Below are 115,343 nucleotides of genomic sequence, written 5' to 3'. Positions count from 1 at the left end.
CAGCAGCTGTTGTTCCGGAGATACCTAATTTAGTTTTTACAGCAGCAGTAACATCGTCACCACCTTCCCATGCCAGCAGGTTGTTTGCACCTTGCTGGGCAGAGATATCAAAAACATAAGCAAAACCTTTTTCTTTAGCCACAGCTTTTACAGCATTGATAAATTTTGTGTTCAATGGAGCCAACAGTTCACTTTGTTTAGCAGCGATATCCTCTTGTGCTTTTTGAGTAGATTCAGAGATACGTTTTTTCATATCATCCAATTCAGCACTTTTAGTCTGCAGTTCTTTTCCTACAGTTTCTTTATTGGCTTCACTCATTGTTTTGTTTAATGCAACTGCAGCTTCATACTTAGTCTGGTATTCAGTCTGCATTTTTCCAATCTCAGATTGTTTTTGTTTTTGCAGCGCTTCTAATGTTGTCGATGCCGTTTTGGCTTCCGGCATAGCGGCAAAGATCGCTTCAGAATCAATGTGTGCAATTTTTTGCTGAGCACTTGCAACGTTAGCAGTAAACACTAAGCCAGCTGCGACAAAAAATACGTTAATTAACTTTCTCATTTCTATTGTTCTTAATAATTGTGTTTTAATATTTATTTAAGTGTGTCTATTTAACTGAAGTGCTTGGTTTGTAACCCAGTCTGATGATCACATCATTGCTCAGGTCATAATTACTGCTCGAATAGATCATCATGGTAGACTCACTACTCTTATCAAAGATAAAGTCGAGGAACTTTGTTTTTGCCAGGTCTGAAATTACGGACGTCACTTTATCCTGGATAGGTTTCAGCAACTTGCTGCGTGTCTGGAAAAGCTCTCCTTCGGGGCCGAATTTCTGGCGCTGATATTCTTTTGCAGCTTTTTCTTTTTCGATAATGTCATTCTCCCTGCGCTTGCGCATATCGTCAGTTAACAATACCTGGTCAGCCTGGTAAGCTTTATACATCTTATCGATCGCCGCAAAATTAGCATCTGATTCCTTTTGAAACTGCTGCGAGAGTACATTCAGCTGATTCAGTGAAGATTTATATTCCGGCAAATTTTTAAGAATGTACTCTGTGTCTACATAAGCAAACTTTTGTGCAAAAGCACCAAAAGTTGCAAACATTAAAAAACCAATTAAAATACCTTTTTTCATTTTTTTTATTAATTAAAGCCACCCAACTGCTGAGCGATACTAAATGTGAAGGATTGTTTACCTCCGTCAGTTATACCAGGAATCGTATCAAATGCATGTCCGTAATCTATACCCAGCATTCCAAAGATCGGTAAAAATATCCTTGCTCCAATACCTGCAGACCTTCTAATATTAAAAGGGTTGTAATCGGAAAACTTGTTCCAGGTATTACCACCCTCTGCAAAACCGATCAGGTAGGCTGTAGCCTGCTGACTTGCGATTACAGGATATCTCAGTTCCATTACATATTTGCTGTAGATCGGGCTACCCGAGTTCTGTGCAATATTGATCTGTTGTGAGGTTGTTGCAGTAGTAGGAATCACCACGTTATTCGCATAACCACGCATCGTGATCAGCTCTGATCCCTGAAGGAAGTCAAATCCCTGCATACCGTCACCACCCAATTTAAACCTTTCAAATGCAGACTGGCCGACAGCCTGGTTATACGAACCCAGGAAACCAAACTGCACCTGTGCTTTCACCACAAATTTACCGGCAAGTCTCTGGAACCATTGCCCTTCAAACTTCCATTTATGGTATTCTGTGAATCTGTATTTCTGTTTATCCGAAGCTGTTGCATAATTCGTATTGTTCAATAACGAATAAGGTGGCGTTGCTTGTATAGTAAACTTAAAATAAGAACCCTCAGTTGGGAAGATCGGTGAATTTCTTGAATCCCTGCTCAGCTCCTGCGTTAAGTTAAAGTTATAAGAAGTACCGGTAGAAAACAAATATCCCGGATAATTATTCAAAATATATTGCTGTGCATTGATCGAGTGGGTTAACTGGAAGTAGTTATCAGGCCATTTTAAAACTCTTCCCAAACTCACGGTTACACCATTTAAACGAATTCTTTGTGCAGCAGTGGTAGTAGTTGAATTATAAGACTGCAATGAAGTGAAGGCACTTAAACCAAAACTCACCGGTTTCTTACCGCCCAGCCATGGTTCAGAGAAAGAGAAACTGTACGACTGGTAATAACTTCCGTTTGTCTGGCCGCGAAGGCTCAGCTTTTGTCCGTCTCCTTTGGGAAGGGGTTTATATGCTTTTGGATTAAAAAGGTTTCTCAGGGAGAAGTTGTTGAAGGTAAGCCCGATTGTTCCGATCACACGGCCACCACCAAAACCACCTGATAGTTCTACCTGATCTGAAGGTTTCTCCTCAACGGCGTATTCAATATCCACTGTACCATCCGAAGGGTTAGGTTTCGGTGTAGGAACGGTTTTAGATTCGTCGAAGTTTCCTAACTGACCGATATCCCTTACGGTACGGACCAGTAATTCTTTGGAGAACTTGTCACCGGGTCTCGTACGTACTGCACGCAGTACTACCCTGTCATTCGTGATGGTATTCCCTTTAACGGTGATCCTGTTATTGGTATACTGAGGTCCTTCATAGACCCTTACTTCCAGGTCTACCGTATCATTGTAAATTTTTGTCTGAATAGGCTCAACGTTAAAAGTCAGGTAACCATCATTCAGGTAGATGCTGGATACGTCATCACTTTCGGCACCATTACCATGAAGTTTAACATTCAGTTTTTCTTCGCTGAAAATATCGCCCTTTTCGATGGCAAGTACCTTGGAAAGGTCCTTGGTAGCATATTTTGCATTTCCTGCCCAAGTAATGTTACCCACATAATATTTCGGGCCTTCATACAGGTCAATTTTGATGCCGACAGATTTTTCGTTGTGCCTGTATGTCGTATCTTTTATGATCGTTGCATCACGGTAACCTTTCTCCTGCATTTTAGCAACCAGTTTCTCCTTATCCTCCGCGTATTTTTCCTTACTGAATTTACCAGGGCCGAACACTTTATAAAAGGCCATTACCTTGGTTTTCTTCATAAACTTACGCAACTGGACAGGCTTGAAATTCTTATTGCCTGTAAACTCTATATCGTGCACCTTTACCTTGCGCCCCTTATCTACAAAAACCTGCAGCACAACTCCGTTTTCCATATTGGGATCCGGCTTCGTTTTGTAATCAATCTTGGTAAAGAAAAAGCCTTTCTCGGCAAGATATTTGTTGATGGTCGAAGTGGTACTGTTATACGTATTTTCGTTGATGATTGTCTTTCCGGATTTCGAATTCAGCTTTTCAGTGATATCCGTTTTCTGTGACTTGCTCAGTCCGTTGAGTTCAAATGAGCTTAAGCGCGGGCGCTCTACTACCTGGATATCAAAGTAAACTGTATCTTCAACAAGTTTGGCAATATTCAGTTCAACATCATCAAACAATCCCTGGGCCCATAATGTTTTGATTGCCGCAGAAGTGGCTTCGCCGGGCAGTAAAATCCTTTCCCCTTTAATTAATTTCGAAAGTGTGATAATAACCTCTTTATCAATGAACTTTGCTCCGCTCAGCGTTGTTCCTCCAATAATGTATTCTTTAGGCTGAAAATAATCTAAATCCGTACCGCTTACTTTTAAGCTTGGGGTGGCAGGGTTAGACTTGGGACGGTTGATCTGGGCCATTGTCGGTAACCCGATCAACAACAATAATATAAGTTGGTATATTCTTTTCATTTACAATCTAAAAAACGTTGCTAAGTTAATTTAAACACATGTTAAAAAGTGTTAAAAGTAAAATTAGTTCAACTGTTCACTAATTTTACCGAAGCGACGTTCGCGCTTTTGATAGTCTACAATAGCTTCAAAAAGATCTTCCTTCATGAAGTCGGGCCACATTGTTTCAGTGAAATAAAGTTCGCCATAGGCTATTTGCCAAAGCAGATAATTACTGATCCTGTGTTCACCGCCCGTACGGATCAGCAGCTCAGGATCGGGCATGTTCACCGTTGTTAACTGAGAAGAAAATGATGATTCATTGATATCATTAATGTCCATCTTTCCATCCTTCACCAGCAGGGCAAGTTTTTTTGCAGCCTGAACGATCTCCCACTTGGAACTGTAACTTAATGCAAGTGTCAGTGTACAACTGGTGTTTTTTGATGTTTCTTCCATGGCATGCTTCAGGTCATCGATACATTTCTGAGGCAAAGAGGCAATATCGCCGATGGCGTTCAGCCTGATATTATTCTTATTGAGCGTAACGATCTCGGCATTGATGGTAGAAATCAACAATTCCATCAATAAATTCACCTCTTCAATTGGCCTGTTCCAGTTCTCCGTAGAGAATGCATATACCGTAAGATATTTCACTCCGATATCCGAACATCCTTCTACCACGTCTTTTAGCGATACAACCCCGCTCTCATGTCCGAAGGATCTGAATTTGCCCTGATTTTTAGCCCATCTTCCATTCCCATCCATAATGATAGCGATGTGTTCTGGTAAGCGGCTAATATCTATTTGTTCTTTAAATCCCATTATTGGTGCAAATATGGCTAAAATGTCTAACAATCAGAAGAGTTTGTTAGACCACTCCTAAAAGAAGGGTCAAAGTTATAAGTTATTTTGTTTATTTCTACCATAAACTTTAACGGTAAATTTTAAAAAGTAAAACACTTATCCGAGATGAAGGTATAGGAAATCCCGACATGAAAGAAAAAATAGGTGTCATATTTACGATAATCCCCGCGCTGATCGCCGGGACGCACGTTTTGGGGGAACGGCGAGGGGTTAGAAAGGTTCACCCGGACCGGGTTCTCCCTGTCATCCCTTCCGTAGACATCGGTCTGCGGGTATTTATCCCCCACATCATCCAGGTAATCGGTATGCGCGGTTCTGTAACCCAACTGTGTGAGCAGCCCCCAGTGATCAGATATCCGGTATTTTATACCGGCACCATAGGGAATACTGATTGCGTAATTTCTGTATGTCCTGCCTTCAGTATGGTAGTATTTAAGTTCGTACTCCTGCCCGTAATAGGTAGCCCTGGGGTTGAAAAGCACTCCGCCGATCCCTGCGAATATATAGGGGCTGAAGTTCTTCCGGCCACCGCCAGAAAAATAATCAAAAAAATTAAAGTCCACCTGAAAGCTCAGTTCATTGAGCGGGGTACTGAAATTAAGGTTCCTGTTTCTGAAATCGGCGTTGGACGAAGTTGCATCGTTATCTTTTATTTTTCCGTGGTTATAATGCAGCCCAATGGCCCAGTACGGATCCAGGTTTGCCTTCACAAAGGCGCCAAAGGCTGCCCCGCTGACATCAAAAGGATTCTTCGGGTTAAGGTCGCCCAGATATCCTCCAGCGCCCACATTTGCCCCAACCTCCATCACCTGGGCGGTAGCAGCTGCAGAAAGCAGGCAAAACAGCGTACCAGAAAAAAGTATCCTTTTGAACCTCATGTTAATAATTGCGCGTATCAATCCCCCAAAGCAATTTATTCCGGAGCGTGGTCAGGTAACTTTCATTGTGCAAACGAATCAGGTTGACGTGAAACGCAGCTTTATTAACGGTTATTTTTACGGATCTGTCAACAGTTGCGGTTCTGGAATCACAGGATACCAGGAATTTAGTGCTCCTCGCTTCTACTTCAAATCTCAGGGAAACATCATCGGGAATAATCACAGGCCTCACATTTAAGTTGTGCGGTGCGATAGGGGTAATGACAAAGTTCTGTGCACTGGGAAAGATGATGGGGCCGCCGCAGCTCAGGGAATAAGCGGTAGACCCCGTAGGCGTTGCGATAATCAGCCCGTCAGCCCAGTAGGAGTTAATAAATTCATCATTCATATAGGCATGAATGATCATCATGGCCGTATTGTCACGCCGGTGAATAGTGATATCATTTAGGGCAAAATTCTCCTCCCCGAACAGGTGATGTTTGGATTCAACATTCAGCAGGGTTCTTTTATCCAGGGAATATTCCTGGTTCACCAGGGCCTGTATTGCATTTTTGATCTCATTCTTGTTTATACTTGCCAGGAAGCCCAGACGGCCAAAGTTGATTCCGATTACCGGTATTCCCGAATCACGGACCAGCGCCAGTGTATCAAGTAAAGTTCCGTCACCGCCCAGACTAATGAGCACATCAGCGTTATTACACAATCCCGGATGATCACAAAAAGTGGTCATTCCCGGAGGCAGCTTTACCTTATCTTCAATAAACTCGTGGTAATCCTGATGTACGATCGTTTCAATTCCGTATTCCTGAAGGGCATCAAAAACATCCTGCACAAAAGGTAAAACGCTATTGTTAAACTCTCTGCCGTATATTGCAATCTTCATTAGCGCTTATTGTTTTTAATATGACGACGCTAAGGTAACAAAAGGAGTTTTGCCGTACTAATTATACATTCAAATAATTCATCAGTGAATTATAGCGGTCTTCGGTACCATTATCGGTGATCGTGCTGTTAAAAACAGCCTTAACCTGGTAATTATATCTTTCAAAGGAAGAAATGATACCTGAAAGTTCGGTTTTATTGATTTTCAGCGTGACTTCAAGACGGGTAGAATCCTGGAAGGACTGCACATAGGAAGAGAGGATCTGTGCATTGTCGCCCTCAATGATCTGTGCCATATGAGACAGGGAATTGTTCCTGTTGTTGATCTCCAGAACAATAATTCCTCCCGGTTCTTTTACCGCATAGATCTCTGAAGTATAATCGATCAGGTTGTGTATGGAAATGATTCCAAGATAATTTTTACTGTAATCCAGCACAGGTACGATTGACAGCTGCAACTGGTAAAACACCCGGATCACATCATAAATATGTGCATCCTGGTAGACAAAGGGGTTGAGAATGGTTAATGAAAGTCCACCAAGAGCCTCTTCAGGATGACGGACTTCCAGTAATTCTTCTTCAGCTACAATACCCAGGAACTGGGTTTCATTTACGATGGGCAAATGGTACAGTTTGAACTCAGACAGCCTGTCCAATGCCACCTGAACTGTGTCATACGTCCGCAAGGGAGGGATTGAATTGGATATGAGTTCAGATGCAAACATTGTTATTTCAGTAAAATTCTATCTAAAAATGTATTCAGGTACGGGATAAAAACATCGGGGCGCTCCATCATCGGCGCATGGCCGCATTTATCAACCCAGTTTAGTTCTGAATTGGGCAAAAGCTGGTGAAATTCCTCAGCCACTTCCGGCGGTGTAACTTTATCCTGCCTGCCCCAGATCAGCGAAACCGGGATCGTTATTTTAGAAAGTTCTTTTGCCATGTTGTGACGTATGGCAGACTTCGCTAATGCTAAAATACGAATAACTCTTGAACGTTCATTCACCGATTTGTAAACTTCGTCAACCAGTTCTTTTGTTGCTATGGCAGGATCGTAAAAAGTGAACTCCACTTTTTCACGGATATAATCATAACTTTCCCTTCTCGGGAAGGAACCGCCAAAGGCATTCTCATATAATCCTGAGCTGCCGGTAAGCACCAGTGCTTTCACGCTTTCCTGGTGTGCTGCCGTAACCACCAGGCCCACATGGCCACCCAGTGAATTGCCAACCAACACTACCTGTCCAAGTTTTTTAAACTTTATAAATTTATGTACATACTTCGCCAGGCTTTTCACCCCAAGCGTCAGCAGCGGCAATTCATATATCGGCAGTATAGGTACAAGAACACGGTAACGATCTTTAAAATGATCAATTGTGGGTTCCCAGTTACTCAGCTCTCCCATCAAACCATGAAGTAATACCAGGGGTTCGCCTTCACCGGCTTCTATAAAATTAAACCCATCCTCTTCTATTACCTCGTATTTCATGTGTTTATATTTTTTTGTTGTTTGATTGTAATATAGAGTTTATGGTCAACAGTTGATTTCAAAATGTAATAGTACTAAGTTAACAGGCAATTTCAATTTACAGCAATATTAACAGTTAATTTTAAAAATATTGTTCTTTCTACGGTGAGTAACACAATTTATGCCAATTGACTTTTCACGATCTCGGCGATCAGCTTACCATCGGCTTTTCCGGCCAGTTCCTTGTTGGCAAGGCCCATTACTTTGCCCATATCTTTTACAGAACTTGCACCTGAATCTTTGATCAGGCTGGCTACCAGGGTCTCCACTTCTTCCCTGCTCAGCTGTTGCGGCATAAACTGGCTGATCACTTCAATTTCTTCTTCCTCGATCACAGAAAGGTCTTCCCTTCCCTGCTGTTTGTATATATCAGCAGACTCTTTTCTTTGTTTCACTAATCTCTGCAGGATTTTTAGTTCAGCCTCTTCGTTAATTTCTTCGGCAGAACCCTTTTCTGTCCTGGCCAGTAATAATGCAGCTTTTATCGCACGCAGGCCTCTTAACTTTGCCTGATCTTTAGCTAACATCGCCTTTTTTATTTCCTGATCAATAATTGTTGATACCATATATTTACTAATTTCTATTATTTTCTATTGGTTACATATGAATTGGCCTGTGCAGTTGGCCTGATGATCATATCATCGATGTTGACATGCGCGGGGCGGCTTACCACAAACCAGATCGCATCGGCAATATCCTGCGCAATCAAAGGCTCAAGGCCTTCATACACTTTGTCTGCCCGGGCTTCATCACCCTTAAAACGGGTCTTTGAAAATTCAGTTTCCACCATGCCCGGGTTAACAGCTGTAACCTTTATACCATGCGGAAGCAGGTCGACCCGCATTCCTTTATTTAGTGCATCAACAGCATGTTTTGTTGCACAATATACATTTCCGCCAGGATATACCTCTTTACCAGCCGTAGATCCGATATTCACGATATGTCCCTTTTTGTTGCTGATCATCCAGTTGGAAACAATTTTAGTTACATATAACAAACCTTTTACATTGGTGTCGATCATCGTATCCCAATCACTGGTATCGCCCTGGTCAATTGGTTCCAGTCCTAAACTTAAACCGGCATTGTTGACCAGTACATCAACCTGTTTCCAATCGCCCGGCAGCCCTTCCAGTATATCAGTTACTGCAACTTTATCTCTAACGTCCGCAATGAGTGTTTTAATCTCTACAGCGTACTTATCTGCAAAATGTTTAGCAATTTTTTCCAGTTTATCCTGTTTTCTGGCAACCAATATCATCCGGTAGCCCTGCTGTGCAAATAAATGTGCGCAGGCTTCGCCAATACCTGAAGTTGCCCCTGTAATTAGTGCGGTTCTCATTGTAAGTTAAAATTAATAAGTTTTAAAAAGACTTTTCTTTTATCTGCAGAAATGTCCTTGCAGACAAAGCTATGATTTTTTATGTTCGCACATCATTCGAAAAATAAACTGAATGTCACATGACGTAATTTCAGTCTGTCTATTGGAATATTATAGGGGTTCGGCTGGTCATTATTCAGGATATTGTTCAATGAATAAGACAATTTTATCTCGGGTGACATTTTAAAGTATTCGAAATAAAGGTCCATACCAAAGGCGGCTTCGTATGACAGGTAGCTCTTTTTGTTCTTCAGCAGCTTATATAAAAAGTCCTGCCCGGAATCATCCGTTTTTTTCTTAGAGGCTATATCCATCGAATATTTTGCGCCATATAACATGTACGCCCGGAAATTATTCCTTCTGTTGGACTTGATCTTGATCCCCAGCGGAAACTCTACCACGGTAGCCGATACTTTTTGCTCCACACTGCTGAAAGGCATCCTGACCCGGCTGGGCTGTAAATACTCATACTCCATTAACCTGTCTGAAAAGACCAGCGTAGGTGTCAGCCGGACATCCAGGTGATCGCTGATACGGCCATTGACCACAAATCCTATTCCGAAACCAGGGGACGACTTGCCATATACGGCCGATAGTGTATCTGTAATTGGAAGATTGGCATCCGGATCCCTGAAAGGCGCTCTCCAGTCCGGATTCTTTTGTACAATATAATTAGAACTGATATACTGAAAGGTAAAACCAAAGTGGACGCGCTCGTCATCTACACCGCCACCCCAGTTTTGCGCACTGGCACCGGCACCTATAAAAAGAAGAAGAACCAGCAGCGGTAATTTTATATTCATCAGTACTATATTCGTTGACCAAATATAGGAATAGCTGCAGATATCCCGCTATCAATTTCTTCTATGCCTTTACTCCGGTATAGATTGCGCTGATCCCAAAAGTAAGCGGCCTGTGTTTTGTACTTTTATAACCCACCTTATCCATCAGTTGTGTAAATGATTTGCCGTCCGGAAAAGCAATGACCGACTCATTCAGGTAGGTATATGCCCTTGCATCTTTGGAGAACAACTTCCCAAATACGGGCAGCAGGTGTTTAAAATAAAAGTTGTACGACTGTTTGATGGGGAATGCCGTAGGTTTTGAAAACTCCAGGATCACGATCTTACCGCCGGGCTTAAGCACCCGCAGCATATCTGAAAGTCCTTTTTCAAGGTTTTCATAGTTTCTGACGCCAAAGGCAACAGTAATGGCATCAAAATGATTGTCCCCGAAATTCAAACCTTCCGAGTCTCCGGTCTGTACGGTAAAAACATGCTGCAAATTGCGCTCCGCGATCTTTTTACGGGCTACATCCAGCATACCTATTGAAATATCAACGCCAATGATCTTTTCCGGGCTTAATATTTTAATGGCCTCAAAAGCAAAATCACCAGTTCCTGTAGCTACGTCAAGCATCATCTTTGGCTTTAAAGAAGAAAGCTCGCGGATTGCCTTTTTGCGCCATATAATATCTATGCCTGCCGAAAGAAAATGATTCAGAAAATCATAGGTACCGGAGATGTTGTTAAACATGGTGGCTACCTGTTCCTTTTTTGTGACGGAGGCAGATTGGTATGGAGTTATTTTTTCGTTCATGGTAAGCGGCAAAGATAAGTATTGTTGAAAACTAATTTTCTACCTTTGTCAAATGATTATAAAATCAGCAACATTTATTTGTAGTAATACAAAGATTTCGGCGTTGCCGGTCGCCAACATGCCGGAATATGCTTTTATCGGACGTTCAAACGTAGGGAAATCTTCATTGATCAACATGCTGGTGAACCAGCACGGATTGGCAAAAACGTCTCAGAAGCCCGGAAAAACACAGTTAATCAATCACTTTCTGGTGAATGAGAAATGGTATATTGTCGATCTGCCGGGTTATGGCTATGCAAAAGTATCCAAAAACAGCCGGGAGAACTGGGAGAAATTCATCCGTAACTACATTACAAAAAGAGAAAGTTTACAATGTGTATTCGTTTTGATTGATAGCAGGCTCACGCCGCAGAAGATAGATATTGAGTTTTGCTGCTGGATGGGAGAAATTCAGATTCCCTTTGTTCTGGCTTTTACAAAGGCGGACAAACAGTCCATTACCAAGACAAACCAGAACATCGCCCTTTTCAAAAAAGAGCTTTCAGGATGGTTTGAGGAGACCCCCCCCGTATTCGCTACTTCGGCAGAAAAAATGCAGGGAAAAGACGAGATCCTGAACTTTATCGAGCAGACGAATCTCGACTTTGCGATGCCCATTCTTACACCAAAAGAAGATATCTAATACGCCTGAAGATGAAGAAGTATTTTTCGCTTGTGCTTTTTGCACATTCTGTTTTCGCCCTGCCTTTCGCAATGATCGGATTTTTCCTCGGCGTAACCACTACACAACATCCTTTTCAATGGCTTAGCCTGTTACTGGTCCTGCTCTGTATGGTTTTTGCACGTAATGCTGCCATGGCCTTTAACAGGTATCTTGACAGGGATATTGATGCCAAAAACCCAAGGACCAGCATGCGCGATATTCCTGCGGGAAAAGTTTCTGCAAGTGAGGCCCTGATATTCGTGATGGTCAACTGCCTGCTCTTCATGATTACTACAGCATTCATCAATAACCTGTGTCTGTACCTTTCGCCCGTTGCGTTATTTGTAGTGTTGTTTTACAGCTATACCAAAAGATTTACGGCCTTATGCCACATGGTGCTGGGACTGGGTTTATCCCTTGCCCCGATAGGCGCATATATTGCGGTAACAGGCCAGTTCAATATTGTGCCTGTGTTGTATTCCCTGGCAGTATTGTTCTGGGTAAGCGGCTTTGACATTATCTATGCCCTGCAGGATGAAGAATTTGACAAGGGTGAAAAACTACATTCCATCCCTTCAGCACTGGGTAGAAAGAATTCACTCCGGCTATCTGAGGTACTGCACCTCTTTTCAGCAGTATGTGTGATCCTGCCTATCCTGTTCACTCCTTTCAGCTGGGCCTATTACCTGGGTGTGGCCTTTTTCTGCTCCATGCTGATTTATCAGCACCTGCTGGTTAAACCGAACGACATCAGTAAAGTAAATAAAGCTTTTGCAACCACCAACGGACTGGCATCGGTGATCTTTGCCGGATGTTTTTTGCTGGATGCTTTTTTAAGAACCTTTTTAAATTTCTAGTCCAATGATCAATATGACTATTCCCAAAAAAACACGTGCTTATATCCCTCAGAATCTTGAAATAAAATGGGATACCATCTCTCCCATCCTTGACGAACTGTTAACCAGGCAGATCAGCAGTGTCACCGAACTGGAACACTGGCTGAAAGATAAAAGTGAACTGGAGGCCGCACTTGAAGAAGATTTTGCGTGGAGATACATCAGGATGACCTGCGACACGGCAAATGAAGAACTGGTAGCTAGTTTTCAGTATTTTGCAACAGAAATCGAACCGAAGATCTCCCCGATCGGAAACCTGTTAAATAAAAAACTGGTTGACAGCGCTCACATAGATGAGCTCGACCAGGATAAATATTTCGTATACATCAGGGCCATCAGGAAAGCGCTTGAAATATACAGAGAAGAAAACGTGGAACTGTTCACAAAGATTCAGCTAACGGCACAGAAATACCAGGCGGCAAGCGGCGCGATGAGTGTGGTGATCAATGACCAGGAATATACGCTGGTACAGGCATCGAATTTTATCAAAGATGTGAGCAGGACGGTAAGGCAAAATGCATGGGAATTGATCCAGCAGCGCCGTCTGGCAGATAAAGATGACCTGAATATCATCTTTGATGAGCTGGTAGCACTGAGACACCAGGTGGCTTTAAACGCTGGATTCGAAAACTACCGCGATTACATGTTCCAGGCCATGGGCAGATTTGATTACGGCGTAAAAGATTGTTACGATTTTCATGAGGCCATTGAGAAAGAAATTGTCCCGATCTTAAAAGAACAGGCAGAAAAAAGGGCCGAAGCTATGGGACTGGAAGTATTGAAACCGTGGGACACAGATGTGGACATATCCGGTAAAGCAGCACTGAAACCTTTCCGCAACGGCGAGGAACTGATCGATAAAAGTATTGCCGCTTTTGACGCCATTGACCCGAAACTGGGCCAGATGCTGGCCACCATGAAAGTCAACAACCTGTTCGACGTGGAAAGCAGAAAAGGAAAAGCACCGGGCGGATATAACTATCCGCTGGCAGAAACAGGCGCACCTTTCATTTTTATGAATTCTGCAGGATCAATGAGGGACCTGACCACGATGGTTCATGAAGGAGGCCATGCCGTACATACTTTCCTGACCGCAAATCTTGAACTGAACGACTTTAAACACTGCCCTTCCGAAGTAGCCGAACTCGCCTCAATGAGTATGGAGCTCATCTCTATGGACCAATGGCATATCTATTTTGACAATGAGGCCGATCTGATCAGGGCGAAGAAGGAACAACTGATAGATGTATTGAAAACACTGCCCTGGGTAGCCGTGATTGACCAGTTCCAGCACTGGATCTATACAAATCCGTCACATAATGCGGCCGACAGGGAAGAAGCTTTCAAACAGATCTACAGCACCTTTGCTGCAGGCTTCGCCAATTGGGACGGACTGGACCAGGAGTTCGGAAACTTATGGCAAAAGCAGCTGCATGTTTTTGAACTGCCTTTCTATTATATTGAATATGGGATTGCGCAACTCGGTGCAATAGCGATCTGGAAAAACTATAAAGAGAATCCTGAAAAGGCATTACAGCAATACCTTGATGCGCTGGCCCTGGGTTATACAAAACCAATGAACGAGATCTATGAAACTGCGGGCATTAAATTTGATTTCAGCAGCAGTTACATCAATGAGCTGGCTTCTTTTGTGAAGGATGAGTTAGATAAATTAGGCTAGGGTTGCATATATTATTTTTTTATTTATAATTTCAACAAAACTAAAACTCTATTGCCTATTATGTTTGAAAATCTTTTCAGGAAAAAGTCGATCACTAAAATATTAGAAGATGCAGAAAAAGGCTATGGGGACCATGCGTCTTTAAATAAAACGCTCGGCGTAAAAGACCTTACTGCATTTGGAATTGCAGCGATCATTGGTGCCGGGATTTTCAGCACAATAGGAAAAGCCAGTGCAGATGGCGGCCCTGCAGTGATCTTCCTGTTTATTTTCACGGCCGTTGCCTGTAGTTTTGCAGCCTTCGCCTATGCTGAATTTGCATCTATGGTCCCCGTTTCGGGAAGTGCATATACGTATTCTTACGTAGCATTTGGCGAGCTCGTGGCCTGGATCATCGGCTGGTCGCTCATTATGGAATACGCCATCGGAAACATCACTGTGGCCATATCCTGGTCAGACTATTTCACGGGATTACTCTCTTCCATCCATATACCCGCATTGGGAATCAATGGCATACACCTGCCGGATTGGATGACGATGGACTATCTTACTGCCTATAACGGTCATCAGCATGCGGAAGCCTTGCTGAATGCCGGCAAAAGCTTCTCAAACCTTGATGAAGCCACCCGGATCACAAACAATGCCTGGATCACTGCTCCACAGATCGGCAATTTTCATGTAGTGGCAGACCTGCCGGCACTGGGCATTATCATACTGATCACCTGGCTCGTATACCGCGGCATGAAAGAGTCTAAGAATGCAAGTAATGCCATGGTAATAGTTAAACTGGCCGTGATCTTACTGGTACTATCCGTAGGGGTCTTCTATGTAGATACTGCCAACTGGCATCCTTTTGCACCAAATGGTGTATCAGGCGTACTCAAAGGCGTATCTGCGGTATTCTTCGCCTACATCGGTTTTGATGCGATATCCACCACTGCCGAGGAGTGTAAAAACCCTCAGAAGGATCTGCCAAGGGGCATGATGTGGGCCATTATTATCTGTACAGTTCTTTACGTTGCCATAGCGCTGGTCCTGACCGGTATCGTCAGATATGACAACCTTGCCGTAGGCGATCCCCTGGCTTTTGTATTTGATCACATTAACCTGAAACTGATGAGCGGTATCATCGCCGTGAGTGCTGTGTTTGCCATGGCAAGCGTACTGCTGGTTTTTCAAATGGGACAACCAAGGATCTGGATGAGTATGAGCCGTGACGGCCTGCTGCCCAAGAGGTTCTCCAGGATCCACCCGGTATACAAAACTCCATCCTTCGCTACGATCGTTGTAGGTTTTGTAGTTGCCGTTCCTTCCCTGTTCATGAACCTGACCATTGTGACAGACCTCTGTTCCATCGGAACGTTGTTCGCCTTTGTACTGGTATGTGCAGGGGTACTCGTATTACAAAATAAGCCTAATATTCAGCGTGGCAAGTTCAGGATACCCTATGCCAATGCAAAGTATATCATTCCGGTTGTTTTCATAGGATCAGTCGTTGCTTCCTTCGTTTTCTTTAAGGCTGAAACCACTGCTTTTCTAACCAACAAGGCTAAGGTGCATAACCCGATCAGCTTTATCACTTCGCTGGATAAAGCCGAACTGGCTAAGGTTCAAAGCCAGATAAAAAAAGAACAAACACCATCGGCCATCATAGAAAAAAATATTGATACCGAGGCTTACCTGAATGGCCTGAGTGAAGGGCAATACCAGAGTTTTGTAGAAAAAACCAATGTCAGTGCAGATAAAAAGTTTGAAAGTGGCTGGAGCCTGTTCAAGCACAAGATCCCCATGTGGATCTTCTTTGTGATCTGCGTGGTCGTCACCTATTATTGTATCACCAAAAACCTGTCGCTGATCCCCGTACTTGGATTATTGTGCTGTTTGTATATGATGTGCGAACTGGGTATTTCCAACTGGATAGGATTTGGCATCTGGCTGGTGGTCGGTCTGGTGGTTTACTTTCTTTATGGGTTTAAACACAGCAAGCTGAATCTGGAGAATCAGGTGTAGCGGAGACATAGCTGCCGCAGTTTAGTAAATCCCTGGCAGCAGAGGTTTGCCTGGTTAGTTGAGATCGTCTGGCTTCGCTGAAAAAATGAACATCAGTTTCAATGCTGACTGCTGCTGAAGCGCAGCCGAAGGCATCGAAACTGATGTTCATTTTTTTAAAGATCGTCTGTAGCATGGAGCCAGCCGGATTCCACGCAGTTAACTGCCACAGCCCTTCTAAAATTCCTGGTGTTTTATCACAGCTCCTGAACACAATTACATTCCTGAGTATTATTCCAGTTCCTCTGATCAACGCCGGACGCCCGCATGAACGCTGGTATCTGCACCATGCTCCATAGGTCCATCCGTTCTTTCAGGTGATCCATTGATTTGCATATGCAGCCGCCCTTACATCTCCCCTCAATCACCTTATTCATAAAAACAGGTATGTTATATGACGGCCTTGTCGTTCTTTCGCGCAGCGAATTAATGCAGCCGGAATATAACATACCTGTTTTTATGAATTAAGATAATCCCCTTAAACTCATTGGAGAAACTAAAAAATCATACCAATTAAGCCAGGGAAACAGATTAATTCAGGATAAAATAACGCTTTCATCATCAGATTATACTGAAAGCCGGTTCAGCTCAATATCATCGGTAGATACAAAGTTCAGCGGTACCTTTTCAATGTCAACATAACTGGAATCGAGTCCGAAACTTTTCTCCTCAGACATGCTCAGTTTCTTCAGTATCTGATACCATCGCATAATCGTACGTTCATAAACACTGAGTTTAGAAAATTTAGACAAATGTTTTTCCAGCAGGATGAACCTGAAATCCCCTGCGATCTTATGTTTCTTTAATGACGGATACTGGCTGGTAATATCCACTTCACCATTCTTTACCAGTTGCTCAATGACTTTCCGGTACAGCAGGTTGACGCGTTGCTCTACCCTGAAGCCCAGTTTAAAATCAATACGGATCAGCTTTCCCGGGATCAGGAACTCCACCTTATAATCCTGTGTAAAAGGCTCATCTACCACATCCACATGCACGAGCCAGTAAATATCAGCCCTTTTAGGTTCTTTCTGAAGGATGGAGTACATAATCTTGGATTCCACTTCATGCTTGAAATTTGCACTCGTCAGATAAACCAGCTGGGAGGAATACTTAGGAACCGTGCCATCCTCACTAAGCTCACTGATGATATCAAAATAATCCCCCACCTCCACAAACTTCACAAACCTGTTTTTGATCCTTCGGGCCACGAACCAACCCCACATTACCGTAAACAAGGCGGCGCCGATAAGTAGTGTTACAAAACCTCCGTGCAGGAATTTCGTCATATTTCCCGCAAGGAAGGCAAGTTCCAGCGTACCATACACCATCACAAAAATAACGATCGCATAGAGCGGTACTTTCTTTATTCTCATAAACATCGCTACCAGTATTGTCGTCGCCAGAAATGTCATATTGATCGCTAGTCCGTAAGCCCCTTCCATATAAATAGATTTTTTAAAGATCAACACGATGGAAATACAGCCCGCACAAAGCAGCCAGTTGATAGAAGGCACATAGATCTGCCCCTTTTCGTTACTGGGGTAATTAATTCTCACTTTGGGCCATAAATTTAGCCTGACGGCCTCCGAGATCAGCGTGAATGACCCTGTGATCATTGCCTGACTGGCAATAATCGCCGCCACTGTTGCCAGTGCAACCATAAACAGCAGATAGGGTTCCGGGACGATCTGATAGAATGGGTTCAGATCGTTATTATAATGCGGGTGCTGCAAAAGCCATACCCCCTGACCAAGGTAATTCACAATGAGTGCAGCCTTTACAAAAACCCAGCTTACCCTGATGTTGTTCCTTCCGCAATGGCCCAGGTCTGAGTACAGCGCCTCGGCTCCCGTGGTACACAGGAATACCCCCCCAAGAATAACCAGCGCCATAGGATTGGTGGCGATCAGGTGTACCGCAAAATATGGATTCAGCGCCTTCAGTATACTCAAGTCCTGTGCTACATAGATCATCCCCAAGGCCCCCAGTGCGGCAAACCAAAGAAACATAATCGGGCCGAATAACTTGCCCACGAGACTGGTACCAAATTGCTGGATAATGAATAAGAGGGTGATGATACCAAGTACGATTGGTACCACAAATAAATGAGGAAATTTAAATTGAAGCCCTTCTATCGCGGTTGTAACTGTTATACTGGGTGTAATGATTCCATCAGCCAGTAATGCGCAGCCGCCAAGTACTGCAGGAATCACCAGCCATTTTGCTTTCTTACGCACGAGCGAATACAATGAAAATATGCCACCCTCACCTTTGTTATCGGCCCGCAGGGTAATGGCTACGTATTTGATGGTGGTCTGTAAAGTCAGTGTCCAGATGATGCAGGAAAGCGCACCCAGGACAGTCATTGGGGTAATTTGCTGTCCGCCATCACTCACCGTGTTGAAAATGGCTCTAAGCGTATACAAAGGTGAAGTACCGATATCACCGTAAACGATTCCCAAACTGATCAGCAGACCTGCCGCCGACAGCTTGTTCAATTTTTTTGTTTCAGACACGTTGCAATGTGTTAATTAAAAAGATTGTAAAGATGAAATTTATACTAGAATTATGTGTATTCATCGTGATATTAACAGACTCAACTGTTAAATTGTGTTAAATATTGTCCTCTCCACAAAATCTTTAATTTTTCTGTGGAATTATTTCTACTTTTGCTGAAGATAGATGAATACAAAAACAAAAACGGTCTCACTCATTCGCTTAATTTGCATAATCTGCATCAGTGTATTATGCAGTGCCTCTGTTTTTGCCCAGCGATCTGATAGTATCTCCAATTATGCGAAATATAAAAGGATCATCAAAACTCCCCAGATCAAAGGTGACGTTCCATCCTACAAGCCGAATTATACTCCCGGATCTTCATTCACTCCTTACAACAGCCTGGTATCCCATAGTAAATCAGGAGCAGCCAAAGCAGATAAAATTCTGTCTGTATTGAGGGTGTACCCCAATCCGGTTGATGACCAGATCAATTTTATCCTGCGTTTGGAACGTGAGTCCAACATCTCTATTAAGATCATGGACCTGTTGGGCAATGAAGTGGTGACACTATCCAATGAACGTTTATCTGCCGGTGAGCAAACCAAAACCTTCACCATTCCAAACAGGCTGAACAGCGGCATCTACTTCCTTCGTTTCGTAGCCGGTTCTGAAACCATCGTGAAACGTATTTCCGTTTTATAATTTTCCTTCATTCCTTCCTTTTTAGTGGATATAAAGTTACTTTTACGCATCATGCTACCCGTATGATTGTAAATGAACCTTATTTGACCAAAGATATGAAAGTAATTGCCATTGGCCGTAACTATGCTGCACACGCAAAAGAACTAAACAATCCCCTCCCTACAAGTCCCGTAATATTTATGAAACCGGATACCGCTGTACTGAAGGATAACAAACCTTTCTATCTTCCGGACTTCTCCTCTGACATCCATTATGAACTGGAAGTAGTACTTAAAATCTGTAAAGAAGGAAAACACATCGCTGAGAAATTCGCTTCCGGCTATTTCGATGAAGTTGGACTTGGTATCGACTTCACCGCCCGTGATATTCAAAACATTCATAAGGAAAAAGGATTGCCATGGGAATTAGCTAAAGCGTTTGATAATTCAGCTGCCATCAGTCATTTCATTCCTAAAGATAAAATTGAAGACCTGAACAACCTTCAGTTCGAACTCAAAATAAATGGTGAAACCAGGCAAAACGGAAACACCAGTAATATCCTTTTCTCGTTTGAGAAGATCATCTCCTTTGTTTCACAATATATCACCCTGAAAAAGGGAGATCTCATCTTTACCGGAACACCGGAAGGTGTTGGCCAGGTGCAGCAGGGAGATAAACTGGAAGCGTGGATAGGCGAAGAGCAATTTCTGAATTTCGATATAAAATAAGTTTAATGATCAAAGCAGGTTTACTCCTTTTTCTTCTTAGCGTATGCTCTCCCTTCATACATGCACAACAGGTCTTTAGCAGCAATACCTATCCGCTGGTAGATTTTCGGCCTCCGCTGGATATTGTGCCACCTGCGCTGGCAGGGTCATTCGGTGAGCTGAGAGGCAACCACTTCCATTCGGGTATGGATTACCGCACCAATCAGCGTGAAGGTTACCCGGTATATGCGATTGCCGACGGATATGTATCCAGGATCAGGGTACAGAACAGTGGTTTCGGACAGGCCTTATACCTTACACATCCTAATGGGTATACTTCCGTCTACGGTCACTTATCGCGTTTCGCACCAAAAGTAGCAGAAGCGGTGAAAAACCTGTCTTATCAAAAGAAGACTTTTGAATTGGATGAATATCCCGCAGCTGATCAGTTCCCGGTACACAAAGGTGACTTGATTGCCTACTCTGGTAACAGGGGCAGTTCCGGCGGCCCGCACCTGCATTTCGAGATCAGGGATTCAAAAACAGAAAATACGATCAACCCGCAGCTGTTCGGCATACAGATCCCTGACGATATTCCCCCGGTGATTTATTCGTTGTACCTGTACAAGCTCAATAAAAAACCTTTCAGTGAATATACACCGAAACAGTATTTCCAGGTTACAGGAGCCGCCGGCAGGTATCATATCGCTGCAGGGACAATCAATATCAGCGGCGAAGTCGGATTTGGTATCACAGCCACGGACAGGCACAACGGTAATTCAGGGATCAACGGAGTATATTCCATTGAACTTGAAGTGGACGGAAAAACTGTTTTCGTCTCTGCTCTGGAACGTTTTGCATTTGAAGACAGCAAGGGGCTGAACTCACACATCGATTATCCTGCCTTCCTTACCAGCAGAAGAAGTATACAGAAAAGTTTTGTGGACCCGGGAAACCCCGTAAAGATCTATTATAATGTAGTGAACAATGGCAGGCTGGACTTCGCCGATCAGCAGCCGCATGAGCTGAAATATACTGTTACCGATTCAAAGGGGAACAAGAGTATCCTTGCTTTCGCAGTCAGGGCAGACGGTAAAACGATCGTTACCCCTGACGAACCCGACGGGATTCCGTTCTTCTATAACAAAGACAACGAATTTTCTACCGAAAGCATGAAGGTTGTGCTGCCCAAAGGCACCCTGTACAATGATTTCAACCTGGTCTACAAAAGCAGGCCAAGACCTGCAAGGGGAGCCTATTCAGAAATTCAGCAGGTCCACAATAACCTGACACCCCTGCATGTGGGCTTTAACCTCTGGATCAAGGCCGATGCCAGCCTGGGTAACCTGAAGGATAAAGCTGTGATCGTAAGTACCGGTGGTTCATCACAGGGCGGAATTTTTGAAAATGGTTATGTTAAAGCCAGCCCAAGAAACTTCGGAAGTTTCTATATCGCTGTAGATACAGTTGCACCAACGGTAGTTCCCCTGAATATTTCAGACGGCAAAAACATGTCGGGCATTCCAAAGATGAACTTCAGGATCCGTGATAACCTCTCAGGGATCAAAAGTTTCAACGGGTATATCGACGGTAACTGGGCATTGATGGAATTTGACACGAAAACAGCAACCCTGTGGCATTCTTTTGACAGCCGCACCGGCCCCGGAAAACACCAGCTCAGGCTGGAAGTGGAAGACATGAAAGGCAATATTAAAACGTATTCTATTAATTTTTATAAATAAAGAGATGAGCGAATTAAAAGAAGGTCAGCAGGCCCCTGAATTTACAGAGACAGACCAGGACGGTAATACGATTACCCTCAGCCAGTTTAAAGGGCAAAAAGTTGTCCTGTATTTTTATCCGAAAGATGACACCCCGGGCTGTACTGCCGAAGCCTGCGATTTCAGGGACAACTATGCAGGATTGAAAGCCAAAGGTATTGTGGTATTGGGCGTAAGTGTTGACGATGAAAAGTCGCACCAGAAGTTCGCTGCCAAACATAGCCTGCCTTTTACGCTTCTGGCAGATACAAACAAGGCAATTGTTACTGCTTACGGCGTTTGGGGCGAGAAAAACATGTATGGAAAGAAATATATGGGTACAAACCGCACCACTTTTCTCATTAATGAAGAAGGGGTGATCAGTCATATCATTAAAAAGGTAGACACAAAAAATTCTGCTGTCCAGGTTCTCGAACTTTTAGAAAAATGACAGCCTAATTATTTATTAAAGGCCCATATAAGGCCGACCCTTAACAAGAAATGGCAGAATAAACTATATTTGCCATCATTATTATTACAACAATCCAAATTTAAATGAAACATACAATCAATGAATTAGAGGACATTGTTTCTCAGGTACGAAGAGATATTGTTAGAATGGTACACGGCTGTCAGTCAGGACACCCAGGTGGGTCATTGGGTTGCGCAGAGTTTTTCACAGCCCTTTATTTTGAAACCATGAACCATTCTACGGATTTTAAAATGGATGGTGTAGGAGAAGATCTGTTCTTCCTTTCTAATGGTCATATTTCACCTGTATTTTACAGCGTGCTTGCAAGATCAGGTTATTTCGACGTAAGTGAACTTGCTACCTTCAGAAAGTTAAATTCACGTGTTCAGGGACACCCGACAACACATGAAGGATTACCGGGTATCAGGATTGCATCCGGATCTTTAGGCCAGGGGATGTCTGTTGCCATCGGCGCAGCCCTGACAAAAAAACTAAACAAAGACCACTCCCTTGTATTCAGCTTACATGGAGACGGAGAATTACAGGAAGGACAAAACTGGGAAGCAATCATGTTCGCTCCTCATAATAAAGTTGACAACCTGATCTCTACAATAGATTATAATGGTCAGCAGATTGACGGCCCTACTGAAAAAGTATTATCCCTTGAAAGCCTTGAGGCAAAATTTGAAGCTTTTGGATGGCATGTGATCACCTCAAGTGGTAACAACATGGAAGAGATCGTTAAATCGCTTGAATATGCCAAATCTCTTACAGGCAAAGGCAGACCGATCCTGAACCTGATGAGTACTCAAATGGGTTATGGTGTAGATTATATGGTTGGTTCTCACAAATGGCACGGTACTGCGCCTAATGACGAGCAACTGGCTTCTGCATTAGCCCAGAACAAAGAAACTTTAGGGGATTATTAATAGTTCCTGGTAATAGGACTTTACGATTGAAGCCTATTGCTTCATGACCATTAACAACATAGAGAATATAATGAAACCTGAAGACTTCAGGTCATTTTTCATGACAGAAGGCTGAAAGCTTCATCACAATTAACCGGCGAAAGCCAGCTTGAGTTCCATTAAACACAATTAATAACTCACGAAAAAACCATAAGTAAAAGGATGAAAAAATATACATATACTGAGAAGAAAGATACACGCTCCGGTTTTGGTGTAGGCCTGCACGAGGCAGCTAAAAAAAATCCTAATATTGTAGCCCTTACTGCAGATCTGAAAGGATCTTTAAAGATGGACGCTTTTGAAAAGGACTTCCCTGAAAGATTTTTCCAGATCGGTATCGCCGAAGCAAATATGATCGGTATCGCAGCCGGAATGACCATCGGAGGTAAAATTCCCTTTACAGGAACCTTTGCTAACTTTTCTACAGGCAGGGTTTATGATCAGATCAGACAATCTGTAGCTTATTCGTACAAAAACGTTAAAATCTGTGCATCACATGCCGGTTTAACTTTAGGAGAGGACGGCGCTACCCACCAGATTCTGGAAGATATAGGTTTAATGAAAATGCTTCCCGGAATGGTAGTGATCAATCCTTGTGATTACAACCAGACTAAAGCAGCTACAATGGCCATCGCTGAATATGAAGGCCCTGTTTACCTGCGTTTCGGAAGACCATCTATCCCTGTTTTCACAGATCCTGACCAGGTATTCGAAATTGGAAAAGCCTGGATGGTAAATGAAGGTACAGATGTGACCATCATTGCAACAGGACACATGGTTTGGAAAGCTATTGAAGCCGGAGAACAACTGGCGGAACTGGGAATTGATGCAGAAATTATAAACATTCACACCATTAAACCGTTAGATGAAGAGGCTATCTTAAAGTCAGTTCAGAAAACAGGCTGTGTGGTAACTTGTGAAGAACACAATAAATTTGGTGGTTTAGGTGAAAGCGTTGCACGTTTGCTGTCTACAGAACTTCCTTCACCGCAGGAATTTGTTGCCGTGAATGACAGCTTCGGAGAAAGCGGAACGCCTGATCAGTTAATGACAAAATACGGACTGGATACAATCAATATTGTAGAAGCAGTTCAAAAAGTAATAAAAAGAAAAAAATAATTGATGAAGCAGGTTGAAGACGAAGAAATATTAGAAAAGTTCTCCAACGAGAATACGCGTAATGAAGCCTTTAACCTGCTTATATCAAAATATCAGGAAAAGATATACTGGCATGTCCGCAGGCTGGTTATTGATCATGATGATGCAGATGACCTTGTTCAGGAAGTTTTCATTAAAGTTTGGAAAAGCCTGGCAAAATTCCGTAACGATTCTAAATTATATACCTGGATCTACCGTATTGCTACAAATGAGTGTATCACGTTCCTGAATAAAAAGAAACAGCGCAACCAAACTCCTCTTGACGAGGTAGCTGAAGAATTGTCAGAAAGCCTGATTGCTTCTTCTTATTTCAATGGCGATAAGATCCAGATGAAGTTACAGCAGGCCTTGCTTACTTTACCGGAGAAACAGCGTCTCATCTTTAATATGAAATATTATGATGACCTGAAATATGATGAAATCTCTGCTATCCTTGGAACCTCAGTCGGTGCCCTAAAAGCATCATTTCACATCGCTGTAAAGAAAATTGAAGTTTTTATGCTAAATGATGAAATTAGTCTTTAAACCTTTTGCCATTTTTTGCATCCATATAGGATACAAAAACCATCCTGAGTTCTGGAACAAGCCGGCATAAGCCAGCCCGGATACAGGTGGGATGCAATGGCAAAGACAAAAAAAAACGATATCGATGAAATCTGATGTAGAAAACAACGAATGGAAAGCAGAAGCCCCGTATCTGGCCAGCCTGCCAAGACAAAATCCATTTCTTGTTCCGGAACACTATTTTGATACACTACCTGAAAACATAGCGAACTCGGTTTACTTAAATGAACTGAAGGAAGTGACGCCTGTTGCCGGGTTTTCCGTTCCCGATCAATACTTCAGCTCGTTAAAAGACCGGATCCAGGCACAAACCACAGCAGAGGATTTCGCCCCTGAAGAGGTTCTGTCCCAGCTTCCGCCATCTCCCGGATTCAGCATTCCGGATCAGTACTTTCAAAAATTACAATCGAAGATCCTGGCACAAACCGTTGAAGAAGCACCTCCGCCTGCGAAAGAATCAAAAATTGTACGCTTGTGGCATTCGGGCCTGTTAAAATATGCTTCTGCGGCCTGCTTTGTACTGGTTGCCACCTTTGGGTTTTACCTGAACAGACAAAGCTATATTCCTGAGTCTACCGCTGCAGAAATAGCCAATGAACAAATGCTGTATGACATCGATGAACAGGATATTATCGACCATGTTGAGGGTAATACAGCGGATGAACCAAAGGATAATGCAACCAATGCAGAACTGGAAACCTATATTTTAAACAACTATTCTCAGAATGACCTGTCATCATCGATCTAAATAAAAAATCATGAAGAATATACTTGCTGCCACAATTTTATTATTTCTTCCTTTTTTAGTCTCCGCACAAAGAGACAACGGAAGACGCAATGAAATAGATGCCTACAGAATCACCTATTTGAAAGAGAAACTGGAACTGACCCCTGAAGAGGCCAAAATCTTCTGGCCTATTTACACTGCCTGGCAGGCAGAACAATCTGCCTTACGCCAGGAACGCCGGGAAAGAATGATCAGCTTCAGAAAAATCACTGAGATTGAAGACCTCTCAGATACTGAGGTGCAAAGCCTCATCACCAATGAGCTCAACTTCAAACAAAGGGACCTGAACATTGAACGCAAATATTATGGCAAGCTTAAAAGCAGCCTGCCTATAAAAACTATCGGTAAGTATTATAGGGCACAGGAAACCTTTAAAAGAGAATTACTCAGCAGGTACCGGGATGAAAAAAGAAATTAATTCATCTTTTTCCTTTTGATCAGGTAAGCCGACAAGACCGCTGAAAATCCACCGCTGATATCCGCCTCGATGAGGTCGATCTTATACTGTGCACATTTGAGAGCGATCTGTTTCCGATAGGTGTGGTAAGCATTTAAATACGTTTCTTTAACCGTTGCTGAATTTGCCCTGAGCTCTTCACCTGTTTCCATATCAATAAACTGATAAGGACGGTTATCAAAGTTGAAATCTACTTCTCTGGCTTTGTCACTGATACTAAAGATAATCACCTCATGTTTGTTAAACTTTAAATGCTGTAGGCCTGCAAATAAGGCCGACTGCTGTTTTTCATCCTGAAAGGCAGTGAGCAGATCGCTGAAGATGATCACCATCGAACGCTTATGGATAGATTCAGCTACCTGGTGCAGAGATTTTTCAAGGTTCGTTTTTACATTAAGATGCGGTTTTGACAGCACCTGCTCCAGCTGCGAAAATATATATTGCTGATGGGCAGTGGTTGATCTCGCAGGTGTATTCAGCCATAGCTGTTCGGTAAATAAACTCAGGCCAAAAGCATCCCGCTGTTTCTTGAGGAGGTAAATCAGTGCCGCAGTGGATTGTACAGAAAAACTGAGCTTATTGTATGCTCCCCGGGGAAAGAACATTGAAGACGATGTATCGATCACAAACTGGCAGCGCAGGTTAGTCTCTTCTTCATATCTTTTGGTGTATAACTTTTCCGTTCTACCAAATAATTTCCAGTCTATATTCCTCACATTGTCTCCGCTGTTATAAGCCCTGTGCTCGGCAAATTCCACAGAGAACCCATGGAAAGGGCTTTTATGCAATCCGGTAATAAAGCCTTCTACTACATACTTTGCCAGCAGCTCCAGGTTACTGTTTAATTGCTGTTCAGACTGATCGAAGGACTCCATATTGTAAATTTAACAAAAGAAATATAACTTGCCCCATTAGCCAGCCAGGAATGAACTCAATGTCTTCAACTTATCGTGTCCTGCTCAGGGGAATTACAATGATCTATCTCCTGTTATTTATAACCGCCTTCGCCTGCTCGGGATATCTCCTGAAAGATCTTTTTCAATTGAAACCAGTCCCCTTAACAGGGCTATTAAAATACCTGCTATTATGTGTGTTATTTCTCATCCTTGCTGTAAATGCGATAAAAGCGCTTACACTAAAACCTGAGCATATAGGTAAATTTTATAGGAGCACTACGAATTTCAAATGGCTTTTTACGATTGCATTCATTATTTGCCTTATGGCAAAACTCGGATTCTTTCATACAGCCTTGCAAAAACAGGCTATGGTTACTGATCTTCAGACGGGAATATTATTTGTCCTGGGAATTTTTTGCTCCTGGAGCGATACTGTGCTCGTTAAAATGAACGCTTTTGAAGACGTATCTGCATCAGAATAATGAGGCTAAGGATTAGCCGGGCGCAGTACAAATAGGAAGGGCCAACTCAAATGAGTCGGCCCTTCCTGGCTCGTTATATGATGTTTGATTATAATTGCTTATCTAATTTACCTGCTAATACAGATTTTGGAACTGCACCAACTTGTTTGTCAACAACCTCACCGTTTTTAAAGAATAATAACGCAGGGATATTACGGATACCAAACTGAGTAGAGATCTGTGGGTTATTATCCACATTCACTTTTCCTACCACAACTTTTCCTTCGTATTCTTTTGAAATTTCATCTACTACCGGACCTACCATGCGACATGGACCACACCATTCTGCCCAAAAGTCTACTAAAACGGGTTTATCTGATTTCAACACAACTTCCTCGAAGTTGGCATCTGTGATTTCTAAAGCCATAATTTGTTTATAATTTATTTATACAAAGATAAGATCAATTGTAGTGCCACCACGTATATAATACCAAAATGACACTAATTCAACTTATAATTTACAACATGTAATTCCGTCAAACTCTCCAGGAAATCATTATTAGGATTGATTTTCAGCGACTTAGAAGGCAATTCCAGAGAAATATTTTTCTCACTGTCATAAACTGTAAAATTCAGCTTGCAATTTTGCTGTTCTGTATTTGCTTTATTGTCCTCTATAATGGAATAGATCTGTGCGATGATTTCATCATTAATCCGCTGGATAGGAATCTGAATAGTGATACACTTCGCAAATTTATCTCTCAGCTCAGACAGTAGTTCTATCGCAGTGATCTTAAACTCCCAGTCGCCCTCTTTACGGAAGCGTTCCCCCACCTGCCCACGGATACGCAGAAAATAACCATCAGTCATAAACTGCTTAAACTTCACGAAATCATCACCAAATAAAGCAAGTTCACAACTGTCATTATAATCTTCAAAAACGATCGTCCCGAAAGGTTTCCCTGTTTTTGTCATACGCTGTGCAGCAACAACTACCAGTCCGCCAACTACAAGTTCCCGGTTCTTTAACGCAGCAAATTCAGCCAGCACCTCCTCATTGGTATCACCCATCCTGACCTTATTGACCAGTGAAAGGTGCCTCACGGAGTGCTGACAAAATTCTTTAAGCTCTAGTTTATAATTATCCAGAGGATGGCCGCTCAGGAAGATTCCAATGGCATCCTTCTCATATTTCAACCTGTCGATCAGGCTCCATTCATTGGCCACCGGTAAAGTTGGCTCATTGATCATATCTGCTACAGTACCTCCAAACAGGGACGATTGTGATGTAGATTCACTGTTCTGGAAATCGTTGGAGAACTTGATCAGTTTCTCTATCCCGTTCATCTTATCATTTATCGGCACAAAGAAGTACTGCGCACGATGGTAACCAAAACTATCAAAGGCGCCGCTGTAGACAAAGCTCTCATAAGCCTTTTTATTTACCGTCCTCGTATTAGAGCGTTTCGCAAAGTCGTACACACTCAGATATTTTCCTGCCCTGCTCCTTTCTTCAATAATACTCTCTACAGCTTTTTCCCCTACTCCTTTTATGCCCGACAAACCGAAACGTACTTCTCCATGTACATTTACAGAGAACTTCAGAATGGATTCATTCACATCCGGCCCGAGTACCTGAACACCCATTTGCTTACATTCCTCCATGAAGAAAGCCACCTGTTTGATGTCGCTCATGTTATTCGTCAGTACCGCAGCCATATATTCTGCCGGGTAATGCGCTTTCAGGTAAGCCGTCTGATAGGCAATCCATGCATAACAGGTAGAGTGCGATTTATTGAAGGCGTAAGATGCAAATGCCTCCCAATCTTTCCAGATCTTCTCCAGGGTAGCCGGAGCATGACCTTTTTCCGCTGCCTGCGCAACAAATTTGGGTTTCATCTTATCCAGTACATCCTTTTGTTTTTTACCCATGGCCTTTCTCAGTACATCGGCTTCACCCTTTGTAAAACCTGCTAGTTTCTGCGATAAAAGCATCACCTGTTCCTGGTATACTGTAATTCCGTAGGTCTCTTTTAGATACTCTTCACAGGCATCCAGATCGTACTTTATCTCCTCCTCACCATTCTTTCTGCGTACAAAACTAGGGATATACTCCAGCGGTCCCGGGCGGTAGAGTGCATTCATCGCAATTAAATCCCCGAATACTGTAGGCTTTAACTCCTTCATGTATTTCTGCATCCCGGTACTCTCGTACTGGAAGATTCCTATCGTTTCACCACGCTGGAAAAGCTCGTAGGTTTTCACATCGTCAATAGGGAACTCATCGGGATCCAATTGAATTCCCGTCCGCATTCTTACCAGTTTAACAGTATCCTTGATCAGTGTGAGCGTTTTTAGCCCCAGGAAGTCCATTTTCAGCAATCCGGCGCTCTCAACCACAGAGTTATCAAACTGGGTCACGTACAGATCCGAATCTTTGGCCATTGCCACCGGTACATAATTGGTAATATCATCCGGCGTGATAATCACCCCACAGGCGTGTATTCCCGTATTACGCAGCGAGCCTTCCAGAATCCTGGCCTGCTGTATGGTCTCCGCACTCAGGGTTTTTGAATCCGCTATATCTTTTAATTCAACTACTTTCTCATATTCATCTGCACGAAGCACCCCTTTGAGGGCTTTTTCGTCAAGCGTAAAGATCTTGGCCAGCTTGAGGTTCGGAATAAGCTTGGCTATTTTATCGGCCTCAAAAAGCGGGAGGTCCAGTACCCGTGCCGTATCTTTCACCGACGACTTGGCGGCCATTGTACCGTAAGTAATGATCTGTGCCACCTGGTTTGCACCATATTTGCTGATCACATAGTTCATCACGCGGCCCCTGCCCTCATCATCAAAGTCAATATCAATATCGGGCATAGACACACGGTCCGGGTTCAGGAAACGCTCAAACAGCAGGTCGTATTTGATAGGATCGATATTTGTGATCCATAAGCAATATGCCACTACCGATCCTGCAGCAGAACCACGTCCCGGGCCCACCGAAACATCCAGTGCCCTTGCCTCCCTGATAAAATCCTGCACGATCAGGAAATATCCCGGATACCCGGTTTTCTCTATCGTTTGCAGTTCAAAATTGAGTCTTTCCTCTATTTCAGGAGTAATTTCTCCATATCTTTTCTTTGCGCCTACATAAGTTAGATGACGCAAATACTTATTCTCTCCCCTTTTACCGCCATCCCCTTCATCTTCCGGTACGAGAAACTCTTCTGAAATCTCAAATTTCGGTAAGAGGACTTCCCTGGCCAGTTTGTAGATTTCGATTTTATCAACTACCTCCTGGATGTTTAATATCGCCTCCGGCAGATCAGCAAACAATGCTTTCATCTCCTCACCGGATTTAAAATAATATTCCTGGTTAGGCAACCCATAACGGTACCCCCTTCCTCTTCCTATTGGTGTAGCTTGTTTTTCCGCATCTTTTACGCACAGTAAAATATCATGTGCATTCGCATCCTTTTTATTGATATAATAAGTATTATTGGTTGCTACCAGTTTAACCTCATGTTTTCTGGCCAGCGCAACAAGCGTTTTATTCACTACGTTCTCGTCATCCTGATTATGCCGCATGATCTCGATATAGAAATCGGCACCAAATTGTGATTTCCACCAGACCAGTGCCTCTTCAGCCTGGTTCTCACCCATATTCAGCAGCTTACTGGATATTTCTCCGTAAAGGTTCCCGGAAAGCACAATGATATCTTCCTTATATTGTTCAATCACCGCCCTGTCTATCCTTGGCACATAATAGAAACCCTTGGTATAGGCAATAGAAGACATTTTAGCGAGATGATGATAGCCTTTTTTATTTCTGGCCAGCAACACGATCTGGTAGCCATTATCTTTCCTTGATTTATCAAGATGATTGTCGCATACAAAAAACTCACAGCCCACTATCGGGGTCAGTAGCTTTTCAGATGGAATCTCTCCATTTTCTTCTGCAGCCTTATTTCTTGCTTCCACACCTTTATTGTGATTCAGCACCTGGTTCACAAAGTGAAAGGCACCCATCATATTGGCGTGGTCTGTCATGGCCACAGCAGGCATTTTATCAGCCGCCGCTGCCGCAATCAGTCCCGGAATATTAATGGTAGACTGTAATACAGAGAACTGCGTATGGTTATGCAGGTGTACAAAAGTTGCCTGCTTAAGTTCCTCCTGGTTATCCTGGAGGGCTTCTCTCGAAATGCCGGATCCTTCTGCTTTTTCCTGTTTCTTCCTGATCTCGTCTGAAGCAGCCTTCAGGTTAAAATGTCTGAGTCCGGCGCCCTGTATAACCGCAGGGTTATGCGTCTTAAACTGACGAAAATAGTCCTGATCCTGCTGCAGCTGCTGAGGAGTAAAAACCTCCATTTTTACCAGTTGCAGGAAACACCTTGTGGTGGCCTCCACATCGGCCGTTGCATTGTGGGCCTCAGCAAAAGGAACACCGAATAAGTAATGATGTAATTCAGTTAGCGTAGGCAGTTTAAACCTACCGCCACGTCCTCCCGGGATCTTTAAGAGGTCGGCCGTAACCTCTGTACAGGTATCCAGCACCGGCATTTGTGCCATCGGGCTTTCTACCCCCATGCGGTAGAATTCCGAACCCATGATATTGATATCAAAGCCTATATTTTGGCCTACAACAAATTTAGATCTGGAAAGGGCAATGTTGAATTTCTCTAATACTTCTGCGAGCTCAATTCCCTGCTCTGTTGCCAGTTCAGTAGAAATACCGTGTATACGTTCTGCGTCATAAGGGATATTAAAACCATCAGGCCTGACGAGGTAGTCCTGGTGTTCAATGAGATTTCCCAGTTCATCATGCAGCTGCCAGGCAATCTGAATACACCGCGGCCAGTTGTTCGTGTCACTTACCGGTGCATTATAATTGGCAGGTAAACCTGTAGTTTCGGTATCAAAAATTAAATACATAGACGGGCAATTAGAATCTCTTTGGTTTAAACAAAGTGATATACAAAATTACGCTTTTTAGATCCTATTCGTATATATGATTTGATAAATTTCGAATACCAGAAACCGCCGGAATACCTATTAAAGGCAATCGCCTAAGTATGAGTGTGTCCCTTCTGAACCATTGCTTTATGCCCCTGGGAGGCCAGTTTAGAAGTATCATAGCCTTTTTCATGGCAGCGCTGAATGATCTCTTCGAGGAGTTCTTCAGGTATTTCCGGCTTACGGGACATGATAAAAAGGAATTTATGTTTAGGGTGTCCGACCACCACATAGGAATAATCTTCAGCAAGCTCAATGATCCAGTAATCTACTTTTACCGGCCACACAAACTGTGCTTTCATCTCTGCATTATTGGTACCCCTTACCACAAAAAGCTTGGAACGGAGGTACCTGGGCTGATCTTCCACTGCGGCTTTATAGGTGGTGAAAACAGCATAGTACCCATCCGGATGTATCACATATGTTTCAGTGGTTTCACGCCATTTTTTGTCCATAAAAGTTGGTATGGAATATAGCGAGTACCATTTCCCTGCATAAGACATTATATCAACTTTTTCAACAGGTGTGTTATCCATTTTGCTGCGTTCTTATTGATTTGACATTAAGCAAATGTAAATTCTTTCTCATAAAACCCCCAATAGAAGATAAAGTTTTAAAAAGCATTTTTTAAAGCCGCCTTAAAATTCATAACTTGGTGCAGAAGACCAGCGCTTAATTCCTGTGGCAAAATCACAGATAAGCCGGCCGGTCACTAAAACACAGACTATGAAACCATCATGATCATACATTTAAAAATATACAAGATCATAATAGCTTCATAACCTATAAAAAAAATAGTCCTATGAAAATAACGGTTGTTGGTGCTGGAGCAGTAGGTGCTACCTGCGCAGATAATATTGCAAGAAAAGAACTGGCTGAAGAACTGATTCTCCTGGATATCAAAGAAGGCTTTGCCGAAGGCAAGGCAATTGACATGATGCAAACATCTGCACTATTGGGTTTCAACACCAAGATAAAAGGTGTAACTAATGATTATAGCAAGACTGCGGGTTCTGCGGTGGCGGTCATCACTTCTGGTCTTCCGCGCAAACCGGGAATGACCCGCGAGGAACTGATTGGCATCAACGCAGGAATTGTAAAAAGCGTAGCCGAGAATATCCTTAAATTCTCTCCCGATGCCATCCTCATTATTGTGAGCAACCCGATGGATACGATGACGTACCTTTCGCTCAAATCCCTCGGTCTGCCTAAAAACAGGATCATCGGCATGGGAGGCACACTGGACAGTGCCAGGTTTAAATACTACCTGAGTGTTGCCATGAACTGCAATTCAAATGATCTGCAGGGTTTTGTCATCGGCGGACACGGCGATACCACCATGATCCCGCTAACCCGTTACGCTACCTATCAAAGCTTAAACGTGACAGACCTGTTAAGCGAAGAGGTACTGGCCAAAGTTGCCGCAGATACGATGATAGGCGGAGCCACTCTGACGGGACTGCTTGGCACTTCAGCATGGTATGCCCCGGGCGCAGCAGTTTGTGCACTGGTAGAAAGTATTGTACGTGATGAGAAGAAGCTGTTTACCTGCAGTGTATCTCTGGAAGGTGAATACCATCAGGAAGACATCTGTTTGGGTGTGCCGGTGATCGTAGGCCGCACAGGCTGGGAAAAGGTGATAGATTATAACCTGACCGAAGAAGAACAGCAGACTTTTAATAAAAGTGCCGATGCAGTAAGAAGCATGAACAATGTACTTAAAGAAATGAAACTGATTTAATGCGCACTATTGCAGTCCCCCTCAAGTTAATTAACCTCAATGATGACGGTTTCCACCTGCTGGTGGAAATCACAGCTTTTGGCAGTAAATACCTGGCAGTAGTAGATACAGGTGCTTCAAGGTCGGTTTTCGACAAACGTTTTATCGAAGATAACAGCAAAGCGTTCACAACAGCTGAGGACTCCAATGCGACCACCCTGTTCACCACATCCGCTACCATACAAGCCGTTCTTCCGAAACTTAAAATCGGGAAACTAACGATAAAAAATTATCCGGCAGTGGCGCTGGATCTTGAAACGGTGAATGATGCCTATGCCCTGCTCGGCCACCCCAGGGTGACCGCAATTATAGGAAGTGATATCTTTTACAGTTACCATGCGAAGATCAATTACAAAAAACTGAAGATTTTCTTTTCCCCAAAAAAAAGCTAGCCTGTGAAGGCCATTTATAAATTTCATTCACCACATCCCATTCGTCTGACCCCGTAAGTCTGATTAGCAATTGAAACCTGATGATATTTCAAAAAAAAACAGGCCCCGGTTAGAGGCCTGTTTTTTTATATGATAATGGATATTATGCGTCAATCTTGGCATATTTCGCATTTCTCTCGATGAACTCTCTCCTCGGTGCTACCTCATCTCCCATTAACATAGAGAATGTATGGTCACACTCCGCAGCGTTTTCAATCGTAGCCTGCATTAAAGTACGGTTAGCCGGATTTAATGTAGTGTCCCAAAGCTGTTCAGCATTCATCTCACCCAAACCTTTATAACGCTGGATATGTACGCTTTCTTCTTTACCCTGGCCTTTCAATCTTTGTACAGCTACATCGCGCTGCTGATCATTCCAGCAATATTCCTGCTCTTTACCTTTTTTCACAAGGTATAGCGGCGGTGCTGCAATATAAACATAACCAGCTTCGATTAATGCCTTCATATACCTGAAGAAGAAGGTCAGTATCAGCGTGGTAATGTGTGAACCGTCAATATCCGCATCCGTCATGATCACAATCTTGTGGTAACGAAGTTTAGTGATATTTAATGCCTTATCATCTTCCGGTGTACCTATACTCACCCCAAGCGCAGTAAACATATTTTTGATCTCGTCATTCTCATAGATCTTATGTTCCATTGCTTTTTCTACATTCAGGATCTTACCCTTTAGCGGAAGAATAGCCTGGAAATTACGGTCACGACCCTGTTTTGCTGTTCCACCCGCGGAATCTCCCTCCACCAGATATAACTCGCATTTTTCCGGATCACTGTCAGAGCAATCGGCCAGCTTGCCCGGTAAACCGGAGCCGCCCATGACACTCTTACGCTGAACCATCTCACGTGCCTTACGTGCTGCAGCACGTGCTGTAGCCGCCAGGATCACTTTGTTGACGATCATTTTGGCTTCTCTCGGATATTCTTCCAGATAGATACCCAAAGCTTCACCAACCGCAATATCCACGGCGCCCATCACCTCAGAGTTACCCAGTTTTGTTTTCGTTTGTCCCTCAAACTGAGGTTCCTGTACTTTTACAGAAATTACAGCGGTCAGTCCTTCACGAAAATCATCACCGGTGATCTCAAACTTCACATTTTTCAATAGACCGGACTTATCGGCATAAGCTTTCAAAGTACGGGTCAAACCCCTTCTGAAACCGGCAATATGCGTACCGCCTTCATGTGTATTGATATTGTTTACATAAGAGTGCACGTTCTCTGCGTAGCTGTCATTGTACTGAAGCGCAAGCTCCACAGGGATACCATTTTTTATTCCTTCCACATAGATTGGCTCAGCGATCAGTGAAGGGCGGCCTCCGTCCAGGAACTGAACAAATTCTTTTAACCCGCCTTCAGAAAGGAAAAGTTCAGAAAGGAATTTTCCATCATCATCTACTTCGCGCTCATCAGTCAGTGTTAAGCTGATGCCTTTATTTAAAAAGGATAATTCCCTTAAACGGGAAGCTAAAGTATCATAACGATATTCAGTAGTCTGGGTAAAGATTGTAGGATCCGGAGTAAAGGTAATTACCGTACCCCTTTTTTCAGTTTCCCCTACAACTTTTACATCGTACTGAGGTTTACCCATTTCATATTCCTGCTCCCAGATCTTTCCTTCACGGTGAACTTCAGCTTTCAGGTGTGTAGAAAGTGCATTTACGCAACTTACCCCAACACCGTGCAAACCACCGGAAACTTTATAAGTGTCTTTATCAAATTTACCACCTGCGTGTAAGACCGTCATTACGATCTCCAGGGCTGATTTCTGTTCTTTCTGCATAATCCCCGTAGGAATACCGCGTCCGTTATCTTCAACCCTTATAGAATTGTCTTTAAGAATATTTACAGTAATTGTATCTGCGTGTCCGGCCAAAGCCTCATCGATAGAGTTATCTACAACTTCATAAACCAAATGGTGTAATCCCTTAACACCCGTATCCCCTATATACATTGAAGGGCGCTTGCGCACCGCTTCTAAACCTTCTAATACCTGTATATTATCTGCCGAATAATTTGACTTTGAATCTTTTTCTTCGCTCATATATGTTAATAAAAAATAAGATTCAAAAATAACCATTTGTGGGCAATTAAAGGCAAATTGTGGATAACTATTTAAAGGAATCCATACATTAAGGGGGTAAAAAAAACGAGTTATTTAGGATACTAAATTTGAAATTTTATATTTGCTGAAATTTATCCCTTTATTGGGCGCCAGACAAAAGCTGTCTGCATGAAAAACCGGCGAAAACCACAAAAAAATCATAGATGAACAGAACATCCTTCAAACTAAGCACACTGGCTACAGCCGTAGCATTAGTTTCCGTAATGGCTTCATGCCAGAATAAAGACGAAAAAGCAGGTTCAACAACTGCTGCAAAAACAGATTCTCCTGCCGTAAAAAGCGGCGAGCCGATTGTTTATGTAAATTCTGATTCTTTACTGACAAAATATGAGTACTTCAAAGACCTGAAAGTAAAATTAGATGCAAAATCAAAAGCTGCCCAAACAGATCTTGGTGCAAAACAACAGGCTTTCCAGCGTGAAGTAGCCGAGTATCAGCAAACACAGAACACTTTACCTGCTGACCAGAGAGCTACAACAGAGCAAAGACTTGCCCGTAAACAACAGGAATTGCAATCTTATCAGCAAAATGCAGGTGCTGCATTGCAAAACGAACAGGCAACCGAGCAGGAGAAATTATACAATAAGATCGCCGATTACCTTAAGGTTTATGCAAAAGACAAAGGGTATAAAATGGTGCTGACCTATCAAAAAGGTAACAGCGCTATTTTATTTGCTGATGCTTCCCTGGATGTAACCAGCGAAGTAATCATTGGTTTAAACGAAGGTTATAAATCGGATAAAAAATAGGTTGAACACATCACAAAAAGATGCTCCGTATTTCGGGGCATCTTTTTTGCGCCTTTATTTTCAGCGCAGGCTCCCTGTAAAATCAGCTGTTACGCGATGAAGCTCAACAAGCATTAAGGATTGTCCTTTTTGTCATCTTCAAACAGGTTATCTGTAAGGTCATCAATTTTCCTCCTGTCATGTTTGGTAGGACGCCCTGCCCCCCTGTCCCTTTTCAGTACAGGTGCATGGAACATGGATTTATATCCCTGCGTTTCTTCCAGTGGCGTGATATCCTTATACTTCGTCAGGGCAATCTTTGATTCCACCCGTGTGTATAACAGCTCCACCACTTCAATTACTTTCTTTTCTATTCCTTTTGAAACCTGATAAACATCCCCCGGTTTTACAACTACCGAAGCTTTGACATTCTGCCCGTTCATTTTAACACGCCCGGCTTTACATGCTTCTGTTGCTAAAGTTCTTGTTTTAAACAATCTTATTGCCCACAAGTACTTATCTATCCTTAATTTTTCCTGCTCTGCCATAAAAAATCAAAAATACATAAGTAAAAGATCGGTCAATAGATAAAATTGATTTATTTTGTGAAAAAATTAAAATTACAATGATTAAAGAACTGAAAAAGTTAATAGAGGCTGTCTGGGAAGACAGATCCTTATTAGAATATAATGAGTATTGTGAGGCAATCGAAACTGTAGTAATGCAGCTGGACAAAGGAGAGATCCGCGTTGCCGAGCCGATTTTAAATTCATGGGGCATCAACGAATGGATTAAAAAAGCAGTTATCCTCTATTTTCCTATCAGAGAAATGAAAGAAACTACAGTTGGCCCTTTTGTATTTCATGATAAAATGAAATTGAAAACCAACTACAGGGAACTTGGCGTACGCGTAGTTCCTGGTGCAAGTGCCCGTTACGGTGCATACCTGGCTAAAGGCGTGATCATGATGCCTTCATATGTGAACATCGGTGCTTATGTTGACGAAGGTACAATGGTAGATACCTGGGCAACGGTAGGCTCCTGCGCACAGATCGGGAAACATGTACACCTGAGCGGTGGCGTAGGTATCGGAGGAGTACTGGAACCTATTCAGGCCGCACCGGTAATTATTGAAGACAACTGTTTCCTTGGTTCAAGAGCTATCGTAGTGGAAGGTGTACGCGTAGAACGCGAAGCTGTCCTGGGTGCCAATGTGGTACTTACGGCTTCTACAAAGATAATCGATGTAACCGGAAGCTCACCTGTAGAATATAAAAGTATTGTTCCTGCAAGATCAGTAGTGATCCCGGGAAGTTATACAAAAAAATTCCCTGCAGGAGAATATCAGGTTCCATGCGCACTGATCATCGGAAAACGTAAAGAGTCTACAGATAAAAAAACTTCCCTTAATGACGCATTAAGAGAAAATAATGTAGCTGTCTAAATGAATATAGGTTTTGATGGAAAAAGGGCTGCCAATAACCTGACCGGGTTAGGAAATTACAGCAGATCGCTGATCTTACAGCTGTCAGAATTCTTCCATCAAAACCAATACTTTGTTTATACACCAAAAGTTAAATCAGCAAAACAGATCAGTTCCCTTTTTGAAAAGGAAAATATACACCCGAGGTTACCCAAATGGGGACAACCCGGGTTCTGGTGGAGAAGCGTAGGGCTCCGGTCACAGTTGCAAAAAGACGATATAGCCATTTATCACGGCCTCAGTAACGAGATCCCATTCGGGATGCATAGTGGACGCCCAAAAACAGTGGTGACCATACACGACCTTATTTTCCTTCGCCTGCCCCGGAATTATAAATACATAGACCGTACGATCTATAATTTCAAAAGCAAATACGCCTGTAAATACGCAGATCTGATTATAGCCATCAGTGAACAGACAAGAAGAGATATCATCGAGCTCTATCAGGCAGACCCGGCAAAGATAGAAGTGGTTTACCAGACCTGTGACGACTCTTTCAAAGAGTTACTCCCCGCAGATTTTAAAGAAACTATCCGTAAAAAATACAGGCTGCCGGAAAAATACATCCTCAATGTAGGTACTATTGAACCCAGAAAGAACCTGCTGCTGATTGTACGGGCCCTGGTAAACGTACCGCAGCACGTAAAACTGATCGTAGTAGGAAAAAAACAAGCCTATGCAACACAAGTGATGGCTGAGATCGAACGTCTGGGCCTGAATGAAAGGGTAACCTTCCTGAAAGACATCCCTTTTTCTGATCTTCCTGCAATCTATCAGCTGGCTTCGGTATTTGTCTATCCGTCCTTCTATGAAGGCTTTGGCATTCCTGTTATCGAAGCCCTATATGGAGGTGTTCCGGTAATAGCGGCCACAGGATCCTGCCTGGAAGAAGCAGGAGGCCCTAACAGCCTGTATGTTGATCCAGACAATGCCTCAGCCCTGACCATTGCAGTTAATACTGTTTTAAAAAGTCCGGAACTCGCCGCCCATATGAGAGAAAAAGGCCTGGCCTATGTACAGCGGTTCAACACACAGCCACTCGCACTTCAGCTGATGAAATGTTATGAACAGCTCGCAAAAGATCAAATAACAAAGATTATTTGATAAATTTACGGCATGTTAAAAACGGAAATTGAAAAAGCATTGGCTGTACTTAAAACCGGGGGGGTAATCCTTTATCCAACGGACACCGTATGGGGATTAGGCTGCGATGCCACCAATGCCGACGCCGTGGAAAAGATCAACCAGATCAAAGGCCGCTCGTCTGACAAAAGCTTTATCATACTCCTGGATAATGATTCGAAATTACAGAGTTATGTGGACGAAATACCTGAAGTAGCCTACGACCTGATTGAATATGCCGAGAACCCGCTTACCATCATATTTTCAGGTGCAAAGAACTTAGCCAAAAATGTAATCAGTGCAGATGGCAGCATCGGGGTCAGGATCGTTAAACATGATTTTGTTCAGCAGCTGCTGCAGCGCTTCAGAAAACCCATTACCTCTACCTCTGCTAACCTGTCAGGGCAACCAACACCACAGTATTTTGATGAGATTGATCCTGAAATTAAAGACGCAGTAGATTATATTGTGGATTGGGAACAAGAATTAAGAAATAACAGAAAACCGTCAACAATAATGAAATTGAGTCCATCCGGGCAATTTTCCTTTATTAGAAAGTAAGTTTTAGTACTTTTGCAAACTCAATTAACCATCATCCGCTGAATTAAAATTTAAACCGGTAACAGCAAATATTGCTTTACTGATAACGAATAAACTCATTTTGAAAAAAAATCTAGGACATCCTGTTTTTAAGATACTGGCTGATATCGCTGCCGAAAATCATATCGAAGTATATGTGATTGGTGGATATGTCAGGGATATTTTCCTGGATAGACCTTCAAAAGATATTGATATTGTAGTCTTAGGCAATGGGATCGACTTTGCAGAACGCGCAGGGGCCGCGCTGAGAAGCAAGGTGGCTGTATTCAAGAACTTTGGTACGGCCATGCTCAAATACCGCGACCTTGAACTGGAGTTCGTAGGTGCCCGCAAAGAATCATACCGGTCAGATTCCCGCAAGCCTATTGTTGAAAACGGTACGATCGAGGACGACCAGCTTAGAAGGGATTTCACGATCAATGCACTGGCGATCTCACTCAACAAAGAGAACTTCGGGCAACTGGTAGACCCCTTCAATGGCGTACAGAACATCACAGAGAAATTAATCCGCACCCCTCTTGATCCGGAGATCACTTTTTCTGATGATCCCCTCCGCATGATGCGGGCCATCCGTTTTGCTACGCAGCTGAACTTTAATATTGATGAAGCAGCACTGGCTGCGATCACAAAACAAAAAGAGCGCATCAGTATCGTTTCCAAAGAACGTATCACAGATGAACTGAACAAGATCATCCTGTCCCCGGTTCCATCAATCGGCTTCAAATATCTTTTTGATACCGGCCTGCTCCATCTCATATTTCCACAGATGGCAAACCTCTTTGGTGTGGAAGTGATCAACGGAAAAGGACATAAAGATAATTTTTACCATACCCTGCAGGTGCTCGATAATATCAGTGAAGTCACCAACGACCTATGGTTGCGCTGGGCCGCTATCCTGCATGATATCGCTAAACCTGCTACCAAACGCTTTGAGGAGCAACATGGCTGGACTTTCCATGGCCACGAAGATAAAGGGGCAAGAATGGTCCCGCAGATCTTCACACAGCTGAAACTTCCCCTGAACGAAAAAATGAAATTCGTACAGAAACTCGTACAGCTGCACTTACGCCCGATAGTTCTGGCACAGGAAGTGGTTACAGACTCTGCTGTCAGGCGTTTGCTCTTTGATGCAGGTGAAGATATAGAAAGCCTGATGACCCTCTGCAATGCAGATGTGACCACCAAAAATGAATATAAAGTAAAAAAATACTGCAATAACTTTGAACTCGTAAAACAGAAGCTCAAAGATGTTGAGGAACGCGATAAGATCAGAAACTGGCAGCCCCCGGTTACCGGGACAGATATCATGGAAGTCTTCGGCCTTACAGCCGGAAAGGAAGTGGGACTGATCAAAAACGCCATCCGTGAAGCAATTCTGGAGGGTGAGATAACAAATTCTTATGATGAGGCGTTAGCATTTATGCTGATTAAAGGAAAAGAATTCGGACTGTCACCTGTAACAGACCAGTCCAAATAATAAAAATATTTTATAATTTTATAAATAGAAATACAGCTCAAATGGCAGTTTATAGATTTAGAATTAGTTTTGAAGACTTCGATGAGGTGGTTCGTGAAATCGACATCAAATCAACACAAACATTTGAAGATTTACATAAGGCCGTACACCGTTCTACCGGATACAGCATCGAGAAATCTTCTTCTTTTTATGTAAGCTCTGATCACTGGATTAAAGGAGATGAAATCGCTTACCTTCCGAATCAAAGGAAGATCGACCGTGGTGTAGCCCTGATGGAAAAGGCAAAATTGAGTAGCTTCATTGAAGACCCTCACCAAAAGTTCTATTATATCTATAATTTTGACCGTCCGTTCGATTTCCACGTAGAACTGATCAAGATTATTCTGCAGACAGATCCGAATATAGAATACCCTGTACTTTTCAAAAGTATAGGTGAAGCACCCAAGATCTTTGATTCCAGCAATCCGGAAGCTGCAGCAGCAGTCGCAGCGACAACGGCAGCCGTGATCGCCCCTAATGATTTTGATTTCCTGAACGAAATGGATTTTGTCCCCGAAGATTCAGAAGAGATCGAAGCGATGGATGGCAGGGGAATCACCACTTCAGATAAAGATAAAGATGAAGATGCCGGGGAGGAGGAAGAGGATAATGATGATTTCTCTGAGAATGACGATTTTGGAGACGAAGAATTTGACAGTAAGGAAGATTACTAATGCCAGATACTGGCAAAAATAAAACATTAATCGTAATCGCCGGTCCAACGGCAATAGGCAAGACAGCATTAGCTATTACGTTGGCCCGGCACTTTTCCACAGAGATCATCTCAGCCGATTCCAGGCAGTTCTTTCAGGAAATATCTATCGGAACCGCCAAACCCAGCGCGGCTGAACTGGCTGCAGCAAAACATCATTTCATCGACTCTCATTCCATTAAAACCTTTTTTAGTACCGGGGATTTTGAAAAGCAGTCACTTGATGTGCTCGCAGGGATTTTTACCCGCCATCAGGTGGCCATCATGGTGGGCGGCTCCGGGCTTTACCTGGATGCGGTAACCAGAGGCCTGGATGAACTTCCCGACACCAGTATGCAGATCAGGGAAGAACTCAATACACTGTTTCAGACAGAAGGCCTTGAACCTATCAAAACAAGGCTTGCGGCTGCAGATCCTGAGTATTATGCAAAAGTAGATCAGTTCAACCCCCAGCGTATGATCCGCGGGCTGGAATTTTTCCTGTCCACAGGCAGGAAAGTCTCCGATTTTTTAACCAACAGCAAAAAGGAAAGGCCTTTTAATATCATTAAGATCGGCCTGAACCTGGAACGTGAGAAATTATACGAAAGAATAAACCACCGTGTGGACCTCATGCTTACAGAAGGCCTGCTGGATGAGGTTAAAAAAGTAGAGCAGTACAAAGATCTGAACGCCCTGAAAACCGTTGGTTATGCAGAGTTATTCGCCTATCTGGATGGCCAGCTCTCCTATGAGGATGCCGTGGACAAGATCAAACAAAATACCAGGCGTTTTGCAAAACGCCAGCTCACCTGGTTCAGGCGGGATAAAGACATCCTCTGGTACGGTCCTGATCAGGCTGAAACCATCATCGCTTACCTGGAACGACAGCTTACGCCTGGGCAGTAGGCCCGCCAAAATTCATAGGGAACCCGGTAGTCTCCTCCTGTGTTTTGATCCTTCCATTTTGCGCTTCAAACTTCTCTATATTATCCTGCATGGCCAGCATTAGTCTTTTTGCATGCTCCGGGGTTAAAATGATCCTCGATTTCACTTTTGCTTTCGGTACACCAGGCATCACCCGGATAAAGTCAAGCACAAACTCAGTATTGGAATGCGTAATGATAGCAAGGTTTGAAAATATCCCTTCAGCTATCTCTTCGGAAAGTTCGATATTGATCTGATTCTCGTTGTTTTGATTCTCCATACAGCAAAACTACCGCTTTAATGTTTAGGCAGGTAGCTAAAATAAAAATAAAAAAAAAGTCCCCCCTGAAATCAGGGAGGACTTTAGTATCTATAAGAAAGATTATGCTTCTACTTCTTCTTCTTGTTTAGAAGCTAACAGTTTATCATATTCCTCTTGTGAACCTACAATGATACGTTCATAACCACGTACACCAGTACCAGAAGGGATCAGGTGACCAACGATTACGTTCTCTTTCAATCCAAGCATATTGTCACGTTTACCTGCAATCGCAGCTTCGTTCAATACTTTTGTAGTTTCCTGGAAGGAAGCTGCAGAGATGAATGATTTTGTACCTAATGAAGCACGGGTGATACCCTGTAATACAGAACTGGCAGTTGCCGATCTTGCATCACGAACTTCGATCTGTTTCAAATCTTTACGTTTTAACTGAGAATTTTCATCTCTTAATTTACGCAGGGAAAGAATCTGACCTGGTTTAACGGTATTGGAATCACCAGCATCGATTACCACTTTTTTGTCATAGATCTCATCATTTTCGATCATGAAGTCCCAACGGTCGACAGAGTTATTTTCTAAGAACGTTGTATCTCCCGGATCTTCAATATGAACCTTCTGCATCATCTGGTGAACGATAACCTCAAAGTGTTTGTCATTGATCTTCACACCCTGCAAACGGTAAACCTCTTGTATACCATTTACTAAGTATTCCTGAACAGCAGCAGGTCCTTTGATCGCTAAAATATCCGCAGGAGAAATTGATCCGTCTGATAATGGCATACCAGCTTTCACAAAATCATTATCCTGAACCAGGATGTGTTTAGACAATGGAACCAGGTATTTTTTGATCTCACCATCTTTCGATTCGATAGTCATCTCACGGTTACCACGTTTCACACCACCTAAAGTTACCACACCATCAATCTCGGTTACTACCGCCGGGTTAGATGGGTTACGTGCTTCGAACAATTCCGTTACACGTGGTAAACCACCCGTAATATCTCTTGTTTTACCCGTTGCACGAGGAATTTTAACGAGGATCTGTCCTGTTTTAACAGCTTCTCCATCATCAATTGAAACGTGAGCTCCAACCGGGATGTTATACTGTCTGATCAGTTCACCTTTTTTATCTACAACCCTAACTGAAGGGTTTTTAGTTTTATCACGTGTATCAATAATTACTTTTTCACGGTGACCGGTTTGTTCGTCTGATTCTTCACGGAAGGTTACACCTTCGATGATCGCATCAAATTCAATTTTACCGGCAAACTCAGAGATAATTACTGCATTGTACGGATCCCATGAACAGATCTTATCACCTTTTGAAATCTTAGCTCCTTCTTCAACATATAAGAATGAACCATAAGGGATATTGTTAGTCATGATCACTTTACCAGTACCTTCTTCAACGATTTTGAATTCGCCTGAACGTCCCAGTACAATTTGTTTCACACCTTCTTCACCTGTATCATTTGCTACAGTACGGACATTTTCAAATTCGATGATACCATCAAACTTCGCATTGATCTGAGATTCAGCAGCAATGTTTGATGCGGTACCACCCACGTGGAATGTACGTAATGTCAGCTGTGTACCCGGCTCACCGATTGACTGCGCAGCAATTACGCCGACAGCTTCACCTTTCTGAACACGTTTACCAGTGGCAAGGTTACGTCCGTAACACAATGCACAAACACCTCTCTTATTCTCGCAAGTCAGTACTGAACGTATTTCAACACCTTCAATTGGCGATTCTTCAATTGCTCTCGCAACATCTTCATCGATATCCTGACCAGCAGAAACCAATAATGCACCATCAATAGGATTAAACACATCATGCAGTGAAATACGGCCTAAGATCCTGTCGTACAAAGGCTCAACGATATCCTCATTATCTTTCAGGGCAGTAGTATACATACCTCTCAAAGTACCGCAATCAGCAGAGTTAACAATCATATCCTGCGCAACGTCATGTAAACGACGTGTCAGGTAACCAGCATCCGCAGTTTTTAACGCCGTATCCGCCAAACCTTTACGTGCACCGTGAGTAGAGATAAAGTACTCTAATACTGACAGTCCTTCTTTAAAGTTTGAAAGGATCGGGTTTTCAATGATCTCACCACCTGAACCGGATTTCTGAGGTTTTGCCATCAGACCACGCATTCCGCAAAGCTGACGAATCTGCTCTTTAGATCCACGTGCTCCTGAGTCAAGCATCATATAAACCGAGTTAAAGCCCTGGTTATCGCTCGATAACTGCGTCATCACGAATGATGTTAAACGGTTATTGATACGGGTCCAGATATCGATGATCTGATTGTAACGCTCGTTGTTGGTAATGAATCCCATGTTATAGTTATTCCTTACCTCATCAACCTCTGCAGAAGCCTGCTCCAATAAAGCATGTTTTTCAACAGGGATGTTCACATCCTGCAGGTTAAATGATAATCCACCTCTGAATGCCATCTGGAAACCAAGCTCTTTAATATCATCCAGGAATCTGGATGCACGGGCCATACCGGTAACCTTCACTACATCACCAATGATATCCCTTAGAGATTTCTTGGTGAGCAGTTCATTAATATATCCTACTTCTTCCGGTACCATTTGGTTAAACAATACACGTCCTACAGTAGTCTCTGTTAATTTATTGGCGATATTTCCGTCTGCATCTTTCACATTTACCTTTACTTTGATAAATGCATGAAGATCAATCTTTTTCTCATTGTAAGCAATGATCACCTCTTCAGGAGAGTAGAAAGAGAAATCCTGTCCTTTAACTACACGTCCTTCGTCAGTTTTACGGCCTTTAGTAATATAATAAAGACCCAAAACCATATCCTGCGAAGGTACCGTAATTGGCGTACCGTTAGCAGGGTTCAGAATGTTGTGTGCAGCCAGCATCAATACCTGGGCTTCCAAAATAGCAGCATGACCCAAAGGTAAATGCACAGCCATCTGGTCACCGTCAAAATCGGCGTTGAATGCAGTACACACTAATGGGTGTAACTGGATTGCTTTTCCTTCCACCAGTTTAGGCTGGAAAGACTGGATACCCAATCTGTGCAGCGTAGGCGCACGATTCAGTAATACAGGGTGCCCCTTTAAAACGTTTTCGAGGATATCCCAAACTAGAGGGTCCTTTCTGTCTACAATTTTCTTTGCAGATTTAACCGTTTTAACGATACCACGTTCAATCATCTTGCGAATGATAAACGGTTTGAACAGCTCTGCAGCCATATCCTTTGGTAAACCGCATTCGTGTAGTTTCAGGTTTGGCCCTACAACAATTACAGAACGTGCCGAATAATCCACACGTTTACCCAATAGATTCTGACGGAAACGTCCTTGTTTACCTTTCAGAATGTCTGAAAGCGATTTCAATGCACGGTTACCTTCAGTTTTTACTGCATTTACTTTACGTGAGTTGTCAAATAACGAATCCACAGCTTCCTGCAGCATACGTTTTTCGTTACGTAAAATTACTTCCGGTGCTTTGATCTCGATCAAACGTTTTAAACGGTTGTTACGGATAATCACACGACGGTACAGGTCATTTAAATCTGAAGTAGCGAAACGGCCGCCTTCCAGGGGAACCAGCGGACGTAATTCCGGTGGAATAACAGGAACAATTTTGATGATCATCCATTCAGGATTGTTCTCAATGCGTGTTCTTGCACCACGGAAAGCCTCAACAACCTGTAAGCGTTTTAAGGCTTCATTTTTACGTTGTTGTGAAGTTTCGTTTGCTGCCTGGTGACGTAAGTTATAAGATAAAGTATCCAGGTCAATACGTTTCAGCAAATCTTCTAATGCTTCAGCACCCATTTTGGCGATGAATTTATTAGGATCTTTATCGTCCAGATATTGATTCTCTTTTGGTAATTTATCTAAAATATCAAGGTACTCTTCCTCAGTAAGGAAATCCATGTACTGAATACCCTGTTCTTCCATCAGACCAGACTGAATAACTACATAACGCTCGTAGTAAATGATCAGATCCAATCTTTTGGTAGGAAGGCCCAATAAGTAACCGATTTTATTTGGCAATGAACGGAAATACCAGATATGCGCTACAGGAACTACCAGATTGATGTGTCCCATACGCTCTCTGCGCACTTTTTTCTCCGTTACCTCAACACCACAACGGTCACAAACAATACCTTTATAACGGATACGTTTGTATTTACCACAGTGGCATTCGTAATCTTTTACCGGACCAAAAATTCTTTCGCAGAACAAACCATCACGTTCTGGTTTGTAAGTACGGTAATTGATAGTCTCAGGTTTTAACACCTCACCACTAGAGCGCTCTAAAATAGCCTCCGGCGATGCCAAACTAATGGTAATCGAGGTGAAATTGCTTTTTAATTTATTATCCTTTTTGTAAGACATAGCTCTGTTGTTTGAATTTGAAAATTTAAAAAGCCGGAACGGAATGGATCCGTTCCAGCATTAAAAAATTCAACATTAGTCTAACGTAATATCTAAACCTAATCCGCGCAGCTCATGTACCAGTACATTGAATGATTCCGGTACACCTGGAGTCGGCAGGTTCTCGCCTTTTACAATTGCTTCATAAGTTTTGGCCCTTCCGATTACATCATCTGACTTCACAGTCAGGATCTCCTGAAGGATATTAGCCGCACCGAATGCTTCTAATGCCCAAACCTCCATCTCACCAAAACGCTGACCACCAAACTGGGCTTTACCACCCAATGGCTGTTGTGTAATCAATGAATATGGTCCGATTGAACGGGCGTGCATTTTATCATCAACCATGTGGCCTAATTTCAGCATGTAGATAATACCTACTGTAGTTGGCTGGTCAAATCTTTCACCCGTTAAACCATTATGTAAATAGGTTCTTCCTGAAGCAGGAACACCAGCTTTAGCGATCCATTCTTCTACCTCGTCATGTTTAGCACCATCAAAGATCGGGGTTGCGAATTTCACACCCAGTTCTTTACCGGCCCATGCCAATACAGTTTCATAGATCTGGCCAAGGTTCATACGTGAAGGTACACCCAATGGGTTCAGCACGATATCAACCGGAGTTCCGTCATCAAGGAACGGCATATCTTCATCACGAACGATACGGGCAACAATACCCTTATTACCGTGACGACCCGCCATTTTATCCCCTACTTTCAACTTACGTTTTTTGGCTACATAAACTTTTGCCATCTGCACAATTCCTGAAGGCAACTCATCACCTACGCTAATCGCAAATTTATCACGTTTATATGCACCCAGTTCTTCGTTCACACGGATACCATAGTTATGGATCAATAATTTAATCTGATCGTTTTTGTCATCATCAGTAGTCCATTTGTATGGGTTGATGTGGGCAAATTCCAGATCAGCTAAACTTTTCTGTGTAAACTTAGCACCTTTAGCGAACAACAATTCCTTGTAAACGTTGTAAACACCTTGTGATGTTTTACCGTTCACGATCTGGAATAATTTCTCAACCAACTCATTTTTCAGGTTAGTTGTCGCCAGGTTATATCTCTTGTCTAATTTCTCTATCGCAGCTTTTTCTTCAGCTTTGGTAGTTTTCTTAGCTCTTGAGAATAATTTGGTATCAATTACCACACCTTTGATCGAAGGAGGAGTTTTCAGCGATGCATCTTTCACATCACCTGCTTTATCTCCAAAGATCGCACGTAACAGTTTCTCTTCCGGAGAAGGGTCTGACTCACCTTTAGGGGTAATTTTACCGATCAGGATATCGCCTTCTTTAACTTCAGCACCGATACGGATGATACCATTTTCATCTAAATCTTTTGTTGCTTCTTCAGAAACGTTAGGGATATCCGGTGTTAATTCCTCTTCCCCGCGTTTCGTATCACGCACTTCCAGTTCAAACTCTTCAATATGCAGTGAAGTAAAGATGTCCTCACGAACAATACGCTCACTGATCACGATCGCATCCTCAAAGTTGTATCCCTGCCAAGGCATGAACGCTACTTTTAAGTTACGGCCTAATGCCAGCTCACCATTTTCAGTTGCATAACCTTCACACAATACTTGTCCCTTAACAACTTTCTGGCCTTTCTTAACGATTGGTTTTAAGTTGATACAAGTGTTCTGGTTGGTTTTCTTGAATTTGATTAATTTATAAGTTTTGCTGTCACCTTCAAATGATACCAAACGATCTGCATCGTTTCTTACATATTTAATGGTGATTTCGTTAGCATCTACATATTCAACAACACCATCGCCTTCAGCATTGATCAGTGTTCTTGAGTCACGCGCTACACGGCCTTCCAGACCAGTTCCAACGATTGGCGCTTCCGGACGTAACAAAGGTACGGCCTGGCGTTGCATGTTGGATCCCATCAGGGCCCTGTTCGCATCATCATGCTCAAGGAAAGGAATCAGTGAAGCAGCGATCGAAGTAATCTGATTCGGGGCCACGTCCATTAAGTCTAATTTCTCAGGCTCAATAATCGGGAAGTCACCTTCGTAACGTGCTTTCACACGTGGGGTAGTGAAGTTACCTTTATCATCATACTCAGCGTTTGCCTGTGCAATGGTTTTACCATCTTCATCTTCCGCAGAAAGATAAATTACATCTTCATCTACAGCAACGATACCGTCCTTAACTTTTTTGTAAGGCGTTTCTATAAATCCTAATGTATTGATTTTCGCATGTACACAAAGAGAGGAGATCAAACCAATGTTCGGTCCTTCCGGTGTTTCAATCGTACACAACCTGCCGTAGTGGGTATAGTGAACGTCACGCACCTCGAAACCTGCTCTTTCACGTGACAGACCACCTGGGCCTAAGGCTGACAAACGACGTTTGTGAGTGATCTCTGCCAAAGGATTTGTCTGGTCCATGAACTGAGACAACTGGTTGGTACCAAAGAAAGAGTTAATAACCGACGATAAAGTACGGGCATTAATCAGATCTGTTGGTGTGAACACTTCATTGTCACGGATGTTCATCCGCTCACGGATAGTACGTGCCATACGCGCCAGACCTACACCAAACTGAGCATATAACTGCTCGCCTACTGTACGTACACGACGGTTTGACAAGTGGTCAATATCATCCACCTCTTCTTTGGAGTTGATCAGTTTGATCAGGTATTTCACAATCGCAATAATATCCGCTTTGGTCAATACTTTAACATGATCAGGAGTATCCATTTTCAACTTACGGTTGATCCTGTAACGTCCTACATCTCCAAGGTCATAACGTTTATCCGAGAAGAACAAACGTTCGATGATACCTCTTGCAGTTTCCTCATCAGGTGGTTCTGCGTTACGCAAAGCACGATAGATGTTTTCAACCGCCTCTTTTTCAGAGTTTGAAGTATCCTTTTGTAATGTATTATATATAATTGTATAATCAGCCTGGCTTGCACCGTCATCTTTTGATAAGATAATGGTTTTCACACCAGCGTCAATGATCATATCAATGTGTTCATCTTCTAAAACAGTATCCCTGTCCAAGATCACTTCGTTACGATCAATAGAAACTACCTCGCCGGTATCTTCATCTACAAAATCTTCAACCCATTTTCTTAAAACCCTTGCAGCAAGTTTACGTCCGATGTATTTTTTCAAACCGGATTTGCTCACCTTCACTTCATCAGCAAGGTCGAACAGTTCCAGAATGTCCTTATCAGAATCGTAACCGATCGCACGCAGCAGTGTGGTAACCGGGAACTTTTTCTTACGGTCAATGTAAGCATACATGACATTGTTCACGTCAGTAGCAAACTCTATCCATGATCCTTTGAAAGGGATTACACGGGCAGAGTAAAGCTTGGTACCGTTAGTGTGGCGGCTTTGGCCGAAGAACACACCAGGTGACCTGTGTAACTGGGAAACAATTACACGCTCCGCACCATTGATCACGAAAGTACCTTTAGGAGTCATATATGGAATAGTTCCCAGATATACATCCTGAATAATAGTTTCAAAATCTTCGTGTTCCGCATCATTACAAGACAATTTCAACTTTGCCTTTAAGGGAACACTATAAGTTAACCCACGGTCGATACACTCAGGTATATCATAACGCGGCGGGTCAATAAAATAATCAAGGAATTCCAGAACGAAAATATTCCTGGAATCAGTGATTGGAAAGTTCTCAGCAAAAACCTTAAACAAGCCTTCAGTATGACGGTTGTCTGATGTAGTTTCTATCTGGAAAAATTCTCTGAATGATTGCAACTGTACATCAAGAAAATCTGGGTAATCTATGATGTGCTTACTACGTGCAAAATTTACTCTTTGGTCGACTTTATTTGCCAAGGTACTAAAGTTAATTTAGTTTAAGAATAAACTATTTGTTTGGTTTGCCGTGAACATTCCACCAACCAAACTTAGATGAAATGTATATAAACAGGTATAGACTCCGACTATACAGTCGGAGTCTATGTTTGAAGTTATATTAAAATTAAGTGATTACTTAATCTCAACTACCGCTCCAGCTTCTTCTAATTGTTTTTTCAAAGCTTCAGCTTCGTCTTTAGAAACACCAGTTTTAACTTCTTTTGGTGCACCATCAACTAAGTCTTTAGCTTCTTTCAAACCTAATCCTGTTAAGTCTTTTACCAACTTAACAACTGCCAGTTTAGCACCACCAGCTTCTTTCAGGATTACATCGAAAGTAGATTTTTCTTCAGCCACAGGAGCAGCATCACCAGCAGGACCTGCAACAGCAACTGCAGCAGCAGCTGGTTCGATACCATACTCGTCTTTAAGGATTTGAGCTAATTCGTTAACTTCTTTAACTGTTAAGTTTACCAATTGCTCAGCAAACGCTTTTAAATCTGCCATTTTATAGAGTTTTAAATATTTTACGTAAATGAATTTATTAATATAGAACTTATAAGGTGTTCCTTAACCTTCTCTTTCCTGAAGAGTTTTAACAATTCCTGCAATTTTACCACCACTTGATTTAAGGGCAGAAATAACATTTTTAGCTGGTGATTGTAACAAGCCAATGATGTCTCCGATAAGCTCTTCTCTTGATTTCAAGCTTACTAATGCATCTAAATGATTATCTCCGACATATATCGCTGTGTCGATGAATGCTGCTTTTAATAATGGTTTCTCAACGCCACCTTTTCTCAGGGCTTTGATCAGCTTAGCCGGACCATTACCTGTTTTTGAGAATAGGATCGCTGACTGGCCTTTTAAAGCTGCGAAAATATCTGAGTTATCGCCTTCCAATCCTTCGATCGCTTTTCTGATCAAAGTATTTTTAGCAACCTGCATTTCAATACCGCTTTCGAAACATTTGCGACGGATGTTGTTAACTTTCTCAACAGATAAGCTTGATGTGTCGGCAATATAAAAATTACCAAATTCCTGCATCTTCTCTTGAAGAGCCGAAACTACTTCGTTTTTTTCTTCTCTGTTCATAATTAGATACCCGCTACTGATTTAGTTTCGATTGCAATTCCGGGACTCATTGTAGAAGACACGTGAATGCTTTTAAAATAAGTTCCTTTAGCAGCAGATGGTTTAAGCTTAGAAATTACCTGAAGTACTTCTAATGCATTTTCATATATTTTTTCCGCTGGGAATGATACTTTTCCTACTGAAGCATGAATGATACCACTTTTGTCAACTTTAAAATCAATCTTACCGCCTTTTACGTCAGTAACTGCTTTTCCAACATCGTTGGTAACAGTTCCTGATTTAGGGTTTGGCATAAGGTTACGTGGACCTAAAACGCGGCCCAGTTTACCTACTTTTGCCATACAAGCAGGAGTAGTGATAATAATGTCAACATCAGTCCATCCACCTTCAATCTTGGCTACATATTCATCCAAACCTACGAAATCTGCTCCTGCCGCTTTAGCTTCTTCTTCCTTATCAGGATTACAAAGAACTAATACACGTACAGTTTTACCTGTACCGTGTGGTAAAGTTGCGATTCCACGAACCATTTGATTCGCTTTACGCGGATCAACGCCTAATGAGATGTCGATATCAACCGAAGCATCAAATTTGGTAGTTGTGATCTCTTTTACCAAAGCAGCCGCATCCTGTAAAGAATACGTTTTACCGATTTCTAGTTTAGCATGTGCCTTTTTTTGATTTTTTGTTAATTTAGCCACTGTTGTAAACTGTTTTTTGTTAATTAATTTGTCCAGGGTGCATCGCCGCTAACGGTGATTCCCATACTGCGTGCTGTACCGGCAACCATACTCATTGCCGATTCGATAGTGAAAGCATTTAAATCAGTCATTTTATCTTCAGCAATTGACTTAACCTGATCCCAAGTCACCGAACCAACTTTCTTACGGTTGGGCTCAGCAGAACCACTCGTTAATTTAGTCGCATCTTTTAACTGGATAGCAACCGGAGGGGTTTTGATGATGAATTCGAACGACTTGTCAGCATAAACAGTAATTACAACGGGTAATACTTTACCAGGCTTATCTTGGGTACGAGCGTTAAACTGCTTGCAAAACTCCATAATGTTCACCCCTTTAGCACCCAATGCAGGTCCTACCGGTGGTGATGGATTTGCAGCTCCACCCTTGATTTGTAATTTAACAAGCGCACTGACTTCTTTTGCCATTTTCTGTTTTGTTAATTGTAATACTCAATGTTAAAATGTTGGAAGCATGTAACATTTAAGGTCTTTATAATAGTATTCTATTCTTTTTCTACTTGCATATAGTTCAGTTCCAGAGGAGTTTTCCTTCCGAAGATCTTCACCATAACTTTTAATTTCTTTTTCTCTTCGTTCACTTCTTCAATCACCCCGGTAAATCCGTTGAAAGGCCCGTCCATTACTTTAACGTTCTCTCCAACATAATAAGCCACATTCATGGTTTCACCCTGCTGGCTCATTTCATCTACTTTACCAAGAATACGGTTCACCTCTGCCTGACGCATCGGAACCGGATTGCCGCCTTTATCACCTAAGAAACCGATAACGCTGTTTACATTTTTAATAATGTGTTCCAGCTCACCATCCAATGTAGCTTCAATCAAAACGTATCCGGGGTAAAAGTTACGCTCTTTTGCAATCTTTTTACCCTCTTTCATCTGGTAGTATTTTTCCATCGGAATCAATACCTGAGGAACGAGATGAGAAAAACCTAAACGACTTATTTCAGAATCGATATACTGTTTTACCTTCTTCTCTTTTCCGCTTACCGCCCTCACTACATACCATTTTAGCTGATCGTTCATTTAGCTATTTAATTAGAAAGTGATTTATAAAAAGTATCTAAAACAAACGTAGACCCTTTATCCATTGCAAAAATAACTACTGCAATGATCATAGATGCTACCAGAACCAGTACTGCAGAGCTTTGCAGCTCTCCCCACGTAGGCCAGGTAACCTTCTGGGTCATTTCCTCATACGATTCTTTAATAAATTGAACTATGCTAGCCATATCTAAGTTTTTGCACGGGAACAAGGATTCGAACCCTGATCAAAGGTTTTGGAGACCTCTATTCTACCGTTGAACTATTCCCGTGTATACGATCAACCCGGAGGCCGATACAAACATTTTTAGAACAAAGTACCCAGGCGTTATCCCGGGTACTTTGTATTATTTCTAATTTCACATCCCCGGAGGGAGTTAAAATTATTTTACAATTTCAGTTACCTGACCAGCTCCTACTGTTCTACCACCCTCACGGATAGCGAAACGAAGACCTTTTTCCATTGCGATTGCGTTGATCAATTTAACATTGATCGTAACGTTATCACCTGGCATAACCATTTCAGTTCCTTCTTGTAACGTGATTTCTCCTGTTACGTCTGTGGTACGGAAATAGAATTGCGGACGGTATTTGTTAAAGAATGGAGTGTGACGTCCACCTTCAGCTTTTGATAATACATAGATCTCAGCTTTGAAATCTGTGTGAGGAGTTACAGAACCTGGTTTACAGATAACCATACCACGACGGATATCAGTTTTCTCAATACCACGTAACAACAAACCTACGTTATCACCTGCTTCACCATAATCAAGGATCTTACGGAACATCTCAACACCTGTTACAGTTGATTTAAGATTTTCGGCACCCATACCCAGGATCTCAACAGGATCTCCAGAGTTGATTACACCACGCTCGATACGACCAGTTGCAACAGTACCACGACCAGTGATCGAGAATACGTCCTCAACCGGCATCAGGAATGGAAGCTCAGTTAAACGTGGAGGAATTGGAATGTAGCTATCTACAGCGTCCATTAATTCCATGATTTTTCCAACCCATTTCTCATCACCGTTCAAACCACCTAAGGCAGAACCTTGAATAACAGGAATGTCATCACCAGGGAAATCATAGAAAGATAACAATTCACGAACTTCCATCTCTACTAATTCAAGTAATTCAGGATCGTCAACCATATCCACTTTGTTCATGAACACTACCAATGAAGGTACACCTACCTGACGAGCCAATAGAATGTGCTCGCGAGTTTGTGGCATAGGACCGTCTGTAGCAGCTACAACGATAATAGCACCATCCATTTGCGCAGCTCCAGTAACCATGTTTTTCACGTAATCCGCGTGACCTGGACAGTCAACGTGTGCATAGTGACGGTTAGCTGTTGAATACTCAACGTGTGCAGTGTTAATCGTGATACCTCTTTCTTTTTCCTCTGGAGCAGAGTCAATTGAATCAAATGAACGCGCCTCAGATAAACCAGCATCAGATAACACTTTAGTGATAGCTGCTGTTAAGGTTGTTTTACCGTGGTCAACGTGACCGATAGTGCCGATGTTTAAGTGCGGCTTGCTGCGGTCAAACTTTTCTTTTGCCATGTTTTTATACTTATTAGTAGGTTAACTTTTATTTTTAATTATTGTTATGATACAATTTCAATACAAAAAACCTTGTTGATTCTGTATATACTAACAGAGTTAACAAAGCCTCGTTTATTTTTATTCCTGAGCCAACGATGGGACTTGAACCCATGACCTCTTCCTTACCAAGGAAGTGCTCTACCGCTGAGCTACGTCGGCTTTTTTAATTCTCTTCACAATCCCAATACCGGTCTGGCATTTAAACTGTGACCATCCTGCCGACTGCCCTTTGAATGTAAGAGCGAAAGACGAGGTTCGAACTCGCGACCTATAGCTTGGAAGGCTATCGCTCTACCAACTGAGCTACTTTCGCTTTTATTATAAAGTGGGGGGAGAAGGATTCGAACCTTCGAAGTCTCGCGACAACAGAGTTACAGTCTGTCCCATTTGGCCACTCTGGTATCCCCCCATTTCTCCTAAACCGTCTCATCTTGCGATGCAGGTTTAAAAGAGCCTCCTATCGGGATCGAACCAATGACCTACTGATTACAAGTCAGTTGCTCTACCAGCTGAGCTAAGGAGGCTTTTATTATATTTTATTAAACATTCACAGAACAAACCAGCTCTTAAAGGGTTAACCCCTGTTCCGAATTGGAATGCAAATCTACAAGAATAATCGTTACTTGCAAAACTATTTTCAAAAAAAAACCAGCAGTTTTATTGCTGCTGGTTTTTTCTTCAAAAGTTCTGAAAATAGTATCCTAATAATCAGTCACTTCATTCGCATTCAGCAAAGCTTTATGCTCTGAAAGTTTTGCTCTTGTTTTATCTTTATGTTTAGTTATTTGTTTTTTTAACGATTCAATTGATAAATCCGTCGCCTCTTCGAAGCTCTTGCATTGTTCCTTTGCAAACAATACTCCGCCCGGTACGCTCAGTTTTATCTCACTTATTTTGTTAGCCTCATCATCTACATTCTCTAATTTCAAATAGACTTCTCCACTAATGATCTGGTCGTGGAACTGCTCCAGCTTGTCAACTTTCTTTTGAATAAAATCTAACAATTTGTGGTCTGCATTGAAATGGATCGATTGAACTGTAATTTTCATGTTTTCCTCCTTTTTTATGCCTTTGGATGGGCTTGTTTATATATTGTTTTTAATCTTTCGATTGAATTGTGTGTGTACACCTGTGTAGCCGCCAGACTGGCATGGCCAAGTAACTCCTTAATCGCATTCAGATCCGCTCCCCTGTTCAGCAGGCTTGTGGCATAAGAATGCCGCAATACATGAGGGCTTTTCTTGTCCTGTGTGGAAATATACGTCAAATAACTATTTACGATCTTGTAAATGAACAGCGGGTAAACCGGTGCTCCTTTATTTGTAACGAATAAGCCTTCGCTTTTGTTATTAAATTTCTGCAACGATTTTAGTTCAATATACGTTTTTAGCTGAAGTACAAGCTGTTTGGGCAAAGGAATAATTCTTTCTTTTTTTCTTTTTCCCAAAACCCTGACCGTTTCTTCATAAAAATCAATATCAGCTGCCTGCAAACCCAACAGTTCAGCCAAACGCATCCCTGTACCAAAAAGCATCTCGATGACGACCTTATCCCGTACCGAGGGAAAGCTCTCATCAAAGAACTCTCCTGAATCCAGGAGGTAGTTCAGTCTTTCTTCGTCCACGAAGACCGGTAAACGTTCAGGTACTTTCGGTGCTTTGATCATTGACATCGGGCTTGCCGCAATGACCTTACGCCGGTAGAGATATTTATAAAAGCTGCGGAGACTGGACAATTTCCTGCCGATGGAGTTTGCACCGATCTGTTCTTCCATCAGGCGCACCATATAATCACGTATGTGCACATGTCTGGCATCTTCGGGCTGCATCTCATAGGTTCCAGCCATAAAGCCGGCAAAATGCAGGAGATCCGTTCTGTAGGCGAGTACGGTATGTGGAGAATAACGCTTCTCGTGCTGGATATATGTTAAAAAGGATTCAACTGACATGCATCAAAAAATTTACCCCCTGAGGTCAATGTACACAATATGTATATAAAAAAAAAGCGCCGGAGGATTTTTCCTCCGGCGCTTAATATATTTAAAATAAAATATCTGGTAAGATTAAATTTTTCCTTCCAGGTGCATATTTTCTTTGTAAATCGCGTGTTTAACTAATGTACGGCGAGCAACAGATTTTTTCTCGTATGCCTGACGGCTACGTAGTTCTCTCAACACACCAGTTTTCTCAAATTTCTTTTTGAAACTTTTCAGGGCTTTATCAAGTGATTCGCCGTCTTTAATATTAATTATGATCATAACGTTAAAATACCTCCTCTCGTTGTTTTTAGGACTGCAAAGGTAATACATTATTATCTAATAATCAGTATAAATTTTAGAAAACATCCGATAAACATCCGAAAGCATTCAAGACATAATAAGCGGGTCCATTACATGCAATGATACCCCAGGAACCTGATCAGGTGTTATATTGAAAAATCCGGTACGCTTTTTCAGCGCACCGGATTGTTAAAGTATATTTGGTTAGAATATTCGTTTATCAGCTGAACCGAATTACCCGTTCAGTATTTCTCTTGCAATAACGATCTTTTGTATTTCAGAAGTCCCCTCCCCGATCGTACATAACTTACTGTCGCGGTAAAATTTCTCTACCGGGAAATCTTTAGTGTATCCGTAGCCGCCGAAGATCTGTACGGCCTCCGTAGCAGATCTTACAGCTACCTCAGAAGCAAAGTACTTGGCCATGGCAGACTCTTTCGTCATTTTCAAACCGCGGTTCTTCATATCTGCAGCCTGTCTGATCAATAGTTCCGCAGCTTCAATCTCCGTCGCCATATCAGCCAGCTTAAAGCTGATCGCCTGGAAACTTGATATCGGCTGACCAAACTGATGGCGCTCCTGTGCATAGGCCAGTGCGGCGTCATAAGCTCCTTTTGCAATACCCAATGACAAAGCGGCAATGGAAATCCTTCCGCCGTCCAGCACCTTCATCGCCTGTTTAAAGCCTTCGCCCACCTTACCCAGCAGGTTATCCAGGGGTACGCGGCAGTTATCAAATATCATTTCTGTAGTCTCGGATGCACGCATCCCGAGTTTATTCTCTTTCTTACCGGCATTAAAACCAGGCGTGCCCCGTTCTACCACAATAGCAGATATACCCCTGGAATCACCTTTTTCACCGGTACGCACCATCACTACGGCGATATCGCCTGTTTTACCATGCGTAATCCAGTTCTTCGAACCGTTCAGTACATAGTGGTCACCATCGAGTGTAGCCGTGGTCATCATTCTCAGGGAATCAGACCCGGTATTTGCCTCAGTTAAACCCCATGCGCCTATCCATTCTGCTGTTGCCAGTTTAGGCAGCCACCTAAGCTTTTGTTCTTCTGTTCCAAAGGCAAGAATATGACCGGTACACAATGAATTATGGGCAGCCAGAGATAAACCTATAGATCCGCAAACCCTGGCTATTTCCACGATCACATCCACGTATTCCTGGTAGCCGAATCCAGATCCTCCGTATGATTCAGGTACAAGTACCCCCATCAAACCAAGCTTACCCAATTCTTTAAACAGGTCTACAGGAAAATGCTGAGCTTCGTCCCATTCCATCACATGCGGACGAATGTTCTTCTCTGCAAAGTCTCTAACCATCCTCCTGATCATCTCCTGATTTTCAGAGGTGTTAAAGCCATATCCTGTATTCGGTACTAATGTGTTATGCATAATTGTTGTTGTTGCTGCAATGATAGAAATTATAAATGCAGTGACAACAATGCAATATTTGCCCCCTAACAGAACGAAATGGTATTTAGTTCAATTACCTGATCATAACGAAACAGGTGGCTTAAATACAGGCAAAATATTTTTTAATATTTTATGCGCACAGGTCAATAAGATGCCAGGGCGTAATTATTGGGAGAAAATTCCAGCAGCCTGTCCCTGCCGTTCAGAAAATCAAGCGCAATAATAAAAGAATAGCCCGCAACCTCTGCCTCCAGTTTTTCGATGAGCCTTGATGCTGCAATCACCGTCCCGCCCGTCGCCAGCAGATCGTCATGGATCAGCACACGCTGTCCCGGGAGGAAAGCATCTTCATGGATTTCCAGCGTGGCACTTCCATATTCCAGGTCATAAGAATGCTGCACGGTTTTGTACGGCAATTTTCCCGCTTTGCGCATGGGTACAAAGGGAACACCGAGATAATTGGCCAGAGACATCCCAAAAAGAAAACCCCTGCTTTCAATCCCTGCCACAACGTCTACCTGGATCTCTGAAAGCTGTGCTGCAAGTGCTGCCACGATCTCATTGCATAAACCTGCATCCTTTAATATAGGTGTGATATCTTTAAATACAATGCCTGGTTTTGGAAAATCGTTCACATCACGCACAATCTGTTTTATTTTTGTTTCAATCATGATCAAAAGAAATATAGGGAATTAACTTATCAATTGTTTCGGCAGGCAGTATCGCTACCTTTTTTAACTCCGCAATATTACTATAATTTCCGTGTTGTTTTCGAAATTGTATGATCGCATTGACCTGTTTAAAATTCAGGTAGGGATGATGCTGAAGGTCCTTAAATTCGACCCTGTTGATATAGATTGGCCGCAGCGCATGCCCGTCTATGCGCAGCTGGTCTTTGATCTCTGCATATTTAGCACTGTCCAGCCCGTATATCCCCATCAGTTGCTCCTTTTGATAGAACCCGCCCAACCGCTCCCTGTACCTGAAGATCCTCCTCGCAAATGCGGGGCCTATACCTTTGACCGCATCAAGCTCAACCGTATCAGCCGTATTGATGTCAACAATAACAGGAATATGTTTTATAGTGGCATAAGGAACATATTTCTTCTTAAACGCTAAACTATCTCCGGCGGGAATACTAATATAAGGCTCAAGCCTATCGTACATTTCCCGGCTGATGGGATACATCTTCTGAAGATCTGATTTTTTATAGAACCGCCCGCCTTTGGCTGTATACCTGATCATGACCGCCGCCTGCTTAGCCGACAAGCCAAGTAGCTGCCAGTCGGGCAAACTGGTATGATTGGGATCAAATTTAAACAGCCTGGCCAACTTTCCGGTTTTCCTGCTGTAGCCCTTTTCTCTTATATTTGTCTCCACCAGCTCTAATTTTCTGATCGCTATACTTTCTGACAGCAAATCATCGTTTTCTGGAATGAAAAGTCTATAAAAATAAGGTATGATCCTGATCACAGCCAGAATAATAATCATTACGAGCAATCCGTTATATTCCCGTTTAGAAAAATTGAAGTATAAATTAAGCCATTTTCTCATCGCCGAACAATGTACTGCTGTTATTTAGAAATATAAATCTTATTTTTGAAATCGAACTAAATCTCCTTTAAATTCATATATGAAGATCATAACAACCAAAGAGTTTGCAAAAGCCACAAAAATTGACAAACTGGGTGTCCCAGGATTAGCGGCTTTGCTGATGGAAGTAATGAAATTAAATGACATCAATAAGGTCTTCTCCCAGAACCAGCATTTCAATGGTTTAGAATTTGTAGACAAGATACTCGAAACAATAGGGGTATCCATTGATTTCGACGAAGATGATTTAAGGAATATTCCCAAGACCGGAGGGTTCATTGCTATAGCAAATCATCCCTATGGCGGTGTTGAGGGGCTGGCTTTGGTGAAACTGTTATGTACGGTAAGGCCCGAAGCCAAAGTGATGGTGAATTTCATCCTGCAGAAGATCCCTAACCTGAATGAGTTTTTTGTAGCCGTAAATCCTTTTGAAAATGTTCAGCATACATCAAGTATCAGCGGTTTAAAGGCCACCTTTGATCTTTTAAAAACGGGAACGCCTGTAGGTATTTTTCCTGCCGGGGAGGTTTCAACCTTCAGCCTGGATAAACAGGAGATCACCGACAGGTTATGGCACCCGGTAGTAGGCAAGTTAATTGCGAGGGCAAAAGTTCCTGTAGTACCAATTTATTTTCATGGAAACAATGGGGTACTATTTAACATTCTGAGTTTTATCCACCCTACCCTGCGTACAGCAAAACTTCCTTCGGAGTTCCTGAACAAGCAGGGATTAAAAATAAAGGTGAGAATAGGGAAACCGATCCACATCGAAGATATCTCTTACCGCAACAACACCAATAAATTACTCGATTTTCTTCGTGCCCGCACCTATGCCTTGGGCACCAGCATCGAAGAAGAAAAGAAACTGTTCAACCCGATCAACCTTTTCAAGATCAAGAAAAAACCCGAGCCAATCATCGAAGAAACCCCAAGGAATAGTATCGTCGAGGAAATCGGACAACTGGAGGCCTACCGCGTATGGACGGAAAAGCAATATGAAGTTTATATCTCCCCTACAGCAAATATTCCAAATGTGCTGAAGGAAATCGGCAGACTGAGAGAAATCACCTTCCGGGAGGTTGGCGAGGGCACCAATAAAAAGATAGACCTGGATAACTATGATATCTATTATCACCATCTATTTATATGGGATAAGGAACTGCAAAACATTGTTGGCGCATACCGGATCGGTAAAGGCGACGAAATCCTGCATATGATGGGTAAACGTGGTTTTTATCTTTCAGAGCTGTTCAAGATCAAAGAGGCCTTTTACCCGGTACTGAACCAGGGTATTGAACTGGGGCGCTCCTGGATCCGTAAGGAGTACCAGCAAAAGGCACTGCCGCTGTTCCTCTTATGGAAGGGCATCCTGAAGTACCTGCTGGATAATCCGCAGTACCGTTATATGTTCGGCCCGGTAAGTATCAGTAATAACTTCTCCAAGTTCTCCAAGTCACTGATCGTGGATTTCATCACGAAGAATCATTTCGATTATGAGCTGGGGCAATTTGTAAAACCGCGAAATAAATTCAAGGCAGATCTTTCCGCCATCGATAAAGACCTGCTGATCGAAAGCAGTGAATCTTTAAAGGATCTTGACGGACTGATCTCAGACATTGAAAACTCCCACATTAAGATCCCTGTTCTGTTGCGGCAGTACATGAACTTAAATGCAAAGATCATCTGTTTCAATATAGACCCTAAGTTCTCAGATTGCCTGGATGGCTTCCTGCTGGTAGATATGAGAAACATACCACCGGAAATGCTGGAAAAAATCGGCAAGAACTTTTAGCCGGAAAATATCAAAAAGCAAAAAGCCAGGACATCCACCCTGGCTTTTCGTTTATCAACTAAACCTAAACTTTAGTAAATACTAACCAAATATTTACACCACAAATGTAAGAGTGGTATGTTAAGGGAAAATTAAGAATTGGTTATAAAACTAAATCGGCTTATTATAGAAGTCACACAGACCGATTATTGTTTCGAGCCATAATTACTATTTATTTTGACGTTCTTTTAAGATAACTTAGCTTCGTTTTTTGGCTTTCCATTAGCCGGTCAGCCAGAAAATCTAACATTACACCCGGATTTCTATCTTCCTGCTCAAAGCAGTTCATATAATCCAGTTTATCAACAGTCGAAATAAACAACGGCGGAAAATCATTTTTAAGAAGAATAAGATTCATAAAGATTCGCGCTATTCTGTCATTACCATCTCCAAATGGATGAATTTCATTCAGGAATTTAAAATGAAAACTACTCGCGATTACCAAAGGATGATTATCTGTGTTATTCACCTTACTTATTTTCAATTGGCTATTCACTTCTTTAACCAACTGCTGCATTGCTAAGGGAACATCTTCGGGTGGTGTATACTTATGAATTTTCCCTGATGGCCTAACCGTAACGTTTTCAAGGATTTTATATCTCCCCGGATCGTAATGTATAGAATCCGACCATTGATCCATATTTTTCATAAGCTTCCGATGAAGCTTTTTAATATTCGCTTCTGTGATCTCAGCGGCCTGATATTCATCAAATACGATATCCAGCACCATTTTATGATTTACAATATCTAAACAATCGCCTGTGGAAGCATTTTTTGGCACTTATATACTTAAATAACCAAGTGTGTTTTCAATAATTTTAGTTGAAGTTTTTGTTTAAATATTCATACAATCATTATATTTGCCTAATAATCAAGTAGATATATGGTATCTGAGTTCAATTTTATACTAGATTTAATAAAAAGGTTACCTGATGAAAAGTCCTGTCACCAATACTTAGCCTCAAGGCGATGGAATGGTTACATGGTGTGTCTTGATGAGTTCTGCGGGAATGATAAAGCATATATTTTTAAGGATGGTATACATTACAAATGTACGTGTTGCAAGAAAATATATACCGCTAGAACAGGAACAATACTCGAAAGTAGTAAAATAAGTTTGACGAAATGGTTTGTAGGGTTGTATTTAGTGATGCATAAAAAAGGCATCAGCTCTGTACAATTAGCAAAGGATCTTGCAATCACACAAAAATCAGCATGGTTTTTACTACAACGAATGAGAATAGTATTAGGGAATGAACAAGATGAGCAACTTGAGGGTACCATTGAAATTGATGAAACTTTTGTAGGAGGCAAAAATAAAAATAGACACGTCAACAAGCGTGTAAAGTATTCACCAGGTAGAGGGTGGCCAGACAAAACTCCTGTATTTGGAATGTTACAGCGCGGAGGGAAACTAAAGGCGTATGTAGTTGATAATGTAAACATGCTCACTATAACTAAAATAACGAATTATCACGTTCGTAAATACTCTGATATAATGTCGGACGGATTTAATGGTTATCGTGGCTTAGAACGAAGCTTTTAAATAGGTACAGTAGATCATGGCAAAGGTCAATATGTCGATGGGGATTGCCATACGAATACACTGGAAGGAGCTTGGTCACAATTGAAACGTTCAGTAATTGGAATATATCATCACGTTACTAAAAAACACATGCAGAAATATGTAAATGAATTTGTGTTTCGCTACAACTACCGTAATTTAGGGGTTCAACAGCAGTTTGATCAATTCATTGCTAATATGGAGATTCAATTGCAATATAAATATTTAATACAATGAGCAAAATAACTGTCAAAGGATTAGACATCACAATCATATCTAGAAATAATAAAGATTACATCTGCTTAACAGATATGATTAAAGACATGGATAACAACAATGTAGTTATCTCTAATTGGTTAAGACAAAAAAATACCCTAGAATTTTTATCCATTTGGGAGAGGTTAAATAACCCTGATTTTAAACTCATCGAATTCGATGAGTTATCAAAAGATGCAGGGTTAAATAGGTTTACGATGTCTCCAAAGAAATGGACAGAAACAACAGGAGCAATAGGGATAACTTCCAAATCTGGTAAATATGGAGGTACGTATGCTCACAAAGACATAGCATTTCATTTTGGATTATGGATTAGTCCTGAATTCAATCTTTTGCTGATCAAAGAATTCCAGCGATTAAAAGACGAGGAATCAAAGGGATTAGGCCAGGTTTGGGATTTCAGACGATTTCTTACCAAAACCAATTACAGAGTTCAAACAGATGCCATAAAAGACGTATTAATTCCATTAAAAAACATATCAAAGGATAAAGAAGGATTTGTCTACGCTGAAGAAGCAGATCTACTTTATGTAGCAATGTATGGTTATACATCAAAACAATGGAGAGAAAATAATCCAGAATTAGCTATGAAAGGACACAATCTCAGAGACTATGCTGATACATATCAACTTATAGTATTGAACAGTTTAGAGACTTTTAATGCCGAGTTAATCAGAAATGGTGTTCAGATTAAAGATAGGCTCTTACTTCTTAGAAAAGCTGCTATTCAACAATTGAAATCCATAAAAAGTAGCAGTCAGATAGAAGATAGCTATGTTGAAAGTCCTCATGCATCAAAAGCAATTGAATTAAGTGGCGACATCAAGTTTGATACCGCCATAGATAAACTGTTGAAGCTGCCTAAAAAGTTTAAAAAGTAATTACCACTGAATGTAATTACTGTTATTCTGCTCAATATTACGTGAATGCTGTTTGCAAGCTTCAAAGCTCATTTCAAGACATTTGATGATTCCTGCTACAGACGGCAGCCATAGCATTAAAAATACCGTTAAATTAAAATATTCAGTTTTTGGTTTTTCGTAGTATTCAGAAAGGAATATGGAGACAAATATGCTAAGAATAGCGGCTATTAATGCTGTTCCTATAAACCATAGAATGCGATTGAATACCGTCGTATCTTTTAATCCAGAGGCTCTGTCATTGATACTTGTAACTTTAGTGAATGAATAAACTGTGTTAATGACAAAACAATAAAAGAAAGGTGTTAAAGCAAAAAGTATTTTGTTAAGTAAGATCATTTTTGAATGCGTTTCTATTTTAAGCCGTACAATCCCTTTCAGGCAGTTTAAATAAAGAAGCGTGGAACTGAAAGTTTCATTCGCTCTGAGGCTCCGCAAAAAGCCATGCAACAAATAAAGTTCAGCCCACGCTAGACGCATGAACCGTTTAAACTTTATTCTCGTTGCACTTGTAAATTTTGCGGATTTCAGAGCAAGAATAAAAGCTAACGCTTCTATAATATTTAGTAAGTTTTGTTTTCTATTTTATTTCATTCATTTCAAAAATAACATTTTTTATAAAACCATAAATTTAATTAAACATGAAAATCAAAATCAGCCCATAGGGCGACAAAAATTAGACGAGAATCAATTTGATTGTACGCCTAAATCAACTGAAATTTTGAAATCATTGGATGGCATCACTTATTTTAACGCCAAACAAATTATTGATAACGTCAATAACGAGTTATTGGCTAATTCAACAATTTCTTCTCCACCTGATCAATCTTAGTTTTTAATATATCATAATAATCTTTAGTCATTATTATAATGGATGTGCCATCTTCATTTGTTGATCTTTTTTAGTTTGTCCGTTATAGTCATCAACTAAATTTAATCTCGTAATCGAATCCTTTAGTTTTGATTTTGTAAAGCCAGCTTTTATATAAATTTTTCCCTATAACCAGTTTCCCGTCCTGTATACTTAAGGTGTGCCCGATGATAAAGTGCTGAAGATCGGGTCTGAATTCTTTCCTTAAATCATTCATAAAAATAATGTCCCGCTTATCCGCAAGCATACATAACGCATTTAGTCTTGTAGATATAAGGTTCAAATTTGCCATTTTCCAGCTGAGTTGATGTCGCTATTCAAAAATACAAAATATTCAACATTTAAACGCAAAAGGCCGGATCATCATTAAATGATCCGGCCTTTAAGATATGTTGAGAAAAATTAGAAGCTATATCTCAGACCAAACTGCATCTGGAAACGTGATGCAAAAAAGTCTTTAGAGTAATTGCTTGTATTTGCCTGGTTAAAAGTATAAGTAGGATACGCAGTTGCACTTCCGGCAGCACCTTTAACAGCACTTAAACCTACACTGGCTGTTGAGTTGAAAGTATTTGGAGAGAAGTACTGTACACCCCATTTTTTATTCAGCAGGTTGGTTAAGTTCACAATATCATAAGTAAACGACAAGGTATGTTTGTGGTCACCATTGGTTACGATCCTGAAATCCTGTGCAAATCGGAAGTCAGCCTGGTAGTTCCATGGCGTACGTGCACCATTACGTTCTGTAAAATCACCTCTTCTGGTTTTAAGATACTTATCACTGTTGATAAAAGCATCAAATGCAGCAGCCTGGGCAGCACCAGTTGCATCAGCAGCAAAGAATCTGGCTGTTTCACCAACCTGAGGGATGTAAACCAAACTCACTGTTTGTCCTGTACCATTGATCGTACTGTTAACGAATCCGTAAGAATAAGGTGTTCCGGATTGCGCACTAAAATATAACGAGAAGTTAGCTACATATTTACCTGCCTGATCCCAGCTGTGTTTGTAATTAATAGTAGATACGATACGGTTGCGGATATCAAAGTTAGAGTTAGCCAGGCCCGGATCATTAGGATTTAACGACTGGTTTAACTGCCAGTTGGATTCCATTGAGTTACGGATACCATTGGTAACATCTTTTGAACGTCCGTAAGTATAAGCTGCCATGATATCAAAACCACCAGGGATTGTTTTACCTACCTGACCTGTTAGGCTGTAACGGTAACCTTTGCTTGTATTAGAAAGCAAATAAGCATTTGTATACAACGGGTTGATCTTTGTACCCGAGTAAATAGGTTGCTGATGCTGGGTATCATAAACCAGATAAGTAGGGTTATCTACAATATTGATCTGTTGAAACTTCAGGTCATGGATCACTTTAGTATAGATACCTTCAACAGTGAATCTCCACTGGTTATCAGTTTTGTAGTCGAAAGCCAGACTTGTTCTCCATGTTTTAGGCATCTTGAAGTTATTGTCAATTAAATCTACCTGCGTTGCACCGGCAGCGTCATTTACATTCACACCTTGTTTGCCGACAAAACCAGCTTCACCTTTACCTGTTAAAGCATCAGCGATCGGATCAGACCCTGCAGCAAAAGGTTTAGTGCTTGATCTGTTATCATAAGCACCATAAGTTACCCCATTGTTATAATAAGCATAACCTAACCATGCAAAAGGAACACGACCTGTAAATAAACCGCTACCACCGCGCATGATCAGGCTTTGGTCGCCCAATACATCAAAATTAAAACCTACACGCGGCGATACCTGTACCTGACCAAAGAAATCGTTTTTGATATCTTTTGGTTTAGTGTAAGTATAAGTATTGCCATAGTTAGGGTCTTCAGGTGAACCTGTTGTTTTAACACTCAGCGGCTGTTTGTTTGGCAGATCTGCCAGGTCAAACCTAATTCCGTAAGTCAGTTTAAAACGGTCGGTCCACTGGAACTGATCCTCACCATATACACTGTACATATTCACTTTAAATTTTGCAGGCGGATTGTTCAGGATATAGTCCCTGCTGTTGTCAGTGTAGTTGTAGTTAGTTCTTACACGGCTAGGATTTCCGGCAAGGAAAGCGTCAACGTTGTCATATGCAACACGTCCGTTCCAGCCGTTAACAAACCCGTAAGTAATGTTGTACAACTCATTGTGTGTACCAAAAGTAAACGTATGTCTTCCTTTTGTCCAGGTAAGATTATCCGTAAACTCTGTAGTTTTTTGTTTCATGTTAAAGATACTCGCTTCACGGTCGGTACCCAGGAAGATCGTTCCACCAGCAGCACCGCCAATTTCAATCTGTGGCAAGGCAGCATTAGAAGTAGGTGTTCTGTAATCATGAATGCTTGAATAACCCACTACCAAACTGTTCGACAGGTTGTTTGAAATCCTGCTTTTCAATTCAGCAACAGTAGAGTTCTGATTGTTCGTTTGTTTATAGTCAATACCAGCGAACCTGAAGTTGGCCTGGTCACGCTCTAAGTTAGTCGCTTCAGAAGTAATTGTGTTGTTACGAACCGTTAACTGGTTCTTATCATTGATATTCCAGTCTAAACGATTGAAAAATTTATTCGACTTTGAATAGATATTGTAGTTACCATATGTTCCCGGATCAACACCATATTTGGTTTGCACCAGCTGAGTGATTGCTTGTGCCTGGGCTTCAGTGATTACTTTATTGTCAGAGGAACCTGCCCCAAGGATCACAGGATCCTGACGACGGGTGATCTCCTCATTGGTAAAGAAGAATAATTTGTTTTTGATCAACGGTAAACCTACGCGGAAACCAGTTTGATATTCATGAAAGGCAGATGGTTCTTTAGAGTTATCACCTGTCTTGTTTCTTCCGATTAAAGAAGCATTACGGCCGAAACCATATACAGATCCTGTTACTTCATTAGTACCGGAACGTGTGACAGCGTTCACACTACCACCCGTAAAGTTACCGATCTTCACATCATATGGTGCCAGTAATACCTGAACATCCTGGATCGCATCAATCGAAACAGGGTTAGTTCTTGTACTGCTTCCCGGCATACCGGAACTTCCGCTCTGACCACCTAACGAAGGACTAAAACCGATCGCATCATTATTGATCGCACCATCAATAGTTACGTTATTGTACCTAAAGTTGGTACCCATGAATGAGTTGTCTTTACTTACCTGAGGGGTTACACGGGTAATATCAGTTAAACTGCGGCTTGTTGTTGGCATGTTTCTGATTTGCTCTTCGCCGATCTGAGTTCCTGCACCAGTTTTTAATGCACCTCTTTTACCTTTTACAGTAACTTCGGTGAGTTGCTGTCCTTCATCTAAAAGCGTAAAATCTACGCGCTGGTCTACACCCAAACCAAGGTTGCCAACTTCTTTTTCCTGTTTGTTGTAACCGATATAAGTAACAGTTACCCTATATGGGCCACCAGGGTTTAAGTTATTTAAACGGAAATAACCATCAGTACCTGTTACAGCACCATATTTAGTACCGGTTGGTAAATGTACCACCAATACGCTTGCTCCGGGAACTGTCATTCCTTTTGCGTCTTTCACTTTTCCACTAACACTGGACGTCGTTACCTGTGCATTTACACTTAATCCTGCAAAAAGCAGAACTATAAGGATAACACAGTAGAGATTAATTGATAAAAATCGTTTCATATGAGTTGCCTCTAATTATTTTTTGTAAAATTAGAGTTGCAACGTAACCTTAATATTAAATTCACATTAATATGCCGACGAATTAATATTAAATTAAAATGGGATTAAAATAAGGTTAAAAACAGCCTTTAAACCTAATTAAACACACATGAATGTGAACACTTGTTTTAACATTGAAAATCTATCCGCTTAAAATAACGTTTCCTCAATATTAATTTTATGTTAAGAATACCCAAAAAGAACATTTTGTTATCAATTGTAAACAAAGTTGGGGTAAAAATATTGTTTGACCGACACCGTATCTCTTAGGGGTGTGCCATACATTGACTCAGAAATTAACTGGGCTTCAACAATCCAACTGGTCTGGTCAGCCGGTTTGCCGGGAGACAGATTAATTCCTTTAACGTATCCGTCCACAAGTTTAGAAGCAACAAATAAACATGCCGGGCAAGAACGGCTAATCTCAATCTTTCCGTTGGTAATATCTGACTGATTCAGGGTAAATGAGTTACCCTTCATTGGCGCCTTTATATAAAGAACAGAACTCATACTCTGCCTTACCACCCTGCTCCAGAACAACCTGTAAGCTCCCGTCTTAAAAATCCCTGGTACAGGCTCTACATCTGCCTGTTCTGTAAAAAGGAATTCGCAGTTTGCATTGGCGGGACAGGGAGTCAGGTTCTTTTCATCAAGTACAGGAAATGATTCGGCATCATTCCGTTTTGAACAGGAAAAGGAAAGAAGAACCAGGGCCAGCAGGCTCAGTACTAAAGTAGTTTGTTTTCTCATGAGATAGTTATTTGGATTTTATAACTAAAACGGGTACAGATACTTATACGCTACAAAACCGTATATTATCTTTATGTTAACTATACGAATATATCGGATATTACTTAACAAAAGCGGCCCTGCAGGATGTTCCTGCAGGGCCGCTTTCATTTATGAATTATATTATTTAGTTACAGCACCAGGAGTAGTGTAAGGTAATGTTTGCGGGTCATAACTTGCCCATCCGGAAGTCCAGTCAGTTGTACCAAAAGCACCTTTGTAATCAACCTTCTCAAAGAAAGCATCTGTTACTTTTGTGTTGGTGAAAGCAGCACCGGCTGCAGCAGGAGAACCTGCGATCAACGTGAAGTTAGGAGTACCTACCCTTGCAGAAGTAACCTGGTCTGCAGAATATTTATATGGATCGGTATAGATACCGATAGCATATAAATCAGGAGTGAATACATTGTCAGTAAGCAATTTCGTATTAATTGCAGCTAAAGTAGTTGCACTCGATGCCTTAGTTGGATTGCTTCTGGTTCCAGCAAGCAGGTTATTTGTAAATACAGATGAGCCATCCAAAAATTTACTTGATGAATTTGGAGTAGATCCGGCAGGAGCTGCATCATCATAAAAAATTCCTTCAGTATAACCTGCAAAAACAGAGTTTAAGATACTGATTTGTGAATTACGACGGATTTGCGCAGCATGCTGAAAACTCGCATTAACAGTTGGCGCAGGTGCAGGCACTGGTGCTACAGGTCCTAAAACCGTCATGTTAGAAAATACAGCTGAGGTAAAAGGAGCAGTATTCACGCCAGTTGAGATGTTATCTGATTCAAAACCATTTGAACCTGAAACGTCAGCAACACCAGCCAAACGCTGTGCAATACCAAACTGAATTTTACCAGAGAAACCATTATCTGTATCAAAGTCATCATCCCACGTAGAAACGGCAAGCAGGTGTTTTGCATTTACTGCACCACCAAACCATTCAAAGGCATCATCACCAGAACGGTAAACCTCTACATATTCAATAGTAGTACCAGAACCAACACTACCAAACGTAATACCATTGATCTCATTGTCTGGGCCTAAAGCAACACCAGCATACTCAACACGAACATATTTTAATGTACCTGAGTTATCAGCGTTGTCAGTACCACCGTGTTTAGCTTTGTCAGTAGCATCAGAAATACCTTCGATAGGCACTGAAGTACCCAGGTTATTCAAGCCTTTACCTAATAGGATCAGACCTCCCCAGTCACCTTTGTCACGTCCACCGGCAACAATATTTGAAGTAAATACAATAGGTTTCTCAGCAGTACCAATTGCACTGATCTTTGCTCCTCTTGTGATGATCAAAGCACCTTTTGTACCTCTGTCACCTTTAATAATTGTACCTGGTGCAATAGTTAATGTAACGTTGTTAGTCACGTATACATTACCTTTCAAAAGATAAATTTTGTCGGCTGTCCAGCTTGTAGCCGCAGTAATATCGCCGGTTACTTCAACAACGCCGGTTGTAGGGTTAATAATCTCTCCCTCATCATCCCCGTTATCACTTTTAGAACAACTTGCTAAAAACACAAGTAGACTCAAGGCGGTTGCTAATAATTGTTTTTTCATCTTTTTTCGATTTTTATTAGTGTAATAGTTATTTAAAATTGAAGTATTGCCCATTTAAACAGGGCGTTGGTAGGGTATTAAAAAGTATAAGAGAATGCGACCGAGAAATTACTTCCGGCTTTGAAGCTGCTTACAGTATAATCCCCGGGAGCACCGTCATATTTCTTGTTGGTGTTCATGTCATAATAAAATGTAGTCTTCTGATTTAAAATATCACCTGCATTGAATTTCAGTTCACCTTTGTTTTTCAGCATTTTCATTCCCAATTGTAAATCGATTACATCCCTTGGCGCTTCCCAGATTGATGGATATAGTGATCCCGCCGCTACGGCAAGCCTGCGCCCAACTTTATTGTACAAGGCATTAAAAGTAAACTTGTTATCAAGAAAGCTATGCAACAGACCAGCATTGATCACATAAGGAGCCTGTCCAACCATTACACGGGTACCTTCAACATTATTCAAACCGGTATTTGTATCGTTTGTTACTTTAGATTTGATGATGGATACATTGGCATATGCCGTTGTATTTTTCAGGAAATCTGTTTCTCTGATAAATTCAAGGCTCTTGCGGATCTCAAATTCAGCTCCATAAACAGTTGCTTTATCAGAATTGAAATAGGTAACTGTTCTGGTTGATGTTGCGTCGTTGTTAAAAGTTTCAATCGCATTTTTAAACTTTTTGTAGAAACCAGACACCGAAATGATCTGTCCCGCTTGTGGGTACAATTCAAAACGGATATCAGCATTGTCAATATTTGAACGTTTTAAATTAGGATTACCCTGTAAGTTAGATAAGGTTTCATAATCATAATACGTAGAAACTGATAACTCTCTGAATTCAGGACGTGCTATCGTACGGTAGTAAGAAGCCCTTAAATTAATTTTATCTGTAAGGCTGTAGGTGAAGTTTGCGGAAGGCAATACATCAGCATAATTCTGTTTTACTTTTTCGGCAGCAGCATCTTCCGGTGTCAGGTTTACATTGAACTGTTCTACACGTACCCCCCAAACTAACCTTGCTTTTTCGCCAATCTTGTTATCCAGCATGGCATAACCGGCATTTGTTAAGGAATTGGCGGTATATTGGTCCAGTTTATTATAAAGTTCCTCCACTTTAAAATTGCCGCCATTGATCAGACTGGTAGAATACAGTGTATTAATGGGTCTTTGTCTGATTTGCTCGCTGATATCTGAAGAGATCACTGTTGCTCCAAGAAAACGTACATCAAAAGTACGGTCGCGGTACAGTGCACTTAGTCCCGTTTTAAAAGTCGCTTTTGTATTGAACAGCGTAACAGGTAAAGAGTAATTTACGGCTCCTGTATACGAATTTTCATTCATCCTCGAGAATAACCTGGCATTTTCCCTTCCCAGTGTAGTAATGTTGGCCGAATAAGGCGTGCTTGGATCAGCAGATAGCGTTCTTGCATAATTTAATTTTTTCTGATCCGGCTGATCATTTAATACATTGCTGAAACTTACCGACCAGTTTAATTTTGCATTTCTTTCACCCAACTGGTGATCACCTTCAACTGTTGATTTCAACAGTGATTTTTGCATCAGGTCAAATGCATAAAACTGGATATCACTTGAGATCGCCTGATTTACCCCTGTCCTATACAAAAACTGATCTTCATAAATTCTGTTGTAAATATTTTTAAACGTGATTTTGTTCTTGCCGAAGGTGTAAGCAAAATTAGCTAAGGCACCAATATTGGTAGAAAATTTATACACATCATCATTATAATCAAAATCGTAATACTGACGTTTTACATCGTTATTGATTGTTTGCGCATTACGGTACGTTAATGATACCAATGCCCCAAACTTCCTGTTGTTCTTCAGGTCTTTTACCCTGCCAATCGTAAACTGATAATTCTGAGTAGGTAAAGCCGTAAAGTTATACACCTTCCAGTCTCTTGGAAATGCTTTCAAAGCAGAGATATTTTGCGCAGGAGTCAATCCGTTGTTAATACGGGTTGTACTTGGGAATTTAGAACCCAGTTTTTTATCGCCATTATCAAAACCAAGATAATCAGTCAGGTTTCTGGTACCGCTTTTAAAATCTTTGAAAGTTGATGCAGTATTGTAACCAGCACCGACACCAAATGAGATAAAGTTTTGTTCAGGTATGTCTTTAGTAGTAATCTGAATAGCACCACCTGCAAAATCACCCGGAAGATCTGGTGTAGCAGTTTTGCTGATGATCAGGTTATCTACAAGGTTAGAAGGTACAATATCAAATGAGAAGGCTTTTCTGTTTGGCTCAGTACTAGGTAAAGTAGATCCGTCGAGCATCGCAGCATTATACCTGTCGCTCAGTCCGCGGATCACCACAAATTTATTGTCCTGAATTGTGGTTCCGCTTACCCTCTTTAATACATCTGAAGTGTTTCTGTCTGGTGAACGTTTGATGAGTTCAGAAGAGATACCATCGGAAATCGCAGCGTTGTTTTTCTGCTGAGCATATAATGCGTTGATGGTTTCTTTTTTGAATGACCCTTTAATGACAACCTCATTCAGGTTTTGTGAATTCGATTCTTCAAGGATCACATTCAGGATCGTATTTTTCCCTGAATTAACCTCCACCTCACTGATCTCTTTTCCTGTATATCCTATATACTGGTAAACCACAGTATATTTTCCGCTGGCCAGACCTGTGATCGAATATTTTCCGTCAACGTCAGTGGCTATACCTTTGGTAGAACCTTTTAGCTTGACTGTAACTCCAATAAGTGTTTCTCCTGTTTTTTTGTCACTGATGGTACCAGAGATTTTTCCGGTACCCTGGGCGAAGCTGGCTGCGCTTATCATAACGAGCAGCAGCAGCGTAATAACCGCTCCTTTAAGTTGTAGTTGTAGTTTCAATTGCCTTTGATTTGAATTAGGGCAAAGCTATTACCACAGTGTTAAGAATACATTAGAGTCACATTACATTTTAATCCGATTTTAATTTCATTTTAATTCCTCTTAAATATGCGTTTAAACTTGTTTTAATGCCGTTTTAATCCGATTTTAATAGAAAAAATCTCCAACAGCCAAATTGGCCCGATTAACACGGATTTAACACTGCTCAGGACTGAAGTCTTCTTCCCTTCTATCTTCTGCCCGATAAACAAGCCTCCGGAAGCAAACAGCAGGACAACCAGACAAACGAGCCAAAGTGCCGGTCCGCCCGTTAAAGCCCATTTTTCAAACTGTACAACGATCAGCGACAGCGCGAAAACCAGCAAAAGCATCATATAAGAAAGCACAGGAGAGAGCCTGTAATAATAATAACCGGAGAAAGCGATTAAAAAGGAAGCCCAGTTTAAAAAACCGTTGTACTTCCCTAAGAATTCCAGATGAGGGAAAGGGACTGACCAGGCGAGACCGAGAATACTGAATATGATCAGCGGGATACATACCCAATGGATCAAACGGTTGGAAGGGTGCTGCCTGCTTGCTGCATATTCTGCAAAGAGCATATCAATTTCTCTCTTAGGCGCTGTTTTAGTTACAATTTTACGTTCCTTCTTCATCGTGCAAAAATAACCATCGCGGGCATAGATTATCAGAAATATCCAAAAATAAAAAAAGCGACAGGATCACCCGTCGCTTTATCATTTTATATTGTTTACACCTACTTGGCAAAAGCTACCGATCTGGTTTCCCTGATCACCGTAACTTTAATCTGTCCCGGATAGGTCATTTCTGTCTGGATACGGTTAGAGATATCAGCTGCAAGCAATTCTGCCTGCTGATCTGTTACCCTTTCACTTTCTACAACAACCCTCAGCTCTCTACCGGCCTGGATAGCGAATGTTTTTTCAACTCCGGGATAAGAAAGCGCCAGTTCTTCCAGTTCTTTCAAACGTTTGATATAACTTTCCACTACCTCACGTCTTGCTCCCGGGCGTGCTCCTGATATTGCATCACAAGCCTGGATGATCGGAGAGATCATTGAGGTCATCTCTATTTCATCATGGTGGGCACCGATTGCATTACAGATCTCAGGGTGTTCCTTATATTTTTCAGCCAGCTGCATACCCAGGATTGCGTGTGGCAATTCAGGGTTATCATCAGGCACTTTACCTATATCATGTAGTAATCCGGCACGTTTAGCCATTTTAGCATTCAGCCCTAACTCCGCCGCCATAGTAGCGCAGAAGTTAGCCACCTCACGGGAGTGATGCAGCAGGTTCTGTCCGTATGACGAGCGGTAACGCATACGGCCCACCATCCTGATCAGTTCAGGGTGCAGTCCGTGGATACCCAAATCAATTACGGTACGCTCACCGATCTCTACGATCTCATCTTCGATCTGTTTCTTTGTTTTTGCTACTACCTCTTCAATACGGGCCGGGTGTATACGCCCGTCAGTAACCAGACGGTGCAGTGCCAAACGCGCGATCTCCCTTCTTACCGGATCAAAACCCGAAAGAATGATTGCTTCAGGGGTATCATCTACGATGATCTCGATACCTGTAGCAGCTTCCAGTGCACGGATATTTCTACCCTCACGGCCAATTACACGTCCTTTGATCTCATCACTTTCAATATGGAAGATAGATACCGTATTTTCAATTGCTGCCTCTACAGCTGTACGCTGTATGGTCTGGATCACTACTTTTTTTGCTTCTTTTGTTGCAGTCAGCTTAGCCTCGTCCACAATATCCTTTACCTGGATCATGGCCTGTGTTCTCGCTTCCTGTTTCATGTTTTCCACCAACTGGTTTTTGGCTTCTTCGGCACTTAAACCTGCAATAGTTTCCAGTTGTTTCACATGCTGGTTTTTCAGCAATTCTACTTCCTCCTGTTTTTTAACTGCAATATCGGTTTGTTTTTCCAGGTTCTTTTTGTGGTTATCCAGTTCCTGTTCCTTGCGGTTCATGTTCTCCAAACGCTGGTTTACCGACTGTTCTTTTTGCTTGATCGCATTTTCACGCTGGTTTACCTGGTTATTCTTTGCATTCACTTCCTGCTCATGCTCTGTTTTCAGCTGTAAGAATTTCTCCTTAGCTTCCAGCAACCTGTCTTTCTTCAGGATCTCGGCATGGCTCTCTGCCTCTTTTAATATTTTTTTCACTTTACTCTGTGCGGCGATCTCCTGCTTTTTCAGCAGGCTGCGCAACAGATATCTGCCTATTAGTATACCAACGATTAAGCTGGTCATGACATATCCAATTATTGCTACTATTTCCATTTTAATTTATATATATAAAAAACCCGCATAAACATACTATCATTTAAGATGCTCATGCTAGTTTGATCAATTCTCTCTCTTTTGTTGTAAAAACAAAAAACCGCTGTTAAATTTTAATTTCACTGCATACCGTTCTGAAACTTGCAAAATTCAAATCGCAGCTAAAAAGCCACAATATAATACAAGTATTCAAAAATCACCTAAACAATGAAACTAAAAACTTAACAACGGTTAAATCTCTTATGCTATTGAAACAATAAACGATCTACTTCGTAAAGAAATCGTTCAATAAACTATCTAATTCTTCAACTTTTTCAGCTACTGCAGTATCCTGATCCTGCACCTTATTTTCTACCCTTAATACAGCTGTCGCATAGTGCAACACTGCCATGGATAGCAAATCCTGTTTATCTCTGACCGCATAATTTTCCTGATAGTCCTTTATGCGCTCATTAATAATTTTGGCTGCCCGCCTTACAATTTCTTCCTCTTCCATATTCACCTTTAATGGGTAGATACGGTCTGAAATAGTTATTTTAATCGAGATTTCTCCCATTTCTTAGCTTTGTTTCAAAATCGGTGTATTCCTTATTTTTTCAGCAACACTACACATTTATCGATTTCACGCACAAAATCGTTAATTTTTTGCTTTATATCAAGTGTCTTCTCGCTTGTTCCTTCAATACTCTTTGCCAGTTTCAGCACCCTCATCTTTTCATCAAGATCAGAATTTTTTGCCTTAGAAGCATTCAAAGCCAATTTAACTGACGCATTCTCCTGCTTTAACAACTCATTTTCTTCCTGTAAGGCATTACAGAGCTCTATTAAGCGAGCAGTTTTATGTAATACTGAGTTTAATTGTTCCGCGACCGAAGACATTTTAAATAAGTTGATTGTGTCTGTAATTTTTTTTAAAAGTAACAAATAAAATTACTTTCTGATCTCTGCTTTCGCTGTTTGCGCTAAGTTAGCTATAATCTTTTGCATAACGGCATCAATTTGCTTATCTGTTAAGGTTTGCTGATCGTCCTGAAGTGTAAAATTCAAAGCGTACGATTTTTTATTATCCGGCAGCTTATCCCCTACATATACATCAAACACCTGCACATTTTTCAGCAGTTTCTTTTCCGTTTTAAAAGCGATCGTTTTCAGCGCATCAAAAGTAACATCAGTATCTACCAGCATAGAAAGGTCCCTCCTTACGGCAGGGTATTTAGGAATCTCTTTACTGATCACTTTGTTCTTCCTGACGATGTCAAGCAGCAATGCCCAGTCGAAATCTGCATAATAAACATCCTTATCCACATCAGCCAGTTTTTTGTCGGCCGCCGTTACCGCACCAAAAGAAACGATAGGCTGCGGCCCCCTGAAATATTTCAGTCCGAAGGCGAAATTTTCATCGCTCAGTTCTTCCGTCTGGTAATTGGTGATTCCGAGTCTGCCCATCACAGCATCCACTGCAGCTTTGATATGATAAAACGTTACCGGCGTCTGTTTCTGGCTCCATGATTCAGCATCAGCAGCACCGGAAAGCATGATCAGTAACCTTGGACGCTCCACATATTTCTCATTGATCAAATGATATGTTTTTCCGAACTCATAGAATTTAACATCGGGGCTCTTCCTGTTCTGGTTATAGGCTACGCTTTCCATTGCAGGCATCAGCAGGCTTTGGCGCATCACATTCAGATCTATACTCAAAGCGTTCAGTATCCGCACGGCCTCTTCAGGACTTTTGGAATAAACATCTTTGGTCAGTGAATTGCACATGATCTCCAGGTAACCATTTGCGGTAAGCATATCAGCAATGACATGCTGCGTCTGCTCTTTATCAGGTTTAGACGTAAATGATAGTGAAGCGTTGATTTTGGCAGGGATCTCAATATTGTTATATCCGTAAATCCTCAGTACTTCTTCAGTCACATCACATTCGCGGGTTACATCTACTTTAAAACTTGGCACTTTCAATGAAAGGCCTCCCTCTGTTTCAGCAGCTACCTTTATCCCCAGGGAGGTAATAATAGCTTTAATTTCCTGGTCCGGAATAGCCGCGCCGATAAGCCCTGTGATATTCGCATAACTTACCTCGACGTCAAACGGGGCTACAGGCTGGGGATATACATCTCCGACAGCGGATGAAATTTCTCCGCCTGCAAGTTCCCGGATCAGCAGGGCTGCTCTTTTTAATGCGGTCAGGGTCATCTCCGGATCAGTTCCCCTTTCATAACGGAAAGAGGCATCAGTTTTCAGAGAATGGCGTTTAGACGTCTTACGTACAGATACAGCATTGAAATACGCGCTTTCTAAAAATATGTTTGTTGTTTTTGCAGTAACACCTGAATTTTTACCTCCGTATACCCCGGCAATGGTCACTGGTTTATCTGCGTCACAGATCATCAGGTCATCGGCCGAAAGTTCACGGGTAATCCCGTCAAGGGTAATAAATGGTGTTTTATCCGCCACCTTTTTTACAATGATCTGCTTACCGGCAATCTCATCTGCATCAAAGGCATGCAAAGGCTGGCCCAGATCATGTAATACATAATTTGTGATATCCACGATGTTATTGATCGGGCGGATACCGATTACCTTTAATCTGTCCTGCAGCCATTCCGGTGATGTCTTCACCGTTACACCGGCAATAGATACACTGCTGTAACGCGGGCAGGCATCCGTATCCTGAACATCAACGGTAACCGTTAAATTCTCATTGGTTGTTTTGAAGGCCGAGATATCCGGCATGGTCAGCTCAGTTCTCAGATAGGCCGCCAGGTCTCTTGCCACACCAAGGTGTGAGGCCGCATCCGCCCTGTTAGGCGTTAATCCGATCTCAAAAAGATAATCATCTTCCATTTTGAAATATTCTTTGGCCGGCATACCGGTCACAGCATCCGCTTCCAGCACCATGATACCAGCATGCGAACCGCCCAGGCCAATTTCATCTTCTGCACAGATCATTCCCTCAGAAACCTCTCCCCTGATCTTGGATTTATTGATCTGGAAAGGCTCTCCTTCATTTGGATAAACCGTAGTGCCTACAGTTGCCACTACCACTTTCTGCCCTTCAGCAACATTTGGCGCACCACAAACCACCTGTATCGCTGCTGCAGCACCAACGTTTACGGTAGTCACCCTCAGCCGGTCTGCATTGGGATGCTGAACACAGGTCAGCACATGGCCAATCACTAATCCTTCAAGCCCGCCCACAACAGGTTGTACTTTTTCAAGGCTTTCCACTTCCAGACCAATATTGGTCAGTATCAGCGAAAGTTCCTGCGGTGTCAGGTCTGTTTGTATGAATTGTTTAAGCCAGTTATATGATATCTTCATGTTATAATCTCGATCTAAAATGCAAAGATATAAAATAATGCTTTGCGCTATATGAATTCGCCCATAATCACCTGATAATTGCTGTTAAATAAAAGCATCATCTGCCAGGCTCACATAGGAATCACCGGCTATGATCAGATGGTCCAGTACAAAGAGATCCATCGTCTTTCCAACTTCAATCAGCTTTTTGGTGATCCTGACATCTTCTTCACTCGGATTAAGGTTGCCGGAAGGATGGTTATGGAACAGGAGAAGATAAGCTGCATGATGATCTAAGGCAGTTTTATAGATAATCTTCGGATCAGCTATGGTTCCTGCCCTGCCGCCTTTACTGATCATCGCATTGCTGATTACTCCATTTGCCGAGTCCAGCATCATGATCCAGAATTCCTCGTGATCCAGGTCTGCCAGTTTAGGGTGCATGATTTCAAAGGCATCTTTGGAACAGGTGATTTTTGGCTTCTGTTTATCATGCACGTCTTTCCTCCGGCGGCCAAGCTCCAAAGCTGCAATGATAGCTATCGCTTTTGCTGTACCTATACCATGAAAACTTTTAAGATCATTGACAGAGACCCTCCCCAGATTGGACAGGCTGTGATCATATTTAGCCAGCACGCGCTGAGCCAATTCCACGGCAGATTCATGAGGGCTTCCGGAACCTATTAATATCGCAATCAGTTCGGCATCGGACAAAGACCTTCGTCCGTTCAACAATAGTTTTTCCCTGGGCCGCTGGGTTATTGAAAGGGATTTGATCCCCACTTTTTGTTCATTTTTTACCATAAACAAAAAAAACGGGATAAGCCAAAGCCTATCCCGTTTTCAATATTGTAAACTTAATTCTATTTTAAGCCGTTAACAAATTTAGTTAATTTCGATTTGTTGTTGGCAGCTTTGTTTTTGTGAATAACGTTTTTCTTAGCCAAACGATCCAGCATAGAAATTACTTTAGGCAATAACTCCTGACCTGATGTTTTATCTACAGAAGCACGTAATCTTTTAATAAAAGTACGCGTTGTTTTTGCTTGGTACCTGTTACGTAAACGTTTAGTAGCGTTTGCTCTTATTCTTTTTAAAGATGATTTATGATTTGCCATTTTTTAGTATAATAATATTTTATATAATTAAGGTATTGGTGATTAATCCGAATCTCCTTTTACCTTATCTTTCTCTTTTTTTCGGACTGCAAATATAGAACTTAAGTTTTTAAAATGCAAAACGATATCGCAAATAATTGAAATAATCTTAAATATTGATTCACACCTGTTTAGCGGGAGGGCTTGAAACCTGGTCAATGGATTATTAAAGTCATAAGTATACGGGCTAAATTTTTCTGGCATCTTCAAATTGCAGGATCAACAGCAATATGAGATATGATCAGCGCCATAAACAGGAATAGCTTATAACGTAATATGAATATAATTTTGTTATATTTTCGTTCTGTTTGAAAGGGGTTTGGAACGGGTATGAATAGGGTATGAAACGAGTTTTAAATGACAATCAGTCGTTACAAACACGTTTTATACCCATTATAAAATCGTCTTATATTTGTTGCAGATATTATTTATACACCTTTTAAACCTTACTGAATTCCTTTTTATAATTATTGCAAACTGCATCTGCCCTATGCAGAAATGGACAGTTGTCATACAAGAATCCAACATTTCTGAAGTTTTGATATCCTGTCTTATCTAATCAGTAAAACATATTATCACTAAACCCTTTCATTAAATACCTAAAATGCTATTTTTGACAGGTAGCAATTGAAAACCGGCGCAGCCAGCTTGAATGCCATTGAAAACATACATACTACATGAAAACCGGCGCAGCCAGCTTGAATGCCATTGAAAACATACATACTACATGAAAAAACGTATCGCCATATTTGCCTCAGGTTCGGGTTCTAATGCCCAGAAGATCATGGAACTGTTTAAACACAGTCCGGAAGTAGAAATTGCCCTTGTGCTAACCAACAACCCTGAAGCATACGTACTACAGCGTGCAGACAACTTCGAGATACCTTCCCATATTTTTGACAGAAAGGAGTTTTATGAAACAGATCAGATCGTGGATCTTCTAAGAAACCTTGATATTGATCTGATCGTACTCGCAGGCTTCCTGTGGCTGATTCCTAAAAACCTGATTTCCGAATATCCGGGACGTATAGTAAACATCCACCCTGCCATCCTGCCAAAATTTGGCGGAAAAGGAATGTATGGCGACCATGTACATAAAGCTGTACTGGCAGCCGGCGAAACCGAAGGCGGCATTACCATCCATTATGTAGATGAAAACTATGATGAAGGAGAGTATATCTACCAGGCCAAATACAGGATAGATAAAGGCGATAATCTGGAAATGATAAAGTTTAAGGGACAACAGCTTGAACATCAACATTATCCGCGTATTGTAGAAAGTATCTTAAAAAAGATACAGAAATAAGAATTTTTATGAGCCATTCACTGAATTTTATCGCTTAAAAGTTATAATTTTGCGGCTCAAAAATCACACCCGATGAGTCAACAAATAAAGATCAAAAACGCTTTAATCTCAGTATATTACAAAGATGGTCTGGAGCCCCTTGTACGCCTGCTTGCACAGCAAGGTGTTCAATTGTTCTCTACAGGCGGAACAGAACAGTTCATCAAAGATTTGAATTTACCTGTTACAGCTGTTGAAGACCTTACAGGTTATCCTTCGATCTTAGGCGGAAGGGTTAAAACTTTGCATCCAAAAGTTTTCGGTGGTATTTTAAACCGCAGAAACCTGAATGAAGACAAAGCGCAGATTGCGGAATATGAGATTCCTGAGATTGACCTGGTTATTGTTGACCTTTATCCCTTCGAAGAAACACTGAAAGCTGGTGGTACTGAAGAAGAAATCATTGAAAAAATTGATATTGGCGGTATCTCCCTGATCAGGGCCGCTGCCAAAAACTTTAACGACGTAGTGATTCTTGCTTCAAAGGACGACTATGCTACCCTGCAGCAACAACTGGAAGATCAGAATGGAGAGACTACCATTGCACAGCGTAAAGCATATGCAAAAAAAGCATTCCATACTTCCTCACATTATGATACCGCTATATTCGAGTACTTCAATACCGAAGAACCGCTAAACGTATTTAAACAAAGCGTTAATACTGCCAAAACATTACGTTATGGTGAGAACCCTCATCAGCAAGGTGTATTTTATGGTAACCTTGATGAGATGTTCACCAAACTGAACGGCAAAGAGCTTTCATACAACAACCTGGTTGACGTTGATGCGGCCGTTAGCCTTATCGATGAATTTCAGGAGCCTACCTTCGCCATCCTTAAACACACCAATGCCTGTGGTGTAGCTTCAAGAGAAACTATCGGACAGGCCTGGGACGATGCATTGGCCTGCGATCCGGTATCTGCATTTGGCGGAGTGCTGATCGCTAACCGCGAAATTGACCTGGCTACAGCAACAGAAATCAATAAATTATTTTTTGAAGTTTTAATTGCCCCTTCTTATCAGCCAGAAGCCGTTGAGTTGTTCAAAGCGAAAAAAAACAGGGTTATCCTTCAGCGCAATGAAGTGGAACTGAGCAAAAAACAATTCAAGACTTTATTGAACGGTGTGATCGAGCAGGATAAAGACCTGATCATCGAAGGGACGGATCAAATGACAGCCGTTACGGAGAAAAAACCTACCGATGCTGAGTTAAAAGATCTTTTCTTTGCAAATAAAATTGTTAAACACACCAAATCAAACACAATCGTATTTGTAAAAAACAATACCTTACTGGCAAGCGGCGTTGGGCAGACTTCAAGGGTAGACGCCCTGAAACAGGCAATCGTTAAAGCCAATGCTTTCAATTTCGGCCTGGTAGGTTCAGTGATGGCATCAGACGCATTCTTCCCTTTTCCTGATTGTGTTGAAATCGCTGCTGAAGCAGGTATTACTGCGGTTTTACAGCCAGGAGGATCAATAAAAGATGCAGATTCCATCAACATGGCCAATGAAAAAAGTATCGCTATGGTGACCACCGGTATCAGACATTTTAAGCACTAATTTTTTAAAGCGGAATACAATAAAAAGATGTAGTTTTACATTTAAATAGTATACAGAATTTTTATAACATAACTTATCACCTATAAATGGGTTTATTTAACTGGTTCACACAAGAGGTTGCCATAGATTTAGGCACTGCCAACACCCTGATTATACACAATGATAAAGTGGTTGTTGATGAACCTTCAATCGTTGCTTTTGACAGACAAACAAATAAAATTATCGCGATAGGCCGTCAGGCTATGCAAATGGAGGGTAAAACGCACGACAATATCCGTACGGTAAGACCTCTGAAAGACGGTGTTATTGCAGATTTTAATGCTGCTGAAGCAATGATCAAAGGTATGATACGCATGCTGAACGGCGGAAAAGGATGGATGTTCCCTTCACTGAGAATGGTAATCTGTATCCCTTCCGGTATTACTGAAGTTGAAAAACGCGCAGTAAGGGATTCGGCAGAGATCGCCGGAGCCAAAGAAGTTTACCTTATTCACGAGCCTATGGCTGCTGCTGTAGGTATAGGTATCGATGTGGAAGAACCTATGGGTAACATGATCATCGATATCGGTGGCGGTACAACTGAAATTGCAGTAATTGCCCTTTCAGGTATTGTATGCGACCAGTCTATCCGTGTCGCAGGAGATAACTTTGATTCTGATATCGTTAACTACATCCGTCGCCAGCATAACATTATGATCGGTGACCGTACCGCGGAAAAAATTAAAATTGAAGTAGGCGCAGCCTTACCTGAATTGTCAGATCCACCGGCAGACTTTGCTGTACAGGGACGTGACCTGATGACAGGCGTGCCAAAACAGATCACCGTTTCCTATACTGAAATAGCCCATTGTTTAGACAAATCTATCTCAAAAATTGAGGAAGCCATCCTGAAAGCACTGGAGATCACCCCGCCGGAGCTTTCTGCCGATATTTACCAGACAGGTATCTATCTGACCGGAGGCGGTGCGTTATTACGCGGACTGGATAAACGTGTTGCTGCTAAAACTAAACTTCCGGTTCACGTAGCCGAAGACCCACTGCGTGCCGTAGTACGTGGTACAGGTATTGCCCTGAAGAATATCGGGGGCTATAAGTTTTTAATGCAATAAGAATTCAATAAAAGAAAAATAAATAAAATGTGGGTCAGTCTAAAAACTGTACTCACATTTTCATTAGAATATATTTGTTTTTAATGATAACGAAACCTGGTTTAAGATTACATTTCACCATGTAATCTTAAACCAGGTTTTCCATAAGAATATTTTAATAAAAGCTTCACGGCATAGCCCGGCCTTAAAATATTTGATCACTAATGGTTGTATTCCTATACAGAATGAAGAAATATGCGTAACCTTTGGATTTTCATAAACAGATACAACGCATTCTTTCTGTTCGTCATTTTTTTCACTATAGGCGTAGTCCTCACTGTCAGGAATAATGCATATCAGCGCAGCGTTACCTTTAATTCTACCAACGAAGTAGTAGGTCATGCGTATATCAGGCTGAACATCTTCAAAAGATATCTTAATCTCGGCGAAGTAAACGACAGCCTGGCCCGGGAAAATGCAAGACTGAATACCGCGATCCTGGCCCTGAAAAATATTGATACTGCAAAGAATGAGGTGATAAAGGATACAGTTAACCATGTGCAGTATACCTACCTGGCAGCACGGGTGATCAAAAATTCGGTTACCTTAAGGAATAACGTGATTACTATCAATAAAGGAACACTTGACGGTATAGAAAGCGGTATGGCAGTTATATCGGCAGGCAGAGGCGTAGTTGGCATCATCAGGGACGTATCCCCGCACCTGGCTACCATTGAATCGCTGTTAAATAAGGATGCCAAGATCAGTGTAAGTATCAAGTCTACCAAAGCCCTGGGCTCGCTGGTATGGGGCGACAGGAATTCAGACTACAAAAAAGCTTTTATCAAAGATGTCCCTAACCATTTCCAGGTTAAACTGGGAGATACCGTGATTACATCCGGTTTCGGATCCTTCCCTCCCGGCATTCCGGTCGGATCGATCAGCAACAGGGGAATATCTACAGGTGATAATTTCCTGACGATAGAGATCAAACTCTATAACGATTTCAGTACTTTACAGTATGTATACGTGATTAAAGATAAATTAGCACAGGAAGAAAAATCTTTAGAACTAAAATTGCCGAATGAACAGTAGAATTATAGTAATCAATATCATAAGGTGGTTTATCCTGCTTTCCATACAGGTACTCTTGTTAAGGAACCTCAGTTTTTATGACCTGGCTACTCCTTTCACTTATATTTTATTTTTACTGCTGCTCCCGTTTGGAACGCCCAACCTGCTGCTGTACCTGATCGCATTTGGTACGGGATTAACACTGGATGCTTTCTACGACACGCTGGGCGTACATACCGCAGCCTGCGTAACACTGGCCTTTGTCAGGATCCTGTTCATCTCGGTTACCGTAAGCCGGGATAATTTTGATGAACCCGAGCCCTCTCTGGGAAATATGGGCTTTAAATGGTTTTCCCTCTATGCACTGTTGTGTACATTCGCACATCACCTGGTGCTTTTCTTATTAGAAGCTTTTAAATTAACAGAACTATCTTATACTTTGTTAAGATGTCTCTTTAGCGGTATCTTTACCTTATTCACTGTTATATTAGTAGAATTCATCTTCTATAATAGAAAATCGCGTTAAATGGATAATCTTTTTAATAGGAAATATATCATACAAGGCTTGTTTATCGTGGTTGCGCTGATCCTTTTGGGACAGCTCTTCTATATACAGGTAGCGAGCGACCGTTACTTTCTTTCGGCAAACAGCAATGTACTCCGAAAGAAATACACTTTCCCGGCCCGTGGGATCATCATGGACCGCAACAACAAAGTACTGGTACAAAATGAACCGGTATATGACCTGATGGTTACCCCCAGCCTGGTAAAACCCTTTGATACAGCCGCCCTCTGCCGGATCATAGGCATTGATATGAAGGGATTTCACAAACGCTTTAACAAAGCGAAAAACCAGTCGAGATACCAGCGGTCTGTATTTGAAAAACAACTTTCCGTCCAGACTTATGCTGCCCTGCAGGAAAGGCTTTCACGTTTTGTGGGCTTTGAAACACAGAACAGAACCGTGAGGCACTACCCGGACAGCGTAGCCGGCCAGTTCTTCGGTTACGTGAAAGAGGTTTCGGAAAAGGATATTGACGAAAGTAATGGCTATTACCGCCCGGGGGATTATATTGGAAAAGCGGGGGTGGAACGCCAGTATAACGATGTACTTCAGGGTGAACGCGGTGTAGAAAACACGATATATAACGCCAGGAATGTGCCGCAGGGAAGTTACCTCAACGGCAAATTTGATACGCTGGCTATTTCCGGGGAAACCCTGGTTTCCTCACTGGACATCAGGCTGCAGAAACTCGGGGAGCAATTGCTGAAAAACAAAGTGGGAAGTATCGTTGCGATAGAACCGGCCACGGGAGAAGTGCTGGCCTTCGTCAGCAGCCCCACCTATGACCCAAACCTGATGGTGGGCAGGCAGCAGGGAAATAACTATATGGATATTTTTCGCTTACCGAACAGGCCATTTACCGTAAGGCCGCTTTCCGGTTATTATTCACCAGGTTCATCCTTTAAACCTGTTGACGATCTTATTGCCTTGCAGGAAGGAGTGATAGACCCAAATACAACATTTAACTGCCCGGGGGTGTACTGGGCGGGTAACCATCCCGTAAAATGTGAACACGTGGACGGGAATATCTCGCTGCGCAGGGGACTGGCAAGATCCTGTAATACGTATGCATGCCATGTCTTTCAGAAGCTGATGACACAGCCTAAGTATAAAAGTAAAATTGCAGCTTATGACGACTGGCAGGCGAAGGTCAGGAAGTTTGGATTAGGTTCAAAACTGGACCTGGATATGCCCTTCGAGCGTAAGGGAAGACTTTTTACTTCGGAAGAATACACCAAAAGATTTGGTAAATACTGGGGCTACACTACCATTATCTCACTGGCTATCGGACAGGGAGAGATGAGTGCCACGCCACTGCAAATGGCCAATATCATGTCCATTATTGCAAACAGAGGTTATTATATCAAACCCCATCTCATCAAAGCGATTGGCGAAAAGAGAGATGTAAAAAAAGAATACCTGGTAAAAAATTCCGTAGGTATTGATTTAAGCCACTTTGAACCTGTGATCGATGGCATGCAGGATGCAGTGAATGCTCCATACGGTACTGCAAGGGATTCGGCCATACCGGACATCCTCATGTGCGGAAAAACAGGAACAGTACAAAATCCGCACGGAAAGAACCACTCGGTATTTATAGGGTTCGCCCCGCGCGACAATCCAAAGATCGCCATAGCAGTGATTGTTGAAAATGCAGGTTTTGGTAGTGCGTATGCAGCGCCTATTGCCAGTTATATCACAGAGACGTATCTGAAAGGCAAACTTTCAGGCAACAGGGTTGACCGTGCAGAATGGATGAAAAAACAAGTGGTACTGCCAGAGATCCCTAAGCCAAAGATCTATTGGGGGCCTAAAGTTGCAGACAGCACACGCAAAGCGGACAGTGCAGCCAGAATTACTGTACCTCCTGCACCTCAAAAAAAACCGGCAGCAAACAAAAAACAATTACAACTGACTAAATGAGTACACAACAGGGCGGACGTTTCTTCTTCAATGTAGACTGGATTACTATTTTAATCTATGTGGCCCTATGTACAATTGGTTTTGTAAATATTTATGCCTCAATCTATAATCCGGACACCTCTACCCTGTTCAATTTCGGAAGCAACTATGGCAAGCAGCTGATCTTCATTATTACCGCACTTGTACTGGGCTTTTCTATTTTGCTGCTGGACGCAAAGTTCTTCAGTGTTTTCGCCCCCATAGTTTACGGTGTAACTTTGCTCCTGTTGATGGTGGTACTGGTGGTAGGGCGTAAGGTGGCGGGTAACCAGGCATGGATCCCCTTAGGGAGTTTCAGGCTGCAGCCCTCAGAGCTGGCAAAATTTGGTACCGCCCTGCTCATTGCACGGTACGTTGGTAATTTTAATCCCAAGTTCAGGGATATCAAATCCATTTTCTTTGCGGGCCTCATCATCTGCTTCCCACTCCTGCTGATCATGCTTCAGCCCGACACAGGATCAGCCCTTGTCTTTCTGGCATTCATGTTCCCGCTTTACAGGGAAGGCCTCTCCGGGTACTTTTTACTGATCTTTCTCGGAATGATCGTGCTTTTTATTGCTGATTTTCTTGTTCCCATTTCTGTACTGATCCCGATCATCTTACTGGTCGGCGGATTTTTTGCCTATCAGAATAAACGGAAACAGCAAATGATGTTCTCCATGATCATTGCCACTATCGTTGCCGTGGCCTATTTATTTCTGGTGAAGTTCGCTTACGAAAAAGTGCTGGAACCACATCAGCGCACCCGTATAGAAATTATACTTGGACTGAAGACCGATCCCAAAGGAGCGGGATATAACGTGATACAGTCTAAAATTGCCATCGGTTCAGGACAGCTGACCGGCAGGGGTTTCCTGGAAGGCACACAAACAAAATACGGGTATGTACCGGAGCAGAGTACGGATTTCATCTTCTCTACAATTGGTGAAGAATGGGGGTTTGTAGGCTGCAGCGTAGTGATTGCCCTCTACATCTTTTTGCTCCTGCGGGTCATTAACCTTGCTGAAAGGCAGCGTTCCACCTTTTCCAGGGTCTATGGCTACTGCGTAGCAAGTATTATCTTTTTCCACGTATTTATCAATATAGGAATGACGATAGGCATCATTCCCGTAATTGGAATCCCCTTGCCTTTTATCAGTTACGGCGGCTCCTCACTCTGGAGCTTCACCGTTCTGCTTTTTATATTCCTGAAACTGGACTCGAACAGAATGGGCTTTATTTAGCCGGAAAACGCTGGTTCAGCAGTTCATAAAACTGATCTGCCGTATCCTGTTTAGAAGCCCAGTTATTCTTTACCGCATAATTATTCTGCAGGAAAGTATCTGCCGTTTTAAAGTCCGGCATCTTATTCAGCAGGTCTATTGCTTCGGCATAGGCCAGGTTATACCCGTTAAACAGGTCTTTAATGTATCGCATCTTATCATTTAAGCTGATTGCCTGTTTTAAATCTGTCACAGCTACCCGGCTTGTGCCTGTATTGAAATTCTTTGTATTTGAGCTGCCGGACAGGATATCGTTTAACGTAGGCCTGACCTTAGGCTGGCCTTCAGATGCAGTTTCCTCTATTACGGGAGCGGCTGCAGCTATTGGAGGCGCTGCAGGAGTTTCAGCTGCTGACTGCGGCAATGTAAACAGTTCCATGCGGGCAGCAGGTTCAGCCACAGGTTTGATGTCTTCAGCCTGCGCAGGAACTTCTTCTTCCGCAGATGCTTCAGTTGACTCTTCTTCCTCATCGGGAACAACCTCCTCCTCCTGATCAAACGGCAAGTTCTCCGGTTCCTGTTCTTCAGAAAGCTTATCCTTTAAAAAATCAGGCTCTTCTACCGGTTCAGGCTCTGTTAGCGGCACGGGATAAGCTGTAGCAGCTAGTGGTTCTGATACCAGGAAAGGTTCCGGACCTATTTCGTCTTCTTCAGGCAGCTCGCTTTCCAGGCTATCCAGTTCTCTCAGCTTTTGTTTTTGTGCAATGATCTGCTCTTCCTCTTTGCTCAGTGGCCTGTCGAATATCTCATCTACAGATTTCTCCTCAAATTCAAATCTGTCAGATGATGGTTTTTCATTCAGAATAAATTCAAAGGTGGAAGGCTCTTTGTCCAGTGTAAAGATATCATCATCTATTGCCTGTTTAACAGGCGTTGTTTCAGCATGAGACGCTGGCGCCGCTGGTTCCTCCACTATTTTCACAGGGATAACCGGCTCCTGCTCAATCGTTTCCTCCTGAATGCCTGCATGTTCAGGCAAGGCTTTCTGGGTAGCCTTTTTATTTAATTTTCTGACAATCTGAACATGATCAGTTAAAAAACTGGCGTTAGCCAAAAAGAGTTCAAGCTCCAGTTCATTCAGCTCCTCCGGATTTTGGGCTAAGTATTGATACTGGTCATTCAACTCATTGAGTATCTGTCCTATCTTTTTGAATATGTCCTCCTGGTTCATCATAGTTATATAACGGGAAAAATGTCTGTTTGTGTTGATAAAATACACTCAAAAATACTACAAATTTCGGTATTCACTGCAAAACTTCGATATTCGCGGGTCATACAACCCCTACCATATACATGTTATTCAGCGAACAAAATTATAGCAAAGGAGAATTTGGCGGCAGCATTGAGGTAATTTGCGGCTCTATGTTCTCGGGCAAAACGGAAGAACTGATCAGGAGACTGAAGCGTGCGGAGATCGCTAAATTAAAGATAGAAATATTTAAACCTGCCACAGATACCAGGTATGATGAAACAGCTGTTGTATCACATAACTACAACACGATTTCCGCCACCGCTGTAGATCATTCGGCATCGATATTACTGCTGAATGCAGACACACAGGTAGTAGGCATTGACGAGGCACAGTTTTTTGATGAGGGTTTACCCGAGGTTTGCAATACGCTTGCCAACAAAGGCATCAGGGTAATTGTAGCCGGGCTGGACATGGATTTTGCGGGTAAGCCCTTTGGCCCTGTGCCGGCGCTGATGGCCATTGCAGAATTGGTCACTAAGGTAAATGCCGTGTGTGTAAGGTGCGGAAATCCGGCCATGTACTCGTACAGGAGGGTAGCCAGCGAGGCGAAGATCCTGCTGGGCGAAAAAGAAAGTTACGAGCCAAGGTGCAGGGTTTGTTTCAACGCTAAAGAATAGTATAAACAGGATATTGAGATTCATATAAACCAAAACGATATGGCACAGCAGCGAGAAGTATGGCAAAGAGGTCCCCTCCCCGATATCATTCCAATGTTACAGCCTGTAGCACATGCACTGCTGCAAGCCCGGGAAGAAGTGAATGAGTATATGCATGAGTTCCCCTCAGCATTACTTTGGCAGCGCCCGGCGGGCATGGCCTCGGTGGGCTTTCACTTACAACACCTGAGCGGAGTGCTGGACAGGGTCTTTACTTATGCAAAAGCTGAAGGGCTGAGCCCTTTTCAGTTTGAGCAGCTGGATGAAGAAGGCAAAGATGCAGCCCATGGTTACACCACAAAAGAACTCGTTGAGCGCTTCGGCAGACAGGTAGACCTTGCGTTGCAACAGCTCAGGGGAACCGATGCGGCAAGTCTTGCAGATTACCGCGGCATTGGCCGTGCCGGTCTTCCTTCCACAGTGATCGGACTGCTTGTGCACGGGGCGGAACATACCATGCGCCATGTAGGCCAGTTAATGGTTACCGCTGCTGTGCTGAAGAATGGCGGGGCCTGACAAAAAAAATATCCCCGTCCTTAAAATCATATTTTTTGATGAGGTCGGCATGCTGCCGGATGGTCCTGAATTTCACCAGTTCATTGTCTGAAAAATCGTCAAACCAGATCAGGTAGAACGCATCCCCGTTTAAAAGTTCAAAAGTATCTCTTTTATCCCTTCTTTGGGGAAGGGATTCCGTAATCAGGCCGCCGTTGAAGTACGCTGCCTCATGCGCATTTGAATATACCTCATATGCCGGATCAAAATAATCTGCCCTTTTCCGCAGAAAACCCGCTGTTTCTGAGTTCTTCCATGCATCCTCCGTGTAACCCGGTATCCCGGAGCCCTTCACTTCATCATACATTATACTTACCTGTTCGTATTGGTAGACTGCAAAACCAGAAGCGATGAGGATTGCCAATGCCCCGGCCAGCCGCATTGTCAGCACAGGCAATCTCCGGATTACGCGGGGAACCCAGGAGGTCAGAGAAATGACCATCGGAATGTATAAAGGAGATAATAACCTGTTATTGATCTGTTCAAAATGTGAAATCGTAGAAATTCCGGTAATGAAAACAGTGTACACAATGAAAAAAGCAGCAAAACAGTTTTCTGTACTGAGCGTAACTATGCCGGACCAGCTGCGTTTCAGGAAAAGTAAAGAAATGACGATCAATACCAGGATCGCTACACCAGAGACCAGCTCAGACTGCTGACCGGAGACGGGCAGCCAGTTGCAGATTACCCTTCCGGTGAAAATGAGGTTATCACTCAGCGTCAGGATCCCGGGCTCCCTCGGGCCTGTAAGAGATCCGGTAATGAGCCTGTTGCGCAAAAGGTTGATCAGCAGCAGGGATATAGAACCCAGGCCAAACCAGAGACAATGCCGGAGCTTTTTCTTCCATTCCAGTGAACGGTCGAACACCAGCAGCATTAGCCCTGCTCCAATGATCGTAACACCCGCATAACGCGTAATACAGGCAGCTGACGCAATAAGGGCGCAGCACAGCAGGCTGATCACCGATCTTTTTCTAAGGTAACGGCCAAAAGCAGAAATAAATACAATCGTAAACAGGATAAATAAAGTCTCGGACCATAACATGGAATAGATTTCAAGTAATGAAGGACTGAGGGCGATGCATATTAATATGATCCATTTGTATGACCTGGTAACGCCTTCAAAGGAATTGATAAGGCTGCCCAGCAGTACGATCAGCCCCGCGAAGAGCAGGCCGTTCAACCATGGTGCGATGACCAGGGGGTCCTGGCCAGACACGAATCCAACTATGCTGAGAAAGAAAGGGTAACAAACAGGAAAATCCACCAGCGGGCTCAACGTATAATCAACGGGCGATCCATGCATGATGATATTCCTCGCCACACTCAGGTAAGCAATCGAATCCGGCGATATTCCAATCCCTCCATGCCTTGTATAGATCAGGATCATGATGAGGCCTATCAGGGAAATCAGACAGGCGTCAAGATTCTTAAAGGCCGGCAAGCCAAATCTGGTTTTATTCATAATAAGTTTCGACATAGACCATAAGCTGCCAAATATACTTAATGATATTTTATGATCAGGGATGCAAGTTCCCTTCAAAGGCAGTTATTTAGCAATCAGTTAAACAGCTATAAATAATCATGTTAATCTCATGATGATAAGATAAAGTGGATAATTTTTTTTAAATTTATCTTATTCAGGAAAAACCTCAACAAAACAAAAATTAAAAACATTTAGCCAATAAGTAAAACTATTACTCAATAAATATGCGTTTAAACAGCATCTACAACGCAGTAATAAAATATTGTAATTTTTTAATAAGTTAACTCGAAATAGGGAATAAAAAACTTATTTACATTTATAACTGTAAATTATGATCAGGAATATAAATTACTTAGTCCCGGAATGGAAGGAAAGGTAAAACTAGATCTTATTGAACAACACGTGATCGATTTTGTCAGAAAATTAAGGGCTGACAAAAAGTTACGTCAGGAAGATATTGCCTATATTATCGGAGTAAAAGCATCCTTTATCGGGAATGTTGAAAACCTAAGTAATCCGGCCAAATACAACTTAAAGCACATCAACATCTTTGCTGACCATTTCGGATTGTCTCCAAAAGATTTCCTCCCTTCCACGGCACTTATCTCCAAAAAGAAGGAGAACAAGGGCCTATAGTCAACCGTCATTCCAGGTTTCTCCGGAGCGTATGGCACCACTCAGCGTAAAGTTCCCTGTATGTGGCCACCCGGCTGTCGATATCCGGCTCATCCCTGAGTGTTTCGTCCAGAGCGAGCAATTGCTGCGTAAACCATGCCTCAATTTCCTTTTGAGCGGGAAGCTTCTTCTGTTTCATGGAACGGCTGAGCTGCATGATACTGAAAAGAGACATACAGGAATTAGTTCCTGCAAAATCAATCAGGTTGAGGGCTCTTTGTCTGGCCACGGATATCTGATCAATAAAATACTGCAGTACCTGCTGAGGTTGCAGTCCGTTCATCCGGCAAATCAGGTTAAAGTCGAAGGTGAGCACCAGAAAGATTTCCTCGTTCAAATAAAATGTCCTGGGATAGTCCACAAGCGGAAGCATCTCGGCTTCCCATTCCTGCATAATACAGAAGCTTTCTTTCATCTTATCTACAGTTGACAGATAGGTGTTTTCATTCAAATCGTTCAGCAGGAAGATATATTTTATAGCTATCCGTTTTACCTTCCTATTGGTGAGAGGAATCACCTCGCCACCTATCAGGTTTTTACAATCAAGGAGAATTTGTGTTGCCCATAACGCAGCAGCTTCCATTTCCCCTCCATTGAAAGCATAAAAAGACACCCTGTTGATAAAGTATTGCAGTACTTCTTTCTGTTTAAAATAGTTGACTTCACAGGCTATCCTGAAATCTTCAGTATAAGTTAGTCCAAATTGTCCTTTAGCGTCCATATTGACAGTTTTTAATTACTCATAGGGGTAACAATCTAAATTGCTAAACAAATATTTCAACAATTAAACAGACACAGAATCAAATAGGTTTGACAATTTTAAGAGGAATGATGAAATGGATTAAATGAATAGAGTGATTTTTAATAAAGGGCAGGGAATCAGTCTTGATTAATCTATATCCGGTTGATTAATTTATGTCTATTGTGAGTGCATTATACCACTCCCGGTAAAAAGCACTGTAACTTTCCACCCTGCTTTCAAAATCATTTTCGCTTTTTTGTTTTTTATCAAGTTGCAGTAACTGTAGCCCATATTTCCTGTATATCTCCTGATGGGGAAGTATCCGGTGTTTAACATCGTCATGATAGGAAACCAGGATCAGTAAAACAGCCACAGAAGGATTTATCCCGATCTCCTCGATCACATTGGTAGCCCTCTCCCGCGCCAGGGAGATATTATCAACAAAATACTGTAATAAAAGATCTGTGTGAATTCCATGTAGTCTGCAAACGAGATTAAAATCAAAGGTCAGATTAAAAACCTCTCCTTTAGTCGTTGTTATATCAGGTTCATAATCGGTGAGCGGGATGAGCTCTGCTGACCATTCATTCATAAAGGATATGCTGGTGCTGGTCTCCTCATTCTTCGTAAGGCCGGCTTCCAGGCTTAATGCGGTGAGCTTCCTGATATATTTCAGGGAAATCTCCTGTACCAGTGGATCTGATATGGTTTCTACAGGAATTTTGTTCCAGAACTCTTTACATTCGATACTGACGGTAGTAGCCCAGAGGTGTGCCGGCTCCATATTTCCTCCGATAAAAGCGTAAAACGAAACCTGGTCAATAAAGTATTGAATAAGCTCTTCGTGCTTGAGATTGCTAATCTTACAGGCAATCCTGAATTCATCAGGGTAGTTTAGTTTAATTTGTCCTTTAGTATTCATCTCAAATATTTTCAATACAACCTAAACTCCCGCCCCGTCTATCCAACTGTAAGAATCTAAATCTACCCCGGCTCTGCCAAAATCCGAAAAAATAATACACTGTTCTATTTAGGTAATAACATTCCGAAAATTAAAGGTTTTGCACAAAACCTCAAAAAGATACTTCATATTTATTTTTACAGTAAGATATACGCCTATCTTTATTAATTTCTTAACTGGATTCCGGCATGATGATCAAATGTCTTAATTAACTATACAAGTCAAAAAATTAAATATCGGAAAAAATATAAATAAAAAGAACATTGATATTTAACAATCAGCACTAATATAGGAGGGTTTAGCAAGTTTTCCCCATAAAAAAGGGGTTATCCACATTTGATTGTGGATAACCCCTTTTTTATGGGGAAAACTATTTAACAGCCCAAACATTTCTCAGGAATCTGGTCCAGTTGCCCTGCATCAGATTCTGCACATCTTGTTTTTTATACCCGCGTTTTTCTAGAATCGCAGGAATCTTTTGCAGGTCGGCTATCGTTTCAATATCATAAGGGCATTGTTCACGTCCGAAAGCACCGTCGAGGTCAGAACCCAGACCAACGTGGAGGGTATTCCCTGCGATCTGGCAAATATGATCCAGGTGATCAGCCATTACTTCCAGGTTACAATGCATATTTTCAGGGGTAGAAACTCCGCGAACCCAGTCGGGCACCATCATCCATGCATCCAGTGCCAGGCCGATAACGGCGCCCCTGTTTACCAATTCCTTAATTTGCGCGTCACTATACTGGCGGTTATGGTTTACCAATGCCCGGCAATTGTTGTGTGAAGCCCAGATATGACCATTGAAATGATCCAGCGCCTCCCAAAAACTGTCATCACATAAATGTGTGGCATCAAGTATGATATTTAAACGCTCCATTTCTTTCAGCAGCTCGTGCCCCTCAGGGCCCATTAACCCGGTCGCATCGGTTCCCTGAGCATAACGCCCGGGACCGTAATGTGCAGGACCCAGGGCACGTAAACCATAGGCATGCGCCCGCTTCAGGTGTTCTACAGTAACGATTGAATCTGCTCCTTCAAGGCTCAGGATATAACCTATGGGTTTGATTTCATCGGCCAGGTCACTATTCCATAAAAGAAGGTGTGTTTCCAGGCTTTCCAGGTCATGGATCTGCACCATCTCGCCTGCTTCTTCCATTGCCTTGTACCAGGCAACCTGGCCCTGGGTTTGTGCCCATGCCTGTTCGGGCGAGTGCCAGCCCGGAAGGTTATTTCCCGGAGCAACATAACGTGCAATCTGGGTAGCAACTACCAATCCTATTTTACCTTTCCTCAGTTCGGGCAGTGAAACCACCGCCTTAGCCCTGTCAGGTTTATCTGTTAAGCCCTGTTCCCGGGCATTAATGGAAGAAACGGGTAACCGCAGGTCGCGGTTCCATTCCAGCGCATTCATACTTAAATCAAGGTGTGCATCTATCGTAAACATAATCCTAAACTAAATGTTAATTTTTCTTTCCCTCGAAATGATCTTCCATTCTCCGGTGATATGATGGTTCTCTATCAGTGCGGCCGTTCCATACAGCGCCACGGTAGGGCAAATATGGAAGGGCAGTCCGTACAGCACATCACCGATCTGAAAGCCGTGATCAAGACCTAAATCCAGCACCAGGTGTTCTTCACTCTGACCTATAAATTCAGCGTCCGGCGCATTCAGGAACCAGACTCTTCTGCCCGGTTCATTTTCTGCCGCTACAGACTTATGGCCCAGGTCTACCGTAACCAGGGTTTCAGCGGTAAGCGAGATCACCCGCGTCAGTACAAGGGCTGCGCTGAGGTATTCCTGTTCAGCAAAAGCATCCTGGTAACCTTTATCCCAGAGAATAAATGTCCCCGGGCTGCATTCAATATCGTCCAGTGCTGCATAGAAGGGGTATGTTGGCGTTCCTCCGGCAACGATCACCGGTTTTGGCAGGCCGGCAGCAATGATCTGCCTCTCCACACCTGAAATTGCGTCAAGCACCAACTGCCACTTTTCCCTTCTGAGTTCAAAAGAAGCATCATGAATATGACCATCATAGGCGTGCAGCCCCCGGGCATATACACCTGGCAGGGCATGGATCTGCTGATAAAGTGCTACCGCCGTTTCATCAGGGGTAATCCCCGTACGGTTCATCCCCACGTTGAGATCCAGAAAAAGGCCAATCTCCAGCCCTGCTGCCGCAGCCACCGCAGTTATAGCCTGCAGCGCATCCGGATGATCCACCAGACAGGAGAAATGCGTAGCCGGATAGGCTTTGATCAGTGCAATGAACCGGTCAATTTTTGGCCCTACGGGCTGATAGGCAAGCAATACATCGGGTGCTTTACACATGCCCAGCATCTCTGCTTCAGCGATGGTAGCACACTTGAATTTGCTGATACCTGCCTGGATCATCATCAGTGTGATCTCTGCATTCTTATGGGTTTTCACATGGGGCCGCAGGCGACTGATGTCACTGATACTCCTTTTCAGCCTGTCAATGTTCTCAGTGATCCTGTGCGGGTAAAAGACCAGTGCAGGCGAGTCCGGCTGCTCAGCTTCGCTGATCAGGTACCAGGCCTCCTGTACGGTATTAGTCATGGAGTTCAAATAAGGCTTCAATCTCTACAGGAATATTGTCCGGTAAAGATCCGAAACCAACAGCACTGCGGGTACCGATCCCATTTTCTTCGCCCCAAACCTGTGCAAAAAGCTCACTGCAGCCATTGATAATAAATGGATGTTTTTCAAAATCAGCTGTACAATTCACCATTCCCAGAACCTTGATCACCCTTTTCACACGGTTTAAGCTTCCCAGATTTGTTTTAATGGTAGACAGCATTGTCAGTCCCACCTGCCTGGCCGCAAGTTTACCTTCCTCTTTATCCATGTCTGTACCAATCCGCCCGATGATCAGGCTTTTATCATCATTTACAGGACCATGTCCGGATAAATAAAGGTATTTTCCATCAATTAGAAAAGGCTTATAAACCCCAAGCGGCGTAGGTGCCGGTGGAAGGTTTAGTTCTAATTTTTCAAATTGCTCATCTGCATTAAAAGTTTCCATATTCTAATTTCTTATATAAATTGATTTAATAAAAGTACACCTATCAGGCCAATAAGCCCAACAATAGATTCCATTAGTGCCCATGATTTGAAGGTGTCTTTCAGTGTAAGCGTAAAGTACTCTTTAAACATCCAGAATCCGGCATCGTTCACGTGAGAGAACATCAGACTTCCGGCACCCACGGCCAGCACCATCAGGTTTGGATTGGTATGGGTTGCGATCATTAAGGGCAGGATGATCCCTGCAGTGGTTAAGCCTGCAACCGTCGCAGAGCCTACTGCAAACCTGATCACTGCCGTAATCAGCCAGCCCAGGAACAGGGGCTGCATATGCAGGTCTTTCAGCAGGTTTGCAATCTGCCCGCTCACGCCACTGTCTACCAATACCTGTTTCAATGCACCCGAGCCGCCAATGATCAGTAAGATCAGCGCCACATCTTTGATAGCGTCCGCATAGATACTCATAATGCCGGAGATCTTCCTGCCCTGAAAGATCCCAAGGGTAAGTGTTGCTGTAAAAAGGGAGACCAGCATCACCACATCCGCATGACCGGCAAGGGCAATCACATCCTTCAAGCCCGGATGACTGGCAGTATAAAACGAGAACACTGTTGCCAGGATCAGCAGCAGTACCGGCAGTAATGCAGTAAAAAAGCTGTTGAATGTTCCGGGCAGTTCTTCCTCCGGCATTTCTACCGGAACAAAAGACTGCAGTGGTGTTGAAGGAATATTTCTGAGCGTCCTGGAAAAAAGCGGGCCACCGATCACAATAGCAGGAATAGCGATCAGCAGTCCATACATCAGGGTTAGCCCCATGTTCGCATTGAACTGGATCACCAGGGCGGATGGCGAGGGGTGCGGCGGCAGGAAGCCATGTGTTACGGAAAGGGCAGCCAGCATTGGCAGGCCGATGTATAAAGGAGGAAGCTTGTATTTGTAGACCACAGAAAAGATCAGCGGTATCATCAGCACAAAACCTATTCCGTAAAAAAGGGGAATACCGATCAGGAAACCTGTCACTACGACTCCCCACTGAATATATCTCTCTCCGCAGAAATTCATGATCACCGCAGCGATCTTCTGCGCGGCACCGCTTTCCGCCACCAGTTTACCCAGCATGGCACCAATGGTAATGATCACCGCCAAAGAACCGAGCACGTCACCTATGCCCTTCTCTACTGAGCCCACTACTTTTGCCAGAGGGATCCCCAATACAATCCCGGCCAGGATAGAAACAGCAAGGAAAGCGAGAAAAGCATTGATCCTGAAGACAGAGACCATGACGATCAGCAGCAGGATGCATAAAAACACGAGAATAAGGGTCATTATTTTGTTATTTACTCATAGCAATTAAACGGGTTGATTGAAATTTCATCAGAAGCTGACCACACTGGTTTCGCCTTCTACGGCAACCTTCTGCTGTTCAGCAACAGCTTTGTATTCAAAACGGCTTCCCTTTTTCAGACCCTTCAGCGGAGCAGAAAATGTACCGTCGGCATTGATATTCACCCAAACAGTTTTTACCCATGGTGCAGCATATAATGTTTCTACCTGCCCTGCATAAGGACGGTAATAGAACCTTGCCCTTTTTGACAGCGCGGGCTGATAATCCATCACTTTACCTTTGAGCACTGCTCCATCCGCCGTCAGGCTGGAACCCATAGTTTTTACAAATACGGCCTCTTCAAAAACCGGTTTCACATTCTCCAGTTTGATCACCACAGCATTTGGCCAGCGGTGGTCGTCATAGATCCTTTGCGCTTTCACTACAGATACTTCCAGGCCTTCGGTAGTCTGGGTATATTTACAGCTCACATCAAGGTCTGCTTTATACTCAATGATCTGGCTGTTTTGCCCAAGGACACTGATTTTTGTATCCGGGGTACTTTTTACTGACCGCAGCAGAAAAGTTTTGCGGGCGGCCTCCTTCCAGTCGGCCACATCTGTAACAAATGCGTAAACCGTACTTTTACCTTTTTTGGTAAACCAGATATCATCTTCCTTGCTTACCACCCAGCTGCGGACACTGTCCATGCTCTCGTGGTTAATAAAATTCCATAGTGCCATTTCACGTAAACGGTCTTCCTGCTGGATAGCCATTTCGCCATTCGGTTTCGGCCCTATGTTTAATAACAGGGAACCGCCTTTGGCCCTTGCTTCGATCATCAGGTTGATCAGTTGCGTGCCGGATTTGTAACGGTCATTAGTAGGCTGGTACTGCCAGGCTGTACCCATCGTGATCGGCGATAACCAGGGCTGGGTGATCTTTGCACCGGGCAATGCCTGCTCAGGCGTTTTGATAGCCCCGCGTGTGATCAGCAGATTTGGCTGTAACCTCCAGCAGGTTTCCTTTACCACTTCTTTAGGTTCGCCGTCAATAAAGAACACATCAATCTTACCGTAGTTAGTCATCAGTTCTTCGCACTGTTTGCGGTTATAGTCGTTGTATTCTTTTGTAGTTTTGGCATCCATTTTCACATTGGTCCTGCTGATCGGTATATTATGGCTGCGCAAGAAGTTGAAATCCTCAGGAGAGAAATAAAACCCTACGTCCAGGCCTGCTTCCCTGGTGGCATCCACAAATTCCTTCAGCATATCCTTTTTATAGGGTGTTTTCGTGATGTTGAAATCAGTGGTTTTCGTGTCCCAGAAACAAAACCCGGCATGGTGTTTTGTGGTAAAACAGATATATTTCATGCCCGCCATCTTTGCGAGTTCGGCAATTTCTTTGGGATTGAATTTTGAAGGGTTAAACGTTTTAGGTAACTCGTTAAAATAACGTTCTACATAATCGTTTGAAGCGCCAACCAGCGAATGGCTGATCACTACGCCCAGTTGGGCATCAACGTTGAAGTGAATAAATAAACCCGCTCCAGTATCACGGAGCCATTCTTCACGTTCGGGTTTGTTCAGGTTGTAACTGCTTCCTTCATCGTCATTTACCACATCGTTTTGGGAGAACGAAAGATTGTAAAAGAAGCAAAGGGCTAATGTCATGTAAATTATTTTCATCATTTTTTGTTTTTTCTGCGCCTTTCTGGTGAGTAGATCAGCTTTTCAGGTTGTCATTTTTTTTTTAATGTTAACAATTATTTTGCAGATTCCAGTGCTTTATAAATGGCTTTTGCCCAAAAGTTACCCAGTTCAGCAGCTCCTTCTACATTAGGATGAAGGTTAAATATTCCCTGCTGGCCTTTTTCATTCTGAAACAGGGCGCGATGCTTTTTGAAATAGGCAAATACCTTCTTATTACCGGAAAAAACCGTGTTGGGCTGCGAAATTTTGTAACTTTTTACGACTGCATCGATTTCAGGCAAGTAGGACTGCAACCTATTCAGTCCTTCTTTCAAATATTTAGAAGTATTGTAGGTATTTTCACTATACCAGGTAGGATACTGAAAAATAATCTTACACTTTGGATATTCAGCCAATAGCCTGTCGGCAATCTTTATTAAATTTCCGTGGTAATCCTCAGGTGATACCGGGGCGCCATGCGGTCCTTTTATTGCACTGTCATTCGTTCCCAGAACGATAGAAAAAAGCAGGGTAGCACTATCAGTGGCATACCTGCCGGCAGCCTGCCTGGCAGTCGGAAACAGTTTGTTATTTTCAGGCAGCCAGTCCAGCGTCGTAGATCCGCTCCTGCCAACGTTACTGATCTGCACGGTGCCTATGTCTTTAAACGCTCTTAGTTTTTGTGCGGCAATGACAGGGGGTGCCTGTGTTTCAGGATCGGGCAATCCTGAACCATGGGTGATGCTGTTGCCAATAAAAACGATATTGAAATTTTGCTTTACAGACTGGGCGTTTACGCTGCTGACGTGCAGAACAAGGAGGATAAGGATTAAGATTGAATTCTTCAAAATAGCCATGATTAAGATTTGAAGAGACAAGATAGGAATTAATAGGCCGCTATATGTCGGGCTGTATGAAGCGCTGGGAAAAACGGATAAACTTCTTGATGAGGTCAAAGTTTTCGCCGAGACGGGTCAGGAAGAAGAAATCGCGGCTGATCTCCAGTCCTTCAATGTGTACTTCTACCAGATCGCCGTTGCGTAGTTCCTTGGTAACGGCCTTTTGGGGTAAAAAGCCAAGGCTGAGGTCTGCCAGTATAAAATTCTTCAGGGCCTCTGTTCCGCCCAGGCGTACTTTGGCGTGCAGATCTGAGATAGAGATATCGTGCTTTTTTAATTCGCGCGTCAGTGCAGACAACGTTCCGGAACCTACCTCGCGCAGGGCCACATTGGTTTTCAGCAGTTCTGTGAGTGTTAAACATCCTGCTTTGGCCAGGTGGCTTTTGGCGGCACAAACTGCAATCACTTTATCTGAGGTGAAGTAATCATAATTGACCAGGTTGATCTTATTTTCTACTTCTACAATTCCTACGTCGATCTGTTTATTGAGCAAGGCCGTAATGATATTTTCAGTATTCCGGTTTACTACCTGGATATTGATCTTTGGCATCATCTGGTGGAAGGCTGAAAGAATACCCGGGATGATATAGAGGGATACCGTGGTGCTGGCGCCCAGCTTTAAATTCCCTGCCGCTTCCGCTTCCTGCTTCAGCGTGCTCACCTCAAATTCAATCTTCCGCTGTATTTCCCTTGCTTCCTGAAGGTATTTGTAAATGGTATCTCCAATTACAGTAAGCTGTATGCTGTTACCTTTACGCTCAAAAAGGGCGCAATTGTATTGCCCTTCCAGCATATGGATATGCCTGCTGATTGCAGGCTGGCTAATATACAGGGCTTTGGCTGCCTTGGAAAAACTAAGGTTAGCCGCAACTTCTAGAAAGACAAGGTGACTTAATGAAAGCACAGATGAGGATTTATAGAGCGTAAAAATAACTCTTTTGAAGGTAATTAATTCATTTGATTTTTTATTGGTGATAGTTTGGTTATGGCATATCAGCAAAATGTATAAGTAAGGGATTTGATTAGCTGATACATTTACAGGAATTAATACTTTTAAATGAAACTATCCCTGATTGAAGATCTCTACTGCCCCGCATGCGGCACGAGATATCCATCAACTGTTATACAGACCGTATGTTTGAATGAAGCCTGTAAATCTTCGCTATTCGCAGGGTATAACCTGCCGCTCAGTACTGACCCGGAAAGGCTCTTCTCAGGCAGACCGGCAACGATGTGGCGCTACCACGAATTTCTGCCGGTAGCAGACCCTGCGCATGTCGTCACCCTTGGTGAAGGTTTTACGCCTGTTCTCCCGCTCAGGAATTTATCCTACCAGGAAAACGACAATGAAGTGTTCTGGAAAGATGAATCGGGCAACCCGACAGGCTCCTTTAAAGCCAGGGGAATAAGTTCGGCAGTTTCCAAGGCAAAGGAACTTGGAATTACAAACATTGTTACGCCAACGGCCGGAAATGCCGGGGGTGCATTGGCTGCTTATTGCGCACAGGGGGGATTAAATGCATATGTATATATGCCTAAGTTAACCCCGAAGGTTTTTAAAGATGAATGCCGCCTGTATGGTGCAAACTTAATCGAGGTGGACGGCAATATCTCCGACTGCGGAAAACTGGCCGATAAAGATGCTACCGAAAACGGATGGTTCCAGGTGTCGACACTCAAAGAACCCTACCGTCTGGAAGGCAAAAAGACAATGGGCTATGAAATTGCAGAACAATTTAACTGGGAAGTTCCGGATGTGATCCTTTATCCGACAGGGGGAGGCACCGGCCTGATCGGGATATGGAAAGCCTTTGATGAGATGGAAAAGATGGGATGGATAGGCAGTAAACGGCCGAGAATGGTGACAGTACAGTCAGAAAGCTGCGACGGAATTACACAGGCATTCCATCACCAGGAACTGCAATCGCAGTTTGTGGACCGTGGCTTTACCATCGCCAACGGGCTGAGGGTGCCGAAACCATACGCAGATAAGTTGATTCTGAAAGTGCTCAGGGAAAGTGCAGGAACAGCTATTAGTGTCAGTGATATACAAATGGAGTCTGCATTAAAGGAAATTGCCAGAAAAGAAGGCATGCTGATTGCCCCTGAAGGCGCCGCCCTGTGGCAGGCTTTTAAAACTCTGAAAGCATCCAACTGGATCCGCAGTGGCGAAAGAGTTCTTCTTTTGAATACCGGCAGCGGTTATAAATACCTGGAAAATATCAATATCTGACCGGTTGTTTTAAGACCATCTATGAACGGTGGTTTGGGTTAATCCCTTAGATGATCTTTAAAAAAGAGGGTATACGCTATTGCGGCCTGGTCGTTCTTTCGCGTAGCGAATTAATGCAGCCGGAATAGCGTATACCCTCTTTTCAAGATAGAAGATCCCATGATCAGAAGGGTATCTAGATATATAGATATACTATTTCTGCTTACTCATCTTGTCAGCCAGTACCTTCATAAAATACCCTCCAACTACACTGCGTGCCTGGAAACCAACCATTTTACCGTCCAGTGTTTCATGCCAGTCGCTCAATGGAACACGGGAAGATGTTTTCAACGCATAGTTATAAACCGGCTCAACGAGCGCTTTGAAATCTGCCTCTTTAGCCGCCATAGTCGCTGTCCAGATGATCCAGTCAGACTTGGTATAGGTTTTACGGCTATCCAGTGGCAATCCAAATGCATTCTGATGACTGAGGTAGAATTTGATTTCCTTATCATATACCGGCTGAGGGAATAAATTCAATTCAAGGACTTTATCCCATACCATATTATACTTTTGGCTCCAGGTATTCTTATTGTCAAATACCAGGGCAAAGTGATCTCCTGCATCGGCCTTAGTAATCCAGTTGGCTGCCATCTCTGCAGCAAGTTTCTGATATTTGGCTGCGGTTTCCTTCTCACCCAGCATATCTGCCATGCGGGCATAGGCACCGATTGCTACGATCGCTTTGACGGACAGGTTGGCGTTATGTGCCAGATGCCCGGCAAAATCGTCGGTACACAGTTGGTTTTCCGGATCAAAACCGGTTTGTGCAAGATGATTGCTCCATATGGTCAGGGTTTTCCAGTGTTTCCTGGCATACTCTGGGTTCTTTTCGGCAGTTACAATGGCAGCGCTGAGGATGATCATATTTCCGGATTCCTCAACAGGCATATCCTCGCCGTAGGTCTGTCCGTTGGCCAGAGGGTAGGTACCAAGGTCATGCGCAGCGAAAGGTTTGGTCCATTTACCGCTTTCACTGTAATAGAAGATGCCATTCAGCATCCCTTTGAGTAGCGCAGGGTTATACAGCAGGTACATCGGGGCCGATGGATAGGTTACATCTACCGTGTTGATTGATCCGTTGCTGAAGTTTTCCTTTGAGAGGAACAGCAGTTCACCATCGGGACCTTTAACCAGCTGGTGTGCGGCTATACTCTGGCGGTAAGCCATCACACAGAGTTTGGCATACTGTTCTCCACCGGACTTCAGGGCATCATTATAAACTTCAGTATCAGTATTGCGGCATTTTTCCAGCACTTTTTCATAGTTACTAGTAGCGGTACTCAATACCCCTTCCATGGTTGCCCCCGGAACATCACGCCACATGGGTTTCAGGTCTGTGTGAAAATACTGTACGGAATACAGATCGTCATAACCGATGACCATGAACTTGTTTTGCTTTTGGATGCCTACACTACCAAAAGGGATTACTGTATTTAACATCAGCGACTTCCCTGTCAGATTGGTGGACCGCTTTCCTTCCGTTTTAAAAGAAGACAAGGCATTTTCGCTGCCTGTAATATATTGTTTAGCACTTGCAGCAGAAGGGGCTGATACATAGAGATAACCCCAGTCGATCCGAACATCATCCCCCTTCTTTTTGAGGACAGGCTGCGCGGTCGTACCTACCTTTAAAATTGCAAGCCCGTTACTGGTATAAGCAGAGGCCTGCACTTCCTGTGAAGACTGGTTGGTGGCCAGGCCTGATGAAACGCTGGTGAAAATGGAAACGTGATGTGTTTGCTTATCGTTTGCATTGACTTCGTAGCTCAGATAAGAAGCGGGGTTGGTCAGTAAGCTGAGGTCCTGCAAAATCAGCGGGGATGTAAAGGTCACTTTCAGGTCAACAGTTCCGCATTGAAACTGATAGATCGTTTGGGTTGCGGTGAGTTTCACACTGGTTTGTTTTGCTGTCAGAAAGACATCGCCCGGAAGGTCTGCCAATTTTTCAGACAAACCTACGTCCAGCCATGATCCGCCTCCGGTATTTAAACAATGAACAGCGAGTGTATTTTCTCCCGGCTTCAGGAGCGACTTCATTGCCGCATCCAGGGGAATCATTACAGCACTTCCTGTTGCACCCTTAGTGCCGGCAATCTGCTTACCGTTCAGGAAAACCTCGGCATCGTCATCCTGGTAGAGCTTCAGGAATAGCGGCCCTTTGGGTATTGCGGTCAGCTTAAACTTCCTGCGGATCCAGAGGTCTTTCCCCGTCCAGCTTGTTCCGGCCTGCGCCCGCTGATCCCCGAAAGGAGCAAGGCCGCTTTTCCAGGACTGGTCTGCATAGCCCGCCCCTTCCCAGCCATTTCCGGGATTCTGTTCTGTGTACTGCCATTTTCCAGGCAGTTCCTCTCCTGTAGCAACCAGGTTTTTGAACCTTGGGGATACTGTTCCCATGAACCTGTAATATTGCTTATCTACTTTAATCAGCCCGATCATGGATTGATCTTTCCCTGTCCAGTGTTTGGTGACAGAGCCATTCAGCTGGTCGGTATTGGACCAGACACTGAAATAGGGGTTGTGGGTAATTAAGGGATAGGCCGGTATGCGGTCGTCCTGCGCCAGGGCTGTTTGCCCGCTGATGATAAAGATCAGCAGGCAGAGCGCATTAAGTCTTTTGAAACACTTCATAGTTTTTTAATAATATGGAAGATTAAATTTTTTCCATGATTTGGTTAGAACAGTCATTACTCCCCGCAGGGTTTGCGCTTTTAAAAGACGCTTAATGCCCGCTGAACAATAAATTAAAATTTAAAAGCAAATTAAATTATTCTCAGCCTACTAAATTGATCAATATTTAGTTAGTTTGTCTCATATTTCCGGCTGGCTTATGCTCAATACTTATATTTGATTCCACCAAATATGTTTCGATCTGATAAAAAAAACCTGCTCTATACCATCTTATGCCTACTGCCATTTTTCGCCAGCGGGCAATCCTATTATTTTAAGCGTTACCAGGCGGAAGACGGACTGGCACATAATACTGTCATCGCTATTCTTCAGGATCAAAAAGGATTTATGTGGGTTGGTACGAAAGAAGGGCTTAACCGTTTCGACGGTTATACCTTCAAATCCTTTAAAAATAACCAGACCGGGTTTGGAAGGATAGGGAATAATAGTATCATATCGCTTTGCGAGGACCGTAGGGGGATGATCTGGGTGGGCACCAATCATGGGATCTTCAGATTTAATCCTTACACGGAAACTTTTACGGCTCTGCCTGTCCCCCCCTCCTCTATCAGTAATATCCTGGTAGACAAAAAAAATCAGCTGTGGTTCCTTTCCAACAACGAACTCGTTCAATACGACCAGCGCCGGAACAAGGTGACCAATCATCATCTTTCCGCATCCTGTATTGCCTTTGATCCCTCCATGAATTTATGGCTGGGCACCTTCGGAGGCACTATCGGGAAATACGATCCCAAAACCAACACATCTTCGGTTATCCCTATTCTTCATGACCTCCCTTTCAGCTCAAAGCAGATCAGTAAACTGTTATGGACAGACCAGGATCAGCTTTTGATCGGTACGACCAAACAGGGATTGCTATCCTATCATTTGAAGACAGGCCAGCTTAAATCCCTGTTATTGCGGAATAAGGACAGGACAGAAATTTATGTGAGGGACATCATGGCCGACAGTTCCAAAACTTTCTGGATCGCCACGGAATCAGGAATATATGTCTGTAACCAGGATAAATCTCAGATAGAAAATATCAGAAAGCAGGTAGGAGATAATTATTCCCTGTCTGACAATGCAGTATATTGCTTGTACAAAGACAACTGCGGGGGACTCTGGGCAGGTACATTTTTTGGGGGGCTCAACTATCTTTCTGCAGAAACGAATCAGTTCAAAAAATACTATCCGGTGAACGGTATCAACTCTATATCAGGAAATGCCGTCCGGGAAATCTCCTCCGACCGGGAGGGCAACATCTGGATCGGAACTGAAGATGCCGGTTTGAATAAACTGAATACCAGCACCGGCAAATTCAGCCACTATACTTCCAGGGATATTCCGTCAAGCTTATCCTATCCCAATATTCATGGGATGCTCACTGTTGGCAACCGGGTGTACATCGGGCCCTTCCAGCACGGACTTGAAGTCATGGATATCCCGACAGGCAGAATCATTAAAAGGATTAATCCGGTTGGCAAGGAAGACAGCAGGAGCAGCGATTTTGTAATGTGTATCTATTTAACACGTGACAGTAACCTCCTCATTGGCACAACCGGGGCTGGTCTGTTTATGCTCAATGAAAAAAACTACCACTTCAAAAGGGTGCAGCAGATTCCTAAGGATTCTCAGGTTTATTCAATAGTTGAAGACCATGAAAGTACAATCTGGACAGGGAGTATGCAAAGTGGTGTTTTCTACTATAATGCCAGAACGGGCAGCAGCGGGAACATCAGGTTTGGCCGACAAAAAGAAAGCCCAAATATACCCGAATACGCGATACAGGGAATTTTTGAGGATAGTAATCATTTCCTGTGGATGGCCACAGAAGGTGGCGGACTTATCCGTTTAAACAGGGACCGCAAATCCTTTAAACGGTTCAGCACAGAAAACGGGCTGCCCAGCAACAGCCTGTTCAGGATCCTGGAGGATGATGAAAAGAACCTTTGGATCAGCTCCCTCAAAGGGCTGATCTGTATGAACATGAAATCCGGAAAAATCAAGACCTATACCCAGGCCAATGGTCTGATTACAGATCAGTTCAACTACAACTCGGCATTCAAAGACCGCCAGGGGATGATGTATTTCGGCTCTGTAAAAGGGATGGTTGCTTTTACTCCATCAGCGCTTGGAAAACCCCGGCAGGTGCCGCCAACTTATATTACCGGGTTCCAGATCAGCAATACGGAGACTGTTCCTGCTATCCGGAACAGCCCTTTAAAGAATTCCATCATTTATACAGACAGCCTGGTACTGGAACATGATCAGTCGAGCTTTAACATTGAATTCTCTACCCTGGGTTATTCCTCTCCCAGCGTTACCCGCTACAAGTACCTTATGAAAGGCCTGGACAAGAACTGGACCTATCTGAACGTCAACCGCAAAGCCTATTTCACCAATCTCGCCGCCGGGAATTACACCTTCATCGTTGCTGCAGAAAGTAATGTAGGAAACTGGACAGGTAAGGAAAGGACATTATTCATAAAAATCCTTCCCCCGGTATGGAAAAGCACCCTGGCATATGGCCTCTATTTCGTGATCATGGCCGGCCTGATCTGCCTGGCACTGCACCTTTACATGCGCTACCAGGACAGAAAGAACAGCAGCAAATTACAGTTGTACGAGCTTGAAAAGGAAAAGGAAATATACCAGGCAAAGATCGAGTTTTTCACTAATATTGCCCACGAAATACAAACGCCTTTGACATTGATCGCCGGTCCCGTAGAACGGATCCTTAAAAAAGCAGACGACTCGCCTGCCATTAAGAAAAGCCTTTTGATGATTGAAAAGAACACCAACCGCTTGCTCAGTCTCACTACCCAGCTGCTCGATTTCAGAAAAACGGAGATGAATGAATTCGGACTGAGTTTCGTTAGTACAAACGTCACGGCGCTGCTGGCCGATCAGGCAGATATCTTCCGCGCAGCAGCAGAAAAGCGAAAGATCGGACTCTCGCTTAATTTTCCAAAAAAACAACTGGTTGCATTTGTAGATACGGAGGCCTTCGTAAAGATCATGGGCAACCTGATTTCCAACGCCATTAAATATGGAGAATCTAAAGTGTCGGTCAGCATCCTCTGCGGAGAAAAAGAAGAGAGAGATTTCAGCATCAGAATCAGCAATGATGGTAAGCCAATTCCAAAAGAACTCAGGGAGAAGATATTTGAACCCTTTTTCAGGATTCATGGAAGCGAACAACAGGGTACCGGGATCGGGCTTTCACTGGCCAAATCGCTGACGGAGCTTCATAATGGCTCCTTAAAATTGGTATACGATGAAACAAATTTGATTACTTTTCAATTAACTTTACCTATTCATCAAAAGTTCGGGTTCAAACTCGGCAATTGGAAAAACATGAAATAATGGATGCAACACTTTTATTAATAGATGACAACGAAGATATTCTGGAATTTCTTTCTGATGTACTTGGTGAAAACTACCGGCTGCACCTTGCCACTGATGGCGAAAGCGCATTAAAGATTCTTGACGACCACATGATCAGTCTGATCATCAGTGATGTCATGATGCCTGGCATCGACGGGTTCGAGCTTTGCCGCATCGTTAAAGCTAAAGTTGAGTACTGCCATATCCCGATCATCCTGCTCACCGCAAAAAACACCTATAAGGCCAAAATATCAGGGCTCGAAAATGGCGCAGATGCCTATATTCAGAAGCCTTTCTCACCAGAGTTCTTACAGCTGCAGGTGTCAAACCTGCTTAAAAACAGGCTTAAGATAAAGGACCACTTTGCAAATTCGCCCTTTGAAGATGTGCGGGTAATGGCACAGTCAAAAACAGATGAACTTTTTCTAAAGAAACTGGACGACTATGTCCGTAAGAATATCAAAGATATCAGCCTGGATATTGACAAGCTTGCCAAACACATGAATATGAGCAGGCCCACATTCTACAGGAAGATCAAATCGCTATCGTCATTGTCTCCAAAAGAACTCATTGACATAACAAGGATTAAAAAAGCTACGGAACTGATCTCGCAAAACGAATACTCGATGTTCGAAATCACGAAGCTTACAGGATTCAGTTCCCAGACCGTATTCGGAAAGAATTTTCAACGGCATTTTAAAATGTCGCCCATGGAGTACCAGGCTACCCTCCTAAAGCGGTCAGAAATGCAGTGATCCGCAATAGTTATTGTGCACTGATTACTTCCAGCTCTTTGTCAATATGGTTGTTCCATTCTGCCTGTGCAGATTTATCGAGACCATGCCTGGTTTCAGTATTACCTGCTGGGTATAACCGATCCCGGGTATTACCTGTGCGCCAAATCTGCCGGGCGGCTGCGAAGTGGATTGGAAATCAGCCCAGGTTAAGGGCCTTTTAGCCGAATAGTATATCGTGTCACCCTCAGTTTTTTCTGTATAGTCTGTAAAACTGATGTCCACACCTTTCGCCAGCTTCCGGTTGGTACCGGCATTGTCTTTCATCCAGTTATTAAAATATACAAGCCCGTTATTAAAGATAGTCCTCAGATATTCGTCCAATGCGGCCTGCAGATGATCAGCTCTTGTATAATGTAAACCAGCCTGATAGTCAACGAGGTGCTCAGCGCCATAATCCTTTTGGAGACTAAACGATAAGCCCAATTTAAGCCGACCATCAATAGTCTGGTCTGTTTTTCCGGTTTCCAGGATATTAAGTTCTTTAATACTGATCAGCACCGGGCTCAGTGACTGAT

General features: G+C 42.6%; 100 protein-coding genes, 5 tRNA genes and 1 pseudogene (2 of these 106 cut by a window edge). 40 read left to right on the top strand and 66 right to left on the bottom strand.

The window, feature by feature from the left end; genetic code table 11:
- The 12 genes from BLW16_RS18045 to ubiE form a co-directional block, all read right to left on the bottom strand.
- Positions 1–559: the 5' portion of an OmpH/Skp family outer membrane protein gene (locus BLW16_RS18045; protein ID WP_090559171.1), read on the bottom strand. The gene continues 20 nt to the left of window position 1, outside the view; 559 of the gene's 579 nt are visible here — the first part of the coding sequence; its start codon is at positions 557–559; its stop codon lies off the left edge, out of view.
- Positions 560–605: 46 nt separating this feature from the next.
- Entirely contained in the window at positions 606–1,136 is a 531-nt protein-coding gene (locus tag BLW16_RS18040) for an OmpH/Skp family outer membrane protein (RefSeq protein WP_090559169.1), read from the bottom strand.
- A gap of 8 nt (positions 1,137–1,144) precedes the next feature.
- A complete protein-coding gene (locus tag BLW16_RS18035; RefSeq protein ID WP_245735368.1) occupies positions 1,145–3,703 on the bottom strand; it encodes a BamA/OMP85 family outer membrane protein in 2,559 nt (852 codons plus the stop codon).
- 63 nt (positions 3,704–3,766) lie between these two features.
- Complete coding sequence (locus BLW16_RS18030) at positions 3,767–4,507, bottom strand: isoprenyl transferase (RefSeq protein WP_090559165.1); 741 nt, start codon at positions 4,505–4,507, stop codon at positions 3,767–3,769.
- Positions 4,508–4,629: 122 nt separating this feature from the next.
- Positions 4,630–5,427, bottom strand: a complete 798-nt coding sequence (gene porG, locus BLW16_RS18025) for a type IX secretion system protein PorG (RefSeq protein ID WP_090559163.1) — start codon at positions 5,425–5,427, stop codon at positions 4,630–4,632.
- A 1-nt stretch (position 5,428) separates the two neighbouring features.
- Positions 5,429–6,310 carry an NAD kinase gene (locus tag BLW16_RS18020; protein ID WP_090559161.1) on the bottom strand — a complete coding sequence of 294 codons (882 nt, stop codon included), beginning with the start codon at positions 6,308–6,310 and terminating at the stop codon, positions 5,429–5,431.
- 61 nt (positions 6,311–6,371) lie between these two features.
- Positions 6,372–7,034, bottom strand: a complete 663-nt coding sequence (locus tag BLW16_RS18015; protein WP_090559160.1) for a CBS domain-containing protein — start codon at positions 7,032–7,034, stop codon at positions 6,372–6,374.
- Between the two features lie 2 nt (positions 7,035–7,036).
- A complete protein-coding gene (locus tag BLW16_RS18010; RefSeq protein WP_090559158.1) occupies positions 7,037–7,801 on the bottom strand; it encodes an alpha/beta fold hydrolase in 765 nt (254 codons plus the stop codon).
- 158 nt (positions 7,802–7,959) lie between these two features.
- Positions 7,960–8,406, bottom strand: coding sequence for a GatB/YqeY domain-containing protein (locus BLW16_RS18005; RefSeq protein WP_090559156.1), 447 nt, complete (start codon positions 8,404–8,406; stop codon positions 7,960–7,962).
- A 17-nt stretch (positions 8,407–8,423) separates the two neighbouring features.
- Complete coding sequence (locus BLW16_RS18000) at positions 8,424–9,179, bottom strand: SDR family NAD(P)-dependent oxidoreductase (RefSeq protein WP_090559155.1); 756 nt, start codon at positions 9,177–9,179, stop codon at positions 8,424–8,426.
- Between the two features lie 92 nt (positions 9,180–9,271).
- On the bottom strand, positions 9,272–10,021 hold the full coding sequence (porT, locus tag BLW16_RS17995; protein ID WP_090559154.1) for a type IX secretion/gliding motility protein PorT/SprT: 750 nt from the start codon (positions 10,019–10,021) through the stop codon (positions 9,272–9,274).
- A gap of 61 nt (positions 10,022–10,082) precedes the next feature.
- Positions 10,083–10,817, bottom strand: coding sequence for a bifunctional demethylmenaquinone methyltransferase/2-methoxy-6-polyprenyl-1,4-benzoquinol methylase UbiE (ubiE, locus tag BLW16_RS17990; protein WP_090559152.1), 735 nt, complete (start codon positions 10,815–10,817; stop codon positions 10,083–10,085).
- Between the two features lie 52 nt (positions 10,818–10,869).
- Between ubiE and yihA the strand changes: the two genes are divergently transcribed.
- From yihA to BLW16_RS17970, 4 genes are read left to right on the top strand one after another with little or no spacing between them, the layout of a single operon-like run.
- Complete coding sequence (yihA, locus tag BLW16_RS17985; RefSeq protein ID WP_090559150.1) at positions 10,870–11,499, top strand: ribosome biogenesis GTP-binding protein YihA/YsxC; 630 nt, start codon at positions 10,870–10,872, stop codon at positions 11,497–11,499.
- Positions 11,500–11,510: 11 nt separating this feature from the next.
- A complete protein-coding gene (locus tag BLW16_RS17980; RefSeq protein WP_090559148.1) occupies positions 11,511–12,377 on the top strand; it encodes a UbiA-like polyprenyltransferase in 867 nt (288 codons plus the stop codon).
- A gap of 4 nt (positions 12,378–12,381) precedes the next feature.
- On the top strand, positions 12,382–14,097 hold the full coding sequence (locus BLW16_RS17975) for a M3 family oligoendopeptidase (protein WP_090559146.1): 1,716 nt from the start codon (positions 12,382–12,384) through the stop codon (positions 14,095–14,097).
- A 60-nt stretch (positions 14,098–14,157) separates the two neighbouring features.
- On the top strand, positions 14,158–16,107 hold the full coding sequence (locus tag BLW16_RS17970; RefSeq protein WP_090559145.1) for an amino acid permease: 1,950 nt from the start codon (positions 14,158–14,160) through the stop codon (positions 16,105–16,107).
- A gap of 605 nt (positions 16,108–16,712) precedes the next feature.
- Here the strand turns inward: BLW16_RS17970 and BLW16_RS17960 are convergent.
- A complete protein-coding gene (locus tag BLW16_RS17960; RefSeq protein ID WP_090559143.1) occupies positions 16,713–18,665 on the bottom strand; it encodes a KUP/HAK/KT family potassium transporter in 1,953 nt (650 codons plus the stop codon).
- 166 nt (positions 18,666–18,831) lie between these two features.
- Between BLW16_RS17960 and BLW16_RS17955 the strand changes: the two genes are divergently transcribed.
- The 9 genes from BLW16_RS17955 to BLW16_RS17915 all read left to right on the top strand — a co-directional run bounded on the left by BLW16_RS17955 (position 18,832) and on the right by BLW16_RS17915 (position 26,163).
- On the top strand, positions 18,832–19,350 hold the full coding sequence (locus BLW16_RS17955) for a T9SS type A sorting domain-containing protein (protein WP_245735366.1): 519 nt from the start codon (positions 18,832–18,834) through the stop codon (positions 19,348–19,350).
- Between the two features lie 95 nt (positions 19,351–19,445).
- Complete coding sequence (locus BLW16_RS17950) at positions 19,446–20,057, top strand: fumarylacetoacetate hydrolase family protein (RefSeq protein ID WP_090559244.1); 612 nt, start codon at positions 19,446–19,448, stop codon at positions 20,055–20,057.
- Between the two features lie 5 nt (positions 20,058–20,062).
- On the top strand, positions 20,063–21,778 hold the full coding sequence (locus BLW16_RS17945) for a M23 family metallopeptidase (protein WP_090559142.1): 1,716 nt from the start codon (positions 20,063–20,065) through the stop codon (positions 21,776–21,778).
- A 4-nt stretch (positions 21,779–21,782) separates the two neighbouring features.
- Positions 21,783–22,247: a thioredoxin-dependent thiol peroxidase gene (gene bcp, locus BLW16_RS17940; RefSeq protein WP_090559141.1), complete on the top strand. Its 465-nt coding sequence runs from the start codon at positions 21,783–21,785 to the stop codon at positions 22,245–22,247.
- Between the two features lie 104 nt (positions 22,248–22,351).
- A complete protein-coding gene (locus BLW16_RS17935) occupies positions 22,352–23,197 on the top strand; it encodes a transketolase (protein ID WP_090559139.1) in 846 nt (281 codons plus the stop codon).
- A gap of 201 nt (positions 23,198–23,398) precedes the next feature.
- Positions 23,399–24,355: a transketolase family protein gene (locus BLW16_RS17930; RefSeq protein ID WP_090559137.1), complete on the top strand. Its 957-nt coding sequence runs from the start codon at positions 23,399–23,401 to the stop codon at positions 24,353–24,355.
- A gap of 3 nt (positions 24,356–24,358) precedes the next feature.
- Positions 24,359–24,919: an RNA polymerase sigma factor gene (locus tag BLW16_RS17925; RefSeq protein WP_090559136.1), complete on the top strand. Its 561-nt coding sequence runs from the start codon at positions 24,359–24,361 to the stop codon at positions 24,917–24,919.
- Positions 24,920–25,043: 124 nt separating this feature from the next.
- Positions 25,044–25,706, top strand: coding sequence for a hypothetical protein (locus BLW16_RS17920; protein ID WP_090559135.1), 663 nt, complete (start codon positions 25,044–25,046; stop codon positions 25,704–25,706).
- A 10-nt stretch (positions 25,707–25,716) separates the two neighbouring features.
- Positions 25,717–26,163 (top strand): hypothetical protein, encoded by a 447-nt coding sequence (locus BLW16_RS17915; protein ID WP_090559133.1) that lies wholly within the window; start codon positions 25,717–25,719, stop codon positions 26,161–26,163.
- Here the strand turns inward: BLW16_RS17915 and BLW16_RS17910 are convergent.
- Positions 26,160–27,077, bottom strand: a complete 918-nt coding sequence (locus BLW16_RS17910) for a DUF58 domain-containing protein (protein WP_090559131.1) — start codon at positions 27,075–27,077, stop codon at positions 26,160–26,162. The genes BLW16_RS17915 and BLW16_RS17910 overlap by 4 nt on opposite strands.
- Positions 27,078–27,136: 59 nt before the next feature.
- Here BLW16_RS17910 and BLW16_RS17905 point away from each other — a divergent pair, with 59 nt between their 5' ends.
- Positions 27,137–27,580: a hypothetical protein gene (locus tag BLW16_RS17905; protein ID WP_175470634.1), complete on the top strand. Its 444-nt coding sequence runs from the start codon at positions 27,137–27,139 to the stop codon at positions 27,578–27,580.
- Positions 27,581–27,668: 88 nt separating this feature from the next.
- Here the strand turns inward: BLW16_RS17905 and trxA are convergent, their stop codons facing one another.
- From trxA to BLW16_RS17890, 3 genes are all read right to left on the bottom strand, one after another.
- Positions 27,669–27,986 carry a thioredoxin gene (trxA, locus tag BLW16_RS17900; RefSeq protein WP_090559127.1) on the bottom strand — a complete coding sequence of 106 codons (318 nt, stop codon included), beginning with the start codon at positions 27,984–27,986 and terminating at the stop codon, positions 27,669–27,671.
- A gap of 74 nt (positions 27,987–28,060) precedes the next feature.
- Positions 28,061–32,494 (bottom strand): DNA polymerase III subunit alpha, encoded by a 4,434-nt coding sequence (dnaE, locus tag BLW16_RS17895; RefSeq protein WP_090559125.1) that lies wholly within the window; start codon positions 32,492–32,494, stop codon positions 28,061–28,063.
- A gap of 134 nt (positions 32,495–32,628) precedes the next feature.
- Positions 32,629–33,111 carry a lipocalin family protein gene (locus tag BLW16_RS17890; RefSeq protein WP_090559124.1) on the bottom strand — a complete coding sequence of 161 codons (483 nt, stop codon included), beginning with the start codon at positions 33,109–33,111 and terminating at the stop codon, positions 32,629–32,631.
- A 266-nt stretch (positions 33,112–33,377) separates the two neighbouring features.
- Between BLW16_RS17890 and BLW16_RS17885 the strand changes: the two genes are divergently transcribed.
- Together BLW16_RS17885 and BLW16_RS17880 are read left to right on the top strand one after the other, a co-directional pair.
- Positions 33,378–34,316, top strand: a complete 939-nt coding sequence (locus BLW16_RS17885; protein WP_090559122.1) for a malate dehydrogenase — start codon at positions 33,378–33,380, stop codon at positions 34,314–34,316.
- Positions 34,316–34,747 carry a retropepsin-like aspartic protease gene (locus tag BLW16_RS17880; RefSeq protein WP_090559120.1) on the top strand — a complete coding sequence of 144 codons (432 nt, stop codon included), beginning with the start codon at positions 34,316–34,318 and terminating at the stop codon, positions 34,745–34,747. Before BLW16_RS17885 ends, BLW16_RS17880 begins: the two co-directional genes overlap by 1 nt.
- A gap of 142 nt (positions 34,748–34,889) precedes the next feature.
- Here BLW16_RS17880 and gyrB read toward each other — a convergent pair whose 3' ends face one another.
- On the bottom strand, positions 34,890–36,848 hold the full coding sequence (gyrB, locus tag BLW16_RS17875) for a DNA topoisomerase (ATP-hydrolyzing) subunit B (RefSeq protein WP_090559243.1): 1,959 nt from the start codon (positions 36,846–36,848) through the stop codon (positions 34,890–34,892).
- Positions 36,849–37,072: 224 nt separating this feature from the next.
- On the opposite strand from gyrB, the gene BLW16_RS17870 reads away from it, so the two are divergent.
- A complete protein-coding gene (locus BLW16_RS17870; RefSeq protein ID WP_090559118.1) occupies positions 37,073–37,678 on the top strand; it encodes an OmpH/Skp family outer membrane protein in 606 nt (201 codons plus the stop codon).
- Between the two features lie 113 nt (positions 37,679–37,791).
- On the opposite strand, the gene BLW16_RS17865 is transcribed toward BLW16_RS17870, so the two are convergent.
- Positions 37,792–38,205: an RNA-binding S4 domain-containing protein gene (locus tag BLW16_RS17865; protein WP_090559116.1), complete on the bottom strand. Its 414-nt coding sequence runs from the start codon at positions 38,203–38,205 to the stop codon at positions 37,792–37,794.
- 77 nt (positions 38,206–38,282) lie between these two features.
- On the opposite strand from BLW16_RS17865, the gene BLW16_RS17860 reads away from it, so the two are divergent.
- The 6 genes from BLW16_RS17860 to miaA all read left to right on the top strand — a co-directional run bounded on the left by BLW16_RS17860 (position 38,283) and on the right by miaA (position 43,978).
- Positions 38,283–39,101 (top strand): 2,3,4,5-tetrahydropyridine-2,6-dicarboxylate N-succinyltransferase, encoded by an 819-nt coding sequence (locus BLW16_RS17860; RefSeq protein WP_090559114.1) that lies wholly within the window; start codon positions 38,283–38,285, stop codon positions 39,099–39,101.
- Entirely contained in the window at positions 39,102–40,244 is a 1,143-nt protein-coding gene (locus BLW16_RS17855; RefSeq protein ID WP_090559112.1) for a glycosyltransferase family 4 protein, read from the top strand. It begins immediately after the preceding gene.
- A gap of 12 nt (positions 40,245–40,256) precedes the next feature.
- Positions 40,257–40,823 carry an L-threonylcarbamoyladenylate synthase gene (locus BLW16_RS17850; protein ID WP_175470633.1) on the top strand — a complete coding sequence of 189 codons (567 nt, stop codon included), beginning with the start codon at positions 40,257–40,259 and terminating at the stop codon, positions 40,821–40,823.
- A 100-nt stretch (positions 40,824–40,923) separates the two neighbouring features.
- Positions 40,924–42,339, top strand: a complete 1,416-nt coding sequence (locus BLW16_RS17845) for a CCA tRNA nucleotidyltransferase (RefSeq protein ID WP_090559108.1) — start codon at positions 40,924–40,926, stop codon at positions 42,337–42,339.
- Between the two features lie 41 nt (positions 42,340–42,380).
- A complete protein-coding gene (locus tag BLW16_RS17840) occupies positions 42,381–43,052 on the top strand; it encodes an IS1096 element passenger TnpR family protein (RefSeq protein ID WP_090559106.1) in 672 nt (223 codons plus the stop codon).
- Positions 43,052–43,978, top strand: coding sequence for a tRNA (adenosine(37)-N6)-dimethylallyltransferase MiaA (gene miaA / locus BLW16_RS17835; protein WP_090559104.1), 927 nt, complete (start codon positions 43,052–43,054; stop codon positions 43,976–43,978). The genes BLW16_RS17840 and miaA overlap by 1 nt, the downstream gene beginning before the upstream one ends.
- On the opposite strand, the gene BLW16_RS17830 is transcribed toward miaA, so the two are convergent.
- The 21 genes from BLW16_RS17830 to BLW16_RS17730 all read right to left on the bottom strand — a co-directional run bounded on the left by BLW16_RS17830 (position 43,962) and on the right by BLW16_RS17730 (position 62,282).
- Positions 43,962–44,276, bottom strand: a complete 315-nt coding sequence (locus BLW16_RS17830; protein ID WP_090559102.1) for a DUF3467 domain-containing protein — start codon at positions 44,274–44,276, stop codon at positions 43,962–43,964. The two genes, miaA and BLW16_RS17830, sit on opposite strands and share 17 nt — an antisense overlap.
- Before the next feature lie 102 nt (positions 44,277–44,378).
- Positions 44,379–48,671, bottom strand: a complete 4,293-nt coding sequence (rpoC, locus tag BLW16_RS17825; RefSeq protein WP_090559101.1) for a DNA-directed RNA polymerase subunit beta' — start codon at positions 48,669–48,671, stop codon at positions 44,379–44,381.
- A gap of 75 nt (positions 48,672–48,746) precedes the next feature.
- Complete coding sequence (gene rpoB, locus BLW16_RS17820) at positions 48,747–52,550, bottom strand: DNA-directed RNA polymerase subunit beta (RefSeq protein WP_090559098.1); 3,804 nt, start codon at positions 52,548–52,550, stop codon at positions 48,747–48,749.
- A 153-nt stretch (positions 52,551–52,703) separates the two neighbouring features.
- Positions 52,704–53,078, bottom strand: a complete 375-nt coding sequence (rplL, locus tag BLW16_RS17815) for a 50S ribosomal protein L7/L12 (protein WP_090559095.1) — start codon at positions 53,076–53,078, stop codon at positions 52,704–52,706.
- A gap of 63 nt (positions 53,079–53,141) precedes the next feature.
- Positions 53,142–53,666, bottom strand: coding sequence for a 50S ribosomal protein L10 (gene rplJ, locus BLW16_RS17810; protein ID WP_090559094.1), 525 nt, complete (start codon positions 53,664–53,666; stop codon positions 53,142–53,144).
- A 2-nt stretch (positions 53,667–53,668) separates the two neighbouring features.
- On the bottom strand, positions 53,669–54,367 hold the full coding sequence (gene rplA / locus BLW16_RS17805; protein ID WP_090559092.1) for a 50S ribosomal protein L1: 699 nt from the start codon (positions 54,365–54,367) through the stop codon (positions 53,669–53,671).
- 23 nt (positions 54,368–54,390) lie between these two features.
- Positions 54,391–54,834, bottom strand: a complete 444-nt coding sequence (gene rplK, locus BLW16_RS17800) for a 50S ribosomal protein L11 (RefSeq protein WP_073232496.1) — start codon at positions 54,832–54,834, stop codon at positions 54,391–54,393.
- Between the two features lie 77 nt (positions 54,835–54,911).
- Positions 54,912–55,454, bottom strand: a complete 543-nt coding sequence (nusG, locus tag BLW16_RS17795) for a transcription termination/antitermination protein NusG (RefSeq protein ID WP_041878241.1) — start codon at positions 55,452–55,454, stop codon at positions 54,912–54,914.
- Positions 55,455–55,462: 8 nt separating this feature from the next.
- Positions 55,463–55,660, bottom strand: coding sequence for a preprotein translocase subunit SecE (secE, locus tag BLW16_RS17790; RefSeq protein ID WP_090559090.1), 198 nt, complete (start codon positions 55,658–55,660; stop codon positions 55,463–55,465).
- Between the two features lie 13 nt (positions 55,661–55,673).
- Positions 55,674–55,744, bottom strand: a tRNA-Trp gene (locus BLW16_RS17785).
- 111 nt (positions 55,745–55,855) lie between these two features.
- A complete protein-coding gene (tuf, locus tag BLW16_RS17780) occupies positions 55,856–57,043 on the bottom strand; it encodes an elongation factor Tu (protein WP_068403186.1) in 1,188 nt (395 codons plus the stop codon).
- 129 nt (positions 57,044–57,172) lie between these two features.
- Positions 57,173–57,244: transfer RNA gene (locus BLW16_RS17775), tRNA-Thr, on the bottom strand.
- Positions 57,245–57,325: 81 nt separating this feature from the next.
- Positions 57,326–57,398 (bottom strand) — tRNA-Gly (locus BLW16_RS17770).
- A gap of 13 nt (positions 57,399–57,411) precedes the next feature.
- A tRNA-Tyr gene (locus BLW16_RS17765) sits at positions 57,412–57,494 on the bottom strand.
- A gap of 42 nt (positions 57,495–57,536) precedes the next feature.
- Positions 57,537–57,609: transfer RNA gene (locus BLW16_RS17760), tRNA-Thr, on the bottom strand.
- 177 nt (positions 57,610–57,786) lie between these two features.
- On the bottom strand, positions 57,787–58,134 hold the full coding sequence (gene hpf / locus BLW16_RS17755) for a ribosome hibernation-promoting factor, HPF/YfiA family (protein WP_090559088.1): 348 nt from the start codon (positions 58,132–58,134) through the stop codon (positions 57,787–57,789).
- Between the two features lie 14 nt (positions 58,135–58,148).
- Complete coding sequence (locus BLW16_RS17750; protein ID WP_090559086.1) at positions 58,149–59,033, bottom strand: tyrosine-type recombinase/integrase; 885 nt, start codon at positions 59,031–59,033, stop codon at positions 58,149–58,151.
- Between the two features lie 114 nt (positions 59,034–59,147).
- A complete protein-coding gene (gene rpsU / locus BLW16_RS17745; RefSeq protein ID WP_090559242.1) occupies positions 59,148–59,342 on the bottom strand; it encodes a 30S ribosomal protein S21 in 195 nt (64 codons plus the stop codon).
- Positions 59,343–59,597: 255 nt separating this feature from the next.
- Positions 59,598–60,770: an acyl-CoA dehydrogenase gene (locus BLW16_RS17740; protein ID WP_090559085.1), complete on the bottom strand. Its 1,173-nt coding sequence runs from the start codon at positions 60,768–60,770 to the stop codon at positions 59,598–59,600.
- 164 nt (positions 60,771–60,934) lie between these two features.
- Positions 60,935–61,462, bottom strand: coding sequence for an adenine phosphoribosyltransferase (locus BLW16_RS17735; protein ID WP_090559083.1), 528 nt, complete (start codon positions 61,460–61,462; stop codon positions 60,935–60,937).
- Positions 61,455–62,282: a ComEA family DNA-binding protein gene (locus tag BLW16_RS17730; RefSeq protein WP_175470632.1), complete on the bottom strand. Its 828-nt coding sequence runs from the start codon at positions 62,280–62,282 to the stop codon at positions 61,455–61,457. The genes BLW16_RS17735 and BLW16_RS17730 overlap by 8 nt, the downstream gene beginning before the upstream one ends.
- A gap of 142 nt (positions 62,283–62,424) precedes the next feature.
- Here BLW16_RS17730 and BLW16_RS17725 point away from each other — a divergent pair, with 142 nt between their 5' ends.
- The gene (locus BLW16_RS17725) at positions 62,425–64,176 is read left to right on the top strand and encodes a lysophospholipid acyltransferase family protein (RefSeq protein WP_090559079.1); all 1,752 of its coding nucleotides are present in this window, start codon (positions 62,425–62,427) and stop codon (positions 64,174–64,176) included.
- Positions 64,177–64,387: 211 nt separating this feature from the next.
- On the opposite strand, the gene BLW16_RS17720 is transcribed toward BLW16_RS17725, so the two are convergent.
- On the bottom strand, positions 64,388–64,996 hold the full coding sequence (locus tag BLW16_RS17720; protein WP_139298353.1) for a Fic family protein: 609 nt from the start codon (positions 64,994–64,996) through the stop codon (positions 64,388–64,390).
- 102 nt (positions 64,997–65,098) lie between these two features.
- Between BLW16_RS17720 and BLW16_RS23760 the strand changes: the two are divergent.
- Both BLW16_RS23760 and BLW16_RS17705 read left to right on the top strand, forming a co-directional pair.
- Positions 65,099–66,016 (top strand): annotated as a pseudogene (locus BLW16_RS23760) (IS1595 family transposase).
- Positions 66,013–66,936, top strand: coding sequence for a KilA-N domain-containing protein (locus BLW16_RS17705; protein WP_090559071.1), 924 nt, complete (start codon positions 66,013–66,015; stop codon positions 66,934–66,936). The pseudogene BLW16_RS23760 and the gene BLW16_RS17705 overlap by 4 nt, the downstream one beginning before the upstream one ends.
- Here the strand turns inward: BLW16_RS17705 and BLW16_RS17700 are convergent, their stop codons facing one another.
- Positions 66,937–67,314, bottom strand: a complete 378-nt coding sequence (locus BLW16_RS17700) for a hypothetical protein (protein ID WP_139298352.1) — start codon at positions 67,312–67,314, stop codon at positions 66,937–66,939. It lies immediately after the preceding gene.
- 139 nt (positions 67,315–67,453) lie between these two features.
- Here BLW16_RS17700 and BLW16_RS17695 point away from each other — a divergent pair, with 139 nt between their 5' ends.
- Positions 67,454–67,807, top strand: coding sequence for a hypothetical protein (locus tag BLW16_RS17695; protein WP_090559068.1), 354 nt, complete (start codon positions 67,454–67,456; stop codon positions 67,805–67,807).
- A gap of 441 nt (positions 67,808–68,248) precedes the next feature.
- Here the strand turns inward: BLW16_RS17695 and BLW16_RS17685 are convergent, their stop codons facing one another.
- From BLW16_RS17685 to rpsT, 11 genes are all read right to left on the bottom strand, one after another.
- Positions 68,249–71,506 carry a TonB-dependent receptor gene (locus BLW16_RS17685; RefSeq protein ID WP_090559065.1) on the bottom strand — a complete coding sequence of 1,086 codons (3,258 nt, stop codon included), beginning with the start codon at positions 71,504–71,506 and terminating at the stop codon, positions 68,249–68,251.
- 252 nt (positions 71,507–71,758) lie between these two features.
- On the bottom strand, positions 71,759–72,295 hold the full coding sequence (locus tag BLW16_RS17680; RefSeq protein WP_090559063.1) for a hypothetical protein: 537 nt from the start codon (positions 72,293–72,295) through the stop codon (positions 71,759–71,761).
- Between the two features lie 162 nt (positions 72,296–72,457).
- Entirely contained in the window at positions 72,458–73,903 is a 1,446-nt protein-coding gene (locus tag BLW16_RS17675) for a hypothetical protein (protein ID WP_090559240.1), read from the bottom strand.
- 77 nt (positions 73,904–73,980) lie between these two features.
- Complete coding sequence (locus BLW16_RS17670; protein ID WP_090559062.1) at positions 73,981–76,773, bottom strand: TonB-dependent receptor; 2,793 nt, start codon at positions 76,771–76,773, stop codon at positions 73,981–73,983.
- 125 nt (positions 76,774–76,898) lie between these two features.
- Positions 76,899–77,426, bottom strand: a complete 528-nt coding sequence (locus BLW16_RS17665) for an Mpo1 family 2-hydroxy fatty acid dioxygenase (RefSeq protein ID WP_090559060.1) — start codon at positions 77,424–77,426, stop codon at positions 76,899–76,901.
- A gap of 101 nt (positions 77,427–77,527) precedes the next feature.
- A complete protein-coding gene (gene rny, locus BLW16_RS17660; protein ID WP_090559058.1) occupies positions 77,528–79,090 on the bottom strand; it encodes a ribonuclease Y in 1,563 nt (520 codons plus the stop codon).
- 265 nt (positions 79,091–79,355) lie between these two features.
- Positions 79,356–79,646 carry a cell division protein ZapA gene (locus BLW16_RS17655; RefSeq protein ID WP_041878266.1) on the bottom strand — a complete coding sequence of 97 codons (291 nt, stop codon included), beginning with the start codon at positions 79,644–79,646 and terminating at the stop codon, positions 79,356–79,358.
- Positions 79,647–79,678: 32 nt separating this feature from the next.
- Positions 79,679–79,969, bottom strand: coding sequence for a hypothetical protein (locus BLW16_RS17650; RefSeq protein WP_090559056.1), 291 nt, complete (start codon positions 79,967–79,969; stop codon positions 79,679–79,681).
- A gap of 51 nt (positions 79,970–80,020) precedes the next feature.
- Positions 80,021–82,420, bottom strand: a complete 2,400-nt coding sequence (gene pheT / locus BLW16_RS17645) for a phenylalanine--tRNA ligase subunit beta (protein WP_090559055.1) — start codon at positions 82,418–82,420, stop codon at positions 80,021–80,023.
- A gap of 84 nt (positions 82,421–82,504) precedes the next feature.
- Positions 82,505–83,203 (bottom strand): RadC family protein, encoded by a 699-nt coding sequence (gene radC, locus BLW16_RS17640; protein ID WP_090559053.1) that lies wholly within the window; start codon positions 83,201–83,203, stop codon positions 82,505–82,507.
- Positions 83,204–83,262: 59 nt separating this feature from the next.
- Positions 83,263–83,517, bottom strand: a complete 255-nt coding sequence (gene rpsT / locus BLW16_RS17635) for a 30S ribosomal protein S20 (protein ID WP_090559052.1) — start codon at positions 83,515–83,517, stop codon at positions 83,263–83,265.
- A 766-nt stretch (positions 83,518–84,283) separates the two neighbouring features.
- Here rpsT and purN point away from each other — a divergent pair.
- From purN to rodA, 7 genes are all read left to right on the top strand, one after another.
- Entirely contained in the window at positions 84,284–84,862 is a 579-nt protein-coding gene (purN, locus tag BLW16_RS17625) for a phosphoribosylglycinamide formyltransferase (RefSeq protein WP_090559049.1), read from the top strand.
- Positions 84,863–84,934: 72 nt separating this feature from the next.
- Positions 84,935–86,461: a bifunctional phosphoribosylaminoimidazolecarboxamide formyltransferase/IMP cyclohydrolase gene (purH, locus tag BLW16_RS17620; protein ID WP_090559047.1), complete on the top strand. Its 1,527-nt coding sequence runs from the start codon at positions 84,935–84,937 to the stop codon at positions 86,459–86,461.
- Between the two features lie 86 nt (positions 86,462–86,547).
- Positions 86,548–87,570 (top strand): rod shape-determining protein, encoded by a 1,023-nt coding sequence (locus tag BLW16_RS17615; RefSeq protein ID WP_037440490.1) that lies wholly within the window; start codon positions 86,548–86,550, stop codon positions 87,568–87,570.
- Positions 87,571–87,804: 234 nt separating this feature from the next.
- On the top strand, positions 87,805–88,644 hold the full coding sequence (gene mreC, locus BLW16_RS17610) for a rod shape-determining protein MreC (RefSeq protein WP_090559046.1): 840 nt from the start codon (positions 87,805–87,807) through the stop codon (positions 88,642–88,644).
- Positions 88,634–89,149 (top strand): rod shape-determining protein MreD, encoded by a 516-nt coding sequence (locus BLW16_RS17605; RefSeq protein ID WP_090559045.1) that lies wholly within the window; start codon positions 88,634–88,636, stop codon positions 89,147–89,149. Before mreC ends, BLW16_RS17605 begins: the two co-directional genes overlap by 11 nt.
- Positions 89,150–91,111 (top strand): penicillin-binding protein 2, encoded by a 1,962-nt coding sequence (gene mrdA, locus BLW16_RS17600; RefSeq protein ID WP_090559044.1) that lies wholly within the window; start codon positions 89,150–89,152, stop codon positions 91,109–91,111.
- On the top strand, positions 91,108–92,373 hold the full coding sequence (gene rodA, locus BLW16_RS17595) for a rod shape-determining protein RodA (protein ID WP_090559043.1): 1,266 nt from the start codon (positions 91,108–91,110) through the stop codon (positions 92,371–92,373). Before mrdA ends, rodA begins: the two co-directional genes overlap by 4 nt.
- Here rodA and BLW16_RS17590 read toward each other — a convergent pair.
- Positions 92,366–93,586, bottom strand: a complete 1,221-nt coding sequence (locus tag BLW16_RS17590) for a hypothetical protein (protein WP_090559042.1) — start codon at positions 93,584–93,586, stop codon at positions 92,366–92,368. The genes rodA and BLW16_RS17590 overlap by 8 nt on opposite strands.
- Before the next feature lie 119 nt (positions 93,587–93,705).
- Between BLW16_RS17590 and BLW16_RS17585 the strand changes: the two genes are divergently transcribed.
- Together BLW16_RS17585 and BLW16_RS17580 are read left to right on the top strand one after the other, a co-directional pair.
- Entirely contained in the window at positions 93,706–94,281 is a 576-nt protein-coding gene (locus BLW16_RS17585) for a thymidine kinase (RefSeq protein ID WP_090559041.1), read from the top strand.
- A gap of 39 nt (positions 94,282–94,320) precedes the next feature.
- Entirely contained in the window at positions 94,321–94,836 is a 516-nt protein-coding gene (locus BLW16_RS17580; protein WP_090559039.1) for a DinB family protein, read from the top strand.
- Here BLW16_RS17580 and BLW16_RS17575 read toward each other — a convergent pair.
- Complete coding sequence (locus tag BLW16_RS17575) at positions 94,802–96,340, bottom strand: hypothetical protein (RefSeq protein WP_090559037.1); 1,539 nt, start codon at positions 96,338–96,340, stop codon at positions 94,802–94,804. The two genes, BLW16_RS17580 and BLW16_RS17575, sit on opposite strands and share 35 nt — an antisense overlap.
- Before the next feature lie 384 nt (positions 96,341–96,724).
- Here BLW16_RS17575 and BLW16_RS17570 point away from each other — a divergent pair, with 384 nt between their 5' ends.
- Positions 96,725–96,997 carry a helix-turn-helix domain-containing protein gene (locus tag BLW16_RS17570; protein ID WP_090559035.1) on the top strand — a complete coding sequence of 91 codons (273 nt, stop codon included), beginning with the start codon at positions 96,725–96,727 and terminating at the stop codon, positions 96,995–96,997.
- Between the two features lie 7 nt (positions 96,998–97,004).
- On the opposite strand, the gene BLW16_RS17565 is transcribed toward BLW16_RS17570, so the two are convergent.
- The 9 genes from BLW16_RS17565 to BLW16_RS17525 all read right to left on the bottom strand — a co-directional run bounded on the left by BLW16_RS17565 (position 97,005) and on the right by BLW16_RS17525 (position 106,603).
- On the bottom strand, positions 97,005–97,757 hold the full coding sequence (locus BLW16_RS17565) for a hypothetical protein (RefSeq protein ID WP_090559033.1): 753 nt from the start codon (positions 97,755–97,757) through the stop codon (positions 97,005–97,007).
- A gap of 187 nt (positions 97,758–97,944) precedes the next feature.
- Complete coding sequence (locus BLW16_RS17560; RefSeq protein WP_090559031.1) at positions 97,945–98,700, bottom strand: hypothetical protein; 756 nt, start codon at positions 98,698–98,700, stop codon at positions 97,945–97,947.
- A 409-nt stretch (positions 98,701–99,109) separates the two neighbouring features.
- Positions 99,110–100,186 carry a dipeptidase gene (locus BLW16_RS17555; RefSeq protein ID WP_090559029.1) on the bottom strand — a complete coding sequence of 359 codons (1,077 nt, stop codon included), beginning with the start codon at positions 100,184–100,186 and terminating at the stop codon, positions 99,110–99,112.
- 9 nt (positions 100,187–100,195) lie between these two features.
- The gene (locus BLW16_RS17550; protein ID WP_090559027.1) at positions 100,196–101,320 is read right to left on the bottom strand and encodes a D-TA family PLP-dependent enzyme; all 1,125 of its coding nucleotides are present in this window, start codon (positions 101,318–101,320) and stop codon (positions 100,196–100,198) included.
- Positions 101,313–101,786 (bottom strand): RidA family protein, encoded by a 474-nt coding sequence (locus tag BLW16_RS17545; protein WP_090559025.1) that lies wholly within the window; start codon positions 101,784–101,786, stop codon positions 101,313–101,315. The genes BLW16_RS17550 and BLW16_RS17545 overlap by 8 nt, the downstream gene beginning before the upstream one ends.
- A gap of 11 nt (positions 101,787–101,797) precedes the next feature.
- Entirely contained in the window at positions 101,798–103,111 is a 1,314-nt protein-coding gene (locus BLW16_RS17540; RefSeq protein WP_090559024.1) for a gluconate:H+ symporter, read from the bottom strand.
- A gap of 48 nt (positions 103,112–103,159) precedes the next feature.
- Positions 103,160–104,800: an alpha-L-fucosidase gene (locus tag BLW16_RS17535; protein ID WP_245735363.1), complete on the bottom strand. Its 1,641-nt coding sequence runs from the start codon at positions 104,798–104,800 to the stop codon at positions 103,160–103,162.
- A gap of 74 nt (positions 104,801–104,874) precedes the next feature.
- Positions 104,875–105,648: an SGNH/GDSL hydrolase family protein gene (locus BLW16_RS17530; RefSeq protein WP_394332032.1), complete on the bottom strand. Its 774-nt coding sequence runs from the start codon at positions 105,646–105,648 to the stop codon at positions 104,875–104,877.
- A gap of 49 nt (positions 105,649–105,697) precedes the next feature.
- The gene (locus BLW16_RS17525; RefSeq protein ID WP_090559236.1) at positions 105,698–106,603 is read right to left on the bottom strand and encodes a LysR substrate-binding domain-containing protein; all 906 of its coding nucleotides are present in this window, start codon (positions 106,601–106,603) and stop codon (positions 105,698–105,700) included.
- 153 nt (positions 106,604–106,756) lie between these two features.
- On the opposite strand from BLW16_RS17525, the gene BLW16_RS17520 reads away from it, so the two are divergent.
- A complete protein-coding gene (locus BLW16_RS17520; RefSeq protein WP_090559020.1) occupies positions 106,757–107,932 on the top strand; it encodes a threonine synthase in 1,176 nt (391 codons plus the stop codon).
- Between the two features lie 192 nt (positions 107,933–108,124).
- Here the strand turns inward: BLW16_RS17520 and BLW16_RS17515 are convergent, their stop codons facing one another.
- Positions 108,125–110,602 carry a glutaminase family protein gene (locus tag BLW16_RS17515; RefSeq protein ID WP_090559018.1) on the bottom strand — a complete coding sequence of 826 codons (2,478 nt, stop codon included), beginning with the start codon at positions 110,600–110,602 and terminating at the stop codon, positions 108,125–108,127.
- A 231-nt stretch (positions 110,603–110,833) separates the two neighbouring features.
- Here BLW16_RS17515 and BLW16_RS17510 point away from each other — a divergent pair, with 231 nt between their 5' ends.
- Together BLW16_RS17510 and BLW16_RS17505 are read left to right on the top strand one after the other, a co-directional pair.
- Positions 110,834–114,010: a ligand-binding sensor domain-containing protein gene (locus BLW16_RS17510; protein WP_090559016.1), complete on the top strand. Its 3,177-nt coding sequence runs from the start codon at positions 110,834–110,836 to the stop codon at positions 114,008–114,010.
- Entirely contained in the window at positions 114,010–114,786 is a 777-nt protein-coding gene (locus BLW16_RS17505) for a response regulator transcription factor (RefSeq protein WP_090559235.1), read from the top strand. The genes BLW16_RS17510 and BLW16_RS17505 overlap by 1 nt, the downstream gene beginning before the upstream one ends.
- Positions 114,787–114,810: 24 nt before the next feature.
- Here the strand turns inward: BLW16_RS17505 and BLW16_RS17500 are convergent, their stop codons facing one another.
- On the bottom strand, positions 114,811–115,343 hold the 3' portion of the coding sequence (locus BLW16_RS17500) for a hypothetical protein (protein WP_090559014.1). The gene runs 202 nt beyond the window's last position; the window shows 533 of its 735 coding nt (coding positions 203–735); the start codon falls outside the window, past its right edge — the gene reads right to left on this strand; the stop codon is at positions 114,811–114,813.

Source organism: Pedobacter hartonius (assembly GCF_900107535.1).
GTDB classification, from domain to species: domain Bacteria; phylum Bacteroidota; class Bacteroidia; order Sphingobacteriales; family Sphingobacteriaceae; genus Pedobacter; species Pedobacter hartonius.
Note: the sequence above shows the minus strand (reverse complement) of the source record. Positions and strands in the feature narration are given on the sequence as shown.

Excerpts from the sequence above, each read along its gene's own strand:
- BLW16_RS17750 (WP_090559086.1), bottom strand. The coding sequence starts at position 59,033 with ATGTCAGTTGAATCCTTTTTAACATATATCCAGCACGAGAAGCGTTAT.
- BLW16_RS17735 (WP_090559083.1), bottom strand. The coding sequence starts at position 61,462 with ATGATTGAAACAAAAATAAAACAGATTGTGCGTGATGTGAACGATTTT.
- BLW16_RS17850 (WP_175470633.1), top strand. The coding sequence starts at position 40,257 with ATGTTAAAAACGGAAATTGAAAAAGCATTGGCTGTACTTAAAACCGGG.
- BLW16_RS17910 (WP_090559131.1), bottom strand. The coding sequence starts at position 27,077 with ATGGAGTCCTTCGATCAGTCTGAACAGCAATTAAACAGTAACCTGGAG.
- dnaE (WP_090559125.1), bottom strand. The coding sequence starts at position 32,494 with ATGTATTTAATTTTTGATACCGAAACTACAGGTTTACCTGCCAATTAT.
- BLW16_RS18000 (WP_090559155.1), bottom strand. The coding sequence starts at position 9,179 with ATGAGAACCGCACTAATTACAGGGGCAACTTCAGGTATTGGCGAAGCC.
- mreC (WP_090559046.1), top strand. The coding sequence starts at position 87,805 with ATGCGTAACCTTTGGATTTTCATAAACAGATACAACGCATTCTTTCTG.
- tuf (WP_068403186.1), bottom strand. The coding sequence starts at position 57,043 with ATGGCAAAAGAAAAGTTTGACCGCAGCAAGCCGCACTTAAACATCGGC.
- rplJ (WP_090559094.1), bottom strand. The coding sequence starts at position 53,666 with ATGAACAGAGAAGAAAAAAACGAAGTAGTTTCGGCTCTTCAAGAGAAG.
- BLW16_RS17675 (WP_090559240.1), bottom strand. The coding sequence starts at position 73,903 with ATGAAAAAACAATTATTAGCAACCGCCTTGAGTCTACTTGTGTTTTTA.
- BLW16_RS17685 (WP_090559065.1), bottom strand. The coding sequence starts at position 71,506 with ATGAAACGATTTTTATCAATTAATCTCTACTGTGTTATCCTTATAGTT.
- BLW16_RS17950 (WP_090559244.1), top strand. The coding sequence starts at position 19,446 with ATGAAAGTAATTGCCATTGGCCGTAACTATGCTGCACACGCAAAAGAA.
- BLW16_RS17535 (WP_245735363.1), bottom strand. The coding sequence starts at position 104,800 with ATGATGAAAATAATTTACATGACATTAGCCCTTTGCTTCTTTTACAAT.
- BLW16_RS17730 (WP_175470632.1), bottom strand. The coding sequence starts at position 62,282 with ATGATTATTATTCTGGCTGTGATCAGGATCATACCTTATTTTTATAGA.
- porT (WP_090559154.1), bottom strand. The coding sequence starts at position 10,021 with ATGAATATAAAATTACCGCTGCTGGTTCTTCTTCTTTTTATAGGTGCC.
- BLW16_RS17520 (WP_090559020.1), top strand. The coding sequence starts at position 106,757 with ATGAAACTATCCCTGATTGAAGATCTCTACTGCCCCGCATGCGGCACG.
- nusG (WP_041878241.1), bottom strand. The coding sequence starts at position 55,454 with ATGAACGATCAGCTAAAATGGTATGTAGTGAGGGCGGTAAGCGGAAAA.
- BLW16_RS17695 (WP_090559068.1), top strand. The coding sequence starts at position 67,454 with ATGAACCGTTTAAACTTTATTCTCGTTGCACTTGTAAATTTTGCGGAT.
- radC (WP_090559053.1), bottom strand. The coding sequence starts at position 83,203 with ATGGTAAAAAATGAACAAAAAGTGGGGATCAAATCCCTTTCAATAACC.
- rpoC (WP_090559101.1), bottom strand. The coding sequence starts at position 48,671 with ATGTCTTACAAAAAGGATAATAAATTAAAAAGCAATTTCACCTCGATT.
- porG (WP_090559163.1), bottom strand. The coding sequence starts at position 5,427 with ATGAGGTTCAAAAGGATACTTTTTTCTGGTACGCTGTTTTGCCTGCTT.
- BLW16_RS17860 (WP_090559114.1), top strand. The coding sequence starts at position 38,283 with ATGATTAAAGAACTGAAAAAGTTAATAGAGGCTGTCTGGGAAGACAGA.
- BLW16_RS17725 (WP_090559079.1), top strand. The coding sequence starts at position 62,425 with ATGAAGATCATAACAACCAAAGAGTTTGCAAAAGCCACAAAAATTGAC.
- BLW16_RS17955 (WP_245735366.1), top strand. The coding sequence starts at position 18,832 with ATGAATACAAAAACAAAAACGGTCTCACTCATTCGCTTAATTTGCATA.
- BLW16_RS18005 (WP_090559156.1), bottom strand. The coding sequence starts at position 8,406 with ATGGTATCAACAATTATTGATCAGGAAATAAAAAAGGCGATGTTAGCT.
- BLW16_RS17930 (WP_090559137.1), top strand. The coding sequence starts at position 23,399 with ATGAAAAAATATACATATACTGAGAAGAAAGATACACGCTCCGGTTTT.
- rpsT (WP_090559052.1), bottom strand. The coding sequence starts at position 83,517 with ATGGCAAATCATAAATCATCTTTAAAAAGAATAAGAGCAAACGCTACT.
- BLW16_RS17650 (WP_090559056.1), bottom strand. The coding sequence starts at position 79,969 with ATGTCTTCGGTCGCGGAACAATTAAACTCAGTATTACATAAAACTGCT.
- purH (WP_090559047.1), top strand. The coding sequence starts at position 84,935 with ATGAGTCAACAAATAAAGATCAAAAACGCTTTAATCTCAGTATATTAC.
- BLW16_RS17840 (WP_090559106.1), top strand. The coding sequence starts at position 42,381 with ATGGCAGTTTATAGATTTAGAATTAGTTTTGAAGACTTCGATGAGGTG.
- hpf (WP_090559088.1), bottom strand. The coding sequence starts at position 58,134 with ATGAAAATTACAGTTCAATCGATCCATTTCAATGCAGACCACAAATTG.
- BLW16_RS18035 (WP_245735368.1), bottom strand. The coding sequence starts at position 3,703 with ATGAAAAGAATATACCAACTTATATTATTGTTGTTGATCGGGTTACCG.
- secE (WP_090559090.1), bottom strand. The coding sequence starts at position 55,660 with ATGGCTAGCATAGTTCAATTTATTAAAGAATCGTATGAGGAAATGACC.
- BLW16_RS17920 (WP_090559135.1), top strand. The coding sequence starts at position 25,044 with ATGAAATCTGATGTAGAAAACAACGAATGGAAAGCAGAAGCCCCGTAT.
- BLW16_RS17515 (WP_090559018.1), bottom strand. The coding sequence starts at position 110,602 with ATGAAGTGTTTCAAAAGACTTAATGCGCTCTGCCTGCTGATCTTTATC.
- BLW16_RS17705 (WP_090559071.1), top strand. The coding sequence starts at position 66,013 with ATGAGCAAAATAACTGTCAAAGGATTAGACATCACAATCATATCTAGA.
- miaA (WP_090559104.1), top strand. The coding sequence starts at position 43,052 with ATGCCAGATACTGGCAAAAATAAAACATTAATCGTAATCGCCGGTCCA.
- BLW16_RS17580 (WP_090559039.1), top strand. The coding sequence starts at position 94,321 with ATGGCACAGCAGCGAGAAGTATGGCAAAGAGGTCCCCTCCCCGATATC.
- rplL (WP_090559095.1), bottom strand. The coding sequence starts at position 53,078 with ATGGCAGATTTAAAAGCGTTTGCTGAGCAATTGGTAAACTTAACAGTT.
- rpsU (WP_090559242.1), bottom strand. The coding sequence starts at position 59,342 with ATGATCATAATTAATATTAAAGACGGCGAATCACTTGATAAAGCCCTG.
- yihA (WP_090559150.1), top strand. The coding sequence starts at position 10,870 with ATGATTATAAAATCAGCAACATTTATTTGTAGTAATACAAAGATTTCG.
- BLW16_RS17680 (WP_090559063.1), bottom strand. The coding sequence starts at position 72,295 with ATGAGAAAACAAACTACTTTAGTACTGAGCCTGCTGGCCCTGGTTCTT.
- BLW16_RS17605 (WP_090559045.1), top strand. The coding sequence starts at position 88,634 with ATGAACAGTAGAATTATAGTAATCAATATCATAAGGTGGTTTATCCTG.
- BLW16_RS17880 (WP_090559120.1), top strand. The coding sequence starts at position 34,316 with ATGCGCACTATTGCAGTCCCCCTCAAGTTAATTAACCTCAATGATGAC.
- BLW16_RS17545 (WP_090559025.1), bottom strand. The coding sequence starts at position 101,786 with ATGGAAACTTTTAATGCAGATGAGCAATTTGAAAAATTAGAACTAAAC.
- BLW16_RS18010 (WP_090559158.1), bottom strand. The coding sequence starts at position 7,801 with ATGAAATACGAGGTAATAGAAGAGGATGGGTTTAATTTTATAGAAGCC.
- rodA (WP_090559043.1), top strand. The coding sequence starts at position 91,108 with ATGAGTACACAACAGGGCGGACGTTTCTTCTTCAATGTAGACTGGATT.
- BLW16_RS17555 (WP_090559029.1), bottom strand. The coding sequence starts at position 100,186 with ATGTTTACGATAGATGCACACCTTGATTTAAGTATGAATGCGCTGGAA.
- BLW16_RS17565 (WP_090559033.1), bottom strand. The coding sequence starts at position 97,757 with ATGGACGCTAAAGGACAATTTGGACTAACTTATACTGAAGATTTCAGG.
- BLW16_RS17925 (WP_090559136.1), top strand. The coding sequence starts at position 24,359 with ATGAAGCAGGTTGAAGACGAAGAAATATTAGAAAAGTTCTCCAACGAG.
- BLW16_RS17905 (WP_175470634.1), top strand. The coding sequence starts at position 27,137 with ATGTCTTCAACTTATCGTGTCCTGCTCAGGGGAATTACAATGATCTAT.
- BLW16_RS18020 (WP_090559161.1), bottom strand. The coding sequence starts at position 6,310 with ATGAAGATTGCAATATACGGCAGAGAGTTTAACAATAGCGTTTTACCT.
- BLW16_RS18030 (WP_090559165.1), bottom strand. The coding sequence starts at position 4,507 with ATGGGATTTAAAGAACAAATAGATATTAGCCGCTTACCAGAACACATC.
- BLW16_RS17510 (WP_090559016.1), top strand. The coding sequence starts at position 110,834 with ATGTTTCGATCTGATAAAAAAAACCTGCTCTATACCATCTTATGCCTA.
- BLW16_RS17700 (WP_139298352.1), bottom strand. The coding sequence starts at position 67,314 with ATGATCTTACTTAACAAAATACTTTTTGCTTTAACACCTTTCTTTTAT.
- ubiE (WP_090559152.1), bottom strand. The coding sequence starts at position 10,817 with ATGAACGAAAAAATAACTCCATACCAATCTGCCTCCGTCACAAAAAAG.
- BLW16_RS17890 (WP_090559124.1), bottom strand. The coding sequence starts at position 33,111 with ATGGATAACACACCTGTTGAAAAAGTTGATATAATGTCTTATGCAGGG.
- BLW16_RS17540 (WP_090559024.1), bottom strand. The coding sequence starts at position 103,111 with ATGACCCTTATTCTCGTGTTTTTATGCATCCTGCTGCTGATCGTCATG.
- BLW16_RS17870 (WP_090559118.1), top strand. The coding sequence starts at position 37,073 with ATGAACAGAACATCCTTCAAACTAAGCACACTGGCTACAGCCGTAGCA.
- BLW16_RS17575 (WP_090559037.1), bottom strand. The coding sequence starts at position 96,340 with ATGAATAAAACCAGATTTGGCTTGCCGGCCTTTAAGAATCTTGACGCC.
- pheT (WP_090559055.1), bottom strand. The coding sequence starts at position 82,420 with ATGAAGATATCATATAACTGGCTTAAACAATTCATACAAACAGACCTG.
- BLW16_RS18015 (WP_090559160.1), bottom strand. The coding sequence starts at position 7,034 with ATGTTTGCATCTGAACTCATATCCAATTCAATCCCTCCCTTGCGGACG.
- BLW16_RS17830 (WP_090559102.1), bottom strand. The coding sequence starts at position 44,276 with ATGGAGAATCAAAACAACGAGAATCAGATCAATATCGAACTTTCCGAA.
- BLW16_RS17885 (WP_090559122.1), top strand. The coding sequence starts at position 33,378 with ATGAAAATAACGGTTGTTGGTGCTGGAGCAGTAGGTGCTACCTGCGCA.
- mrdA (WP_090559044.1), top strand. The coding sequence starts at position 89,150 with ATGGATAATCTTTTTAATAGGAAATATATCATACAAGGCTTGTTTATC.
- BLW16_RS18040 (WP_090559169.1), bottom strand. The coding sequence starts at position 1,136 with ATGAAAAAAGGTATTTTAATTGGTTTTTTAATGTTTGCAACTTTTGGT.
- BLW16_RS17560 (WP_090559031.1), bottom strand. The coding sequence starts at position 98,700 with ATGAATACTAAAGGACAAATTAAACTAAACTACCCTGATGAATTCAGG.
- BLW16_RS17570 (WP_090559035.1), top strand. The coding sequence starts at position 96,725 with ATGGAAGGAAAGGTAAAACTAGATCTTATTGAACAACACGTGATCGAT.
- gyrB (WP_090559243.1), bottom strand. The coding sequence starts at position 36,848 with ATGAGCGAAGAAAAAGATTCAAAGTCAAATTATTCGGCAGATAATATA.
- BLW16_RS17655 (WP_041878266.1), bottom strand. The coding sequence starts at position 79,646 with ATGGGAGAAATCTCGATTAAAATAACTATTTCAGACCGTATCTACCCA.
- rplK (WP_073232496.1), bottom strand. The coding sequence starts at position 54,834 with ATGGCAAAAGAAGTCAGTGCGCTTGTTAAATTACAAATCAAGGGTGGA.
- BLW16_RS17865 (WP_090559116.1), bottom strand. The coding sequence starts at position 38,205 with ATGGCAGAGCAGGAAAAATTAAGGATAGATAAGTACTTGTGGGCAATA.
- BLW16_RS17855 (WP_090559112.1), top strand. The coding sequence starts at position 39,102 with ATGAATATAGGTTTTGATGGAAAAAGGGCTGCCAATAACCTGACCGGG.
- purN (WP_090559049.1), top strand. The coding sequence starts at position 84,284 with ATGAAAAAACGTATCGCCATATTTGCCTCAGGTTCGGGTTCTAATGCC.
- BLW16_RS17740 (WP_090559085.1), bottom strand. The coding sequence starts at position 60,770 with ATGCATAACACATTAGTACCGAATACAGGATATGGCTTTAACACCTCT.
- BLW16_RS17665 (WP_090559060.1), bottom strand. The coding sequence starts at position 77,426 with ATGAAGAAGGAACGTAAAATTGTAACTAAAACAGCGCCTAAGAGAGAA.
- rny (WP_090559058.1), bottom strand. The coding sequence starts at position 79,090 with ATGGAAATAGTAGCAATAATTGGATATGTCATGACCAGCTTAATCGTT.
- BLW16_RS17970 (WP_090559145.1), top strand. The coding sequence starts at position 14,158 with ATGTTTGAAAATCTTTTCAGGAAAAAGTCGATCACTAAAATATTAGAA.
- BLW16_RS17915 (WP_090559133.1), top strand. The coding sequence starts at position 25,717 with ATGAAGAATATACTTGCTGCCACAATTTTATTATTTCTTCCTTTTTTA.
- BLW16_RS17945 (WP_090559142.1), top strand. The coding sequence starts at position 20,063 with ATGATCAAAGCAGGTTTACTCCTTTTTCTTCTTAGCGTATGCTCTCCC.
- BLW16_RS17590 (WP_090559042.1), bottom strand. The coding sequence starts at position 93,586 with ATGATGAACCAGGAGGACATATTCAAAAAGATAGGACAGATACTCAAT.
- bcp (WP_090559141.1), top strand. The coding sequence starts at position 21,783 with ATGAGCGAATTAAAAGAAGGTCAGCAGGCCCCTGAATTTACAGAGACA.
- BLW16_RS17975 (WP_090559146.1), top strand. The coding sequence starts at position 12,382 with ATGATCAATATGACTATTCCCAAAAAAACACGTGCTTATATCCCTCAG.
- BLW16_RS17585 (WP_090559041.1), top strand. The coding sequence starts at position 93,706 with ATGTTATTCAGCGAACAAAATTATAGCAAAGGAGAATTTGGCGGCAGC.
- BLW16_RS17935 (WP_090559139.1), top strand. The coding sequence starts at position 22,352 with ATGAAACATACAATCAATGAATTAGAGGACATTGTTTCTCAGGTACGA.
- BLW16_RS17550 (WP_090559027.1), bottom strand. The coding sequence starts at position 101,320 with ATGACTAATACCGTACAGGAGGCCTGGTACCTGATCAGCGAAGCTGAG.
- BLW16_RS17980 (WP_090559148.1), top strand. The coding sequence starts at position 11,511 with ATGAAGAAGTATTTTTCGCTTGTGCTTTTTGCACATTCTGTTTTCGCC.
- trxA (WP_090559127.1), bottom strand. The coding sequence starts at position 27,986 with ATGGCTTTAGAAATCACAGATGCCAACTTCGAGGAAGTTGTGTTGAAA.
- BLW16_RS17505 (WP_090559235.1), top strand. The coding sequence starts at position 114,010 with ATGGATGCAACACTTTTATTAATAGATGACAACGAAGATATTCTGGAA.
- BLW16_RS17615 (WP_037440490.1), top strand. The coding sequence starts at position 86,548 with ATGGGTTTATTTAACTGGTTCACACAAGAGGTTGCCATAGATTTAGGC.